The organism is Nonomuraea sp. NPDC049695 (assembly GCF_040674955.1).
GTDB lineage: Bacteria > Actinomycetota > Actinomycetes > Streptosporangiales > Streptosporangiaceae > Nonomuraea > Nonomuraea helvata.
The window spans coordinates 55957-166401 of record NZ_JBFANV010000015.1 but is presented as its reverse complement, the minus strand read 5'-3'; the positions used below and the strand labels follow the sequence as shown (position 1 = coordinate 166401).

Here is a 110445-nt window from a genome sequence, read left to right as displayed (position 1 = left end):
CGGCCAGCGCCACGATGTCGATGGGCCGGTAGTAGGTGGTGAAGTCGAAGACGTCGAACGCCGGTTCGGTCGAGCCGCTCCGGGACCACCAGTCCGGGATGCCGGAGGTGTGCTGGATCAGTTGCTGGACGGTGATCTCGTCGGCTCGTTCCACCAGCCCGTCGGCGGCCACCTCCGGCAGCAGGTCAGCGAGTTTGGCGTCCAGGCCGAGCTTGCCCTTCTCGACGAGTTGGAGGAGCACGGTGGCCACCATCGCCTTGGTCTGTGAGCCGATGTAGAAGCGGGAGCCGGCCGGGATCGTGCCGCCTTCGCCGTTGAGCAGCCGCGACCCGGCGGTGCCCTGGCCGGCGGCCTTGCCGTCCACGTACGCGCCGCCGATGGCGCCCACGACGCCGGGCGTCTTGGCGAGGTTCTCCATGGCCTGCTGGGCGTCGCCGACCGCGGCGGCTCCAGCGGCGCTGGCGGCCGTCGCGGGCGAGGCGGTGGCCAGCAGCAGGGCTGCCGCGGTCACGGCGGCAACGGACATGCGCTTCAAGACAACAACTCCTTCGAGGGGACGAAAAGGGGTCAACAAGGCGCACGGGCGGATCACGTGATGACCTGTCGTGCCGTCTCACCGATGGACGCCACGGAGGCGTCGGAGATGCCAGGGATCACCATCGACAACACGCGTGACACGCCGCCGGGTCTCGCAGCACGCTCGGCAACTCGCCCGCCTGTCAACCGCAATCCACTGTCGACCAGCCGTGTCGCCATCTTGTCCGCGCCGTGTCATGGCCAAGTCACGGTCGCAGTTGGCGACCAGGCCGAGAGTTGTCTTGCGATGATGCCGCTGGTGTGGGTGGTGTCGCTTCGACCGGTATGACCGGGGTGTACACGTAGGTGGTTGCCCGCGCCTGTGGCGTTGATGCGCACCTGGCCGGCCGCCAGAACGTTCCCCCTGGGTCCCCTCGGCGCACCGTCAGCCGGGCAGGGACCTCTCGACGATCCATCGGCACACCGAACGCGAGCAGCCTCCTTGCCTGACGTGCCTTACAGACCTTCGAGCGGTTGACCTGCTACTTCGCTCAAGAGCACCAGATAACTGACGCGGTCCGTGCAGCCAGAAATGGCGAGGCAGTACCCGCGAAGCCTCATCGCCGGTTGCCGGTCGCCGGTCGCCGGTCGTCGGGTCGTCGGGTCGTCGGTCGTTGGTGGGCGTGGGCGTGGACCGTGGATGGTTGCCGAGGCGAAATGCCTGGTCAAGCTGCTCACTGGCAGCTGGCACGGCCTCAAGCAGCATCGGCCCCGGGAGATCTGGCGCGACGACGCCACCAAGCCCGCGCGCTGGTTGCACCGACGGACGTGTCTGGTCCGCCGGTGGTTGCGCCGACGGACCTGTCTGATCCGCCGGTGGCCAGATCACGAGGTGTGAAGACGGAGGGCTTCCGAGAGGGCGGCCAGGCGTTGGGGAGAGGCCAGGCCGGCGTGGTACAGGTGGAACTCCGTTGCCCCTGCCTTGGCGTACGTGCTGAGTTGGTCGGCCAGCACCGTGGCGTCGGCTGGACGGGGTGGCAGAGTCAGGACGTAGGCGCCTATCCGCTGGCCTGGGGTGGACAGGTCCTTGAGGTGGGCGAGGCGGGCCGCGTCCGTGGCGGGGTCGCCCCAGCAGTTGGCGACCAGTGCGTCCGCGCCGGGTTCGCCTGACGGGAGTGCGGCGAAGGCGCCTGCAGCCCAGGGGTCCGGGTTGGCGTGCAGGGTGATGGGGACGTTGGGCGCGGTCCTTCGGGCAATGGTGATCAGGCGATGGCGTAGGGAGGCGGACAGTTCTACGCGGATGGCGCGGACCTCGTCGGTCAGCCGGCCGAGGGCTTCGTCGATGGTGAGTGGTTGGGCGCCCGTGACCGTCGCGCCAGTTGACGTGGTGGGCGCCGGGTGGCGGTCGATGGCTGCGCGGACCGTGTCTCTGGTGGTTTCGGGGTAGCGGTCGGCGCAGGCCGTACAGAAGCAGAGTGAGAGCAGGTCGGCGTCGACAGGGGTCCAGTCCGCGCCGGAGGTCTTCTCGTGCACGCTCTGGTGGCCGAAGCCCATCGGGCCGCAGGCTTCCAGGATGAGGCCGTCCGGCTCGCCGACCGTGAGGATCTCCTGCACCAGGCGCTCGCAGTAATCGAGGACGTCCTCGTGAGCCGGGCAGAGCGCGTACGGGTACGGGTCGCCGAAGGCGTTGCGTACGACCAGGTCAGGGTTGGCGGCGCCCAGGTGGGAGTTGTGGGTGAGGACGGTCCAGGCGTGCACCTGGAGGCCTGCCGCCTTCAGCGCGTCCCTGGCCTGGAGGTACGCGTCCTCCGAGGTCCAGGTGGGGGCCGCAGGGACGAGTCGGGACCAGGATGACGGGCGGATCGGGAGGTAGAAGGCCGGATAGGGGACGTCCAGCACGCGGTGGGACGGGTGGTAGGGCGTGGCGGCTCTCGTGGAGTGGTAGCTCGCCGCCAGCGCTACCGCCTCCACGCCCAGGCCGGCCAGGCGGTCGGGGGCGGAGGGGTCGCCGACGATGTCCCAGGGATAGACATAGGCCACGTTCACCAGCGCGGTCTCCTCGCGGAAAAGGTGGGTGCGAAGCGTTGCATGTAACTCGTGTCGTCGCGGGCGATGATCCCGCACTTCTCGTACTGCTCGTGCATGACGGCCAGCGCGTCGCGGTCCAGTTCGACACCGAGGCCCGGGGCGGTGGGCACAGGGACGGCGCCGTCCACGAAGCGGAGGGCGCCGGGCGCGACCACGTCCTGTCCGTCCTGCCAGGGCGTGTGCGTGTCGCAGGCGAACGTCAGGTTGGGGGTGGCGGCGGCCAGATGGGTCATGGCGGCCAGGCTGATCCCGAGGTGGGAGTTGGAGTGCATGGACAGCGCCAGGCCGAACGTGTCGCAGAGGGCGGCGACCTGGGCGGAACGTACGAGTCCGCCCCAGTAGTGGTGGTCCAGGAGGAGCACGCCGATCGCGCGGGAAGCGATGGCGGGAGGGAGGTGTTCATGGGTGACGACGCACATGTTCGTGGCGAGAGGCATGGGTACGGCGGCGGCTACTTCCGCCATTCCGGGAATGCCGGACGTGGGGTCCTCCAGGTACTGGAGGGTCCCTTCCAGCTCCCGGCCCACGCGGATCGAGGTCTCGACCGACCAGGCGGCGTTCGGGTCCAGCCGGAGAGGGACTCCGGGGAAGGCCTCGTGGAGGGCGCGGGTCGCGGCTATTTCCTGGTCCGGGGGGAAGACGCCGCCTTTGAGCTTGATGGACTGGAAGCCGTATTCCTTGATGAGGAGGGCCGCTTGTTCGACAACACCTGCTTCGTCCAGGGCCGCGCCGAACCGGTCGGGCTCCTCGCCCGGGTGACCCGCCCACTTGTAGAAGAGGTACGCGCTGTACGGCACCGCGTCCCTGACGCGACCGCCCAAGAGCTCGGCCACCGGCACTCCGGCCGCCTTGCCGCGAATGTCCAGGCAAGCCACCTCAAAGGGGGAGAAGACCCGGTCGACGCTCTTCTCCTTGGTGGCGGCACCCGTCAATCCGTGCAGGTCGGCCACCGTTTCGCCGACTATCGCGCTGATCCGGGCGTACATCGTGTTCGTGGCGTGGACGTCGAGGCCGATCAGGGCTTCCGCGCACTCGCGCACCTTGCCCAGATGCTCGAGGTCCCCATAGGTCTCACCCAACCCGGTCAGACCTTCGTCCGTGACGACCTCGACAATGGTGCGGAGGGCCCACGGTTCGTGGACACCGGAGGCGTTCAGAAGGGGCGGATCCCGGAAGGCTACAGGAGTGACGTCAATCTGCCTGATGATCATTTAGCCTGCCGTCCAGATATGTGAACAATAGCCAGATTTGTGGACAAGTTGCCGCAACTGTAAGAATCAAGCTGAAGAAGTGTCAAGCTCGGAAGGGCCTTTCGATGATCTACGGACACGACCCCAGGACCGGCGAGACCGTTGGCGCCGCACTGTCCGAAACCGACAGCGCCGGGGTCGACACGATCGTTTCCGCCGCGGCCGCCGCCGGCACGGCCTGGCGGGCGACTCCGGCGGCTGAGCGGGCGCTCGCACTCGAGGCCGTCGCCGACGTGCTTGCCGCGCACGTGGACGAGCTGTGGCAGCTCGCCGACCAGGAGACCGCGCTCGGCGAGGTACGGCTGCGCGGTGAGGTCGCGCGTACGGCGGGGCAGTTCCGGCTCTTCGCCCAGGTCCTCAGGGACGGCGGTTATGTCGAGGCCATCATCGATCACGCCGATGCCTCCCTCGCTCCGCCCCGGCCCGACGTGCGGCGGATGAAGCGCGCGCTGCCGGGTGTGGTCGCCGTCTTCGCGGCCAGCAACTTCCCGTTCGCGTTCTCGGTGGCTGGAGGCGACACGGCATCCGCGCTGGCCGCGGGGTGTCCGGTGGTGGTCAAGGCGCATCCCGGGCATCCGAACACCTCCGAGCGGGTGGCGAAGATCGTCCGCGAGGCGCTGCCCAACCCCGACCTGCTGGGTCTGGTGCAGGGCATGCAGGCCGGGGCCGACCTGGTGCAGCACCCCGGGGTGGTCGCGGCCGGGTTCACGGGGTCCGTGGCCGGGGGCAAGGCCATCCAGCGGCTGATCGACGAGCGCGAGGTGCCGATCCCGTTCTTCGGTGAGCTGGGCAGCGTCAACCCCGTCGTCGTGCTGCCGTCCGCGCCGGCCAAGGAGGTGGCCGCGGGGTTCGCCGGGTCGCTGACGCTGGGCGTCGGGCAGTTCTGCACGAACCCCGGGCTCATGTTCGTGCCCGAGGGCGACGAGCTGCGGGACGCCCTCGTCGAGGCGGTCGAGGGCACCAGCGGCGGTCCCATGCTGGCCGAGCGGATCAGGGACGGGTACCTCGGGGGTGTCGAGCGGCTGGGCGAGCTGCGGCTGCTGGCCGAGGGCAAGCCGGGCGAGGGCAGCTGGGCGGTCACGCCCAAGGTGTTCACCGCCGATGTCGACACGTTCGAGGAGAAGCTGCCGCGTATCGCCGAGGAGTGCTTCGGCCCGGCGTCGATCGTGGTGACGTATCGCGAAATTTCTGACTTGCGGCCGGTGCTTGAGCGCCTGGAAGGGTCGCTGACCGCGACCGTCCACGGCACTGACCCGGATGAGGCCGGAGAGGTCGCCGAGGTGCTGGGCAGGAAGGCCGGCCGGCTCATCTGGAACGGGTGGCCGACCGGAGTGGCTGTGTGCTGGGCGATGCATCACGGTGGTCCTTGGCCCGCCGCGACCACGACCTCCACGTCGGTCGGGGCCACGGCGATCGAACGGTGGCTGGCGCCCACGGCGTACCAGGACTGGCCGCAGGCGCTGCTGCCCGACGAGCTGAAGGACGGCAACCCGCTGTCCATTCCGCGGAGGGTGGACGGCCGTCTGGAGGCGTGAACGGGTCCGTCCCGGGGGGCGTCGGCCGTCTGGAGGCGTGAACGGGTCCGCCCCGGGGCTGCTGAGCTCCCGGGGCGGAACCAGTTGCCGAAATGAGGGTCAGGCCCCGGCGATGTCCAGCCCTTTCGCAATGATCCGCTCCAGGGACTCCAGGTGCTCAGGCGCCGGGTCCACCAGCGGCGCCCGTACGCCTCCCACCTCCAACCCTCGCATCCGCACCCCCGCCTTGACCAGCGAGACCGCGTACCCCGGCACGAGATCCCGCAGCTCCACCAGCGGCAGGTAGAACTCGGTCAGCAGCCGTTGCGTCAGCACCTCGTCCCCACCCGTGACCGCCTTGTAGAAGGCCAGCGCGATCTCGGGCGCGAACGCGAACACGGCGCTCGAGTACAGGCTCACGCCGAGCCCTCGGTAGGCGGGCACGGTCAGCTCGGCGGTGGGCAGGCCGTTGAAGAAGGTGAAGTCCTTCCGGGTCGAGCGCCGTACGGTCAGGATGATCCGCTGGAGCAGGTCGAAGTCCCCCAGCCCGTCCTTGAAGCCGACGACGTTGGGCACCGCGGCCAGCTCGGCGACGGCGGAGGGTGAGAAGCGGGCGGTGCCGCGCTGGTAGATGACGACCGGCAGGTCGACGGTGGCTGCCACCTCGCGCACGTAGCGCACCAGGCCCGCGGGAGGGCCGCTGACCAGGTAGGGAGGCATCAGGAGCAGCCCGTCGGCGCCCTGCGCGGCGGCGGCGCGGGCGATGGCCTTGGCGGCGGGCAGCGGGCCGCCGGCGCCGGAGAGGACGGGGACGCGGCCCGCGGCGGAGGCCACGGAGACGGCCACCACGCGGGTGTATTCGTCGAGGTCGAGGGCGCTGAACTCACCGGTGCCGCACGCGGTGAACACTCCTCCCGCCCCCGCCGCGACCCCGTCGGCGACGTGCCGGGCCAGAGCGGGTTCGGCGAGGTCGCCATCGGCGTCGAAGGGGGTCACCGGAAAGAAGAGAACACCATCCAGCCGCATCGACAGTCCTTTCTAGCGGATGCCCTCCCTGCGGAGAGTGGCAGCCAGCTTGCGGGTGTGTTTGATCACTGCCTCGGTGATCCGCTCGACCTCGGAGGGCCCGAGCCTCGCGGGCATGGCGCAGCTGATCGCGTCAGTGGCCGGGATGCGGTAGTCGACCGCGACGGCCACGCAGGCCAGGCCGGGCGTGCCCTGCTCGCGTTCGTACGCCCAGCCCCGGGTGCGGACCTGGTCGAGCTCGCCGGTCAGCTTGTTCAGATCGGTGATGGAGTGCTCGGTCAGTCCGTCCAGCGGCTCGGGCAGCAGCGCCACCACCTCGTCGTCCGTGAGCTGGGCGAGCAGCACCTGCCCGAGCGCCGTGACGTGGGCGGGCAGACGCCGGCCCACCCTGGGGATCACGTGATCGGCCTCGCGCGACTCGCGGGTGGCCAGGTAGAGGACGTGCGCGCCGTCCCTGCGGGCGAAGTGGGCGGTCTGCCCGATCTCCGCCCGCAGGTCCTCCAGGGTCTCCTGCGCGAACGGCAGTGCGGGGTCCTTGTCTAGGTACGCGGTGCCGGTCAGCAGGGCGTGCGGCCCGATGCCGAACGCCGACCGCGCCGAGTCGGTTTCGACCCAGTTGAGCTCGACCAGCGTCCGCATGAGGGCGTGCAGGCTGCTCCGCGGGAAGCCGGTGCGCTGCTGGAGCTCCGACAGCGTCAGGTGGTTGTGCGACTCGGCCAGGGCCTCCAGGATGCGTACCGTCCGCTCCGCGGACTTGACCAGTTGAGGCTCCATACTCATCCCATCTCGACTGCGGCTTCGGAGATCCAGAATATTGGATAGCGTCCAGATACATGGACGCTTAACCCTTGATGGCGCCGCTTGTCAGACCTCGCATGAACTGCCGCTGGAAGGCCAGGAACGCGATGATCGACGGCAGCAGTGCCAGCAGCGAGGCCGCCAGCAGGACGCCGATCCCCACCTCCTCGTCGGAGCGGAGCGAACGCAGCGCGATGGGCAGCGTCCACATGCTCGACTCCGGCGCGACGATCAGGGGCAGCAGGTACTGGTCCCAGATCATGGTGAAGCCGAAGACCCCGATCACGCCGAGCGCCGGACGGCACAGCGGCACGATGATGGTGGCGAAGATGCGCAGCTCGCCCGCGCCGTCGATGCGGGCCGCCTCCTCCAGCTCGACCGGCACCTCCTTCATGAACTCGGTCATGACCAGGATGGAGAAGCCCCAGGCGCCGACCGGCAGGATCATGCCCGCGTACGTGCCGATGAGGTTGACGTGCAGCAGCGGCATGTCGGACAGGACGAGCGAGAGGGGGATCGCGATGATCTCCTCCGGCAGCATCATCGTGGTGAGCATGAGCAGCAGCACGACGGTCATCCCGCGGAACTTCTTGCGCGCCAGCGAGTACGCGGCGAAGACGCTCACGAGCATCTGCAGCAGCAGGCCGAAGCCCACGACGATGAAGGAGTTCAGGAGATAGAGGTAGACGTTCTTCTCCTTGGCCTGGACGAAGTTCTCCAGGGTGAACTCGTCCGGCCAGAGGGAGAAGGAGGTGGGGTCCAGGGTCTTGCTGAACGCGCTCACCAGCAGTCCGACCAGCGGCCCGGTGAAAACCACCACCATAAAGCCATAAATCAGGACCTTTCCGGCAACGGCCACGGGGCCCTTGCGCGACTCCAGCCCCAGAGCGCTGTCGAACCTCATCTCGCCTGCCTCCTGCGCAGCATCTGCGCGATCAGGGTGAGCGCCAGCGTGGCCAGGAACAGCACGATCCCGCCCGCCGAGGCCACGCCCAGATCGTTCTTCTGGAACCCGAGCTTGTAGATCAGCGTCATCAGCACCTCGGACGAGCCGTTCGGACCGCCGTTCGTCAGGACGTACACCTCGACGAAGACCCGCAGCCCGCGGATGGCCGCCAGCGTGAACAGGATCCAGAACACCGGCCGCAGGGCGGGCAGCGTGATGTGCCGCAGCCGGTGCCAGGTCGAGGCGCCGTCCACGGCCGCCGCCTCGTAGAGCGTGCGGTCGACGCCGACCAGCCCAGCCAGGAAGATCATCATGTCGTACGGCGTGCCGCGCCAGATGCTCATCAGCATGATCGACCAGAGCGAGGAGTGCTCGCTGGCCAGCCACGGCTGGGGATCGATGCCGGCCCAGCCGATGATCGTGTTGAGCATCCCGCTGTCGGCCGGGTGGAACATGATCCGCCACACCTCGGCCACGGCCGCCATCGTGGTGACCACCGGCAGGAAGGCGGCAGTCCGTACGAACCACAGATAACGGGCGGGACCCTCGATGAGCAGCGCGAACCCGAGGCCCAGCACGAGCGAGCCGATCGTGGTGCCCAGCGCCAGCAGGATGCTGTGCCAGATGGCCGCGGCGAAGTCCGCGTCGCTGATGATCGTCTTGTAGTTCTCGAGGCCGAGCCACTCGTCACCGAGGAACGTCTGGACCTTGAAGAAGCTCTTCCACAGGCCCACGAACATCGGGATGAACTTGAAGTACAGGAACAGCAGGAGAGCGGGCGCCAGGAACAGCCAGGCCATCAGCGGCCCCCGCCACCGCACCCGCTTGGTGCGGCGATGGGGGGTCGCCGTGCGGCCGGGAGCCGGGGTGAGTGTGGAGGTCATGACGCTTTCTGGCTCTGGAGTTCCTGCGTGAGCTTGGTGTTCAGCTGGTCCATCGCCGTCTTGACGTCGGCGGAGCAGTCGGCCCAGACCGCGTTGATGGAGTCGGCGGAGTCCTGGCGGATCGGCGCCCAGTTCGGGACGGGCGGGGCGTAGACGGCGTTGGCGTAGGCGTCCTGGAACACCTTCCACCGCGGGTCCTGCCGCTCGCCGGCCATGTCGACCTGGGTGTTGACGGGCAGGCGGACGATGGCGCCGTTGGCGTCCTTGTTCATGCCGATCTTCTGGCCGTCAGGGGAGATCGCGAACTCGGCGAACTTCTTCTGCGCGTCCTGCTGGTCGGAGCCCGCCATCAGGTAGACGTTCTCGCCCTCGCCGAGCGTGCCGGGGCCGCCGGTCGGACCCTTGGGCAGGGGCAGCACCTCGATCTTGTCGGTGCCGATGCTCTTGACGAACCTCGCGAGCACGTACGGGCCGACCAGGTAGATGCCGCCCTGGCCCTTCTCGAAGACCTCGTGCGTGACGGTCGTGTCGTTGCTGACCGCGCCCGGGTTGACGGTCTTGGCCTTGCAGAACTGGTCCTGCAGGTACTGGACGGCCTCGACCGTCTTCGGGTCGTTGACCGTCGCCTGGAAGTGGCCGCCGCCGGTGCTCTTGATGAAGTCGCCGCCGTTGCCGTAGATGAAGGAGGAGGCGTACCAGGAGGCGTAGCCGCGCTTGGTGCCCGCGGGAATGACGAAGCCCGCCGTGTCGGCCTTGCCGTTGCCGTCGGGGTCCTTCTGGGTGAACGCCTGAGCCAGCTTGGCCAGGTCGTCCCAGCTCTTGGGCGGCTCCATGCCGACCTTCTCGCGCCAGTCCTTCCGTACGATGAGCGCGAACGCCTGGGCAGAGAACGGGGTGCCGTAGAACTTGCCGTCCGCCCCCGTCGCGGCCTGCCAGGCGCGGTCGGACAGCTTGTCGCCGCCGGCGAGCGAGGCCTTGTCGACCTCGCGGAGCCAGCCCTGCGAGTGCATGTTGCCGAGCTGGGCGGTGTCGTTGATGACGATGTCGGGCAGCTTCTTCTGGGCGGCCTGCTGGTTCAGCTTGGTCTCGAAGTCGTCGAATAGCGCGACGACTTTCGTCTTCACCCCGCTGGCCTTGGTGAATGCGTCGGCGAGTTTCACCGCCGTCTTGGCGGAGTCGGAATCGGGCGCCTGCCTGATCCAGATCTCCAGCGCGTTGTCTGAACCTGATCCCCCGGAACCGCAGCCTGTCAGCGTTACGGCCAGGGTCGCCGTGATCGCCACCCCCAGCAGACGACGTGACATCAGACCGCCTCCCGTTCACATACGTGGACATGAGTCGTGGACTTGAACTCGTGCCTGTGAACGTAACTATCTGCACGGTTCACGGTCAATATTCAAGGATGTGAATTTCGGTCAGAATCGTGTACACCATGGATGCATGCGCATTCTTATGACCGGAGCCGCGGGAAAAGTCGGCACGCTGCTCCGCCCACGGCTCGCCCGCGACGGCCGCACGCTGCGGCTTTCCGACCTCCACCCGGTGGAGCCGGGCCCCGGTGAGGAGTGGGTCACGGCCGACCTCGCCGACCCGGCCCAGGTGGCCGAGGCGATGAAGGGCGTGGACGCGGTGATCCATCTCGGTGGCGAGAGCCGCGAGGCTCCCTGGGCCGACATAGTGCAGGCCAACGTCAACGGGACGCAAGTGCTTCTTGAGGCCGCCCGCGAAGAAGGCGTCCGGCACCTGGTGCTCATGGGCAGCCACCACGCGGCCGGCTTCCAGACCCGCCCCGCCGACGGCTCCGAGCTGCCCGACTACGCCTTTCCCCGGCCCGACACCTTTTACGGAGTGAGCAAGGTCGTCATGGAGGCGCTCGGGAGCCTCTACCACGACCGGTTCGGCATGAACGTGACCGTGGTCCGGCTCGGCACCTGCAACGAGGCCCCCGGCGACACGCGCGGCCTGGCCACCTGGATCTCGGCCGACGACCTGACCCGCTTGATCGAGGCGGCGCTGACCGCGCCCGGGTATCACGTGGTCTGGGGCGTCTCGGACAACGCGCGGCGGTGGTGGTCGCTGGAGGAGGCCAAGTCCATCGGGTACGTCTCCCGCGACTCCTCCGAGCCCATGGCCGCGGCGCTCATCGCCGAGCAGGGCGAACCGGACCTCTCGGAGCCGCTCCACGACCGCGCCGGAGGCGTGTTCACCCTCAACGAACTGGGCGAGCGCTGGTAACACCGCCCCGCGCCCTCTTGGAGCCCTCGAATTTTCCGAGGCCGCTAAGGCAACCGGTTGCAAGAACCTTGACGACCATAGGCATGAAGGTCAAGGTTTAGTCTGGCAACCGTTTGCAAGGGAGGACGGCGATGGCGGCGACGATCAAGGACGTGGCACGCGCCTGCGGCGTGCACGTGTCCACTGTGTCCCGCACCTTCTCCGCGCCACATCTGGTCAATCCTGCCACCAGGAGCCGCGTGCTGGCCGCCGCCGACGACCTCGGCTACCGCCCCAACCGCGCGGCCAGGGCGCTCACCACCGGGCGCACGTTCAACATGGGCCTGATCGTGGCCGACATCGCCAACCCGTTCTTCCCGCCGCTCATCAAGGCCGCCCAGGCGCAGGCCAGGGGCCGGGACTACCACGTGTTCGTGGCCGACACCGACGAGGACCCGCGGGTGGAGGAGGAGCTGATCAGGACGTTCACCAAGCAGGTGGACGGCGTCCTGCTCTGCAGCCCCCGCCTGTCGAACAAGATGATCGAGCGCCTGGCGGAGGACGTGCCGTTCGTGGTGATCAACCGGCGCATCAAGGGCATGCCCGCCGTGCTGATGAACGTCGCCCAGGGCGCCAAGCTCGCGCTGGAGCACCTGGCCGGGCTCGGCCACCGCAGGATCGCGCTCGTGTCGGGTCCCATCGGCTCGTGGACCAGCAACGAGATGCAGGGCGCCGCCGCCGAGGCACCCGGGCTCGACCTCGTCTTCTTCGGACCCAACCAGCCCACGGAGGCGGGCGGCCTGTCGGTGGCCGCGGACGTGGCGGCCTGCGGGGCGACCGCGGTGCTCGCGTACAACGACCTCGTCGCGCTCGGCCTCATCGAGGGGCTGTCGGCGATGGAGATAGGGGTACCAGAGAAGATAAGCGTCATCGGGTTCGACGACATCCTTCCGGGGCGGCTCAACCGGCCCAAGCTGACCACCGTGGCCATGCCGGCCGTGGCCGCCGGGAGGATGGCCGTCGACCTGCTGCTCCAGTCGGGGGGCGAGGGCGCGACAGTGACCCTCGACACCGCCCTCATTGTCCGCGAGTCCACGGGAAGGGCCCAAACATGATCTTCGGAACGCTGCCGTCGGGGGAGAGCGTCGAACAGGTGGAGCTGTCGTCGGGACGGCTGCGCGCCGAGGTCCTCACGTACGGCGCCATCGTGCGCTCGCTGGAGGTGTCGGGCCGCAACGTCGTGCTCGGCCTCGACACGCTGGAGGACTACCAGACCCGCAGCCGCTACTTCGGCGCGGTCGTCGGCCGGTACGGCAACCGCATCGCGAACGGCCGCTTCACCCTGGACGGCGTCGAGTACGAACTCCCGCTCAACAACGGCGCCGCCAGCCTGCACGGCGGCATCGAGGGCTTCGACAAGAGGGTGTGGTCCATCGAGGAACGCACCGACGCCTCGGTCACGCTGAAGCTGGTCAGCCCCGACGGCGACGAGGGCTACCCGGGCACGCTGACGGCCTGGGTCACGTACACGCTCGAGGACGACGCGCTCCGCATCGACTACGCCATGGAGGCCGACGCTCCGACCGTGGTCAACCTGACCAACCACTCCTACTTCAACCTCAAGGGCGAAGGCGACGTACGGGACCACGTCGTGCGGCTGGCCGCCGACCACTACCTGCCGGTGGACGAGCACAAGATCCCCACGGGGGAGCTCGCGCCGGTCAAGGGCACGCCGTTCGACTTCACCGAGCCGCACGCCGTGGCCGAGCGGTACGACGGCCAGTACGACCACTGCTACGTGCTCAGCGGTGACGGCTGCACGGTGACGGCCGGCGGCCTGACCATGGAGGTCACGACGACCGAGCCGGGCGTGCAGTTCTACACGGGCAGCATGCTCGACGGGGTCGCGACGCCGTACGGGCCCTTCGCCGGGCTGTGCCTGGAGACCCAGCACTTCCCCGACTCGCCCAACCAGCCGCAGTTCCCCTCCACCGTGCTGAGGCCGGGCGAGCGCCGCACCTCGACCACGGCCTACACGTTCACGTCCTGAGGGGATGCAGGGCGGCGGAGGCCTTGATCACCATCAGGGCCACGTCGTCCTGCGACGGCTCCTCGGCGAACGTGTCGACCGCGTGCCGCACGCGTTCGGCCACGGCGTGGGCGCTCAGCCCCCTGCAGCCGGACAGCAGCGCGGCCAGCCCGTCGCCGTCGTCGAGCAGCCGGTCGCCGTTGCGCCGCTCGGTCACCCCGTCGGTGACGCACAGCAGCACCTCCTCCGGCGCCAGCTCGAACGTCTCGATGTAGAACCTGGCGCCGGCCTCGATGCCCAGCAGCAGCTGCGGGGTCGCCATCGCCTCGACCCTGCCGTCCGGCCGCAGCAGGAGCGGAGGCGGATGGCCGGCCGAGGCGATCGTGCAGAGCGCGCCGCCCTGGGGGAGCGGGGTCAGCTCGCCGCACAGCAGGCTGAGGAACCTGCCCTCCTCGCCCTCCTCCAGCAGCGCGTGGTTGAGCCGGTCGAAGATGTCGGCCACCGTGTAGTGCTCCTTGGCCAGCAGGCGTACGGCGTGGCGGGCCAGCCCCGTGACCGCGGCCGCCTCCGGGCCGCAGCCGCACACGTCGCCCAGCGCGAAGCACCAGTGGTCGGCCACCGTGAACAGGTCGTAGAAGTCGCCCCCGACGTCCGTGCCCTCGCCGGCGGGCTCGTAGACGACCGCGGACTCCAGGCCCGGCATCGGCGCCACCCGCATGGGCAGCAGGCTGCGCTGCAGCACCCGCGAGGTGGTGGCCTGCCTGGCGTAGAGCATGGCGGTGTGCAGGTTGAGCGCCACCAGGCGGCACAGGTCCGCCAGCAGGTCGGCCACCTCCAGCGGCAGCGTCGGCTCGGTGCGGCCGATCACCAGCGCGCCGTACGACCTGCCCTGGGTGGCCAGCGGGAACGACAGCACGGTCTCCGGCCCCACCGGCCAGCTCACCTCGTCGAGGGCGGTGCGCGGGATGGCGGGCAGCGACTTGCGCAGGCCGGAGTTGTGGCGCTCCTCGCTGTGCCAGACGTGCGAGAGCCTGGTCATGCCCGCCAGGTCGGTCAGGTAGACGGCGGCCCAGGTGGCGATCTTGGGCACGACGAGCTGCGCGGTCAGCGCCGCGATCAGCTCGTCGTCGTGCACGCCCGCCAGCAGTTCGCCCGCCTCGGCCAGGAACGACAGCCGCCCCCGGTGCGCGCGGTCCTGCTCGGCCAGCCGCTCGCGCTGCACCGGACCGGCCACCTGGCCGGCGATGTGCTGGAGGCTGACCGTGAGCTCGTCGTCGAAGCGGCCCGGCTGCCCGGCCGTCACCACGATGTAGCCGGCCGGCTCGCCGTTCACGAGGAGCGGCGCGCACGCCAGCGACCTGGCGTTCAGCTGCTGGGCCAGCTCGACGTCCACGGCGAGGAGATCCTCGATCATCGTGGGCGTCCTGCGCTCCGCGCCGAAGACGCCGGGGGCCAGCACCCCCACCAGCCCCGCCGTCGCGCCCGCCCCCGCTGCCACGCCGAACCTGTTGCCGCCGTCCGCGGCCAGCAGCACGTACGCGGCGTCGCCGCCGCTGGACATCTGCACGATCTGGGCGATCGTGTCGAGCAGCTCCGCGAACGGCATGTCCTGGTCGAGCAGGTCCATGATGCGCCGCCCGGCCTCCCGGCGCAGCGGCGGCGTCAGCAGATAGCCGTGCTCACGCGCCACCACCATCCAGATCGAGCATCTCTGCCCCTTCGTACGCAGGTGGGAGACGTAGACGGGCAGGAGGCTGCCGTCGCTGTGCCGCATGCGTGCCTCCCCCCGCCAGCGGCCCAGGTCGAGCGTGTCGGCCAGCGACAGCGCGTACGGCCCGTGGCCCCGCCAGTCCACCAGCTTCTCCAGCGGCCGGCCGATCGCCTGGTCGGCCCGCCAGCCGAGCAGTTCCTCGGCCTCCGGGTTCCACGACTGCACCAGCCCGTCGCGGTCGGCGACGACGACGCCCACGTGCAGCGTCTCGACGGGAGCGGTACGGGACAGCGCCGGCGTGGCCTCGTGAGCCTCGTAGCCGTCGGCGAGCTCCATGCGCACCCAGACGCGCTTGGCGGTCCTGGTGTAGGTGACGCCCCAGGCGTCGGCCAGCATGCCCGCGAGCGCGAGGCCGCGCCCCGAGGTGCGCGTCGAGTCGGGAGCGGGCTCGGCCTCCAGGATCTTCCGCGTCGGGTGGTGGTCGTCGACCTCGATCTCCAGCTTCGCGGGGTCGGCGTCCACGTCCAGGCGGCAGGTCAGCTCGATGCCGGTGCCCGCGTGCACGACGGCGTTCGTGACGAGTTCGCTGGTCAGGAGGACGGCGTCCTCGGCCAGATGGGTCAGATGCCATTCGCCGAGCACCTGGCGGACGAACCTGCGCGCATGTGCCGGGGCATGGGGGGTCCCGTCGAAAGCGGTGCTCGACACCCTGGTCGTGTCCACTCTGCGTCCTAGTACATCACTCGATGTGTTAGTTCGGTCACTCTCAGAGTGGCAGACCGTTGCCGTCGATACCTCCTGTTGCGGAGCTGGAGCCCCCGTACGGCGTGCCTACGCGCGTTCCGCGGTGTCTCCGACGTACCTTTGGCATCATGGCCACCCGTACGCCGAAAAGCGCATCGAAGGGGCCGGCGAAGCGGTCGACCTCGTCCCGCTCGACGCCCGCGAAGCGCGGGGCCTCGTCGGCGGGGCGCTCAAGGGCGGCCTCAGGACGCAAGCCTTCGATGACCCACCAGGACCCGATCAGCTGGGTCTTCACAATGATCGGCAAGCTGATCGTCGGGCTGTGGATGCTGCTCGCCAACGGCATCGGCAGCACGGCTCGCGCGCTGGGCAAGAACGCGCGCGAGCTGGATCCCGTGCACCGGCGCGACGGGGTGGGCCTGACCGTGCTCGCGGGCGCGATCGTGCTGGCGGCCATGACGTGGCGCAACGCCGACGGGGCCGTCTCCAGCGTGGTGAACGCGACCGTGCACGGCGTCTTCGGCTCGCTGGCCTGGGCGCTGCCGCTGCTGCTCGGCCTGCTGGCCTGGCGCTACCTGCGCCACCCCGACCAGAACGCCGACACCGGCCGCATGGTGATCGGATGGGCCGCGCTGCTCGTCGGCGTGCTGGGCGTCATCCACGTCGCCAACGGCACCCCCTACCCGGCCGGCGAGGGCCAGGGCATGGACAAGATATCGGCGGCCGGCGGCATGATCGGGTTCATCGTGTCGGCGCCGCCGATGAGCATCCTGCCGCCGTGGATCACGATCCCGCTGCTGCTGCTCCTGTCCGGGTTCGGCGTGCTGGTGATCACCGCCACCCCCGTGCACCGGATCCCGGAGCGGCTCGCCGAGCTCAGGCACATGCTGTTCGAGCGGCACGCCGAGCCCGCGCCGCGGGAGCCGGGCAAGAAGCGGGCCAGGGCGGCCAAGAAGTCTCCCGAAGAGCGGGCGGACACGGTCAAGCCGTACGACACCCCCGTTATCGCGGACGACAAGCGACCCGACCACTCGCCCGAGATCGTGCCGGGGCTGACGGACGAGGAGGAGGCGCCCGCCCCCGAGGCCGACAGGAGGCCGGAGCCGCCGCTGCCGACGCCCGCGCCGCGCAAGGTGGAGCAGCTCGTGCTGTCGCCGCAGGCGGGGCCGTACAGCCTGCCTGACCTGCAGTTCCTCAAGCAGGGCACGGCGCCGAAGCCGCAGACCAAGGCCAACACCACCGTGGTGAACGCGCTGACCAGCGTGCTCGAGCAGTTCACCATCGACGCGCAGGTGATCGGGTTCACCCGGGGGCCGACCGTGACCCGGTACGAGATCGAGCTGGGGCCCGCGGTCAAGGTGGAGAAGGTCACGGCGCTCACCAAGAACATCGCGTACGCCGTCAAGTCCGCCGATGTCCGGATTTTGTCGCCCATTCCTGGCAAGTCGGCGATCGGGGTGGAGATCCCGAACGCCGACAAGGACCTGGTGTCCCTGGGCGACGTGCTGCGCTCCCAGGTGGCGCAGGCCGACCACCACCCCATGATCGTCGGCCTCGGCAAGGACGTCGAGGGCCGCACCATCGTCGCGAACCTCGCCAAGATGCCCCACCTGCTCATCGCGGGCGCCACCGGCGCCGGTAAGTCGGTCTGCGTGAACGGGCTGATCACCAGCATCCTGATGCGGGCCACGCCCGACGAGGTGCGCATGGTGCTGGTGGACCCCAAGCGGGTCGAGCTCAGCGTGTACGAGGGCATTCCCCACCTGATCACGCCGATCATCACCAACCCGAAGAAGGCCGCCGAGGCCCTCGAATGGGTCGTGGGCGAGATGGACCGGCGCTACGACGACCTGGCCGCGTCGGGGTTCCGGCACGTCGACGAGTTCAACAAGGCCGTGCGGGCGGGCAAGCTGCAGCCGCCGCCCGGCAGCGAGCGCGTCTACCAGCCGTACCCGTACCTGCTGGTGATCGTGGACGAGCTGGCCGACCTGATGATGGTGGCCCCGCGCGACGTCGAGGACTCGATCGTGCGCATCACGCAGCTCGCCCGTGCGGCGGGCATCCACCTCGTGATCGCCACCCAGCGGCCGTCGGTCGACGTGGTGACCGGCCTGATCAAGGCCAACGTGCCGTCCAGGCTCGCGTTCGCCGTGTCGAGCCTCACCGACTCGCGGGTCATCCTCGACCAACCGGGCGCCGACAAGCTGGTCGGGCAGGGCGACGCGCTGTTCCTGCCGATGGGCGCGAGCAAGCCCATCCGCATCCAGAACGCGTTCGTCTCCGAGAAGGAGATCGCCGAGATCGTCGGCCACTGCAAGACGCAGATGCAGGTCGAGTACCGGGAGGACGTCGCCGCCGCGCCGGTCAAGCGGGAGATCGACGAGGACATCGGCGACGACCTCGACCTGCTGATCCAGGCCGCCGAGCTGATCGTGACCACCCAGTTCGGCTCGACCTCGATGCTCCAGCGCAAGCTGCGGGTCGGGTTCGCGAAGGCGGGGCGGCTGATGGACCTGCTGGAGAGCCGGAACGTGGTCGGTCCGAGCGAGGGCTCCAAGGCGCGGGAGGTCATGGTCAAACCGGATGATCTGCCTGGTTTGCTGGCCGACCTGCGTGGCGAATGACCCCAATGCATCCCTGCGGGGTAGTAACTGGTTGAATGTAAGCCACTACGAAATGTGGTGGGTGCCGTGGGGGAGGCGTTCGCTGTGCAGGAGCAGAGCATCGGAGCCATGCTGGCGGCGGCGAGGCGGTCGGCTGGGCTGACGGTCGAGCAGGTCAGCGCGGCCACCAGGATTCGTGAAGCGATCATCCATGGCCTCGAGCAGGATGACGACAGCCAGTGCGGCGGAGACTTCTACACCAGGGGGCACATCAAGGCCGTGGCCAAGGCCGTGGGGCTCGACCCTGAGGCCACCGTCCACCTGTACGACCAGCAGCACGGCGGGGCGCCCAGGCCGGTGGCGGCCTCGGCCGTGTTCCAGGCCGACCGCAAGATCCACGTGCCGGAGCGGCGGGGGCCCAACTGGTCGATGGCGCTGGGGGTGGCGCTGGCGATCGTGATCGTCTTCGGCCTGATGCGGGTGCTGGGCGGCGCGAGCGACCAGGTGCGTACGGCCGACGTGCAGGCGGCTTCGGCCCGCCCCAGCGTCCCGCCGAACATGCCGGTCGTCGAGAGGCCCAAGCCCGCGTCGGAGAGGGCGAGGAAGGGCATCGTCACGATCACGATCAAGGCGAAGCGGACGTCGTACGTCCAGGCTCATGACGCCAAGGGGCGCAAGCTGTTCGCCGGGACGATGAAGGAGGGAGAGACCTCCACGTGGCAGGCCGAAGATCAGGTGAACCTGCTCCTGGCCGACGCGTCGGCGGTGTCTCTGCAGGTCAACGGCAAGAAGGTGGGACGACTCGGGGGCAAGGGAGAGATCGTGCGGCGCTCGTTCGGGGCGGCCAAGCCGCCCTCGCGGTAGGCGCATGGCGGGAGCCCGTGCATCGGGTGGTGGCCAACTCCCGATACCGTAGTGTTCACCATGTCATCCCGCCGAACCGCATCGCTGATCACCCTGGGCTGCGCCCGTAACGAGGTCGACTCCGAGGAGCTGGCCGCGCGACTTGAGGCTGCCGGTTGGCAGCTGGGCGACGACGACCCCGATGTCGTCGTCGTCAACACGTGTGGCTTCATCGACTCGGCCAAGAAAGACTCCATCGACACGCTGCTGGCCGCCGCCGACTCGGGCGCGAAGGTCGTGGCCGCGGGCTGCATGGCCGAGCGCTACGGCAAGGAGCTGGCCGACGCGCTGCCCGAGGCCGGCGCGGTCATCTCCTTCGACGACTACACCGAGATCGGCGAGCGCCTCGACGACGTGCTCGCCGGGCGGTCGCTCACGCCGCACACGCCACGCGACCGCCGTACCTTGCTGCCCATCTCGCCGGTGGATCGTGCCAGCGCGCCCAAGACCAACATCCCAGGCCACGGCGACCTGCCCGAGGGCATGGCGCCCGCGAGCGGGCCGCGCGTGCTGCGCAAGCGGCTCGACGAGAGCCCGGTGGCCTCGCTCAAGCTGGCCTCCGGCTGCGACAGGCGCTGCACGTTCTGCGCCATCCCGGCCTTCCGCGGCTCGTACGTCTCGCGCAGGCCCGACGAGCTGCTGGCGGAGGCCGACTGGCTGGCCCACAGGGGCGTGCGCGAGCTCGTCCTGGTCAGCGAGAACTCCACCTCCTACGGCAAGGACCTGGGCGACCTGCGGGCGCTGGAGAAGCTGCTGCCCCAGCTCGCCGCGGTCGAGGGCATCGACCGGGTGCGGGTCAGCTACCTGCAGCCCGCCGAGCTGCGTCCCGGGCTGATCGACGTGCTCGCCGGCACCGACGGCGTCGCCCCCTACTTCGACCTGTCCTTCCAGCACGCCAGCGGCGGCGTCCTGCGCCGGATGCGCCGCTTCGGCGACCCGGAGCGCTTCCTGGGGCTGCTCCAGACCGTCCGCGAGCGCGCCCCAGAGGCCGGCGTGCGCTCCAACTTCATCGTGGGCTTCCCCGGAGAGACCGAGGAGGAGTTCGGCGAGCTGGTCGGCTTCCTGGAGGCGGCCAGGCTCGACGTGATCGGCGTGTTCGGCTACTCCGACGAGGACGGCACGGAGGCGGCCGGCCTGCCGGGCAAGCTGGACCAGGAGGTCATCGACGAGCGCGTGCGCGTGCTCACCGAGCTGGCCGAGGAGCTGACCGCCCAGCGCGCGGAGGAGCGCATAGGCACCGAGGTCGACGTGCTGATCGACGACGACCTGGGTGACGGGGGCTACGAAGGCAGGGCCGCGCACCAGGGCCCCGAGGTCGACGGCTCCGTGACGGTGCAGGGCATCGGCCTGGTCAGGGGGCAGATCGTGCGCGCAGTCGTGGTCGACGCCGAGGGCGTCGACCTGATCGCGCGCATCAAGGCAAGTCCATGAAAAGGGACGAGCGCCGGGTGGTGAGCCCGTGGAACATCGCCAACGTCCTCACGGTCCTCCGGTTGGCGCTCGTCCCCTTCTTCGTCGTCTGCCTCTTCCTGCCGGGCATGGGCTGGCGGGTGACCGCGCTCGGGGTCTTCGCGGTGGCTTCGATCACCGACCACCTCGACGGGGAGCTGGCCAGGCGTTACGGCCTCATCACCGACTTCGGCAAGATCGCCGACCCGATCGCCGACAAGGCGCTCACCGGCGCCGCGCTGGTGAGCCTGTCGATACTGAACGAGCTGCCCTGGTGGGTGACCATCTCGATACTCGGCAGGGAGATCGGCATCACGGTGCTCAGGTTCGTGCTGCTGCGGCACGCCGTCATCCCGGCCAGCTACGGCGGCAAGATCAAGACCGTGCTGCAGATCGCCGCGATCGTGCTCTATCTCCTGCCGTGGGTGCCGGGGCCCGTCCGGTGGGTGGTGATGGGGGCGGCGCTGGTCATCACCGTGGGCACCGGCGTCGACTATCTCGTCAGGGCCGTCAAACTACGCAAGGTCGCGAAGCAGGCGCGCGGGGAGTGATCGATGGCGGATGTGGCCGAGGTTCTGAGCATGCTGGTGGGCCGGTCCGCCACGGTGGCCGTGGCCGAGTCGCTGACCGGAGGGCTCATCGGCGCCGCGATCACGGCCGTGTCGGGCTCGTCCAAGGCGTTCAGGGGCGGGGTGATCTCGTACGCCACCGATCTCAAGCACGAGCTGCTGGGGGTGCCGGACGAGCTGCTGCGGCGTGAGGGGGCCGTGCATCCCGACGTGGCCGCGGCCATGGCGGCGGGGGTCGCGCGGCTGTGCGGGGCCACGTACGGGCTGGCCGTGACGGGGGTGGCCGGGCCGGAGCCACAGGACGGCAAGCCGGTCGGCACCGTGTACGCGGCGGTCTGCGGGCCTGGCGGGACAATTTGGGGCCGCGAATTGAGCCTGACGGGATCACGCGAACGTATCAGGGTAGAGACGGTGGACGAGGCAGTAGATCTACTGTCAGGTGTGCTTAAGCCGAACATAGGGGAACATTCCGGGTGATTACCGTGTTACGTCCCGAGCGAACATGCGATGGACGGTCTGACGCGGTGTCGGTGGATACGGGTACGGTGGAGCTGTGAGTGAGGTCCGTGAGCCAACTGCAAGCACCGAGCGCCCGGCAGGCGGGCCTGATGAGTCGCGACTGGCGGTCCAGGGGCGGCGTCGCCCGATGATGACGGCGAGGAGTATGTACGAAGCTAAGAAGACCAATGTGCGGCACGAAGCGATCGCGCGGGGCGTGGTGAAGTCCGCGCCGGGGAGGGAGCGACAGATGATTCTGCTGCGTCAGCTGCTCGGCGACGTGCTGAGGCGGTTGAGGGTGCGGCAGGGACGCACGCTACGCGAGGTGTCCACCCAGGCACGTGTCTCGCTCGGCTACCTGTCCGAGGTGGAGCGCGGCCAGAAGGAGGCCTCGTCCGAGTTGCTGGCGTCCATTTGCGGCGCACTCGAGGTGCCCCTTTCGCAGGTGCTGCGTGAGGTTTCCGACCAGTTCGCGCTGGCGGAGCTCCAGGCTGCCCCTGTGCTGGCCGACGTGCCCGATCACGAACGGCTGCCCCTTACCGAGACGGTTCCCGGGTCGATCTCCGACTCCGTGTTCCCCGAAGTCAAGGACATGGTGGCTGCCTAGCTCGGCTGGCAGCCCGCACACCACAGGATCAGCCGCTCCTGTGGCTGCGCTCCCATCTCCCCGCGGCTGATGCGGGTGCCGCATCGGCGACAGGGCTTCCCCGCTCTGCCGTAGACCCACGTCTGGAACGCCGGGCGGCGATCACCTGTGGTCACCGTGCCCGCATGGCTCTTGTTGGCGTCCAGCAGCCGCTGGGCCAGTGACACGAGCCCGGTGAGATCCTCGATCTCCCCGACCTTCTTCCACGGCCAGATTCCGCGCAGGAACAGGGTCTCGGCGCGATAGATCGTGCCGATCCCCGCCAGGTTGCGCTGATCGAGCAGCGCCTCCCCGATGGTCCTGCCGGGTGCCCCTCGCAGCCTTCGCACGGCCTCGTCCGGGTCCCAGTCCGGGCCGAGCAGATCCGGCCCCAGATGGCCGACCAGTCGCCCCTCGTCGCCTGTCCTGACGAGATCCACCATGCCCAGCCTGATCCCCACCGCCTGCCACTGCTGATTGGCCAGGATCAGCCTGACCTGGTCGCCCGGCGCGGTCCGGCGTCCCGCCTCCATGACCCGCCAGCTCCCGTCCATGCGCAGGTGGGTGTGCACGGTCAGGTCGCCCTCGACGCGGGTGAGCAGGTGCTTGCCCCTGGAGAGCGTGGTGATGACCGCGCGGCCCGCGAGGTCGGCGGTGGCGTGCCTGGGCACGCGGAAGTCCGACCTGGTGAGCACGCGCCCGTCGAGCGCGCCTCGGAGGCGGGTAGCCGTGCGGTGGACGGCGTCTCCTTCGGGCATCCTTCCAGTCTAGGAACGCGACCGCGGAGCCGTGGTCAGTCCCAGGCGGCGGGGTCGGCGGCGAGCTGGCGGACGCGCTCGGGCAGCGCCCCCGTGGCGACGTGGTCGAGCGTGACCTCCTCCAGGATGGATCGCTCGGTGGCCCGCAGCGCGATCCACACCTGCTGCAACGACTCGGCGGGGCCCCGGTAGCCGACGTGCTCCGGCCGCTCGCCGCGCACGTTGGCCAGCGGACCGTCCACGGCCCTGATCACATCGGCCAGCGAGATGTCGTTGGCGGGCCTGGCCAGCACGTAACCGCCCTCCGGCCCACGCTGCCCGCGCACGAGCCCGGCCCGGCGCATCTGCAGCAGGATGTTCTCCAGGTACTTGGGCGGCATGTCCTGTTCCTTGGCGAGTTCGCCCACTGTAGTCGGGCCTGCACCTGCTGCAGCGAGTTCGGCGGCGGCACGGAGGGCGTAGTCGACACGAGCGGAAAGGCGCATGTTCTCGATTATCCCCCCTGGTCAACACTGGTTAGGTGCAAGTTCGTCAGAACGGGCACAAGATCCGGATGCACCCGATGGTGAGAGCGCTAAACTTCCAACAACCTTTCTGATTAGACGGCCCGATCGGCGCCCGGAGGATTCAGCGTGGAGCGACGCCCTGGTGTGCCCAGATTGCTCAGGGAGATCAACGACCGGGCCGCGCTGGAGCTGCTGCTCGCCACCGGCCCCATGACACGCGGTCAGATCGGCGATCTGACCGGTCTGTCCAAGGTCACGGCCTCGCAGACGCTGGCCAGGCTGGAGGAGCGGGGCCTGGTCGAGGTGGTCGGCGCGCAGGCGGGCGGCCGCGGGCCCAACGCGGCCCTCTACTCGGTGATCCCCTCCAGCGCGTACGTGGCGGGCCTCGAGGTCGGGCCCGAGCTGATCTCCACGGCGGTCGCCGACATCCACGGCAACACGGTCGCCGAGGTCACGATCGATCCGGACGGCCACGACGACCCGGTCTCCGTGGTCCACGGCGCGATCGTCAAGGCCTGCCGCAGCGCCAAGATCAGCCTGGCCAAGCTGCGCGGCGTCGTGATCGGCACGCCGGGCGTGGTGGACCCGCGCAGCGGCGACGTGCGCTTCTCGTTCGACCTGCCCGGCTGGCACGAGGGCATCCACGAGGCCCTCGCGGGCGACCTGCGGCGCGAGGTGACCATCGAGAACGACGTCAACCTCGCCGCCATCGCCGAGCGCGCCGACGGGGCGGCCAAGGGGCTCGACGACTTCGTGCTGCTGTGGTCGAGCCGCGGCCTCGGCCTGGCCATCATGCTCGGCGGCAAGCTGCACCGCGGGCGCTCCGGCAGCGCGGGCGAGATCGGCTACCTACCGGTGCCCGGCGTGCCGCTGCCCGAGGACATCCGCACCGAGCCAGGCCGGCTGCCGTCGCTGGCGGGCGGCCTGCAGTCGCTGGTCAGCGCCGAGGCGGTGGCCGAGCTGGCCCAGACGTACGGCTTCGCGGCCGGCAGCGCGGGTGAGTGCGTCAAGGTCGCGATGGCCGCGGGCGCCGCAGGCGAGCCGCTGCTCGACGAGATCGCCAACCGCCTCGCCCTGGGCGTCGCCGCCGTGTGCGTGATCCTCGACCCCGGGCTGGTGGTGCTGGCCGGCGAGGTGGGCCACGCGGGCGGCCCGGCGCTCACGTCCCGGGTGGAGGAGGCCGTGGCCCGCATCTGCCCGGTGCGCCCCCAGGTCGTCACCACGAAGGTGACCCACGGCAACCCGGTGCTGCGCGGCGCCGTGCTGGCGGCTCTCGACCAGGCCCGCGAGGAACTGCTCGCCCCCTGACCCTGCGAGCCCGACCCCCCCGAAGGTGTGGAGTGACATGGAAGAGCAGATTGCCGGGGTGCCGACCTGCTACCGGCACCCCAAGAGCGAGACCTATGTCCGCTGCACCCGCTGCGACCGCTACATCTGCCCCGACTGCATGAGGGACGCGGCCGTGGGCCACCAGTGCGTCGAGTGCGTACGCGAGGGCAACAAGTCGGTACGGCAGGCCAGGACCGTCTTCGGCGGCAAGGTGTCCGCCGTCCCCGTGGTGACCTACGTCCTGATCGCCGTCATCGTGCTGGCCTACGCCGCGGAAATCGCCATGCCCTCGATCGTGGACCGGCTGGACGGCCTGGGCATCGGGCTGCGCGACGTGGACGGCCGGTTCTACGTCTACGACAGCGACACGGGTCTGGAGCCCGTGGGTGTGGCGGCCGGTGAGTGGTACCGGCTCGTCACCGCCAACTTCCTGCACCTCCAGCCCACCGAGGGCGGCTTCGGCATCCTGCACATCGTCTTCAACCTGTACTGGCTGTGGACCCTGGGCCGGACGGTCGAGGAGATGCTGGGCAGACTGCGCTACGCCGGGCTCTACCTGCTGGCGGCCGTGGGCGGCTCGGTCTTCGAGTACCTCATCTCGCCCGACACGGCCGCGGTCGGCGCCTCAGGAGCGATCTTCGGGCTGGGGGCGGCGTACTTCGTCTTCAGCCGGCGGCTGGGCCACGACCCGCTCGGGGGTGGCCGGCTCATCGTCTTCTTCCTGATCTGGCTGGTCGTCTCGGCCGGGTTCAGCTCCTGGGAGGGACATCTGGGCGGCCTGATCGTGGGTGGCGGAACCGCGCTCGCTCTGGCGTATCTGCCGCGCAAATATCACCTTGCCGCGATGGGCGCGATGTTCGTCCTGCTCGCCGTCCTGGTGGCGGTGAAGACCCACGATCTCGGCCTGTGGCTGACATAGGCGCCGGCTAGGCGGTGAGGAGCTCGACGGCGGCCTGGGCGTTGGCCCTGGCCGCCCCGTACGTGGCGATGTAGGCGGCGCTGCCTGGCCGCCACACCGGCAGCCCCATCTCGATCACCGTCGCGTCGGGGCGGGCCGCCACCAGCGCGGAGACCAGGTCCTGGCTCGCCTGATGGCGGTGCGCGTCCTTGACCACGACGACCAGCGACCGGTTCGCGGCCGTGGCCAGCAGGGCAGGGACGTCGGCGGCCGCGGGCTCGATCCGGACGATCTCGGCGTCCGGCAGCCACGGGCCCACGCCCCATGGCACGTCGCCCACGGCGATCGTCGGCGGGGTGTCCACCTCGATCACCAGGGGCTCGACCAGGGGCTCCGTCTCTCCGGTGAGCCGCACGGCGCGGCGCGCGGCGTGCAGGCCGACCCCGTTCTGCTCGGCCGCGACGGGCGCGGGCGCCGCGGCCCAGGCCCGGAGCGCCGCGACCCGCGCCGCCGCCTCCTCCAGCCGGTCCGGCGACAGGCGGCCCTCGCGGACCGCGGAGACGATCTCCGCGATGATGGCCTGGACGTCGTCGTACGTGGGCACCGGTCCCAGGCAGAGCAGGTCGGCCCCGGCCGCCAGCGTCAGCACGGCGCCGCCGGCCAGCCCCACGCTCCTGGTGATGGCGTGCATGTCCAGCGCGTCGGTCACGACCACGCCGTCGTAGCCGAGCTCGCCCCTGAGGAGCCCGGTGAGCGCGGCACCGGACAGCGTGGCGGGCGTGTCGCCCGTCACCGCCGGCACCGCGACGTGCGCGGTCATCAGCGACCTCGTCCCCGCGCCGATGGCCGCGCGGAACGGGGCGAGCTCGCGCTCGCGCAGCACGTCGATGCTCACGTCCACGACCGGGATCGCCAGGTGCGAGTCCACCCGCGTCGCGCCGTGGCCGGGGAAGTGCTTGACGCAGGCGGCCACGTTCACCGACTGCAGGCCCTGTACGGCCGCCACCGTGTGCCTGGCGACCAGCTCAGCGTCGGCACCGAACGAGCGGGTGCCGATCACCGGGTTGTCGGCCTCGGTGTTGACGTCGGCGCTGGGCGCCATGTCCAGGTTGATGCCGCAGGCGGCCAGCTCCGAGCCGATCGCGCGGTAGACGCGGCGGGTCAGCTCGACGTCGTCCACCGCCCCGAGCGCCGCGTTGCCCGGGTACGGGCTGCCGACGTGGTACGCCAGCCGCGTCACGTCGCCGCCCTCCTCGTCCAGCGAGATGACGGGCTCACCCGCTCCCCGCAGCGCGGTGGTCAGCTCGCGTACCTGGCCGGGCTCGGCCACGTTGAAGCCGAAGAGCGTGACGCCGCCCAGGCCGTGCTCCAGCTCGCGCAGCACCCATTCGGGCGCCGTCGTGCCCTGGAAGGATACGAGCAGTGTGCCGGCCGCGAGACGGCGCAGCCCCCGATCACTCTGACTCATGGCTCCTCATCGGATTTCAGGCCCGAAGACGGGCAGGGTCGAACAAGCGTCCGACCAGCGGATGTCAGCCCTTCACGGCCCCGGCGACCAGGCCGGAGACCATGCGGCGCTGTACGAGCAGGAAGAAGATGACGACCGGGATGGTCATCATCGTGGAGCTGGCCATGATGGCGCCCCAGTCGGTGCCCTTCTGCCCGAAGAAGTACTGCAGCGCGACGGGCATCGTGTATTTCGTCGGGTCATTGATCAGGTACAGCGCCATGATCAACTCGTTCCACGCGGTGATGAACGAGAAGATGCTGGTCGCGACCAGACCCGGGGCCACCAGCGGGAAGAGCACCTTCCAGAAGGTGGTGAGCCGGCTCGCGCCGTCGATCCAGGCCGCCTCCTCCAGCGACTTGGGCACGGCGGCGACGAACGTGCGCAGCATCCAGATCCCGAACGGCAGCGTCAACGCGACCTGCGTCACGATCAGACCGAGCAACTGGTCATAGAGGCCCAGCCGCTTGACGCCGAGGAACAGCGGGATGAGCAGCGCCTCGGACGGGATCATCTGCGCGACGAGCAGCAGGGCCAGGAACGGCGTGCGTCCCTTGAACCGGAACCGGGCCACGGCGGTGGCCGACAGCAGCGCGAAGACCGCGCCGATCAGGACCGTCCCGAGCGCGACGATGGCGCTGTTGCGCATGTAGAGCCAGATCGAGTGCCCGGCCACGCCGTCGGTGAGTACCCGCGCGATGTGCTCGAAGGTGAAGTGCGTGGGGAACGGGATGAATTCGGTGGTGAAGATCTGGTCGTTCGCCTTGAAGCCGGTGGAGACCATGAAGTAGACGGGGAAGATCGCTCCCAGGAAGACCAGCACGCCTGCCGCGTTGAGCGCGACCTTGCCCAGGCGCCTGCGGGCCAGCGGGCTCATCACAGCTCCTCCTGCTTGAACATCTGGCGGATGTAGGCCGCGGTGACGATGAGCAGGATCACGGTCAGCACCACCGCGATGGCCGCGCCCGATCCCATCTTCGGCGGGGCCTTGAACGCCTCGGTCACCGCGTACATCGACAGGTTGTAGGCCTCCCGGTTGGTGGTTCCGGCCAGCACGTAGAGCTGGGCGAAGACCTTGAAGTCCCAGATGATCGAGAGCACGGTCAGCACCGCGAACACCGGCTTCAGCAGCGGGAAAGTGATCTTCCTGAACGTGCGCCACGGTCCCGAGCCGTCCACCTTGGCCGCCTCGTACAGCTCGGCCGGGATGCCCTTGAGTCCGGCCAGCACCGAGACCGCGATGAACGGGAAGCCCGCCCAGACCACGCAGATGATCAGCACCATGTAGATGGACCAGGCGTCGTTGAGCCACGGCTGACCGGTCCAGTCGGCCCGGCCGAACAGGGCGTTGGAGAGCTGGTCGGGCAGCAGGTTGAGCGCCCAGTTGACGATGCCTCTCTCGGCGTCGAACAGCCAGCGCCAGATGACGCCCTGCGCCACCGGCGGGACCGCCCAGGCGAACATGATGCCGATGATGACGAAGAGCGACATCTTCTTGCCGAGCCGGTGCAGCAGGATGCCGACGGCGGTGCCGAGGATCAGCGTGAGCGGCACCGCGATCACCGCGAACACCACCGTGTTGCGCAGCGAGGACCAGAAGATGTCGTTCTCGAAGATCTTGGTGAAGTTCTCGAGGCCGACCCAGGTGGCCGGCTTCTTGCCCGAGATCTGGACGAGGCCCACCTTCTGGAAGGAGATGATCACCATCTGGATCAGCGGCCACAGCAGCAGCGCCCCGATGACCAGCAGTCCCGGGATCAGCAGGACGTAGGGGATCGACCAGGCGGGCAGCCCGCCGGCTCGCGGTGGACGGTGTGAGCGGCGCTGTCCCGGGGGGGAGGTGTTGCCTCCGCCCCGGGCGAGCGTTGACGTGTTCGTCATAGGTTTCAGGAGGCGTTGAGGATGTCTTCGAGTTCCTTGTTGGCCGCGGCCAGCGCGTCATCCGCGCTCGCCTTGCCCTCGATGACCTTGCGGGCCGCGTTCTGCAGCACCGCCTTGGTCTCGTTGGCCTCCGTCCACTGCGGGTCGGCGGGGAAGGCCTTGGCCTTGGCGAAGGCGGCGGCGAACGGCGCCTGCGCCGGGTCGCTGGACAGGGCCGCCAGGGCTTCGGGGTAGACGGGGAGCAGGCCGCCGTCGGTGGCGTACTTCACGCCCCACTGCTTGTCCGAGGCCAGCTTCACGAAGTCCTTGGCCGCCTCCTTCTCCTTCGCGCTGCCCCACACGGCGATGTCGTTGCCGCCGAGGAAGGACTGCGCCTCGCCGCCCGCCTTGGACGGGAGCGGGAAGAAGGCCAGCTTGTCGCCCTTGAGCTTGCCCTTGCTGTCCTCCGCGATCCCCGGCAGGTCCCACGACGCGGTGAGGTACATGCCGACCTTGTTGTTGGCGAAGCGGGTGCGGATCTCGGTGGTGTTCTGGTTGAGCCGCGACTTGCCGGACAGGCCGTCGGTCACCAGGCCGGTGTACTGGGCGAAGCCCTCCTTGAAGCCCGGATCGGTGAGCTTGCCGACCCACTTGTCGCCCTCCTTGACGGCGTAGTCGCCGCCGGCGGTCCAGGCCAGGGCGCCCAGCAGGTGGTTGGCGTCGGAGCCGCCGTTGAAGGCGAAGCCGTCGACGTCCTTGCCCTTCTTGGCCTGGATCTTCTTGGCCGCGGCCACGAGCTCGTCCCAGGTCTTGGGGATCTCGATCTTGAGCTCCTTGAACCAGTCGGCCCGGTAGAGCACCGCCCGGCTGCCGCCGCCCCACGGCACGGCGTACGTCTCGCCGTCGATGGTCTCGAGGCCCATCAGGTTCTTGGGGATCTGGGCCTGGTCGCCGGCCGAGACGATGTCGGTGATCGGCTCCAGGGCCTCCTGGCTCTGCCACAGCGGGACCTGGTCGTTGCCGATCTCGGTCACGTCAGGGCCGGTGCCGCCGGCCGCCGCGGCCGTGAACTTGTCGTTGACCTGCGGCCACGGGATCCACTCCACGTTCACCTTGGCGCCGGTCTGCTTCTCGAACTCGGCGGTCAGCTCGTCGGTGTACTTCTGGGCGGCGGGGTTGGTGTCCCCGAGGCGCCAGAACGTCAACGTCTTGCCGGCGTACTTGGGGCCGCTGCTGGCGGGTGCGGCGGCGCTGGGTGAGGACGAGGGGGCCTCGCTCGAGCCACAGGCGGCCAGACCCAGGGCCAGCGCGGCCGTGCTGACCGTAGCGGCTGTGATCTTCGCGATCCTCACAGGGTTCTCCCTTCCCGGGTGCCGGCCCACGGTCCGCACCAGGCTGATCGTCAATGTCGAACAACGCTGCTAAACTAACAAGAAACTTTCTTAAAAGAAACGCTCGTTAGCCATTCGTGACGAGAGAGGCGCGCCAATGAGTCGAAGCCCGGGGGTCCCCCGGCTGCTGCGCAGGCTGAACGATCGCGCGGCGCTCGAACTGCTCCTGGTGGACGGCCCGCTCACCCGGGCCGAGCTGGGGGAACGGACCGGGCTCTCCAAGGTGACCGCGGGCCAGCTGCTCGCCCGCCTGGAGGAGCGGGGGCTGGTGGAGGTGGCGGGGGAGCGCGCCGGCGGCAGGGGGCCGCACGCCGCCGTGTACGCCGTCGTGCCCTCTAGCGCGTACGTCGCCGGGCTCGAGGTCCTGCCCGACAGCCTCAAGGTCGCTGTGGCGGACATCACCGGCAGGGTGGTCGTCGAGATCACGCTCAACCCCTTCGACAGCCGCGACCCGGTCAAGGCGGTCCACGAGGCCGTGCAGCGCGCCTGCGACACGGCGAACGTCAGCCTGTCGCGCTTGCGCGCGTTCGTCATCGGCACGCGGGGCGTGGTCGACCCGGCCTCCGGCGACGTGCGCTGGTCGTACGACCTGCCGGACTGGCACGTCGGCGTGCTGGCCAGCCTGCGTCAGACGCTCTGCACCTCGGTCACCATCGAGAACGACGTCAACCTGGTCGCGCTCGCCGAGCACACGTACGGGGCGGCCGCCGGCCACGACGACTTCGTGGTGATCTGGGCCGGTGTCGGCCAGGGCCTCGGCGTCATGCTGGGCGGCCGGCTGCACCGGGGCATCGGCGGGGGAGCGGGCGAGATCGGCTGGCTGCCGGTCCCCGGCGAGCCGCTGCCGTCCGACGTCTCGGAGCCCCAGTCCGGCTCGTTCCAGCGCCTGGTGGGCCACGCCGCGCTGCGTGAGCTGGCCGAGCGGCACGGCATCACCGGTGACTCGGTGCCCGACCTGGTGCGCGACGGCGACGACGCCTACCTGGACGAGGTGGCGGGGCGGCTGGCCGTGGGCGTGGCGGCGGTGACCGTCGTGCTCGATCCCGGCCTGATCGTGCTCAGCGGCGAGATCGGCAGGGCGGGAGGCGCGCGGCTCGCCGCCAAGGTGCAGGAGGCGGTGGCCCGCGTGTGCCTGAGCCGGCCCACCGTGGTCACGACCGGGGTCGCGGGCAACCCGGTGCTGCGCGGTGCGCTGGTGGCGGCGCTGGAGCAGGCCCGGGAGCAGGTCTTCTCCGACACTGTGTGAGAATTTCTGCCCATGTGGCAGTCCCCCAACGATGTCGTCCTGATCTCCGACCCCCGCGTGACCGGGATCCCCGTGCGGGAGTGCGGCGAGCCGCTGGCCGACGTGCGCGGGCGGCTGCGCGTGGACGGGCGCATGGCGGACGACCGGGGCGCGTACGCGCACCTGCGCTCGGGCCTGCTCGACCGCTTGCAGCAGGCCGAGCGCCTGCTGCCCGACGGCTTCCACCTGCTGATCGTCGAGGGCTACCGGCCCATCGAGACGCAGCGCAGCATCTTCGACGGGTACCGGGCGGAGCTCCAGCGCACCTTCCCCGAAATTTCCCCCGACGAGTCATATATCGCGGCAAGTCGGTATGTGTCCCCAGTCGAGGTCGCCCCCCACACCGCCGGCGCCGCCGTGGACCTGACGCTGTGCGACCCCGACGGCGTCGAGTACGAGATGGGCACCCAGGTCAACGACAACCCGGAGCAGAGCGACGGCGCCTGCTACACGGCAGCCCCCAACATCTCCGCCGAGGCCCGTAATCACCGCAAGGTCCTCGCCGCCGCCCTGGAGCCGACGGGCCTGGTCAACTACCCCACGGAGTGGTGGCACTGGTCGTACGGCGACCGTTACTGGGCCATGTCCACGGGATTTCCCCACGCCCTTTACGGCCCCGTCTGACAACCGTTTGCCGAACGGGTTTTCCCGAGGCTGGGGGACGGGCACAACCTCATTCCGGAGTTCTGGACTCCCCCAGCGAGGTGTGGGCATGGTTCCGTTGATCGGGATCGAAGAGGAATACCTCGTCGTCGATCCCCGCACCCGCCACGTGGCTCCCCGAGCGGCCGAGGTCCTGGCCGCGGCGACGGATGTGCTCGACGTGGTGTACGAAATCACCAGGTTCCAGGTGGAGGCTCGCACGCCGCCCTCCGCCGACCTCTGCGAGCTGGGCTCGCAACTGCGTACCGTGCGCAAGGAAGTGGCCGCGGCGGCCCGCTCGTGCGGGCTCGCCGTGGTCGCCAGCGGCATCCCCGTACTGGGGAACGTCATGTCGCCCCCGCTCACCGACGACGTCCGCTACCTGCAGGGCAGGGTGCTCTACCGGGCGCTCCAGGACGAGATCTGCATCTGCGCCCTGCACGTGCACGTGGACGTGCCCGACCAGGAGCAGGCCGTCTACGTCGGCAACCACCTGCGTCCCTGGCTGCCCACGCTGATCGCGCTGGCCGCCAACTCGCCGTTCTTCGCGGGCCGCGACACGGGCTACGCGTCCTGGCGGGTGATCAGCTGGGGCCGCTGGCCGGTGTCCGGCGCACCACCGTACTTCCCGTCGTTCGGCGACTACGAGCTGGCCCTGCGCGCGCTCACGGAGTCGGGCGCGCTGCTCGACCCCAAGACGGTCTACTGGGACGCCCGGCCGTCGCCCAGGCTGCCCACGGTCGAGATCAGGGTGGCAGACGTGCCGCTCGACGTGAGCGACAGCCTCACGCTGATCGGGCTCGTGCGCGCGCTGGTCGTGACCGCGCTGGCCGCGGTGCGGCGGGGCGACCGCGGATTACCCGTCCCGTCGGAGGTGCTGCGCGCCGCCTACTGGCGCGCCGCCCGCGACGGGCTGATGGGTGACAGCATGGACGTGCGGCACGGCACGCTCGTGCCCGCGCCGGTGATGGCGCGCCGCCTCCTGGAGCACGTACGGCCGGCGCTGGCGGAGGCGGGCGACCTGGCGTTCGTCCAGGACGGGCTGGACCGGCTGCTGGCGAAGGGCTCGGGAGCCATGCGCCAGCGCCGGGTGCACGCCAGGGGCAACGACCTGGCCGACGTGGTGGACGACCTCATCGAGGCCACCGTCGCCTGAAACCCGGGCTCCTAGTGCAGGGCCAGCGCCACGGCCACGCCCAGGCCGAACGCGACGACGACGCCGCGCAGGACCTTGGCCGACATGAGCCTGGCCACGCGCGTGCCCAGGAACCCGCCCGCCAGGCTGGCCGGCGCGACCACCGCCACGGCCTGCCACTGCACGGGCCCGAACAGGGAGAACGCCACGACCGACACCGTGCTGATCACCAGCGACAGCGTGGCCCGCACGGCGTTGACGCGATGCAGGTTGTCGTGCAGGAACATGCCGAGCACGGTCAGCAGCAGCACGCCCATGCCGCCGTTGAAGTAGGCGCCGTAGCAGCCGCCCAGGAAGACTCCCGCGTACACCATCTTGCTGGGCGGCCCGCCGGCCTCGCCGCCGAAGCGCTTGCGCAGCCACGGCTGGGCCAGCAGCGCCAGGCTGGCGAAGGCCACCAGCCACGGCACCAGCGACTCGAACAGCCTGCCCGGCGTGAGCAGGAGCAGGGCGCTGCCCACGACCGCGCCCAGCACGGTCGTGATCGACAGCGCCGTCGCCCTGCGCCGCTGGCCGCGCAGCTCGGCCCGGTAGCCGAGCACGCCGCCCAGGTAGCCGGGCCACAGCGCCACCGCGTTGGTCACGGACGCGGTCAGGCTCGGGTAGCCGAGCGCCAGCAGCGCGGGGAACGAGATGAGCGTCCCGCCACCCGCCAGCGCGTTCACCACACCGGCCAGCAGACCGGCGCCCAGCAGGAAGAGCAGATCGGTCATCGGCCGACTGCGTAGCCCTGGGCGCCGCGCGGGTTGGCGGCGGCCTTGAGGAAGGCGCCGTCACGGGCGACCGCGCTGAGCCTGCCCAGCGTCCACGAGCCCTGTGCCTCGACCTCGTGGCCGCGCCGCCGCAGCTCCGCGAGCACGCCCGCGTCCACCCGGTCCTCGACGTGCAGCACGCCGGGGCGGGAGCCGCGCGGGAAGAACGAGCTGGGGAAGTGCTCGGAGTGGAACATGGGCGCGTCGATGGCCTCCTGCAGGTTGAGGCGGCCGTGGACGACGGCGAGGAAGAAGTTCACGCTCCACTGGTCCTGCTGGTCGCCGCCTGGGGTGCCGAACGCCAGCCACGGCCTGCCGTCCTTGAGCGCGAACGACGGCGAGAGCGTGGTGCGCGGGCGCGTCCCCGGACGCAGCGAGGCCGGCAGGCCGTCCTGCAGCCAGAACATCTGCGCCCTCGTGCCCAGGCAGAAGCCGAGCTCGGGGATCGTGGGGGAGCTCTGCAGCCAGCCGCCGCTGGGGGTGGCGGAGACCATGTTGCCGTGCCGGTCCACGACGTCGAGGTGGCAGGTGTCGCCCTTCACCGTGCCGTCGCGGGCCACGGTCGGCTCGCCGACGCCCTGCGGGGAGCGGGCGCCCGAGATGCCGGGCGCGGCGCTCGCCGTGCCGGGCGCGGGGAAGTCGGGCAGCCGGGGCGCGCGGCCGCCGGGCGCGCCGGGCCGCAGCTCGAGGCTGGCCTCGGCGCCGATCAGCGTGCGGCGCTCGGCGTTGTACGCCTCGCTGAGCAGGTCGGACACCGGAACGTCGAGGTTGTCGCCGTACCAGGCCTCGCGGTCGGCGAAGGCGAGCTTGGCGGCCTCGGTCACCGTGTGCACGTAGTCGGCGCTGAGGTGGCCCATCGCGTCGAGGTCGAAGCCCCGCAGCAGGGCGAGCTGCTGCAGGAACACCGGCCCCTGTCCCCACGGCCCCGTCTTGTAGACCGTGTGCCCGTGGTAGTCGAACCCGAGAGGCTCCTCGACGGTGGCGGACCAGCCGGCCAGGTCGTCGCCGGTGAGCAGCCCGCCGTGCACGTCGCCGGAGCTGTCCAGCCAGGCGGTCTTCGCGCTGAACTCGGTGATCGCCTCGGCGACGAACCCCTCGTACCAGGCTCTCCTGGCGGCGGCGAGCTGGCCCTCACGGGTGCTCGACGCGGACTCGGCCTCGGCGACCAGCCGCCGGTAGGTGGCGGCCAGCACCGGGTTGGCCAGCTTCGACCCGGGCGGGGGGACGTTCCCGCCGGGCAGCCAGGTCGCCGCCGACGTCGGCCAGTCATTGTTGAACAATCCTTGGACGGACTCGATCGTGGCCGAGATGCGCTCCAGCACCGGCACGCCGTGCTCGGCGTAGTGGATCGCCGGCGCCAGCACGTCGGCCAGCGACCAGGTGCCCCAGCGCTCCAGCATGAGCATCCAGCCGCCGAAGGCCCCCGGCACGGTGGCCGCGAGGAGCCCCGTGCCGGGCACGATGTCCAGGCCCAGCTCGCGGAAGCGCTCGATGGTGGCCGCGGCGGGCGCCACGCCCTGCCCGCACACCGTGGACACCTTCTGCTCGCCCTCGCTCCACAGCAGGATCGGCACCTCGCCGCCGGGGCCGTTCAGGTGCGGCTCGACGATCTGGAGCACGAACCCGGCGGCGACCGCCGCGTCGAAGGCGTTCCCGCCGCGTTCCAGCACGCCCATGCCGGTGGCGGAGGCCAGCCAGTGCGTACTGGCGACCATGCCGAAGTCACCCGACAGCTCGGGCCTGGTGGTGAACAAGATCTCTCCTTCTAAAGATTCGCGGCCGCATCAGGGAGGCGGTCCGCCGTTACAAGATGGCACGCGGCCGGATGGCCGTTCCCGCGAGGATCGCTCAAGGGCGGCTCCTCGGTACGGCAGGCGTCGTACGCCAGCGGACACCGCGTGTGGAACCGGCACCCGGCGGGCGGGTCGACCGGGCTCGGCACGTCACCGCCGAGCACGATCCTGCGCCGCTCCCGCTGCCTGACCGGGTCGGCCACCGGGGCCGCCGACAGCAGAGCCTGCGTGTACGGGTGCCGCGGCCCGGCGAAGATCTCGGCCGTCGGGCCCGACTCCACGATCCTGCCCAGGTACATGACGGCGACCCGGTCGGCCAGGAACTCCACCACCGACAGGTCATGCGTGATGAACAGGCACGAGAACCCCATGTCCCGCTGCAGATCGGTCATCAGGTTGAGCACCGACGCCTGCACCGACACGTCCAGCGCCGACACCGGCTCGTCGGCCACGACCAGCTTGGGCTCCAGGATCAGCGCCCTGGCCAGCCCCACCCGCTGCCGCTGCCCGCCGGACAGCTCGTGCGGGTACCGGGAACGCATCTCCTGCCGCAGCCCCACCTTCTCCAGCATGGCCGAAACCCGCTCCGACACCTCGCGCCGGCCGGCCACCTTATGCCTGAGCAGCGGCTCGGCGACGATCTGGCCGATCGTGAAGCGCGGGTTGAGCGAGGAGAAGGGGTCCTGGAAGACCATGTGCACGTCCCTGCGCAGCGGGCGCATGGCCCGCCGCGACAGGTGGGTGATGTCGCGGCCGTCCAGCTCGATCGTGCCCGAGGTGGGTTCGGTGAGCCGCAGCACGCACTTGCCGACCGTGGACTTGCCGCTGCCCGACTCGCCGACCAGCCCGAGCACCTCGCCCTGGCCGATCTCCAGCGACAGCCCGTCCACGGCGCGTACCTGGCCGTAGTGCTTGACCAGGTTGTCGATGCGCAGGATCATCGCTTGCCTCCCGGGTGGAAACAGGCCGCCAGATGGCCGTCCGCGTGCTGTTCGAGCGGGGGTCTGGCCGCGCGGCAGTCGTCCTGGGCGCGCGGGCAGCGGGCCTGGAACGCGCACTCGTCGGGGTCCGTCAGCGGCGAGGGCACCATGCCGGGGATCTCGGCCAGCCGCCCGTTGACGGCCGCGGACGGGAGCGCGTTCATCAGCCCCAGCGTGTACGGGTGGCGCGGGTCCGCGAACAACTCGGTCACCGGGGCCTGCTCGACGGCGCGGCCCGCGTACATGACCACGGCGCGGTCGGCGATGTCGGCCACCACTCCGAGGTCGTGCGTGATGAGGATGATCGCCGTGCCGAGCCGGTCGCGCAGGTCGCGGAACACGTCCAGCACACCTGCCTGGATCGTCACGTCGAGCGCCGTGGTGGGCTCGTCGGCGATCAGCACCCGCGGTGAGCAGGCCACCGCGATCGCGATCATCACGCGCTGGCGCATGCCGCCGGAGAGCTGGTGCGGGTACTCCTTCATGCGGCGCAGGGGCGCCGGGATCCCGACCAGCTCCAGCAGCTCGACGGCCCGGCCGGCGGCCGCCTGGCGGGAGAGGCGCTCGTGCCTGCGCAGCACCTCGGTGATCTGGTATCCGACGGTGAACGACGGGTTCAGCGAGGTCATCGGCTCCTGGAAGACGACCGAGACGTCCTTGCCGCGTACCTGCCGCAGGTCCCGCTCGGGGAGTGTGGTGAGCTCGCGCCCGTCCAGCTTGACCGAGCCGGACAGCCTGGTCGTGTCGGGCGGCAGCAGCCGGGGCACCGACATCGCGGTGACCGACTTGCCGCAGCCCGACTCGCCGCACAGCGCCAGGATCTCGCCCTCGTCCAGCGTGAGCGAGATATCCCTGACCGCCTGCACCAGGCCGTCCTCGGTGTCGAAGCCGACGGTGAGGTTCGTGATCTCCAGCAGGCTCATCGGGCGCTCCTCGGGTCCAGAACGTCACGCAGCCCGTCACCGAGCAGGTTGAAGCCGAGCGTGGCCAGCGCGATCATCAGCCCGGGCCAGATGGCCAGCCAGGGGGCGTCGCTCAGGTACTGCTGCGCGGTCGTCAGCATCACGCCCCACGAGGGCGTGGGCGGCTGCACGCCGAGCCCCAGGAACGACAGCGTGGCCTCGCCGATGATCGCCCCCGGGATCGCCACGGTGGCCTGCACGATGAGCGGGTTGAGGCAGTTCGGCAGCACGTAACGGAAGATGAGGTGCCCGTCTCCGGCGCCGTCGGCGATGGCCGCGTCCACGTAGTCCATCTCCCTGACCGACAGCACCTCGCCGCGGGTGATCCTGATGATGGCGGGCAGCTGTGAGAAGCCCAGCGCGAACACCACGCCCTTCAGCGAGGGTCCGATGATCGCCGCCAGGCCCACCGCGAAGACCAGGAACGGGAACGCCAGCGTCACGTCCACCAGTCGCATCACCACGGGGTCGAGCCAGCGCCGGTAGAACCCGGCCACCAGGCCGATCGGGATGCCCACGACCATCGCCAGCAGCGTCGAGAGCACTCCGGCCTGCAGGGACACCTGCGCGCCGTGAGCGATCCTGGCGAACGCGTCGCGGCCCAGGTCGTCGGTGCCCATCGGGTGCGCGCCCGACGGGGGCGCGAGCGTGGCCAGATAGTCCTGCGCGGCCGGGTCGCCGGTCACCAGCGGGCCGATCAGGGCCAGCAGCACGAACGCGACCACGAGCACCAGCCCGGCCATCGGCATCGGCCGCCTTCTGAAGCGGCGCCAGAGCTTAGTCACGGGTGCCCCCTGACAGCCTGATCCGGGGGTTGAGGAAGGCGTAGGCGATGTCGACCAGCAGGTTGACCAGCACGTACCCGATGACCGTGATCAGCACGACGGCCTGGATGACCGGGTAGTTCCTGGTCAGCACGGCGTCCACGGTCAGCTTGCCGAACCCGGGGATCACGAAGATCTGCTCGGTCACCACGGCGCCGCTGATCAGCGCGCCGAGCTGGAGGCCCAGCACCGTGACGACGGTCGTCAGGCTGTTGCGCAGCGCGTGCGCGCCTACGACCTTGGCCTCGGACAGGCCCTTCGACCTGGCCGTCCTGACGTAGTCGGCGGACAGCGCGCCCAGCATGGCCGAACGGGTCTGGCGCATGAGGATGGCGGCGAAGCCGGTGCCGAGCACGAGGGCGGGCAGGATCATGCGCTGGAGGTTCTGCGCGGGGTCCTGGGTGAAGGGGACGTACCCGGAGGCGGGCAGGATCCGCCAGGTGACGGCGAACAGCAGGATGCCGACAAGGCCCAGCCAGAAGTGCGGCACCGACAGGCCGGCCAGGCCGAACCCGGTGGCCACGTAGTCGGCGAGCCGGCCGCGCCTGACGGCGGCCGCGATGCCGGCCCCGACACCGACGACGATGGCGACCAGCATGGCCAGCAGCGACAGCTCCAGCGTCACCGGCAGCCGCTCGGCGATGATGTCGATCACCGGGAGCTGGTCCTGCGTCGAGCGGCCGAGGTTGCCGGTCAGGGTCTGGCCGACGTAGTCGAAGTACTGGGCGGGCAGCGGCTTGTCCAGGCCGAACTCGTGGCGGATGGCCTCGACCACGGCGGGCGAGGCCTCCTCGCCCGCCATGACCGTGGCCGGGTCGCCGGGCAGCGCCCTGATCCCCAGAAAGATCAGGACGCTGGCCACGAACAGCACGATCACGGCTGACCCGCAGCGCCGGAGGATGAACCAGAGCATTACGCGGCGAATCCGGCGGCGACGAAGCGCGGCAGGCCGTCCTCGAAGTACTGGACCCCCGCGACGTTCTTGCTCATGCCCAGGTAGTACTTGTTGTGGTAGAGGTACAGGACCCCGCGCACCTCGGCGGCCTTCTTCATGGCGGCGGCGTAGAGCTCGGCCCGCTTGGCCGGGTCCGACTCCGCGGCGGCCTGCTTGATCGGGTCGTCGATGCCCGGGTCGGACATGCCGCTGTAGTTGTTGCTGCCGCGGCTGGTGATGAGGTTCGTGAGGTTGCCGTCCGGGTCCACGCGGCCCGACCAGCCGTTCAGCAGGACGTCGAACTTGCCGGACTTGCCCTGCTCGAGCGTGCTGACGAACTCGGCGCTCTGCACGCTCACGTTGAAACCCGCCTCCTTGGTCATCTGCTGGATGACCTGCGCCAGGCGGACGTTGGTGGCGTCGTTGGGTGAGGTCAGCGTGACCGGGACCGGCGTCGGCACGCCGGAGGCCTGCACGAGCTGCTTGGCCTTGGCCAGGTCACGCTTCGGGCACTGCAGGTCCGCGGCCCGGTACTTGCTGTTCAGCGGCACGGGGAAGCAGTCCACCTCGTGCAGGCCGTTGTAGACGGTCTTGTTGATCAGGTCGCGGTCGAGCGCCAGCTCGAACGCCTCGCGCAGCTGCGGGCTCTTGGCCAGCGCCGTGTTGACCGTGCCGGGCTTCTCGGTGGAGCCGGCGGCATTGCCGGTGTTGATCGTGATGCCGTAGTACCCGAGGCCGCCGCCGGAGACGACCTTGAGGTTCGGGTCGCTCTGGACGCCCTTGACCGTGGTGGTGGCGAGGTTGTCGCCCACCTGCACGTCGCCGGACTTCAGGTTCGCGGCCCGCACGTTCGGGTCCACGATGATTTTGTATACGAGCTTGTCCAGCTTGACCTTGGCCGCGTCGTAGTAGTCGGGCGCCTTGTCCAGCACGATCTGGCTGCCGGAGGTGCGGCTCGCGAACCTGAACGGCCCGACGCAGACCGGGCTCGCGCCGAAGTTGTCGTTCCCCGCGTCCAGCGCCTTGGGCGACATGATCATGCCGGCGCGGTCGGCGAGCTGCGCGGTCAGCGGCGTGAACGCGCGCGACAACGTGAGCTTGACCGTCGTGGGGTCGGCCACCGTGACCTTGGACACCGCGGCCAGGTCGGCCTGGCGCGCGGACTTCTCCCAGGTACGGTGCCGGTCCAGCGACTTCTTGACCGCCTCGGAGTCGAACGCCGTGCCGTCGTTGAACTTCACACCCGCACGCAGCTTGATCGTCACCTCCTTGCCGTCGTCGGAGATCTCGGGCAGGGCGGTGGCGAGCTGCGGGACCAGGTTGGCCTGCGCGTCGATGTCGTAGAGCTTCTCGCACATGTTCGCGAACACCTCGCGGCCCACCAGCGTGGTCGAGATGCTCGGGTCGAGGGCGTCGGGGTCGGCGCTGAGCGCCACGTTGAGCGTGCCGCCGCCCTTGACGGGCCGGTTGTCGGCTGAGGCGTCGGATATGGAGGGCGGGGCCGCGGGTGCGCCGGCGGACCCGCCTCCACCGCAAGCCGCCAGGGCAAGGGGGAGAACGGCGAGCGCCGCGACCAGCCTGGGGGACGGTCTCATGGGGGCCTCCGTTGAAAGGTTTAGGAGACTGTATACAAGACCTGACATTTCACTGGTGTTTCGTGACCCCCCGTTGTTATCTGACCGTTTTCTAATCGTTCGGGTGTTTTGTCCTGCGCACGGCCGCGAGGAAGGACCGCCGGGCGGCGGCGACGTGCGCGACGGCCCTGGCCTGCGCCTCGTCCTCGTCGCCCGCCGCGATGGCCTCGCACAGGCTCAGGTGCTCCGACCAGGAGTGCGGCCCGCGTACGGCGGCGGTCTGGCTGAAGACCCACTGCGCGCGCAGGAGCATGGGCTTCATCATGAGGCTGAGGTACGAGTTGCCCGCCGCCTCGCCCACGGCCAGGTGGAAGGCGGTGTTGAGGTCGGCCACCTCCTCCAGGCGCCCGCTGTCCACCGCCTCCTTGGCCTGGTCGAGCACCCGGCGCAGCCGCTCGGCGGACTGGGGCGTCCGCTTGCGTGCGGCCAGCCGCGCCGCCAGCCCTTCGACCGCCATGCGCACGTCGAAGAGCTCCTCGCCCTCCTCGGCGGACAGCCGCGCGACGGTGGCGCCGAGCCTGGGCACCACCTCGACGAACCCCTCGGCGGCCAGCACCCGGATGGACTCGCGCACGGGGTTGCGGGACACTCCGAGCGAGGCGGCCAGCCGGTCTTCGACCAGGCGCTCGCCCTGGGCCAGCTCGCCGGAGAGTATGCGGCGCCGCAGCTCCTTGGTGACCTCGTCACGCAAGGTCCGGTGAGCCGCGCCCAGCGTCAAATCAGTCATATGGCGACTTATCGTATACAGCGGGATCAGGTCTCGTGCTCGGGGTGGACCGGATCGCGGCCGGCCGTGCCATCAGGCGCGCAGGCGCAGCCCGCGGGGCGTGGGGTGGAACCCCGCCGCCTCCAGGGCCGCGGCCAGCGGTGAGTCGACGATGGAGGCGCCGTCGGCCCGCTCCACGGTCAGCTTTCCGAGTGCGCCGTCCCGCACGGCCAGTGCCAGTGCGTCGACGGCAGGCTGCAGCCGCTCGTCGTCGGCGAACGACAGCAGCGTCTTGCCGCCTCGTTCGACGTAGAGCGCCAGGTGGCCGTCCACGAGCACGACCAGCGACCCGGCCTTCCGGCCAGGCTTGTGCCCGAGGTCGCCCGGGTGCTGCGGCCAGGAGAGCGCGGCGCCGTACGGGCTGGCGGGGTCGGCGGCGGCCAGCACCACGGCCCGGGACCCCGCGGTCGCCTGATGCGCGGTCGGGGCGATGCCGGGCGCCATGGCGCGCATCCGGTCGACCGCTCCGGGCAGCGCGAACTGCGCACCCCCCAGGCCCTCGACGAAGTAGCCCCGGCGGCACCGCCCGCTCTCCTCGTATGCCCGCAGGACCTGGTAGACGGGGGTGAAGCCGCCGGGCAACCGTTCGGAGGTCACCGCGCCCCTGGTCACCACGCCGTGCCGCTCCAGCAGCACCTCGGCCTGCGCATGGGCCCGCTGCGTCGCGTCGGCGGCGGGCGCGGGCAGCAGCCACCACCGGCCGGCCACCGTGGGAGGGCCGCTCCTGCTCGGCAGCACGGCCCGGCGCCTGCGCGTGGTGGCGGGCCGGTGCGCCGGACGGCCGGTGCCGAGCGTGGCACGCAACGGGGCCAGCGTGTCACCGGAGATCCGCCCCGCCCACACCAGGTCCCACAGCGCCGCGGCCAGCGTCGCGTCGTCCAGCGAGCCGAGCTGGTCGGAGATGCCGCGGAAGAACAGCGCCCCGCCACCGCCCAGCAGCTCGAGCACGCGCTCGTGCAGGGGCGTCATCGTGATCTCGGCGGGCTCTGGCAGCAGCAGCGGCGCGGTGTCGGCGTAGTAGAGCGACACCCATCCGTCGCCGCCGGGCAGCGAGCCCTGACCCGCCCACATCACGTCGCCCGACGAGGTCAGCTCGTCGAGCAGCGCGGGATGGTAGCCGGGGACCCGCGAGGGCAGCACCAGCGTCTCCAGCGCGGACGCGGGCACGGCGGCCCCCTGGAGCTGCTCGATCGCGCGGACCAGCGCGTCCATGGCCCGTGCCGCCTCGCCGCCCGCCCGGCCGGCGGCGCCCGAGCCGGTGATGCCGTGCCAGGCGGGCAGGAACCGGGCGAGGGTCTCCGGCGCGACCGGCTCGACCTCCTTGCGCAGCCTCGCCAGCGACCTGCGGCGCAGCATCCGCAGCACCCCCGCGTCGCACCACTCCTCGCCCCGCCCGCCGGGCCGGAACTCCCCGTTCACCACCCGGCCGGACGAGGCCAGCCGCCGCAGCGCGTCGGTCACCACGGCGACGCCGAGCCCGAACCGGGCGGCGGCCGTGCCCGCGTGGAAGGGCCCACGCGTGCGGGCGTGCCGCGCCATCAGGTCGGCCAGCGGATCGGCCACGGGCTCCAGGAACGCGTGGGGCACTCCGACGGGCAGCGGCGCGCCCAGCGCGTCACGCATGCGGGCCGCGTCCTCGATCGCCGCCCACTGCTCCTCACCGGCGATGCGGACCCTGATCGCGCGGCGCGACCGTTCGAGCTCCGCCAGCCAGGACGGGTCGCCGCCGCGCACGCTCACGTCGGGCGCGAGCAGCGGCCCGTGCGAGCGCAGCAGGTCGGCGAGGTCCTCCAGGTCGCGCAGCGGGCGGTCGAGCCTGGCCAGCTCGCGCTCGGCGTCGGAGATCACGTCGGGGTCGAGCAGCTCGCGCAGGTCGGCCTGGCCGAGCAGCTCGGCCAGCAGCGTGGTGTCCAGGGCCAGCGCCTGGGCCCGCCGCTCGGCCAGGGGCGCGTCGCCTTCGTACATGAACGCGCCCACGTAGTGGAACAGCAGCGACGTGGCGAACGGCGAGGCCTGCGACGTCTCCACCTCGACCAGCCGCACGCGGCGCGCGGCGATGTCGCGCATGAGCTGCACGAGCCCCGGCACGTCGAAGACGTCCTGCAGGCACTCGCGCATCGTCTCCAGCACGATCGGGAACGAGGCGTACTGCGAGGCCACGCCCAGCAGATGGGCGGCGCGCTGCCGCTGCTGCCACAGGGGGCTGCGCCTGCCCGGCGTGCGGCGCGGCAGCAGCAGCGCCCGCCCCGCGCACTCCCTGAACCGGGAGGCGAACATGGCCGACCCGCCCAGCTCCTCGGTGACGATCTGCTCGATCTCCTCCGCGTCGAACGCGGCCACGTCGGTGGGCGGCTCGGCGAGCGTGTCGGGGATGCGCAGCACGATGCCGTCGTCGGAGTGGACGGCCTGCACGTCGATGCCGTAGCGCTCGCGCAGCCGCCGGTTGATCGCCAGCGCCCACGGGGCGTGCACCCGCGCGCCGTAGGGGGAGTGGATGACCACGCGCCAGTCGCCGAGCTCGTCGTGGAAGCGCTCGACCAGGAGAGTGCGGTCGTCTGGGACGTAGCCGGTGGCCTCGCGCTGCTCGTGGAGGTAGGCCCGCAGGTTTCCCGCGGCGTACTCGTCGAGCCCGGCCGCCCGCATGCGCTCGGTCGAGCCGTTCTTGGCCTGCTCGCGCAGGAACTGCCCGATCGCCCTGCCCAGCTCGGCCGGGCGCCCCGGCGCGTCGCCGTGCCAGAACGGCAGCTTGCCCGGCTGGCCCGGCGCCGGCGAGACGAGCACCCGGTCGGCCGTGATGTCCTCGATCCGCCAGGACGTCGCGCCCAGCACGAACACGTCGCCCACGCGCGACTCGTAGACCATCTCCTCGTCGAGCTCGCCCACCCTGGAGGCCTTCTCGCCCACCAGGAACACGCCGAACAGGCCGCGGTCGGGGATCGTGCCGCCGTTGGTGACCGCCAGCCGCTGCGCGCCCGGACGCCCCTGGAGGGTGCCGGTGACGCGGTCCCACACGATGCGGGGGCGCAGCTCGGCGAACTCCTCGCTCGGATAGCGCCCGCTCAGCATGTCGAGCGTGGCCTCCAGCGCGCTCCTGGGCAGCGTGGCGTAGGGGGCGGCCCGCTTGACCACCGACTCCAGCTCGTCGACCGTCCACTCGTCCATCGCGGTCATGGCCACGATCTGCTGCGCCAGCACGTCGAGCGGATTGCGCGGGTAACGCAGCTCCTCGATCTGGCCGCTCTTCATCCGCTCGGCCACCACGGCCGTCTGCACCAGGTCGCCCCGGTATTTCGGGAAGATCACGCCTTTGGAGACCGCGCCGACCTGGTGCCCCGCCCGGCCGATGCGCTGCAGCCCGCTGGCCACGCTCGGCGGCGCCTCCACGCACGCGACCAGGTCGACCGCGCCCATGTCGATGCCCAGCTCGAGGCTGGAGGTGGCGACCACGGCAGGCAGGCGGCCCGACTTGAGCGCCTCCTCGATCTGCGCCCGCTCCTCCTTGGAGACCGAGCCGTGGTGCGCGCGTACGATCTCCGTCACGACGCCCTTGCTCGCCCCGGCCTGCGCCATCATGTCGGCGGGCATCCGCCTGGGGGTCTCCCAGGCCGGACCGGCGGACGGCCCCGTCTCCCAGATGGAGAGGTCGACGGCCTCGGCGTCGCCGCGCTCCCGCTCGTAGGCCAGCTCGTTGAGCCGCGTGCACAGGCGCTCGGCCAGCCGGCGCGAGTTGGCGAAGACGATCGTCGAGCTGTGCGCCCCGATCAGGTCGAACAGCCGGTCCTCCACATGGGGCCAGATCGACCTGTTGCCCGGCTCCGGGGCGAAGTCCTCCGCACCCTCCTGCTGCGGGCGGCCCTCCATCTCGGTCATGTCCTCGACGGGGACGACGACCTCGACCTCGATCCGCTTCTCCGAGGGCGGCTGCACGACCGTGGCCGGCCGCGCGCCGCCGAGGAAGGCCGCCACCTCGCTCACCGGCCGCACGGTCGCCGACAGCCCGATCCGCTGTGCCGGCCGGTCGAGCAGCGCGTCGAGCCGCTCCAGGCTGAGCGCCAGATGGGCGCCGCGCTTGGTGGCCGCGACCGCGTGGACCTCGTCCACGATCACCGTCTCCACGCCGCGCAACGCCTCGCGCGCCTGGCTGGTGAGCAGCAGGAACAGCGACTCCGGCGTCGTGATGAGGATGTCGGACGGCTTGGCCGCGTATCGTCTGCGGTCTTCGGAGGGAGTGTCGCCCGAGCGGATCGACACGGAGATCTCCGGCACCGGCAGCCCGAACCGGCGCGCCGTCTGCCTGATCCCGGCGAGCGGGGCCCGCAGGTTACGCTCGACGTCGACGGCCAGCGCCTTGAGCGGCGACACGTAGAGCACCCGCGTCCCCTTGCGGGCGGAGTCCGGGTCCGGGGAGGGCTCGGCGTGCTCCGACGCCAGCCGGTCCAGGGACCACAGGAACGCCGCCAGCGTCTTGCCGGACCCGGTGGGCGCGACGACCAGGGTGTTGTCGCCGCGCGAGATCGACTCCCACGCCCCCTCCTGGGCGGCCGTGGGAGCTTGGAAGGCTCCGGCGAACCATTGCCTGGTCACCTGGCTGAACTGGTCGAGCGAGCTCACCAGCCCATATTGCCTCGCGCCACCGACAGAAAACGCATTGGCGCCGTGACGAGCGATTGAGCGAGGTCTTGGCGGACATATAGCGACCGTGACCCTTGACTACGCGGCCATCGAAGCCCGCCGAGCCGAGATCAGGCGGCGTTACGTCTTACCGCACCGGCCGTCGAGCAGCGCGCGCGGCCTGCACCACATGGCCCTGCTCTCGTCGGACGTGGAACGGACGATCAAGTTCTACCAGGAGCTGCTGGAGTTCCCGCTCACCGAGATCATCGAGAACCGCGACTACGAGGGCTCCAACCACTTCTTCTTCGACATCGGCAACGGCAACCTGCTCGCGTTCTTCGACTTCCCCGGGCTCGACCTGGGGCCGTACCAGGAGGTGCTGGGCGGGCTGCACCACGTCGCGATCTCCGTCGACCCCGCCACCTGGGAACGCCTGCGCGGCAAGCTGGAGATGGCCGGCGTGCCGCACCAGATAGAGAGCGGCGCCTCCATTTACTTCAAGGACCCCGACGGCGCCCGGCTGGAGCTGCTCGCCGACCATCTCGGTGAGATGTACGGCTCACGCGTGCTGTGACGGCGCTTCGACGCTCTGGCCGAACTCGCCGTGCTCTGGTCGCCGGCTGCGTTCTAGCGTCGTGACGGCCGGCGTGTGCGGGGCTGCCCCGCACGGGGCGTCCGCCTGATGCCCGCGTGCCTCTCCGATCGCTCCGCCTTCTCCTTCTGTACGGCCTGGCGCAGCACGTTCAGTAACCGGCGGCGCCTGGCCCTGTTGGCCTTGGTCTTGGCTGTCTTCGGGGGTGAAGACTTGGGGGTCTTTGGCATGGGGGTGTCCTACCCATACCGCGGGCGATTCCATACTTGGTTGCATGCGCCTGACGGAGTTCTGGAGACGGATGAACGCTCATTTCGGCGAGACGTACGCCGAGTCGTGGGCGCGTGACTACGTGCTCGCGCCGCTCGGCGGCCGGACCGTCGTTCAGGCGCTGGCCGACGGCGAGAGCGCCAAGACCGTCTGGCGCGCGGTCTGCCAGGTGGAGGACGTCTCGTCCAAGCTGCGCTAACCCTGTGCCGTTTCGAGGGCCTGCCGTAGCGCGGCGGCCGCGAGCTCCGGCTCTTCCGCGCTGCCCTGCCCGCCGGGCGACCAGAGGAACAGCCAGCCGCGGTTCGACGGGGTGGCGAAGATGATCGTCTGACGGCCGGTGCTGGGGTGCCAGACCCACAACACCGGGTCTTCGGTGCCTACCATGCGGCTGACCAGGCCATGATGGGGGAGCAACTCGGCGAGTGCCTCAAGACGGGTGCGTCGTTCCCTGGTGTAGCCGCTCGCCACCCGCCACCTCCGAGCCTCGCCCCTGCAGTGAGTCTCCCCAGCTCACCTCGCGCGCTACCCGTTGGGGACCAACATCGCCAGGACGTGTTCGTCCGCTCCCACGGCGTGGTGACCGAGACCTGCGTGTTCCGGCGGTGATCGAACAGCCGTTCGGCTACTATTGACTCCGCCGGGCCACGTCTTCCCCGGCAGTCGCAGAAAATGTCGGTGGCAGGCCGTAGCTTTCACTCGACTGATCGGACCACGACCCTCCAGGGGGAGTTCCCATGGCTATCAACGACCGCGAGAAGGCCCTCGAGACCGCCCTCGCTCAGATCGAGCGACAGTTCGGCAAGGGCTCAGTGATGCGCCTGGGCGACGACGCCCGAGCTCCCATCGAGGTGATCCCCACCGGGTCGATCTCCCTTGACGTGGCCCTCGGCATCGGCGGCCTGCCGCGCGGCCGCATCGTCGAGATCTACGGCCCCGAGTCCTCGGGCAAGACCACGATCGCCCTGCACGCGGTGGCCAACGCCCAGCGGGCCGGCGGCATCGCGGCCTTCATCGACGCCGAGCACGCCCTCGACCCCGAATACGCCAAGAAGCTGGGGGTCGACACCGACGCCCTGCTGGTCTCCCAGCCCGACACCGGTGAGCAGGCGCTGGAGATCGCCGACATGCTGATCAGGTCCGGCGCCGTCGACATCATCGTCATCGACTCGGTGGCCGCGCTGGTGCCCAAGGCCGAGATCGAGGGCGAGATGGGTGACAGCCACGTCGGCCTCCAGGCCCGCCTCATGTCCCAGGCCCTGCGCAAGGTCGCCGGCGCGCTCAACAGCACGGCCACCACCGCCATCTTCATCAACCAGCTCCGCGAGAAGATCGGCGTCATGTTCGGCAGCCCCGAGACGACGACCGGTGGTAAGGCGCTCAAGTTCTACGCCTCGGTCCGGATGGACATCCGCCGCATCGAGACCCTCAAGGACGGCACGGAGGCGGTCGGCAACCGCACCCGGGTCAAGGTCGTGAAGAACAAGATGGCCCCGCCCTTCCGCGTCGCCGACTTCGACATCCTCTACGGCGTGGGCATCTCCCGCGAGGGCGGCCTCATCGACATGGGCGTGGAGCACGGCTTCGTCCGCAAGTCCGGCGCCTGGTACACGTACGAGGGTGACCAGCTCGGCCAGGGCAAGGAGAACGCCCGCAACTTCCTGAAGAACCACCCCGACATGGCCAACGAGATCGAGAAGAAGATCAAGGACAAGCTGGGCGTGGGTCCGCGCCTCGACGCCCCGGCCGAAGCCGCAGCCCCGGCCCCCGCCCCGGCCCCCGCTCCTTCCGGCCGTGGCTCGAAGTCCACGCCGAAGCCGGGTGACGTCTGATCGCCCATCCCATGAGCGACCCCCTCCTCCCCATGGGCGACCCAGACCGGCCACGGGCGCCCCGATCCAAGGGCGCCCGGCCCGGCCCCCCTTCGCAGTCCCGGCCGTTGGGCCGCGATCTGGCCCGCTCGTCCGCGGACGGCTGGCCATCGGTCGACGAGTGGCGCGACGAACGCGCCCGCCAACGCGCCTCCGCCCCACCCGACCCCTCCCAACCCGACCCCTCCGTCTCTCCGGTTGATGCGGCCGCCCCTCCGCCCGATGTGGCGGGCCCTGAGCTTGACCGGTCCGACCTTGAGGCGGGGGTGGCCGACCTTGAGGCCGGGGCCGACGATCCTCCAGCCGACGCCGACGTCTCTCAACAGGGGATCGCCGACCCTGGGCCTGTGACAGCAGCCTCTCAGCCGGAGGTCGCCGACCCTCGGTCCGACCCGGTCGACGCTCAGCCCGAGATGGCGGGTGCTTCGCCGGAGGGGGGCGGATTTCCTTCTGTGACGGTTCCCTACCGCTCTGGCGCGACCCATCCTTGGTTCGCGGCGGCTGACGCTGGGGCCGAGCCGGCCGCTGCTGAGGCCGGGGCTTCAGGAGTTGCAGAGGAACAGCCAGGGGGCGGTGAGGCCGGTCGGAAGCGGGCAGGCCGAGGGCGGCGATCGGGCCGATCCAGCCGGCGATCCGGGAGTGGTGCGCGGGAGCAGGGTCGGCCGTCCGAAGGAGAAGAACAGAGCTGGCCATCCGGAGGGGGAGAGCAGGGCTGGCCATCCGGAGGGCTCGGTGCGGGGACTGGGCCGGACGGTGAGAGCCGAGGGCGGGATGGTGAGCGCGTCGCGCGAGGGAGGCGGGGTGGTGAGGGCTCTGCCGGGGGTGAGCGTGACGCGGATCCGGAGTCGGTGGCCCGGGCCATTTGCCTCCGTCTTCTCACCATGGCGCCCAAGACGCGCGCCCAACTCGCCGAAGCCCTGCGCAAACGTGACGTGCCGGACGAGGCCGCCGAGGCGGTTCTCAGCCGCTTCTCCGAGCTCGGCCTGATCAACGACGAGGCGTTCGCCGCGGCCTGGGTCGACTCCCGTCACCACAGCCGGGGTCTGGCCAAGCGCGCCCTGGCCGCCGAGCTGCGACATCGGGGTGTGGACACCGACACGGTCAAGGAGGCAGTGGAGCGGCTGGATCCCGACCAGGAGGCGGATACGGCGCGGCGGCTGGTGGAGCGCAAGCTCGCCGCCACCCGATCGCTCGACCCGCAGACCCGTACGCGGCGGCTTGCGGGCATGCTGGCGCGCAAGGGTTACTCCGCGGGCCTGGCCTTCCGCGTCATCCGCGAGGCGCTCGAAGCGGAGGGCATCGACGTGGAGGAAGACCTCCCGTAACCTCCCCGCGGCTTCCGGTACCTGCGCTGACACAGGGTCTGTGACAGCGCAGGTTTTGTGTTTGTACGGTTCGTCCGCGTCCGCGTCCGCCCACTTGCTTCGCTCCTTCCTCCATTCCGAGACTGCCTCGCGCACCGTGGCGTCCAGCAGGGGAATCTCACGAGAGGGTCTCGCCCTTGCAGTTGCGGACGATGATCTTTCCCTACGCGTTGAACACTTGCATGGCAACCAATACATCTGTATAGACTACGGTACGTGCGTCCAATATCTGAAGAGGATCTAACGACCCGCGCCCGCATCCGCGACGCCGCGATGGCGCTGTTCGCCGAGCAGGGGGTCAAGGCCACCACGATCCGCGGGATCGCTGAGGCGGCCAGAGTCTCGCCCGGTCTGGTGCAGCACCACTTCGGCACCAAGGAGACGCTGCGGCAGGCTTGTGACGAGTACGTCCTCAGCTACGTGCGTGAGCAGGTCAACGCGGGCATCACCGACCGCAACCTGGAAAAGCCCGAGTTCATCGAGAACGTCCACCGCACCGCGCCGCCCCTGATGAAATATCTCGGCCGCGCGCTCGTGGAGGGCTCTCCCGCGGCAGCCGCCATGTTCGACGAGCTCGTGACCGTGACGGAGCAGCATCTCGCCAACGAGGACCAGCACTCTGAGACCGACCACCGCGCCCGCGCGACCGTGCTGACGGCGATGAAGCTCGGTATCACGGTGCTGCACGAGCACGTCTCCCGCGCGCTCGGTACGGACCTCTACGCCCCGCAGGGCGCGCTGCGCGTCGGCAAGGCTCAGCTCGACCTGATCAGACCGGAATTCCTCGGCCGCGAGCTGTTCGAACAGGCGCGGACCGGGCTGGAGAAGTTCGAGGGACAACAATGAACGCCGCAGTGCGCGCCGACGGCCTGGTCAAGACCTTCGGCCAGGCAAGGGCCCTGGACGGGCTCGACCTCACCGTCAGGACGGGGGAGGTGCACGGCTTCCTCGGCCCCAACGGCGCGGGCAAGACCACCACGATCCGTATCCTGCTGGGCCAGATGCGCGCCGACGGCGGCCGGATCGAGTTACTCGGCGGCGACCCCTGGCACGACGCCACCGAACTGCACCGAAGGCTCGCCTACGTGCCCGGCGACGTCACTCTGTGGCCCTCGCTGACCGGCGGCGAGGTCATCGATCTGCTGGGCAGGGTACGCGGCGGCCTCGACCCCAGGCGGCGTGCCGAGCTGCTCGAGCACTTCGAGCTCGATCCGCGCAAGAAGTGCCGCACCTACTCCAAGGGCAACAGGCAGAAGGTGGCGCTGGTGGCCGCCTTCGCCGCCGATGTGGAGCTGCTGGTGCTGGACGAGCCGACCTCGGGCCTGGACCCGCTGATGGAGGCGGTCTTCAACGAGTGCGTCCTGCAGGAGAAGCGCAACGGCCGCACCGTGCTGCTGTCCAGCCACATCCTCTCCGAGGTCGAGACGCTGTGCGACCGGGTCAGCATCATCCGCGCCGGCCGTACCGTCGAGTCCGGCAGCTTGGCCGACCTGCGCCATCTCACCCGCACCTCGGTGACGGCCGAGCTGATCGGGCCCGCGCCCGGTCTGGCCACCCTGCCCGGCGTGCACGACCTGACCGTGGACGGCGCCCGGCTGCGCTGCCAGGTGGACGGCGACGCGCTCACCGCGGTGCTCGCCGAGCTGGCCAGGGCCGGCGTGCGGACGCTCACCACGCAGCCGCCGACGCTGGAGGAGCTGTTCCTGCGCCACTACGAGGGAGCCGCCGCATGACCGGCACCCTCGAACTGATCCGGCTCATCCTGCGCAGAGACCGCGTGCTGCTGCCAGTGTGGATGGCGATCAGCGCGCTGCTGCCGGCGAGCATCGCCTCCTCCACCACAGCCCTGTACACCGACCAGGCTGCCCGCGACGCCTTCGCGGCCGCCTCGATGAGCAACCCCGCGCAGCTGGCCACGCGCGGCCACATCTACGACGCGAGCGTCGGCGGGCTGACCGCCTGGACGCTCGGATCGTCCGGGGCGCTGATCGGCGGGCTGATCAGCATCCTGCTGGTGACCAGACACACCCGGGTCGAGGAAGAGACCGGCCGACGCGAGCTGCTGTCGTCGGGTGTCATCGGCCGCCACGCCCCCCTGTCCGCCGCGCTCGCGGTCGTGCTGGCCGCCAACCTGCTGCTGGGGCTGCTGTCGGTGCCCGCCCTGGTCGGGAATGGCCTGCCCGCGAGTTCCTCGGTGCTGTTCGGGCTGTCCACGGCCGCGGGCGGCTGGGCGTTCGCGGCCGTGGCCGCGGTCACCGCGCAGCTCACCGCGTCATCCGGTACGGCGCGCGGTATGGCGATCGCCGTCGGCGGCCTGCTGTTCGCGATGCGCTCGCTGGCCGACACCGGCGGCATCGGCTGGCTCGCGTGGCTGACGCCGTTCGGCTGGGTCCGGCTGACCAAGCCCTTCGCCGGCGACCAGTGGTGGGTGTTGGGGCTGGCCGCGCTGTTCGTCGCAGCCCTGGCGGCGGCCGCCTTCGCGCTGTCCACACGGCGTGACGTGGCCGGCGGCCTGGTGCCCGCCCGCCAGGGGCCCGCCACCGGAGGGCCGCGGGGCGCGTTCGGCCTGGCCGGGCGGCTGCACCGGGGCACGCTCGCGGGCTTCGCAGTTGGGTTCGGCCTGTTGGGCGCCCTGCTCGGCGTGTCAGCGCGAGGGCTCGACGCTCAGCTGGACACGCCGCAGTTCCAGGAGCTGGCCGCGACCGTCGGCGGCGCCGGCGCCCGCATCTCGGATGTGTTCTTCACGTTCATGATGTACGTGCTCAGCCAGCTCGTCACGGGAGCGGCGTTGATGTCGGCGCTGCGCGCCCGTGGCGAGGAGGCGGCGGGCCGGGCCGAGCTGCTGCTGTCCACCCCTGTCGGCCGGCTGCGCTGGGCGCTGAGTCATCTGGCGTTCGCCATCGTGGGCCCGGCGCTGCTGCTGGGCGTGCTGGGTGCGGCGGCGGGGCTCGCCTACGGCGGCGACGTGGCCCGCGTCGCCGGGGCCACGCTGGCCTACCTGCCCGCGGTCTGGACCGTGGTCGGGATCGCGACGCTGCTGTTCGGCATGCTGCCACGGCTGGCCGCGGCCGCGAGCTGGACCGTGCTCGGCCTCTTCCTGGTGGTCGATCTCCTCGCGGAGTTCAAGCTGGCCACCGGAAGCCTCCTGGACCTTTCGCCGTATGTACACGTGCCGGCGATGTTGCTGGGCAGTGCCTCGTCACCGGTGGCGCCGCTGCTGGGGCTGACCGCGGTGGCCGTCACCCTGGGCGCGGTGGGACTGGCGTGCCTGCGCCGCCGCGACCTGATGCCCTCTGCCTGAGACCGCCGCCACACCGCCGCTCCAGCGGTGACCATCCGAGGGGATCGGCAGCGGTAGGCCTCTGCCGATCCCTGAGGCAGCAGCCAGACGAGGAAGCCCTGCTCGCTACAGGCTCGCAGCCCCCAAGAGGGGCAATTCGGGCAGTAATGGGGGATATTTGGAAGAGTGTGGAGATGCAGGCCCGTAAGACACGCTTGATGACGCGTTTGCTTGCTCGTGACCTGTTCGACGCATAACCTCGACGGCAGTGAGGAGTTACTCCGCGCAGCGCGGATTGCCATACCGGTGAACAACGGACGAACGAGGCTGATTGGTCGAGGCGGGCGAGGTGTCGGCTTTACTGGTCGACGCCCGGTCAGTCTTGGCTGGATATCGGTCCTGACGCCCACCGGGCTGTTCGTGACGCGCTTGTGACCCCTCCCGTTTGTGGCCGCGTTATGAGGTGTTGACGACGCGAGGAGGGCGGGGCGCACATGGGGCCGCTGGTCGTGGTGCTGATGGTGGCGGTGCTCGTGCTCGCGTTCGGGATGATCGCCGCGCTCCTCGTCGTCATACGGCGCACCTCGGGCAACGCCTCACGGGTGGCCAAGCCCGGCCCCGAGCAGGTGCAGGCCGTGCACCAGGAGCTTGAGCAGGCGCGGGAGGAGGCGCGGGAGATCCGCCACAAGGCGGAGACCGACGCCGAGGAGATCCTGCGCAGGTCGGAGGCCGCCGCCGAGAGCGCCGCGCAGATGCGGCGGGAGGTCGAAGAGGAGAGCCGGATACTCAAGTCCGAGCTCAAGGAGCTACGCGCCGACCTCGAGCGGCGGGAGGCCCGGCTGGCGGAGCGGGAGCAGCGGCTCGACGAGGAGGCCAGGCGGCAGACCGAGCGGGACAGGAAGCTGGGCGAGACCGAGGTCGAGCTGGCCGACCGGCGCGAGGAGCTGCTCCAGGTCGAGGAGGAGCGGCGGGTCATCCTGGAACGGGTCGCCGGGCTGACCGGTGAGCAGGCCAAGGCCGAGCTGGTCAAGGAGATCGAGAACCAGGCCAAGCGCGAGGCCGCGCTGATCGTCAGGGAGATCGAGGGCGAGGCCCGCAAGGAGGGCGAGAAGCGGGCCACCAAGATCGTGACGCTGGCCGTGCAGCGGGTGGCGGCCGAGCAGACGGCGGAGTCGGTCGTCAGCGTGCTGCACCTGCCCGGCGACGAGATGAAGGGCAGGATCATCGGGCGCGAAGGGCGGAACATCCGGGCCTTCGAGTCCACGACCGGCGTCAATCTGATCATCGATGACACGCCTGAGGCCGTGCTGCTGTCGTGTTTCGACCCCGTGCGGAGGGAGACGGCCCGGCTGACGCTGGAGAAGCTGGTGCTGGACGGGCGCATCCATCCCCAGCGCATCGAGGAGGCACACGACCGCAGCCGCCAGGAGGTGCAGGACCTGTGCGCGCGTGCCGGTGAGGACGCCCTGGTCGAGCTGGGGATCACCGACATGCATCCCGAGCTGACGCTCCTGCTCGGCCAGCTCAGATACCGGACGTCGTACGGGCAGAACGTGCTGAAGCACCTGATCGAGTCCGCGCATATCGCCGGCATCATGGCCGCCGAGCTGCGCATGAACCAGACGTTGATGAAGCGCTGTGCCCTGCTCCACGACATCGGCAAGGCGCTCACCCACGAGGTCGAGGGCAGTCACGCGCTGATCGGGGCGGAGATCGCCCGCAGGTACGGCGAGGAGGAGGACGTGGTGCACGCCATCGAGGCGCACCACAACGAGGTCGAGGTCCGCACCGTCGAGGCGGTGCTCACCCAGGCCGCCGACGCGATCAGCGGCAGCCGCCCCGGCGCTCGACGCGAGTCCCTGGAGGCGTACGTCAAGCGCCTGGAGCGGCTGGAGGAGATCGCGCAGTCGTACGAGGGCGTCGAGAAGGTCTTCGCCATGCAGGCCGGACGGGAGATCCGGGTCATGGTCAAGCCGGACGCGATCGACGACATCCAGGCGCAGGTGATCGCCCGGGACGTGGCCAAGCAGGTCGAGGAGGAGCTGACCTATCCCGGGCAGATCCGCATCACCGTGGTGCGGGAGTCCAGGGCCACCGAGTTCGCCAGGTAGGGGCGTCCCGGGAGCCAGGCAGGGGCGCCCCCTCGAGCTCAGGCCAGGCGGACGCGCGGATCGAGCAGCCCGTACGCCACGTCCACCAGCAAGTTCGCCACCACCACCGCGGTCGTCGCCAGTGTGACCACGCCCATGATCACGGGCAGGTCCCCGCTGACGAACGCCTGCACCACCGCCTGCCCCACCCCGCCGAGCCCGAAGACCGACTCCGTCACCACCACCCCGCCGATCAGCGTGCCGACGTCCACCCCGAGCTGCGTCACCACCGGTGTGAGCGCGGCCCGCAGGCCATGACGGTAGATCACGCGCCGCTCCGGCACCCCCTTGGCCCGGGCCGTGCGGATGTAGTCCTCGCCGAGGACGTCCAGCATGGAGCCGCGCGTCAGCCGGGCGTACGACGCCGCCTGGACCGTGGCCAGCGTGACCCACGGCAGGATCAGGTGGCGCGCCCATTCGGCGGGATCCTGCGAGAACGGCACGTAGGAGTCGGGCGGCAGGACGGGCAGTCCCACCATGGACAGCTGGAAGAACAGGAAGTACAGCAGCAGCAGGCCCACCACGAAGGTCGGCATCGAGACCCCGGCCAGCGCCAGCAGGGTCAGGCCGCGATCCAGCACGGACCGCGCCCGGGTGGCGCTGAGCACCCCCGCGCCGACGCCGAAGGTGAACCAGAGCACCGCGCCCCCCACCACCAGCGAGAACGTCGGAGGGAAGTCGGCGGCGAGCAGCTTGCCGACCGATTCGCCGGAGAAGTACGACTGGCCCAGGTCACCGTGGAGCAGCCTGCCCAGGTAGTCCAGGTACTGGACGAGTGTGGGACGGTCGAGGCCGAGGTTGTGGCGGATCAGCTCCACCTGCTCGGGCGTGGCCTGCCGCCCGGCCAGCGTCCTGGCGGGATCGCTGGGCGCGACGAAGAACAGCAGGAACGTCCCGAGCGTCACCAGCCACAGGACGAGCAGGCCGAGCAGGACCCGGCGCAGCAGGAACGCGCGCAGCATCACGCCCCCTTACGTGTACGGCGGCGGCGGCTGAACAGGCGCTCCATCCGCGGATCGATGGCGTCCCTGATCCCATCGCCCACCAGGTTGAACGCGAGCGTGGTGATCAGCAGCGTGACGGCGGGGAAGCCCAGGTACCAGTACGCCACCCGGTAGAACCCCTGCGCCTCGCTCAGCAGGTTCCCCCACGAGGGGGTGGGCGGCACGATCCCCAGCCCCAGGTACGAGAGCGTCGACTCGAACACGATGGCCGCGGGGACCAGCAGCGTGGTCAGCACGATGACGGGAGCGAGCAGGTTCGGCAGGATGTCCACGAACATGATCCGGAAGTCGCCCGCCCCCATCGACCGGGCGGCCTCGACGTACTCCCGCTCCTTCAACGACAGCGTCTGCCCGCGCACCACGCGGGCGATGGCCGCCCACGAGTAGAACGCGATCACCCCGATCGTGGCCGTCAGTGAGGGCCCGGCGATGGACACCACCGCGATCGCGAAGATCAGGTAAGGGAACGACAGCACCACGTCCATCAGCCGCGACAGCACGGTGTCCACGACGCCGCCGTAGTACCCGGCCAGCAGCCCGACCACCACCCCGACCAGCGCGGCCAGCCCGGTGGCGACCACGCCGACGAGCAGCGAGACGCGCGCCCCGTACAGGACCCTGATGAACAGATCGCGCCCGAGCCGGTCGGTGCCGAACCAGAACTCCCCGTTCGGCGGGACGGGCAGCCCCTGGGCGGTGATGCCGGTGTCGCGGAACTGGTCGTCGGGGCCGTGGCCGTTCCAGGCGGCGATGAGCGGCGCGGCCAGCGCCAGCGCGCACAGCAGGATGACGACCAGCCCGGACACCATGGCGACCTTGTCGGTCCTGATCCGGCGCCAGGCGAGCTGCCAGGGCCCGCGCCCGGCTATCCCGCCGGACGCGACGGCGCCGGGTCTGATCTCGGTCAGTGTCATACGACCACCTCGATCGGGAAGTGGCAGGCCGCCGAGCCTTCAAGCAGGGGCTCCACCGACGCGCAGACCTCCTGGGCCCGCGGGCACCGGGGATGGAAGCGACAGCCGGAGGGCGGGTCGATCGGCGAGGGCACGTCCCCGGTGAGGACGACGCGCTGCCGCCGCTCAGCCTCGTCCGGGTCGGCCACCGCGGTCGCGGACAGCAGCGCGTTCGTGTACGGGTGCCGCGGCCGCTCGTACACCGACTCCGCGTCGCCGAGCTCGACCACCTTGCCCAGGTACATGACCGCGATCCGGTCGCTGATGTGCCGCACCACCGACAGGTCGTGGGCGATGAACAGGTACGTCAGCCCGAACTCGGCCTGCAGGTCCTTCAGCAGGTTGAGGATCTGCGCCTGGATGGACACGTCAAGCGCCGACACCGGCTCGTCACAGATGATCAGCCGGGGCCGCAGCGCGAGCGCCCTGGCCACCCCGATCCGCTGCCGCTGCCCGCCGGAGAACTCCGCCGGGAACCGGTTGTAGTGCTCCGGGTTGAGCCCGACCCGCTCCATCAGCTCCTGCACGGTCCGGCGGAGCCGGTCGCCGCTCATCACCCGGTGGATCACGAGCGGATCGGCGATGATCGACCCGACCCGCCTGCGCGGGTTCAGCGAGCCGTACGGGTCCTGGAAGATGACCTGGATGTCGCGCCGGTAGGGCCGCATGCGCCTGCGGGGCAGGTTCGTGATGTCCGCGCCGTCGAACCGCACGGTGCCCGACGTGACCGGATGCAGCCCCGCGATGCACCGCGCGAGCGTGGACTTGCCGCAGCCCGTCTCACCCACCAGGCCCAGCGTCTCGCCGGGCGAGAGCGCGAAGCTGACCCCGTCCACCGCCTTGACCTGCCCGATGACGTGCTTGACCAGCGCGCCGGTGGTGATGGGGTAGTGCTTGACCAGGTTCGAGACCTCGAGCAGCATCACGACTCCTTCGCCTTGAGCCGCAGCGCCTCCGCCTCCGCGCCCAGCCCGACCGCCTCGTGCGGCAGCCAGCAGGCCGAGGCGTGGGTGCCCGCCCCGGTCACCGTGGCCAGCGGCGGCCGCTCGGCCGGGCAGACCGGCATCGCGTACGCGCAGCGCGGGTGGAACGCGCACCCGGGCGGCAGGTCGATCAGGCTGGGCGGCGAGCCCGGGATGGGCCGCAGCCGCCCGCCCCGGTCCCCGCTGCTGCCCGGGATCGACTCCAGCAGCCCCTTGGTGTACGGGTGGTGCGGCCGGTAGTAGAGCGTGCGCCGGTCGGCCCGCTCGACCGCGAGCCCGGCGTACATGACCAGCACCTCGTCGGCCATGCCCGCCACCACGCCGAGGTCGTGCGTGATGAGGATGAGCGCGATCCCGAACTCCGCCTGCACTCGCGCGATGAGCTCCAGGATCTGCGCCTGCACGGTCGCGTCGAGCGCCGTGGTCGGCTCGTCGGCCACGATCAGCTTCGGGTTGAGCGCCAGCGCCATGGCGATCATCGCCCGCTGCCGCATGCCGCCGGAGAACTGGTGCGGGTAGTCGTCCACGCGGCGCTCCGGCCGGGGGATGCCGACCAGGCCGAGCAGCTCGACCGCCCGCCTCCTGGCCTCGGCCCGCGAGGTGTCCGGCCGGTGCACCCTGATCAGCTCCTCGATCTGCCAGCCCACCTTGTAGAGCGGGTGCAGGCTGGTCAGCGGGTCCTGGAAGACGACGCTGATCTCCGCGCCGCGGATGTGGCGCAGCCGCTCGCCGTCGAGCTCGAGCAGGTTGACGCCGTCGAACATGGCGGTGCCGGAGATGTCGGCGCCGGGGGAGAGCCCCAGGATGGCCTGGGTGCTCACCGTTTTGCCGCTGCCGGACTCTCCGACGATCGCCAGCGTGCGGCCGCGTTCGATGCGGAACGAGAGCCCCCGCACGGCCTGCACCACGCCGTCGGACGTGGGGAAGGCCACGCGGAGGTCCGTCACCTCGAGCAGGCTCATGGGGTGGTGGGGTTGAGCCAGAGGTTGGTGAAGTCGTAGAGCTGGAACGCCGGCAGGTACAGGGCGTTCTGCACCCGCTTGCTCCTGTAGATCGGCGTGTTCTGGTTGTTGAGCGGCACGATCACCGCGTCGGCCATCACCGTCTGATCGACCTGGTGCCACAGCGCGGCCGACTTGGCCTGGTCCTGCTGGGCCAGCGCCTGCTTGATCAGGTCGTCCACCTTGGGGTTGCTGTAGCAGCCGTAGTTGCTGGTGCCGGGCGTGCAGTTGGTCTGGAACAGCGGCTGGACGACCGCGCGGCCGTTGTTGCCGTACCAGTCGGGGACCCAGCCGGGGGCTGAGATGTCCCACTTGCTGGCCTTGGCGATCGACGGGTTCTGCAGGAAGGCGCCGTAGTAGTCGCCCTGCCGCACCGGCAGGCCCTTCACCGTGATCCCGCACTTCTGCAGGTCCGCCGAGTACGACTGGAAGTTGGCCGGGTGGTTGCCCGCGTTGCGGAAGGCGCCGATGAGGGTCAGCCCGTTCGGGTAGCCGGCCTCGGAGAGCAGCTGCTTGCACTTGGCCGGGTCGCCCGCGTCACCCGGCGACGGGTACGGGTTGTACTCCTGGTAGCCGATGTTGCCCGGCGGGATCGCGGTGTGCAGCGGCGTGGCCACGTCGGCGCCGCCGTAGACCTTGGCGATGGCGACCTTGCTGACCGCGTACTCGATGGCCTGGCGCACCTTGAGCTTGCCCATGGCGCCGCCGGCGTTCTTGCTCTGCAGGTTGAAGACGATGTACGGGTTGGTCACCGCGCCCGGGTAGATCTTGAAGCCGGGGTCGCCCGAGCTCTTGAGCTGCGGGATCTGCGCGGTCGGCACCGGCAGGTCCCACGACAGGTCGGCGCTGCCGGCCTCGAGCTGCTGCTGTACGGCGTCCGGCTCGTTGACGCCCATCTTGACCTCGATGGCGTCCACGTACTGGTGCCTGATCGGGTCGGACTCCTGCTTCCAGGCCGGGTTCCGCTCCAGCCTGATCGACTTGGTGGCCACGTACTGGGCGACCTTGTAGGGGCCGTCGGAGATCGTGTGCTGGCGGAACGTGGCGTCGTCCGGCACGTACTGGTCGTACTCCTTGGGCGCGGCCACGGAGAAGTTCAGCGACAGGATGTTGAGGAAGTCGCTGGCGGGCTGGGTCAGCGTGAAGACCACCGTCTTGTCGTCCTTGGCCTGGACGCCCGCGATGTCATGGCCGTTCTGGAAGTCGGCCAGGGCGGCGGCCGTGGGCTTGGCCTTGGTGAACGCCTTGGCGTACGCGTCGCAGTACGCCTTCATGCCCTTGATCGTGCTCGTGTAGTAGCCGGGCGCGCCCGAGCCCGCCACCGGGTTGCAGATCCGCTTGAAGCCGCGGACGAAGTCGCCCGCCGTCACCTCGCGCGGCGGCTGGGTGTCCCACTGCACGCCGTCGCGGAGCTTGATCGTGTACGTGAGCCCGTCGGCGCTCAGGCCGCCGTTGTCCGTCGTGGGCAGCTCGGCGGCGACGTCGGGGACGACGGCGAAGCCCTTGGTCGTCTCGGACTCGCTCGCCACCCCGTTCAGTCCGAAGAGGCCGCGCGCGTATGTGCGCAGGATGCCGTTGGTGACCGTGTAGTAGGAGCTGGTGGGGTCGAGGTGATCGACGTCGCCGCCGCCGACGAGCCGGAGCGTCCCGCCGGACATCGGTTTGCCCGGGGCGGCGGAGGTCGGTGGCGCGGAATTTCGCGCTCCGGTGTCGGTCTGGCAGGCTGTGGCGAACAAAGTTGCGGTAACCACCACGACAATGCTGAAATGGCGCATGCTGGCCATCTGGCCTCCCTCGTGCCGAGATGCGGGGCGTGCATGGCTGGCCGAGTGGGGCGTGCGCCGTGGCCGCGGAGCGCGTCCCACATGTGCATGGTCACGCGCGCGGCGGCGATCGAAAAGGCGGTTACGCAACCGATGATGATTAGCGACCGCTCGGTAATGCTGATTTCGTAGTGAATTCGTCCGCGAATTACAACATTAGGCGAAAAGCTGCTGGTAAAAGGCCAGCTCGGCGGCGAGCGCGGCCACCCGCGTCTCCGTGCGGCGGAAGCCGTGCGACTCGCCCTCGAAGGCCAGATAGGTGCACGGCACACCCCGCTCCGACAGCGCGTCCGCGAACGCCTCCGACTGCTCCGGCGGCACCACGGGGTCGTCGAGGCCCTGCAGGAGCAGCATGGGGCAGGTCACGCCGTCCACGAGGGCGAGCGGCTCCCGGCTCGCGTACACGTGCGGGTCCTCCGGCCCCACCAGCCACTCCACGTAGCGTGACTCGAAGTCGTGAGTGTGCGCGACGAGCGGCGCGAGCGCGCTGACGCCGAAGTACGACACCCCGCCGGCGAACACGTCGGACCGGCAGCAGGCCGCCATCACGGTCCACCCGCCCGCGCTGCCCCCGCGCACCGCGATCCTGCGGGGATCGGCCAGCCCCTCCGCGGCCAGCCACTCGGCGGCGGCGACCGTGTCGGCCACGTCGACCAGCCCCCACTGGCCCTTCAGCCGGTCGCGGTACGCCCTGCCGTAGCCGGTCGAGCCGCCGTAGTTGACGTCGAGCACGCCGATGCCGCGCGAGGTCAGGAACGCCTTCTCCAGGTCGAGCGCGGTGTCGGCGTGCGCGGTCGGCCCGCCGTGCACGAAGATCACGTACGGGGGCACACCGTCGGTCGCGGGGCCGTGCGGCGGGTAGAGGAAGGCGGGCACCGGCGACTCGACGGCTCTTGGCACGGGCAGGTAGGCCGGGTCGGGCAGGCGCTCCCTGTCGCTCCTGAGCGTGCGGGACTCGCCGGAGGCCGCGTCCACGCTGATGACCGACCGGGGGGTCGTCGGGGCGTAGCCGATGCCGGTCACGGACGTGCCCTCGGCGGCCAGCGCCGCGTCCCATCCGTCGCAGGGCACGTCGAGGTCGGTGAGCGTGCCCGAGACCGGGTCGAGCACGCCCAGCCGCAGGTCGCCGCGCCCGTGCAGGACCGCGATCCGCCCGTCCCCGAGCACGGTGTACGGCATCCCGCCCAGCCGCCACGGCGGCAGCGTGAACTCCTCCTCGGCGGCGTGGATCGCCCGCAGGCCGTCGCCGTGGAGGCCGATCTCGTAGAGGTTCCACCAGCCGGAGCAGTCGGAGATCAGGTAGAGGCCGGTGTCGTCCTTCCAGGCAGGGGCCAGCACGGACTCCGCGGGGCCGCCCTTCACCGTCCAGGAGCCGTCGCCCGAGAGCCGGGTGACGCGTAGCTCGGTGCCGTCCCAGGGCATGCGGGGGTGGTTCCAGCAGACATAGGCCAGGTGCCGCCCGTCGGGGGAGATGGCGGGAGAGGCGTAGAAGTCGCAGCCGGTGGCCCATTCGCGGGTCTCGCCGCCGTCCAGCGAGATCGACACCACCGATCGGGTGACCTTGCCGTCGTCGTCGTGGCACTCGCGTACGCACCAGACCTGCCCGTCGCGCACCAGCAGGTCCGCGTAGCGGCAGCCCTCCTCGGTGAGAGGTTTCGGTTCGCCGTAATCGCGAAGAATGTACAGGCGCTGATCTTTGAGGTTGGTGAAGACCACCTCGCCGTCCGGCGTCACGGCGTAGGGTCTGCCGCCGTACTCGTGGACCCTGGTGCGCGCGTTCCAGGGCGCCCGTAGCAGCTCATGCTCGGTGCCGTCGGCCGCGCGGCACATGATCGTGGTGCGCCCGCCCTCGTCGGGACGGTCCTCGGTCCACCAGACCCGGCCGCCGTGGGCCGTGGGCCAGCCAGGGCGCACGCCGGAGCCGGCCACGTCTCTGGTCGAAATGGGGGAGGGCCAGAAAGGCATACCCGCATCCTGCCGGAAGATCGGCGACGGCGTGCGGCGGTCCCCACAGTTCAGGGGCAGCCCTCGGGCTTCGGCAGCCGCGACGGCAGCTCGAGCCCCGTCTTGCCGAACCACTTGTGCAGCAGCCGCGTGGCCGTCCCGTCGTGCCACATCGCCGCGATCGCCTGGTTGACGGCCTCGCAGGTGGCCGTGTCGCCCTTCTTGATGCCGACGCCCCATTTCTCCTCGCTGATGGGGTCGTTCAGCAGCCTGAAGCGGCCGGGGTCCTGCTGGGCGAACCCGGCGAGCAGCAGGTTCTCGGTGCTCACCGCGTCCAACTCGCCGTCGGAGAGCTTGCGCACGCAGTCGGAGTAGTTGGCCGCGCCCACCAGCGTCGCGGGCAGGTTCAGCTTGCCGTCGGGCGGCGGACCGACGATCCTGCGGTACGAGTTCGAGCCCTCCGCCAGGCAGAGCCGCTTGCCCCGCAGGTCGGACACCTTCTTGATGCGGGCGTCGCCGGCCCGGACCATCGTGTCCTGCTGGACGAGCACGTACGGGCCGCCGAACGTCACCTTGGGCAGGCGTGACTCGGTGATGGTGTAGGAGGCGAAGACGAGGTCCACGCTGCCGTTCTGGAGCAGCGCCTCCCGGGCGGACGAGGGCGACTCCCGCCACGTGATGTCCACGTGGTGGCCCTGCGCGAGATGGTCGACGACGTACCGGGCGACGTCCACGTCGAACCCCTGCGGGTCGCCCGGTCCGATCAGCAGCCCCAGGCTCGGCTGGTCCCACTTGGTGCCGACGACGACGTGGCCGGTGTTCCTGATCTTGCCGACGACGGTGGTGTACGAGCCCGCGCTGCCGCACGCGGCGACCAGCACCGCCACGGCCGCCCCCGCGAGCGCCACCCCACGCATGGACACAGTCTGGGGGGCAGGCAAAACGTGCGGATCGGCCTTGGGGCTGTTGTAACGGAAAAATGGGGTCTTCTTGGGAATTGCTACGTACGGGCGCCGCTGCGCCCGTACGTAGCGTCACTCCACGGGACGGTCGGGGGCCAGACCGGCGTCCTCGGTGCCCTGTCCAGCACCGACGCTGACCTCAGCCGCACCGGGCGCCGCGATCGGCGCGGCGGCGGTCTTGCGGCTGCGCCTGCTGCGGCCCTCCAGCCAGGTCGCGAGGTAGCTCACCGCCATGTTGAGCGCCACGTAGATGATGCCGATGACGATCGCGGCCGGGATCAGCGAGCCGAAGAACCGGGCAGGCAGGATCTTGAAGCCGGTGTTGAGCAGGTCGACGTACGCGATGATGTAGCCGAGCGCGGTGTCCTTCAGCAGCACCACGAGCTGGCTGACGATCGCCGGCATCATCGCCGTGACCGCCTGCGGCAGCAGCACCAGGCGCATGACCTGGTTCTTGCGCATGCCGACCGCGTACGCGGCCTCCGACTGGCCACGGGGCACCGCGTGCACGCCCGCCCTGACCACCTCGGCCAGCACCGAGCCGTTGTAGAGCATCAGGCCGAGCACGACCGCCATGAACGTGTAGTCGCCGCCGCCGCCCAGGGCCGGTGCCAGGTAGAAGATGAAGAAGATCAGCAGCAGCAGCGGGATGGCCCTGAAGACCTCGACCACCACGCCCGCGGGGACGCGGATCCACTTGTGGTCGGAGAGCCGGGCCAGGCCGAAGACCGCGCCGAAGACCAGCGCGAGCACGGCGGCCACTGCGGCGGCCTCCAGCGTGCCGAGCAGGCCGGGGAAGATGTAGGTCGTCCACGTCTCCCACTGCAGGAACGGCTGCCAGATCCGGCCTGCCCACTGGCCCTTGGCGTCGAAGCCCCGGTAGATGCCGTACAGGGCGGCGGCCACGGCCACGACGCTGATCACCGTGAGGAGGCCGTTGCGCACCCGCGCGCGTGGCCCCGGCGCGTCGAACAGGACAGAGGTGCTCATCGGACCACCGCCAGGCGCCGGGCCAGCCAACCGGTGAAGTAGCCGATGGGCATGGTAACGATCATGAATGCCACCACGATGCCGAGGAAGATCGGGATCGACGCGCCGACCTGGTCGAAGGCTTCCTTCATGTTGGCCGCGGCGTCGGCGGCCAACCCGCCCGCCACCGCGACCGTGCTGTTCTTCACCATGGCGATCATCACGCTGCCCAGCGGCGCGATGACCGCACGGAAGGCCTGGGGCAGGATGATCATTCGCAGCGACTGCATGAACGTCAGCCCGATAGCCCTGGCCGCCTCGGCCTGTCCGAGCGGCACCGTGTTGATGCCCGACCGCAGCGCCTCACAGACGAAGGCCGCCGTGTAGACCGACAGGCCCATCGCGACGATCCAGAACGAGTTGGTGCGGGGCACGCTGGAGAAGACCAGCCCGAGCTGGTCGCTGAGGCCGAGCGCGGAGAAGGCCAGCACCAGGGTGAGAGGGGTGTTGCGCACGATGTTGACGTAGACCGTGCCGGCGGCGCGCAGCACCGGCGTGGGGGAAACTCTCATCGCCACCAGGACGGTGCCGAGAATCAGGGAGGCGATCGCGGCCACGATGGAGAGCTTGATGTTCTCCAAGAACCCCAGCGCGAGGTCGGGCGCGTACCTAATCAGATCTTCCATGGTGCTCCACCGCATAGGGGAGCGGCGGCCGGCTCACCGGCCGCCGCCTCTGGCATGATCAGCTGCAACCCTCGGCCGGCGGTGCCGTCTCGGACAACTTCAGGCCCTGGATGCCGCCGAACCACTTGGTCAGCAGCTGCTTCATGGTGCCGTTGTCCCAGAGCTTCTTCACCGCGGTGTTGACGGCCTCACACGTCTTGGTGTCGCCCTTCTTCAGGCCGACGCCGTACTTCTCGTCCGTGAAGCCCTGACCGAGCACCTTGAAGCTCCCGCCGGACTGCTGAGCCTGCTTGGCGAAGCCCGCCAGGATCAGGTCGTCGGTGGTGACGGCGTCGAGGTTGCTGCCGGTCAGCTTCTGCACGCACTCGGAGTAGTTGGCCGCGTCGACGGTGGTGGCGTCGATGTCGAGCTTGCCGTCCGGCGGCGGGTCGGTGATCCGCTTGTAGGAGTTGGAGCCGGCCGCCTTGCAGATCTTCTTGCCCTTGAGGTCCTGCGGCGTGTTGATCGCGGTGTCGTTCGCGCGGACCATCACGTCCTGGTGGGCGACGACGTAGGGGCCACCGAAGGTGACCTTGCCCTTGCGCTCCTCCGTGATGGAGTAAGTGGCGAAGATGATGTCGACCGTGCCGTTCTGGAGGAACGGCTCACGGTTGGACGAGGCCGACTCCTTCCACTGGATCTCCGGGTCCTTGCCGCCGTTGATCTCTTTCAGCACCGCCTTGGCCACGTCAACGTCGAAGCCCTCGGGCCCGTTGGCCCCCTTCAGGCCCAAGCTCGGCTGGTCCCATTTGGTGCCGACGACGATCGTGCCGCCGTCCTTGATCTTGTCCGCCACGCTCGCATAGGTCTTGCTCCCGCCGCCGCAAGCGGCCAGACCGGCGGCGAGCGCCGCTATCGAGAGCACCGCTCCCATTTGACGCATGTGCATGTGTACCTGCCTCAATATCAGTGCGTGAGGATCTTGGAAAGAAAGTCACGCGCCCGGTCGGTCTGCGCGTTGGTGAAGAACTCGTCGGGAGTGTTCTCCTCCACGATCTGGCCGTCGGCCATGAACACGACCCTGTTGGCCGCTCTGCGGGCGAACCCCATCTCGTGGGTGACCACCACCATGGTCATCCCGTCGCGAGCCAGACTGATCATGACGTCGAGCACTTCCTGCACCATCTCGGGGTCCAGTGCGGAGGTCGGCTCGTCGAACAGGATCATCTTCGGGTCCATGGCCAGCGCCCTGGCGATGGCGACCCGCTGCTGCTGGCCGCCGGAGAGCTGCGCCGGATATTTGTCCGCTTGCGCCGCGATGCCCACGCGCTCGAGCAGCTCCATCGCCCGCTTGTTTGCCGCGTCCTTCGAGACGCCGCGCACCTTGAGGGGACCGAGCGTGACGTTGTCCCGGATGGTCTTGTGCGCGAACAGGTTGAACGACTGGAAGACCATGCCGACTTCGGAACGCAGCTTCGCCAGCGCCTTGCCCTCCTGGGGGAGCACCTGGCCGTCAAAGATGATCTGCCCTTCGCTGATCGTCTCCAGACGGTTGATCGTGCGGCAGAGCGTGGACTTGCCTCCGCCCGAAGGACCGATAACGACCAGTACTTCACCGCGGGAGACGGTCAGGTTTATGTCCTTCAGAACGTGCAGCGCCCCAAAGTGTTTGTTGACGTTCTCCAACCGTACGAGTGGAGCGTCGTTACCGTTCTCCGTCATGCGTCAAACCGTAGACGGTCCCAAGAGTGCTGGTCACTAACTAAGCGGTACCGATCCGATCACATCATGCCACCGAGCTGGCCTTTTAGCGCAGTCGGGACTGCCCCTAGCCGGACAGCGACTACCCTTGAACGTGCCATGACTGTGACCCAGGAGGGCGCCCGCACGTACGAAGTGCGCACATACGGGTGCCAGATGAACGTGCACGACTCCGAGCGCCTGTCCGGCCTCCTGGAGGACGCCGGCTACGTGCCTGCCTCCGACGGTGAGACCGCCGACGTGGTGGTGTTCAACACGTGCGCCGTGCGGGAGAACGCCGACAACCGCCTCTACGGCAATCTCGGCCACCTCAGGCCGGCCAAGACCCGCAACCCGCGCATGCAGATCGCGGTGGGCGGCTGCCTGGCGCAGAAGGACCAGGGCGAGATCGTCCGCAAGGCGCCATGGGTCGACGTGGTCTTCGGCACCCACAACATCGGCTCGCTGCCGGTGCTGCTCGAGCGGGCCCGCATCGCGGGCGAGGCGCAGGTCGAGCTGAAGGAGTCGCTCGAGGTCTTCCCCTCGACGCTGCCCACCAAGCGCGAGTCGGCCTACGCCGCCTGGGTTTCCATCTCGGTCGGCTGCAACAACACCTGCACGTTCTGCATCGTGCCGTCGCTGCGCGGCAAGGAGAAGGACCGCCGTCCCGGCGACATCCTCGCCGAGGTCCAGACCCTGGTCGGCCAGGGCGTCCTGGAGGTGACGCTCCTCGGCCAGAACGTCAACACCTATGGCGTGGAGTTCGGCGACCGCCTGGCGTTCGGCAAGCTGCTGCGCTCGTGCGGCACGATCGACGGCCTGGAGCGGGTCCGCTTCACCTCGCCCCACCCCGCCGCCTTCACCGACGACGTGATCGCCGCCATGGCCGAGACCCCCAACGTCATGCACCAGCTCCACATGCCCCTGCAGTCGGGCTCGTCGCGGGTGCTGCGCGAGATGCGCCGCTCGTACCGCGCGGAGCGCTACCTCGGCATCATCGAGCGGGTGCGCGCCGCCATGCCGGACGCGGCCATCTCGACCGACATCATCGTCGGCTTCCCGGGGGAGACGGAGGAGGACTTCCAGGCCACCCTCGACGTGGTCCGCGAGAGCCGCTTCGCCAACGCCTTCACCTTCCAGTACTCCATCCGCCCCGGCACGCCGGCGGCCACCATGCCCGACCAGATCCCCAAGGAGGTCGTGCAGGAGCGCTACGAGCGGCTGGTGGCGCTGCAGGAGGAGATCTCATGGGAGGAGAACAAGAAGCAGGTCGGGCGCACGCTCGAGGTCCTGGTGGCCGAGGGCGAGGGGCGCAAGGACGACGCCACCCGGCGGCTTTCCGGCCGGGCGCCCGACAACCGCCTGGTGCACTTCACCGCCGGCTCCGAGACGCCCCGCCCCGGGGACATGGTGACGGTCGAGGTGACGTACGCGGCCCCGCACCATCTGGTGGCGGACGGGCCGGTCAAGGGCCTCAGGCGCACCCGGGCCGGCGACGCCTGGGAGTCCCGCCAGTCCGGTCCCACGCCGTCCTCGGGCGTCCTGCTGGGCATGCCGACCATCGGCCGCCCCGCCGCCGCCCCCGCCGCCTCCTCGGGAGCCTGCTCGGCCCACTGAGGCCCATCCCTGGCCTCCTGCACGGCCTTGAGGACGCCTTCCGGTGTCCGGTCCTACGTGCGCGCGGCGGTCAGCGGGTGAGGCGGTTCAGGTAGGCGTAACAGGGTTCGCGGCGGAAGTCGTGGAAAGTGGCGCAGGGATCCGCGACAACCCTGCCGGAGATCGACGGGGCGGGGGCCGGCAGTTCCTGGGGAGGGACCTGCGGCGCGGGCAGGACCTTCGGGCGGGGCGGCAGAGGAGTGACTGACCGATGGGGCGGCTCAGGAGCCGCTGACCGCCGAGGTCCCGGCGGTGCCGTCACGGGTGTCGGAGGCACGGTGACGGAGGCGGGCGGTCCCGTCGTGGACCCCAGGGGGCCTATGACAGGCGCGAGAGGCGGCTCCACGGTGACGGGCGGGCCGGCGGTGAGCTCGGGCTCCGGTGGCGGGACGGCCTCGACCCAGGCCGGCGGGGGAAGTCTCGATTTCGGCGTCTCCTGGAACGATCCATCCGATGGCGAGGCCGAAAGGCCTGCTGGGGCGTACGAGAAATCCGATCTTGGGGAAAGCGTGCTTTCCTGATCGAATTCCGCCGGCCTTTGCGGTGGCGCTTCCTGGGTGTTGGTGAATGCCAGGAATATGCCTGTGATCGCGGTGGCGAGCACTCCGGCGACTCCGGCGACGGGTGCGAGGCGGGCGCGACGACCTGGAAAAATGGATCTAGAGGGGGACAAGTCGTGATTCCTTTGTGATTGGTGTGCGAGCATTCAGTGTTTGCGGCTAGTGTGGTCCATCGCCCGCGGAAGCCGGTGTGCTTTCCCCGATACGACCGCAGGGAGCCGTACCACCATGCAAGATCCGATCGAGCCGGATCGTCTTGAGATCCTGTCCGGGCCTGGCGACACCCGCCTTGCGGCCAGGAAGACGTCCTCGACCGGCGAACCCCCGAAGAAGACCAAGAAGACCGCCGTCATCGCCGCTTCGGCGCTCGTCGCCCTGCTCGCGGCGGGCGGTGCCGGCTACCTGCTGGCCGGCAGCCCCGGAGAGGCCGCGCAGCCGGGTGCGGGCCGTCCCGCCCCCTCGCAGAGCGTCGGGGGGAACGAGGACCTCGGGGGCGACGACACCACCACCGGCGACGCCGCCACCGACGCCCCCGAGGGCGATCCGGCCGCGGACACCCCCGACGACGGCTCCATCGGTGACACCGCGCCGGACGTGGGCTCGGGCGGCGAGCCCGTCGGCGACACGGGTTCCAACCCGGCCGGCGGCACGGCCAGGACCGGCGACGGCAAGACGACCTCGACGACGTCCCCCACCAAGGCGCCGCAGCCGTCCGAGGGCGACAACCCCGCGGACGGCCCCGCGGGCCAGCTGAGCGGCCAGTGCGCGAAGAGCGGCTGCTGAGCGCGGGCGAGCCGCCCACGGCCAAGGGTCGCGTCCCGGGGAAGTGGCTTGGCGTTTATCGGTGGTACTGGACCTATGGCGGGAACCACCGCACTCCGTAGGGTTAGCGTATGACGACTGACAGAGCCGAGGCCCTACGGGCGCTGCACGTGCCGGGAGACCCGGTGATCCTGGCCAACGTCTGGGACGCCGCCTCCGCCCGTGCCGTACGGGAAGCCGGGTTCCCGGCCGTCGCCACCGGGAGCGCCGCCGTGGCGCAGGTGCTGGGGTACGAGGACGGCGAGGGGACGCCGGTCGGCGAGATGATGGCGGCGATCGCCCGCATCGTCAGGGTCGTGGACGTGCCCGTCACCGCCGACATCGAGCGCGGCTACGGTCTCAAGCCGGCCGAGCTGGTCGAACGCCTGGCCGCCACCGGAGCCGTGGGCTGCAACATCGAGGACTCCACGGCCGGCGCGCTGGTGGACCCAGCCGAACAGGCCGACTTCCTGGCGGAGATGCGGGCCGCGGCGGGCCGGGGGCTGGTGATCAACGCGAGGGTAGACGTCTACCTGCGCGGCCGGGCCTTCCGCGACGAGGCGGTGGAGCGCGGGCGGCGGTATCTGGAGGCGGGCGCCGACTGCGTCTACCCGATCGGGCTGGGGGATGAGGACGAGATCGGGGCGCTGGTGAACGAGCTGGGCGGGCCCGTCAACATCCTGTTCAGGCCCGGGGTCCCGTCGTTCGGGCGGCTGGGCGAGCTGGGGGTGGCCAGGATCAGCTTCGGCGGCGGGCTCCACCGGGCCGCCCACACCTACGCCCAGAGCCTGTTCGCGAAGGTCAAGGAAGGCCTCAGCCCGTACTGACCTCGCACGCCACGTACGGCGGCCAGGCGGCGGGCCCCCTACGGCGTGGGTTACTTCGCCGGCCTGTGGGCCTGACGCCGCGGCACCGGGATCTGCATCAGGTCGCGGGCGAGCACGACCTCCCCGTCGTAGTGCCGTCGCACCTCCGCCACGAAGGCGGGCTCGTCGGCGAACCCGTACCGCTCCGAGAAGTGCGTCAGCACCAGCCTGCGCGCTCCCGCGTCGGCCGCCACCAGACCCGCCTCGAAGGCGGTCAGATGCCCGTACTCCTTGGCCAGCGCGCTCTCCGACGACAGGAACGTGCACTCGATCACCAGTAGGTCCACCCCCGAGGCCAGCTCGAACACGGTGTCGCAGAGCCGCGTGTCCATGACGAACGCCACGCTCTGCCCCGGCCTGGGCTCGCTGCACTGGTCGAGCGTGATCCCGCGCACGGAGCCGGTGCGCTGGAGCTCGCCGATCTCCGGACCGCGGATGCCGTGGGCGGCCAGCTTGTCGGGCAGCATGCGGCGGCCGTGCGGCTCCTGGACGCGGTAACCGTATGACTCGACGGGATGAGACAGGCGGCGCGCGGTCAGCGAGCCGACGGAGGCCAGGTCGCCGGAGAGCGGGTGCTCGGAGATCACTGAGGTGTCGGCGAACGCGGCGGCGTGGCGGAGCCTGCGCCAGTACGTCTCGCCGGAGGCCGGGAAGAGCGCGCGCACCGGGTGCCTGACCTTGTCGCGGGCGATGCGCTGCACGACCCCCGGCACCCCCAGGCAGTGGTCGCCGTGGAAGTGCGTCAGGCAGATCCAGTGGACGTCATGAGCGCTCACGCCGGCATGCAGCATCTGCCGCTGCGTGCCCTCTCCAGGGTCGAAAAGGTAGCCTTGTCCGTCCCAGCGCAGAAGGTAGCCGTTGTGGTTACGGTGTCGTGTGGGGACCGCGCTGGAGGTGCCCAGCACCACCAACTCACGTGAGGACATGATGACCACAGTCGCGTTCGCCGAGGTGCCTACGCCGGTAGGGCCGTTCGTGCTGGCCGTCACCGAGGTCGGTCTCGTCGCGTCGGGCTGGGGCGCCCCTCCGCCGCTGTCCGACCGCCTCGGACTGGCTGAAGTCCATGATTCGGATCGTACGGCCTTCGCGGTCGCCGAGTTGAACGCTTATTTCGCGGGCGATCTGAAGACCTTCGAGACGCCGGTGGACTGGCGGCTCATGTCCGGCTCGCGGCTGCGGGTGCTGCAGGCGCTGCACCAGGTCCCGTACGGCACCGCCGTCACCTACGGCGAGCTGGCCGCGCGCAGCGGCTCCAACGTGCCGGCCCGCGGCATCGGCTCGATCATGGGCTCCAACCCCATCCCGATCATCGTGCCCTGCCACCGGGTGATCGCGGGCAACGGCCTCGGCGGGTTCAGCGGCGGCGAGGGCGTGGAGACCAAGCGCTGGCTGCTCACCCACGAGGGGTACCTGCAGCCGACACTGCTCGACCTCTAGCAAACTTGTCCTGTGCGTCAGCAGCCAGTCATCGCCGTCGTGGGCCCCACGGCGGCCGGGAAATCCGACCTCGCCGTGGACATCGCGCTCCGCCTCGGGGGCGAGTGCGTCAACGCCGACTCCATGCAGCTCTACCGGGGCATGGACATCGGCACGGCCAAGCTCACCCCGGTCGAGCAGCGCGGGGTGCACCACCACCTGCTGGACGTCTGGGACGTCACGGTCACGGCCAGCGTGGCCGAGTACCAGAAGCTGGCCAGGGCGGTCATCGACTCCGTCGAGGTGGCCGTGCTGGTCGGCGGCAGCGGCCTGTACGTGCGCGCGGCCATCGACGAGCTGGAGTTCCCCGGCACCGACCCCGAGATCAGGGCCAGGCTGGAGGGCGAGCTGGCCGAGCGCGGCCCCGCCCCGCTCTACGAGCGCCTGCGCGAGCAGGACCCGGCGGCCGCGGCGGCCATCCTGCCGAGCAACGGCCGCCGCATCGTCCGCGCGCTGGAGGTGATCGAGCACACGGGACGGCCGTTCTCGGCCACCATGCCCGGCTACGACGCCGTCTACCCGAGCGTGCAGATCGGCCTCGACGTGCCAAGACCGGAGCTCGACGAGCGGATCGCGGTCAGGGTCGAGCGCATGTGGCAGGCAGGGCTGGTCGACGAGGTGCGGAGCCTGCTCGGGCAGGGCCTGGCCGAGGGCCGCACGGCGAGCCGCGCCCTGGGATACGCCCAGGTCATCCGCTTCCTGGAGGGGGAGTGGAGCGAGGAGCAGGCGATCGAGGAGACCGTCAGGGCCACCAGGCGCTTCGCCCGCCGCCAGGAGTCGTGGTTCCGCCGCGATCCCAGGGTGCGCTGGCTGCCGTACGACGCCCCGGACCTGCTTGAGCGGTCCCTCGCCCTGATCTCCGCACACCCTTTCGCATAAACTTAAAAGATGCGGTTTTTCAAGGGGCACGGCACTGAGAACGATTTCGTCATCCTTCCCGACCCTGGCGGAGAGGCGGGCGTGACAGCCGCGCTCGTCGCCAAGATCTGCGACAGGAGAGCGGGCATAGGGGCTGACGGCGTGCTCGTGGTGACGCGCACCAAGGAGAGCCATGAGGTGAGCGAGCACGCCGCCGTGGCCGAGTGGTTCATGGACTACCGCAACGCCGACGGCAGCATGGCCGAGATGTGCGGCAACGGCATGCGCGTGTTCGCCCGCTACCTGATCGACGCGGGGCTGGAGCACTCCGGCGAGTTCGGGGTGGCCACCAGGGGTGGCGTGCGCAAGGTCCGCGTCGAGCCGAACGGCGACATCACCGTCGACATGGGCAAGCCCGTCGTGCTGGGCGAGAGCGTGGCGACGGTCGGCGGCCACGAATACCCAGGGCTGCACATCAGCATGGGCAACCCCCACCTCGCCTGCGCCATCGGCGACCCCGTCGTCCAGCTCGACCTCACCCACCAGCCCGGCTTCGACCCCGGCATCTTCCCCAACGGCGTCAACATCGAGCTGTTCAACCCCGTCGGCACCAGCCGCGCGGTCATGCGCGTCTACGAGCGCGGCTGCGGCGAGACGCGCTCCTGCGGCACCGGCACGGTGGCCACGGCCGTCGCCGCCGCGGCCCTGTCGGGCGACACCACCGGCACCTGGACGATCGAGGTGCCCGGCGGCACGGTGACCGTCATCCTCGAAGAGGACACGAGCTACCTTTCCGGCCCCGCGGTCATCGTGGCCAGCGGAGAGCTGATGCTTGCAGAATGATGTTCTCCTGAGGGATGCTGGGTCCACTTCGCGAACTGAGGGGTGGACCATGGCGGACCCGCGCACCACGGCGGCACAGGTCAAGGCGCCGATCGGCCAGTTCGGCGGCGGATTCATGATCTCCAGGGAGGCCAAGGCCGTCTGCGAGGAGTACGGGCTCGGCCCGCGCGAGTTCTACTTCCGAGGCCGCTGCGGCGTGCTCGGCGAGTGCGACGCCGATGTCGTCACCTCGGTCGCCGTCTTCTTCCCGCCGCGACACGTCGAGGAGAGCTGGAACGGCGGCCGCAAACTCGCCGTCGAGCAGGCCGTCGAGCTGTACGCCGAGGTCTGCGGGGACTGGGGCCGGCGCAAGCTGGGCGGCTACGACGGCTGCGCCAGGATCGCCGAGCTGCTCCAGCCGGTCGTCGAGCAGGCCTCGTCCGTCGGCGCCCCGCTGTTCGCCGGGTGGCGGGCCGTGCCGCTGCCCGACGATCCACCCGCGCGGGCCGTGCAGCTCATGCACGTCGTACGCGAGCTGCGCGGCGGCCTGCACGCCAACGCGGTGATCGCGGCAGGGCTGCACCCGCTGGAGGCCACGCTCGCGGCGAGCCATGACGCGACCCCGTTCGGAGAGGCCGCAGGGGAGATGATCGCAAAGTTCTTCCAATGGCCGGAGCCGTACGCCACGCCCGGCCCCGACGTCGTCGCGCGGCGGGCGGCGGTGGAGGAGACGACCGACGACCTGATGGCGCCGGCGTTCTCAGTGCTCGACGACAGCGAAACGGACGAGCTGATCGGGCTTCTGCGTTTTGGGCACGCTCGTTGACCTGGCAGACTGACTGCCCATGGACGTGGACATCTGGGCCTGGGTCGGCGACACCCAGCAGCAGCTTTCCGAGGCGGGCAACGTTGGCCTCGCCATGGCGCTGGGAGACCTCCCCGCACAGGCCTATGAGGGCCGATACCCGCAGCTCGACGTCATGGCCCCGGCCATCGCGCAGCAGGCGGAGGCCCTCGAGCTGCCGTGGCTCGAGTTCTACGCCCGCTACTGGCACCTGATCGGCCGCATCGGTGACCGGGCGCAGGGCGCGGTCGCGGTGGACGACGCGCAGCAGCTCCTGGCGTTCGCCCAGCGCGAAGACGTCCGCGAGTGCCCGGCCGTCCCGGCGGCGGTCGAGGCGCTGGTCCTCGCGTGGGCCAACACCGACGGCCCCGGCTACGCGAGCGAGCGCCTGGAGACGCTGGGCACGTGGATCGAGGGCCTGAGCCCGGAGAAGCCCGCTTTCACGGGGCTCGTCACGCAGTACGTCGCCGCGCTCATCGACGCGGGCCAGCCGGGCGAGGCCGTGAGCTACGCCGAGTCCGCCGTCGAGCGGCTGCGGGTCGCGGGCCGCGAGGCCAGCTGGGAGCTCGGCGCCGAGAGCGCCCGCGCGCTGCTCGCCGCGGGCCGCGCCGAGGACGCGCTCAACGCGCTGCAGGCCGCGGCCGAGTTCAACGCGGACGACCCGGTGGCCAAGCCGCACCGCGACGGCGTGCGGCGGGCCCTGATCCTCGCCACGCTGGGCCGCACCGCCGAGGCCGTGGACGCGCTGCCCGACCTCGACGTGGTGGGCGAGCACCCGCGCGTGTTCGTCGAGTGGTCGCAGGCCGTCGCCAAGCTGGCGAGCTCCGCCCAGATCGCCAACACCTGGCAGCTCGGCCGCGTGCTGCGCCAGTGGATGGACTACTTCGGCATGATGGGCGGCTACCGCGCCCGCGTCGAGCTCGCGCTGGTGGCGGGCGACCTGGCCGTCGCCAGGCAGGGCGTGTGGCAGGCCAGGCTCCTCGCCGATCTGGCCGAGTCCGGCGGCGCGGAGCTCCGCGAGAGCGAGGGCATCGCCGAGCGGGTGGCCGCGCTGCGCGCCGCCGCCGAAGCCGCCACGGAGCCCGAGGCTCCCGGGCCACGCAGCGAGATGGTCGGCCTCTTCGACGCGGCCGACGGCTTCAACGCCGACCCGGAGAAGTGGGTGGGCTGGCTCGCGCCGCTGTCCGGCGAGGACCTGGAGGCCACCCGCCGCCACACGACGACGCTCGGCTTCCTCGGCTTCCCCGCCACCGGCGCCGACATCTACTGGAAGCTGCTGGTCGACACCGGCGACATCGCCACCGCCGACGCCGACGACGTGGCCTACCTCACCACGCTGCTCGTCGAGGCCCGCCAGGACGAGCGGCTGGAGCAGATGGCCGCCCTGCTGCCGCACGACGCGCAGCACCTCGCGCTGGCCAGGCTGCACAGCGCGCGCGAGCGCTGGCCGGAGGCCCTCGACGCGGCCGAGCACGCCGTCGCCGCCGGGGCCGGGCTCGACGCCCGCCGCCTGCTGTCCGGCGCGGCCCAGCAGGTCGACGAGAACGCCAGGGCCGCCCAGGTGCTGCTCGAGGTGCTCGACGAGCTCGGCGACGAGGACGTCTGGCGCATGATCGTCATGGCCACCTCGGCGGAGGACTGGGACACCGTACGCAAGGGCGCCGCCAAGATCGGCATGCCGATCAAGTCCAAGGAAGGCCCGATCGAGGAGGAGATGGGCCTCATCAGGCTCATCCTCCCCGCGCCGGACGGCGGCCAGCGCCAGGTGCTGTCGATCCGCACCGGCCCCGCCAGCGCCAGGCTGGCCCTGCCGCAGCCGCGCGGCATGGACTACAACGCCGGCGACCTGGTGGTCTTCGACCCGCAGTTGCTGGAGCCTGTGCCGGACGACCCCCAGGAGCAGCAGAACTTCGTGCCGCCGTTCGCCGCGGTGCGCATCCTGCGTCCCGGCGGCTACACCAGCTACTTCTTCGACGGCGCCGCGCCGAGCGAGGAGGACTGGGCGGAGTTCACCGAGGTCATGGCCGAGCGCGGCTGGCCGATGTGGGTCTACAGCGACGAAAACTACACCGTCACCCACCCGACCAGCGGCGAGTCGCTGCCCGGCGTCTTCGGCTGGGTCGCGGTGCCGCCGGACGTGTCGGCCTCCGAGGTCGACGCGCTGCTCGACGACGCCACCGAGCGGTGGGTGCACCCGCTGGCCTGGCTCGACCTGGCCCGCGAGATCGACGTCGAGGTCGAACGGCACGAGCGGATCGTCAAGGAATACGGCCTCTGACGCCTGACCGCGCCGCGTCCCGTGGCTGGGGGTGCGTCACCTGCGCGTGACGCCCGTCCCCGGCACGGGACGCGATCACGTCGTCTGCGCGTGACGCCCGCCCCCGGCACGGGACACGATCACGTCGTCTCCGCGTGACGCGGGCCGAGCACGGGTCGCGTCGCGCGTCCGTGGGCGTGGGCGTGGCATGCGGCGTTGATGTGACCTGGCGTGCGGCGTGGACGGACGTGCGCGTGGACGTGACCTGACCTGCGGCGTGGACCTCACGTGGCGGGCAGCGTGGACCTCACGTGGCGCGCGGCGTGCGTCTCCGTGCGGCAGTGGCGAGCTCCTGAAGCGCCGAGTCGGCGGGATATGGTGCGGCATGCGTGTCCGTCCGACGGCGTCCTTGGAGCGTCGGCGGGTGTGGTACGGCGGAAAGAGCGCCGGTGTGGTGCGCGGCCCGTACAGGGGGCCCGGCGTGGCACGGACGGCGGCGTGGGTGACGTGTGGAAGGCGGGATGTGACGTGCTGGAGCGGTTCGGTCTCGACGGCAAGGTGGCCATCGTCACCGGCGCGTCCGCGGGGCTGGGTGTAGCCTTCGCGCGCGGCCTGGCCGAGGCGGGCGCCGACGTCGTGATCGGCGCCAGGCGCGCCGACCGGCTGGAGGAGACGCGGCGGCTGGTCGAGGAGACCGGACGCCGGTGCCTGGCCGTGCAGACGGATGTGGCGCGGCCCGAAGAGTGCGACGCGCTGGTGGCGGCCGCGGTCGAGGCCATGGGCGCCGTCGACGTCCTGATCAACAACGCCGGCATCGGCACCGCCGTGCCCGCGCTGCGCGAGACGCCCGAGGAGTTCCGGCAGGTCATCGACGTCAACCTGCTCGGCACGTACTGGATGGCCCAGGCGTGCGCGCGGGTGATGCGCCCCGGCTCGTCGATCGTGAACATCGGCAGCGTGCTCGGCGAGACCTCGGTCGGGCTGCCGCAGGCCGCCTACAGCGCGTCCAAGGCGGCGATCATCGGGCTCACCCGGGACCTCGCGCAGCAGTGGACCGGGCGGCGCGGCATCAGGGTCAACTGTCTGGAGCCGGGGTTCTTCCCCTCGGAGATGAGCGAGCAGTTCAAGCCCGGCTTCGTGGAGCGGATCGTGGAGTCCAGGACCGTGATGAAGCGGCCGGGTGACGCCACCGAGCTGGTGACTGCGGCGATCTTCCTGGCGAGCGACGCGGCCTCGTACATCACCGGGGTGACGCTGCCGGTGGACGGCGGTGTGCTGCTCACCTGACGCGGGGGATCGGCGGCGGCATGCCGCCGCCGATCGGATGGCGTTACCGCTGTGTGATGCCGTACCGGGCCGTGTTCTGCTCGGCGTCGGTGCTCCATCGCTGGAAGCCGGCCTTTTCCAGCACCCGGATCGAGGACGGGTTCGACAGCTCCACGCCGGCGTGGACCGTGTGGACGCCGGGCGCGGTGAAGGCGAACTCGGTCAGGGCGCGGGTGGCCTCGGGAGCGTAGCCGCGCCCCCGGCGGGAGGCCACGATGCCGTACCCGATTTCGAGGCTGCCCTCGCTGGGCGGCCAGAACAGGCCGATCGAGCCGACCACCAGGCCGGTGGCCCGCTCGATGATCTGACGGTGTCCGTACTCCTCCAGCCAGGCGGGGAACTTGTCGAACAGGCCGGCGATGACCTGATCGCCCTCGGCGGGGAAGTCCTCGGCCCAGTGCGGGCGGCGGGTGCCGTCCAGGACGGCGGTGGCCTCGTCGGAGGTCCACGACCGAAGGACGAGACGGTCGGTGGTCAGATCGCCGTCGGACGGCGCGAAGAAGGAAGACATATGAGACTCCTGGTCGTTCGAGAGGGACTCAGACCGCGCCCTGAGCGCGGGCGGTCCGGATGAGGGCATGCTGAAGAGGGCTGGTGACAGCCATATTCATCGACCTCCCTCACCACTTCTTGATCAGGCGTCTCTCGCCGCGGCAACGTTAACAACCCGCCGCAGTCCGGGCAAACCACGGATGCGGGCGAAGCTCACTCGATCAACAGTCCTTGAGGATGGTCTCCATGGCGTCCTTCTCTCCCGAGGTCACCCAGACGTCGTACTTCGCCTTCACGTCGATCTGACGGGCGATGTAGGTGCACCGGTACGCCTTGCGCGGCGGCAGCCAGGTGGCGGCGTCGGAGTCGCTCTTCTGGCCGTTCAGCGGGCCGTCCACGGCCATGAGGTTCAGCGGGTCGTTGGCGAACTGCTTGCGCTTGTCCGCCGACCACTGCTGCGCGCCCTTCTGCCAGGCGTCCGACAGCGGCACCAGGTGGTCGATCTGCACCTCCGTGCTGGTGTCCTGGCCGCGCTTGAAGCTGATCGTCTTGCCGCTGTACGGGTCGTGCAGCGTGCCACTCAGCACGATGCAGTCGTGCGTGCCGGACTTGAACTTCTCGTCCACCAGGTCGCGCTTGAGTATGTCGTTACGGGTGTCGCAGCCGTTGTGGTCCACGTCCGACCAGGCAGGGCCGAACTTGTCGCGGTCGAACCCCGTCTTCGGCGCGCGCCCCTTGACCGACAGCTTGGCCAGCTTCTTGCGGGCGTCCGAGATGGAGGCCGAGTCCGGTTTGGAGGTCTTCTGGGACGTGGACTGCGCCTCCAAGCCACCGCAGCCCGCCAGCACCGCCACCGTGGCCACACCGGCCATGAACGCCTGAACCCGCCGCCGCACGCCGTCTCCCAGACTTGTATCGAAGTTTCGTAAAGTCTAGGTCAAGTGCCCATAAACGGGCCTACAACGCATCCAGGGCGTCTACCAGCCACTCTGCCAGGTATCTGGTGAACGATGATCTGACGTAGACGCGGTAGACGTCGGGCTCCCGCCGCTCGAGGATCACCGAGGTCCTGCCCAGGAGGGTCTGGGCGTGACCGGGAAGGGCATCGAGGTCCATGGGGCAGCCGGTGATCAGGACCTCGGTCGCGTCCGGGCCCGACAGCTCGAGGATCGTGCGCTGGCCCGACACGTCCACCCAGCCGGGCTGTGGCGCGACATCTCCGGACACGAGCCACCAGGACGGGCCGAGGCGCAGGCCCGTGCCCGGGTCCGTGCCCCGCACCTCCCACATGGGCTCGAACGGGATCTCACGCAGCCGTACGGACGGTGTGCCCGCCGCCTCGAAGCGGCCGGCGAAGGCGGCGGCGGGACTCTCCGAGCGGCACCCACCCTGGTACGGGTCCGGCCGGCCGGTCAGCGGGTCGCCGTCGCGGCGGGCGTTGCCGGGGTCGTAGAAGACGGGCTCGACGACGGTCACGCCGTGCGAGACCTCCCCGGACACCGCCGTGAGCCGGTCGCCGACCTGGACGTTCCTCGCCATGGCCAGGCCGAACGCACGGCCGGTGCCGGCGTAACTCGACGTGACATGGCCGACCATGCCGGAGCCGGGTCCCGTGATCAGCTGGGCGCCCTCCTCCACGACGGCCTCCGGGTCGTCAGGAAGCAGGCCGATCAGGCGTTTGCGGCCCTGCCTGGCGGTGTCCGGGCGGGAGTGGGAGCGTCTGCCCACGAAGTCCGGCTTGCGGGTGGAGACGATCCACGACATGCCCAGGTCCTGAGGGGTGACGGTCCCGTCGGTCTCCTGGCCGACGATCGCGAACCCCTTCTCGGCCCGCAGCACGTGCATGGTCTCCGTTCCGTACGGCACCGCCCCCAGCTCCAGCACCGCCTCCCACAGCGCCCTGCCGTACCGCCAGGGCACATTGACCTCGTACGCCAGCTCGCCGGAGAAGCTGATCCTGAACACCCGCCCCTCGACGCCCAGCACGGGGGTGCTGGCGTACCGCATGAACGCCAGGTCCAGCGCCCCCGGCGCGACGACGGCGATGATCTCCCGGGCGCGCGGCCCCACGACCGCGACCGTCGCCCAGTGGTCGGTGACCGACGTGAACGACACGTCCAGCTCCGGCCACTCCGTCTGCCGCCACTCCTCCAGCCAGTCGAGCACCGCGGCGGCGTTGCCCGTGGTCGTGGTCGTCAGGAAGTGCTCCTCGCCCAGCCGGGTCGTGGTGCCGTCGTCGAGCACCATCCCGTCCGCCGTGCACATCAGCCCGTACCGGCAGGCGCCGACGGCGAGCGTGGAGTACATGTTCGTGTAGATCCGGTCGAGGAACGCGCCCGCGTCCGCGCCCCGTACGTCGATCTTGCCGAGGGTGGAGGCGTCCATGGCGGCCACGGCGGTGCGGGCCGCGCGGCACTCGCGCAGCACGGCGGCCTCCATGGACTCCCCGTCCTGGGGGAAGTACCGGGGGCGCTTCCACTGCCCGACGTCCTCGAACACCGCTCCCCGTGCGACGTGCGCGTCGTGCATGGCGGTGGTCCTGACGGGGTCGGACAGCGCGCCGCGGTCACGTCCCGCCAGAGTGGCGAAGGACACCGGCGTGTACGGGGGACGGAACGTGGTGGTGCCCACCTGGCCAGGCCCCGCGCCGAGGAGGGCGGACATGACCCCCACGACGACGGCGCCCGAGGTCTTGCCCTGGTCGGCGCCGGTGCCCGCGGTGGTGTAGCGCTTGACGTGCTCCACCGAGCGCATCCCGGTCCCGGTCGCCCTGGCGAGGTCGGCCACGGTCACGTCCCGCTGCAGGTCCACGAAGGACTCCTCCGGCGAGGTCCCCTCGACCCACCACAGGGCCGCTGGCGGCCGCGAGGGCGCCTCGTCGCACTCGGGCACCCGCAACCCCGCCACAGTGAGCCGAGCGGCCTCCGCACCGGCCGGTGACGCATCGGCAGCCGCCGCCCAGGCGGCCTCCGCACCGGCCGCGTAGCCGTCGGCGACGGCCTCCCGGGTGCCGTAGACGCCCCTGCACGCCCCGGCCGAGCGCTCCGCCTGCGCGGACGCGCCCGGCACGAACGCCTGCAGGTCCTCGTCGAACCGCACCCGCCCCTGCGACTGGCTGAACAGGTGCACGGCCGGGTTCCAGCCGCCCGCCACGGCCAGCAGGTCGGCCGGGACGTGCCGTTCGCCCACCCACACGCCGTTCAGCACGCCGTCCGCGTCGCCGGTCGTGCCGGTCACCACCTGGCCGGCGAGCGCGCCGGACGCAAGAGCCCGAGGACGGGGATCGACGACCGCGACGACCTCCACCCCGGCCGCCGCCAGATCCCGCGCCGCCTCGTAGCCGGAGTCCGCGCAGGCGAACACCACCGCCCGCCGCCCGGCCGCCACCCCGTACCGGTTCGCGTAGGCGCGGGCCGCCGAGGCCAGCATCACGCCGGGCCGGTCGTTGCCGGGGAAGGCGAGCGAGCGCTCATGCGCCCCCGTGGCCAGGACCACCCTGCGTGCCCTGATGTGCCACAGCCGCTCGCCGCGCGCCCGCCGCTCCACCGCCACCACGTAGTTGTGGTCGTAGTAGCCGACGGCGGTCGTCCTGGTGAGCACTCTGGCGGGCAGCGGCAGCCCGGCCACCCACTCCAGGGCGGGAGCGCCGTCGAGCAGGAGGCGGCTGTTCAGCAGGTCGCCGCCCAGGGCCGGCTGGTCGTCCACGAGGATCACGCGTGCCCCCGCGTGCCCCGCCGCGACCGTGGCGGCCAGACCGGCGGGGCCGCCGCCGACCACCAGGACGTCGCAGTGCAGGTACCCCTTGTCGCAGCGCCGGTCGTCCACGGCGTCCAGGTCCACCCGTCCCTTGCCGCGCAGGCTCCAGGCCTCCAGCCCGTCGTACAGCTCCACGGTGGTGGCCGCGAGCATGGGGTCGGCGCCCACGCGGACCAGCGCGTTCGGCTCCTCGGGACCGGCGGTGAAGATCCCGCGCGGCCGTCCCAGCTCCACGCTGCGGCCGACCACCCGCACCCCGTTGCGCAGCAGCGCGGCGGCCAGCGTGTCACCCGGCTCGCCCCGCAGCGGGCTGCCGTCGAAGGAGAACCTCATTTGGTCTTCCTGATCTCGTGGGTGACCGTGTGCCGCTCGACGTCGAACCAGGTCCGGCACCCGTGCACGTGGCACCAGCGCTCGCGGAACCAGCCCTTGGGGTTGTCGCGCATGAACACGTACTCGGCCCACTCCTCGTCAGAAACATCCCGGGTGGGGTAGGCGATCCCGGCCTGGCCGCCGTAGTGGAACTCGGTCTCGTCACGGGGCCCGCAGTGAGGGCAGTCGATCAGGAGCATCAGTGCGCCACCGCCGCCGCGCCGTGCTCGTCGATGAGCGCTCCCGTGGTGAACCTGTCCAGCCCGAACGGCTCCGCCAGCGGGTGCGGGCGGCCCTCGGCGATCGTGTGGGCGTACACCCAGCCGGAGCCCGGGGTCGCCTTGAAGCCGCCCGTGCCCCAGCCCGCGTTGATGTAGAGGCCGTCGACAGGCGTCGGCCCGATGACGGGCGACGCGTCGGGGGAGACGTCCACGATCCCGGCCCAGGTGCGCAGCACGCGCACGCGGCTGAAGATCGGGAACAGCTCCAGCGCCGCCGCCATCTGCGCCTCGATGACGTGCACGCCGCCGCGCTGCCCGTACGAGTTGTACGCGTCGATGCCCGCCCCCATGACCAGCTCGCCCTTGTGGGCCTGGCTGACGTACACGTGGACGGCGTTCGACATGACCACGCAGTCGAGCACCGGCTCCAGCAGCTCCGACACCAGCGCCTGGAGCGGGTGCGACTGCAGCGGCAGCCGGATCCCGGCCTGCTCGGCGAGGACCGACGTGTGACCGGCCGCCGCGAGTGCGACCTTCCCGGCCGCGATGCGCCCGCGCGAGGTCTCGACGGCCGTCACCCGGTTGCCCGTGATCTCGAAGCCGGTGACCTCGCACCCCTGGATCAGGTCGATCCCGTACGCGTCCGCCCTGCGGGCCAGCGCCCACGCCACGTGGTCGTGCTTGGCGATGCCGCCGCGCCGCTGAAGAGTGGCCCCCATGACCGGGTAGCGGGCCCGGTCGGAGACGTTGATGATCGGGCAGAACTTCCTGACCTCGTCGGGGTCGAGCCATTCGGCGTCCACGCCGTTGAGCCGGTTCGCGTTCACCCGGCGCTTTCCCTCGCGCACGTCGCCCAGGTTGTGCGCCAGGTTGAGCACGCCGCGCTGGCTGAACTGCAGGTCGTAGTCCAGCTCCGCGCTCAGCCCCTCCCACAGCTTCAGCGAGTGCTCGTAGATCGCGGCGCTCTCGTCCCACAGGTAGTTGGAGCGGATGATCGTGGTGTTGCGGGCCATGTTGCCGCCCGCGAGCCAGCCCCGCTCCAGGACGGCGACGTTCGTCAGGCCGTGGTTCCTGGCCAGGTAGTAGGCGGTGGCCAGCCCGTGCCCGCCGCCGCCCACGATGACCACGTCGTAGGACGGCCTGGGATCGGGGTTGCGCCAGAGGAAGTCGGGGTGGGTCAACGTCTGATCTTCTCCATCCCGGGGTCGAACAGCGGCTCTGCGGCGACTTCCGCGGGGACGCGGCGGCCGAAGTAGGAAATTTCCACATGTGTTCCGGGTTCGGCAAGCTCGCTCGGGAGCCACGCGTACGCGATGGGCCGCTCGATCGTGTGCCCGTACGCGGCGCTCGTGACGTACCCGACCGTGCGCCCCGCGTGCCGTACCGGCTCCTTGCCCATGACCACCTCGGCGCTGAGCAGCGGCACCAGCCTGCGCGTCACCTCGCCGGACAGGGCGTCGCGGCCGATGAAGTCCTTGTCCGCCTTGACCGCGAAGCCCAGTCCGGCCTCGTACGGGTTGTGCTCGGTCGTCATGTCCACACCCCAGAGCCGGTACCCCTTCTCCAGCCGCAGGCTGTTGAACGCGGCCCGGCCCCCGGCCGTCGTCAGTCCCGGGGACCAGAGCGTGTCCCACAGCTTGAGCCCCATGTCGGCGGTGGTGTAGAGCTCCCATCCCAGCTCACCGACGTACGAGACCCGCATCGCCAGCACCGGCACATGCCCGATGTATCCGGTTTTGCAGCTGAAGTAGCGGAAGTTCTCGTGGGACAGGTCCATGTCGGTGAGGTCCTCCACCAACCCCCTGGCCCACGGGCCCCACACACCGATGCAGCAGGTGCCCGGTGTCAGGTCGCGCACCCGCACCCCGCCGGGCGCGTGCCTGGTCAGCCAGTCGAGGTCGAGGTTGCCGTTCGCGCCGACCTGGAACAGGTCCTCCTCCAGCCGCGCCACCGTGAGGTCGGAGCGGATGCCGCCCTTGGCGTCGAGCAGCAGCGTGTACGTGACCGAGCCCGGCTTCCTGTCCACGTTGTTCGTGGTCATGCGCTGCAGGAACGCCGCCGCCCCCGGGCCGCGCACCTCGATCCGCTTGAGCGGGGTCATGTCGTAGAGGGCCACCCGCTCCCTGGTCGCGTACGACTCGGCGGCGGCGATCGGCGACCAGTAACGGGAGGCCCATTCGTCGCGCGGGCCCGGCTCGGCGGCCTCTGCCAGCAGCGGCGCGTTCGACTCGAACCAGTGGGGCCGCTCCCACCCCGCCGCCTCCAGGAAGAAGGCGCCCAGCTCCCGCTGCCTCGGGTAGAACGGGCTGGTACGCAGGGGCCGCGGCGACTCCATCGGCTGAAGCGGGTGGATGACGTCGTAGACCTCGATGAAGTTCTGCCTGCCGCGCTCCTCGACGAAGGCGGGCGAGAGCTGCGCCGGCTCGAACCGGCCGAGCTCGCACTCATGCAGATCGACCGCCGACCGCCCGTCCACCAGCACCTCGGCCAGCGCCCTTGCGACCCCGGCCGAGTGCGTCACCCAGACGGCCTCCGCCAGCCAGAACCCGTCGAGGTCCGGTGACTCGCCGATCAGCGGGAACCCGTCGGGCGTGAAGGAGAAGATCCCGTTGATGCCGTCCTCGTACTTGGACCCGGCGAGCGCGGGCAGCAGCTCGACCGCGTCCCGCCAGGCGGGGTCGAAGTCCTCCTCGGTGAACGTCTGCACCGACGGCATGGTGGTGGACCTGGGCCCGATCTCGTCCTGGGCCACCGGCATGGGGCGGTGGGCGTACGAGCCGATGCCGATGCGGTCGTCGTACTGGCGGAAGTAGAGGTCACGGTCCTGATGGCGGAGGATGGGACCGGGTCTGCCCAGGGCGAGGGGCCCTGACGTGGCGTACTGGTGGGCCAGCGGCAGCAGCGGCACGGTCAGCCCGGCCATCTTCCCGATCGACGGCCCCCAGAAGCCCGCGGCGCACACGACCACGTCGGCAGGGATCGTCCGGTGTTCGCCCGAGGCAGCGACCGCGACCGTGACGCCGGTGACCCGTCCGCCCTTCTGCTCGATGCCCATCACCGTGTGCCGCGCCAGGAACCTGGCCCCGCGCTCCGTGGCCCGCGCCGCCTGCGCCTCGCCGCACGCGACCGCCGCGGCCAGCCCGTCGCCGGGCACGTGGTACCCGCCGAGGATCTTCTCCTTGTCCAGCAGCGGCCAGAGCTCGGCGCACTGCCCGGGGTCGAGCAGGCGGCCCTCGACGCCCCACGACTCGGCCCAGCAGAGCTTGCGGTGCAGGTCGGTCCAGCGTTCGGGGGTGGTGGCCACCTCCAGCCCGCCGACCTGCCGGAAGCACGACTCCCCGAGCGCGCGGTACTTCCGCACGGTGTAGGCGGCGAACTCGGTCATCGTCTTCGACGGGTTCGTCTGGAAGACCAGGCCGGGAGCGTGCGAGCTGGACCCGCCGGCGGCGAAGAGCGGACCCTGGTCGACCACCGTGACGTCGGTCCACCCCCGTTCGGTGAGCTCGTCGGCGAGGGCGCAGCCCACGATCCCCGCTCCCACGATCACCAGACGGGGCCGACTCATGACGCCTCCGGTTGTTCCATAATGCGCAACAAGCACCGGACTACGCAACGACCATAAAGCCCCACGCATCCCCGAACAAGCATGAGTAATCTGAACGCGGATCATGGCATGTCAGAGAGAGGCGACATGGCGCAGCGGCGCTTACTGGAGGGGCTCGGCGTCTCCGTGACGGAGGAGAGCGCCTATCGCGCGCTGCTCCGGCACGGCCCGGCCACGCTGAGCGAGCTCGCCGCCGAGACCGGCTCGTCGGCCGCCGCCATCCGGCGCATGCTGCCCAGGCTGGAGGACCTCGGCCTGATCTCCCGCGTGGCGGGCCGCCCACTGCGCCTGATCGCCACGCCCCCGAACATCGCCATCGACATCCTCGTCGCCCGCCGCCAGGAGGAGATCACCCACAGCCGGGCCGCCGCCGCGCTGCTGGCCACCGAGGTCGCCGAGCGCAACGGGCCGCACCCGGAGGAGGTGCTCGAGGTGGTGAGCGGGCGCGACGCGGTGGCCCGCCGCTATCTCCAGCTGGAACGGAACGCCACGCGGGAGATGCTCGTCCTGGTGCACCCCCCGTACGCCGTGGACATCAGCGACGACCGGGAGAACCGGCAGCGCGCCGCCCGCAAGGGGGCGCCCACGCGCGGGATCTACGGCCCGCAGGCGTTCGAGCACCCCGGCATGCTGGCCCACACGCGCCGTGCCATCGCCGACGGCGAGCAGGCCAGGCTCGGGCAGGTGCCGGTCAAGCTGGCCATCGCCGACGCCCGCACCGCCATCCTGCCCCTGGTCTCCGACGAGGACCAGGCCGTGGAGAGCGCGCTGGTGGTGCACCCGTCCGCGCTGCTGGACGCCCTGGTCGGGCTGTTCGAGACGCTGTGGCGGGCCGCCGTGCCGCTCCGCCTGACCGGCGAGGACACGCTGGAGCCGGAGACGTGGCCGCAGACCCCGGACGCCGAGGTGCTGGCGCTGCTGGCAGCCGGCATGAAGGACGACGCCATCGCCAGGCAGCTGGGGCTTTCGCCGCGCACGGTGCAGCGGCGCGTGCAGGTGCTGTCCGAACGCCTGGGCGCCAGGACCCGCTTCCACGCCGGCTTCCTCGCCGCTCAGCAGCACCTGCTGGAGTGATCACGCTTCGGCGGCGAGTGCCGCCTTCGTCAGCTCGGCCTGGCGCCGGATCTGCCCCATGACGATGGGGTTCACGCCCTTGGCCTGGAACGTGGCGACCATCTGGTCCATCACGGCGTTCGCCCGGTCCAGGTCGCCCTGCCGCGCCTCGGCCCTGGCCAGGCGGCGCATCACCATGTTCAGGGTGATGTTGTCGATGCTCGCGTCCCTGGCGACCTGGGTGAGATGCTCGATGCCCTCCTTGAGGTTTGGCGGCCGGACACGCAGCCGCTTGCCCGCCGTCAGCGCCTTGAACTCGCGCTCCGCGTTCAGCCCTTTGACCATGCGGGCGTAGACGGCCAGCGGGTGGGTGCCGTACCGGTCGATGACCTCGTCCAGCGCCAGGTTGCCCGAGCGCAGCGTGGGGGAGTCGGAGCCGAGCAGCGAGAACAGCTGTCCCTGCTCCTCGCCCAGCATCAGCTCGGCCACCTGGTGGTCGTCGCGGCTGACCGGGAAGCGTACCCTGACCAGGCACGCGGGGGAGACGATGCGCGAGCCGTCGGCGGCGATGTACTGGGCGCGGACGCGGTAGTCGCCGGGCTGCTGGAAGTAGTGGCCGTCGCGGCCGTGGCCGATGTACGCGCTGCGGTACATGGCGGGGTTGCCCTCGTCCAGCCGGATCTCCGGCGAGGAGTCCACGCAGTGCCGCATCATCGGCCGGTACAGCACGGTCCTGCCGCCCGGCTGCGTGATCGACACCTGGGTGAACTCCGTGTCGGGGTGCAGGTGGCCGTGCGTGGTGCGCGGCTCGCCCGCGTAGGAGAGCTTCAGCTCGACCACGACGGGCTCGCCCAGCTCGAACGACTCCTTGGCACGCAGCTCCAGCCGCAGCCCGGAGCGGTCCTCGACGGGCTGCTCGAACGGCGCGATCTCGGCGGCCCCGGTGCCGAACGCGTTCGCGCCCATGGCGACGTCACGGTAGAAGCCGTGGCGGAGGTGGATCAGCTCCGCGTCCGTGAACTGGAAGGGGAAGCTCGCCCAGTAACCTTGCTCCCCGCCGGGGAGGTAGTTCTGTACGTAATTCATCCACGACAGATCGCCGAAGCCGCCCTGCGGGCCAAGAGGCTGGGGCGGGGTGCCGAGGTTCTTCTGCCAGGAGTGCAGCAGGTTGAACGCGTGCCCGAGCTCGTGCACGTACGTACGTAACTGCGCCCGCTGCGCCTGCGGCTCCGTCCCCTTGATCGCGTCGTAGAACACCGCGGACCCCTGCCGCTGGTGCGCGTCGTTGTAGTCGAACATGATCCCCCGGAAGCCGCCCACGTGCTTGCTCGCCACCAGCAGCCACACCCGCCAGGCCGGCGCGTCCCCGAACCCGCTGAACTGCTGCGTCATCGCGTGGTGCAGCTCGGCGTCGTCCCACGCGAGGTCCGCGCCGGACCCGTCCACCGGGATGACGCCCGGCTGCGCGAGGGTGAGCTCGATGCCCGCCTCCGCGTACGCGGCGCTGACGCTCAGCTCCCTCGCCGGCGAGCCGATCGGCCCGGGCAGCGCTCCGGTGCGGTACGACACGAACGGCACGGTCCCGATCACGGAATCCTGCTCGAGCAGCACGCTGCGGAAGAACGGCGAGGCGAACCCCACCTGGTACGTGCGCCCCGCGACCTCGGCCGTCCCCGCCCCGTCGGCGATCGTGACGCTCACGTCCTTCACCGGGGTCTCGAACGTGAAGACCCCGCGGCCCTGGACCCGCGCCTCGTCCCCGGCGGCGTGCACGGTGGGGGCGTTGACCGCGAAAGAGCCGACGTAGGAGATCGTCGAGCCCGCCACGGTGAAGAGGTCACCGCTGACCCGCCCGGTGGGCCTGATCCCGTCGACATCGACGCGGAGCGCCAGCTGCGAGTCGCCGTCCTGTCCCTGGTAAAGCCCGCTGATCATGGGAGCTCCCTCGCTTGGGCCTACACGAGGGACACTTCTCCCGCAGCGGGTGCCTGTCAACGCGATCCGCGAACCTCGAGCGCCCCGAGCAGCTCCTCAGATGCCTTCGTGATCGCCTCGACGGCCCGGTCGAACGCCTCGGCGTTGTGCGCGGCGGGCGCGCGGAAGCCGGAGATCTTCCTGACGTACTGCAGGGCCGCTGCCCGCACGTCCTCCTCGGTCACACTCTCGGTGTACGGGGGGCGGAGGGTCTTGATGCTTCTACACATGCCTCAACGGTAATAGCCGATCCGCTGGCTTATCTCCCGCGCCGCCTCGGCCAGCAGCCCGCCCACCTCCGGCAGCCGGTCCGGTGTCAGCCGGTAGGACGGACCCGAGGCGCTGACCGCCGCCACGACCGAGCCGTCGCTGCCTCTGATCGGCGCGGCGACCGCGTTCAGGCCGACCTCGAGCTCCTCCACGGTGGCGGCCCAGCCGCGCTCCCTGATCTCCTCGAGGCCCAGCCCGTCCGGCGAGGTGATCGTCCGGGGGGTGTAGCGCGCCAGTTCGGCGGGGAGCCGCAGGGCGCCGAAGGCCAGCAGCACCTTCCCGCTGGAGGTGGCGTGGGAGGGGGTGCGCTGGCCGACCCAGTTGTGGCCGCTGATCGCCGCGGGGCCGCGCACCTGGCTGATGTTGACGGCGTCGCCGTCCTGCGGCACGGCGATGTTGACGGTCTCGCCGACCTCCTCGGCCAGGCGCAGGCAGACGGGCCTGCTCTCGCGCGACAGGTCGAGCTGGGCCGTGGCCGCGCCGGCCAGCCGTACGACGCCGAACCCCAGCCGGTAGCGCCCCCGGTCGCCGCTCTGCTCGACCAGCCCGCCGTGCTCGAGCGCCGCCAGCAGCCGGAACGCCGTGGACTTGTGCACGTCGAGCTCCGCCGCGAGATCCGTGACCCTGGTGGCGCCGTCACGGGCGAGGATCTCCAGGATCGCGATGGCACGATCGACCGACTGAACCGACGTGCTGTTGCTCATAGCGCAACAGAATACTCAGCCTGCGCCGGCCACCGGGCTGAGCTGAGTGCCGAAGTCGAGGGCGATCTTCCGCATGCCCTCGGCCAGGTCGTCGCGGTCGAGGGCGTCGATGCGCTCGGCGGGCCCGGAGACCGACATCGCCGCCACCACCCGGTCACCGTCCCACACGGGCACCGCCAGGCAGTGCACGCCCAGCTCCTCCTCGCCCAGGTCCATGGCGTGGCCGCGGGCTCTCACGAGATCGAGCTCGGCCAGCATGGCGGTCATGTCGGTGATCGTGTTCGGGGTGCGGCGCGGCATGCCGGTGCGCTCGAAGACGGCGATCGCCTCGGCGGGGGGCCGCCCGGCCAGCAGCACCTTGCCCACGGCCGTGCTGTGCGGCAGCACCCGCCTGCCTACCTCGGCGAACATGCGCAGCCTGCGCGGCGAGGGCACCTGCGCGACGTAGACGACGAAGTCGCCTTCGAGCTCGGCCAGGTTCGCGGTCTCGCCCGACAGCTCGACCATCTTCGTCAGGTACGGCTGCGCCCACACGCCGACCATGCTCTCGGCGATGCCGCCCAGGCGCACGAGGCCGCCGCCCAGGGCGTACCTCTTGTCGGATTCCTGGCGTACGTAGCCGCGGGTGAGCAGGGTGCGCAGCAGCCGGTGGATGGTTCCGTACGGCAGCCCGGTCCTGGCGGCGATCTCCGACAGCCCCGCCTCGCCCCCGTGCTCGGCCAGCGCCTCCAGCACGTCCAGCGCCCGCTCCACCGACTGCACACTCATAGGGTCACTCCGCGGAGAGAGGCGTCCAGCACCTCGGCCGTGTGGGCGACCCTGATCCGCGCGCCCGCGCGCCGCATGGCCGAGGCGATCTGCATGGTGCAGCCCGGGTTGGCCGAGACCAGCAGCTCGGCGCCGGTCGTGGCCACCGCGGCGGCCTTCCTGTCGCCGAGGTCGCGGGCGGCCTCCGGCTGGAAGATGTTGTACGTGCCCGCCGAGCCGCAGCAGATGGCCGACTCGGGAATTTCGCGGATCTCCAGCTCAGGGATGCCGCTCAGCAGCTCGCGCGGCTGGGCGCGGACACCCTGGGCGTGGGCCAGGTGGCAGGCGTCGTGGTAGGCGACGGTGAGCGGCAGCGGGTGCCGCTTGGCCACGGGCCCCAGCTCGGCGAGGTACTCCGACAGATCGACCACCCTGAACCCGGGCTCGCGCCCGAGCAGCTCGCCGTACTCCTTCATCGACGAGCCGCAGCCGGCCGCGTTCACCACGACGGTGTCCACGCCGGCCTTCTCGAACGTCCTGACCGTTCTCCGTGCCAGCCGTCTGGCCTGGTCGTCGCGGCCCGAGTGCACGCTGAGCGCCCCGCAGCAGCCCTGGCCGCGGGGGATGACCACGTCGCAGCCCTCCAGCGACAGGACCCGCGCGGTGGCGGCGTTCACCTGGGGGAAGAACTCTCCCTGCACGCAGCCGGTGAGCATGCCCACCACGGCCCTGCGCTCGCCCCTGGCCCTGACCAGGCGCGGCAGCCGCTGCCGGTGCTCCACGCGCGGCGCGAGCGCGGCCATGGCGCCGAGGCCGGGGTCGGCCCTGGTGAGGAGCGGCGCCATGCGCTCCGCCAGCCACATCGTGGGGCGCAGCAGCCGCAGCCTGCGCGGGTAGGGGAACAGGCTGAACACGATCCCGCGCACGGCCCGCTCCCGCGGATCGCGCACGTGCCGCCGCTCCACCTCCGCTCTGGTCTGCTCGATCAGGCGGTCGTACTGGACGCCGGACGGGCAGGCCGTGACGCACGCCATGCACCCCAGGCAGGCGTCGAAGTGCCCGGCCATCTCCGGGGTGATCGGCGTGCCCTCGACGTGCTGCTTCATCAGGTGGATCCGCCCCCGCGGCGAGTCCATCTCCTCGCCCCACAGCACGTACGTGGGGCACGTCGGCAGGCAGAACCCGCAGTGCACGCAGTCGTTGATCAGCTCGGGGTCTGCGCCCATGGTCGCGCTCCCTCGGTCCTCCGTTGGCATCGGGCTGGACGCCCTCGCTCTCTCCGGCCCGGCTCGCCGCTCCATCTAGATGCCTCCCACGAACCGGCCGGGAGACATCCTGCGCCCGGGATCGAACCGTTCCTTGATCCGCCGCATCAACGGCAGCGCGCTCACCTGCCCCCACCTGTCGACGCCCTCGTACGGTGTGGCCAGCACGTTCGCGCGCCCGCCCAGCGCCTCGAGCCGCGCGCGCAGCCGGGCGACCGTCGCCGCCAGCTCGTCCTCCGGCACGTCGTCCCGGCCCTCCAGGTACGCCCGCCCCGCCGCGGCCGAGCCGCGGAACGAGAACCCGGCTTCGCCGGCCGCGGCCAGCGCCTCCAGCGTGCGGGCGGGCGGGAAGCGCGCCTCCAGCAGCACGTCGTCCCTGAGGATCAGCCCCCACCACTCCGGCGCCTCGGCCGTGACCGTGCCGTCCCCGAGCACCTCGCGCAGCGCCATCGCCCGTGCCTCGGCCGCCGAGCCCTCCACCAGCACCGCGACCGTCGCGTTCTTGCCGTCGGGGCAGTCGATCTCGACGGCGGACGGTTCGGTCTGGGAGGCGGCCAGGCGCAGCAGCACGTCGTCGGAGACTTCGGTCTCCGCGACCAGCCAGCGGCGGTCGGCGGCCAGCGGGTGCAGCCGGAACGTGGCCTCCGCGATCACGCCGAGCGTGCCCTGCGAGCCGGTGAAGAGCTTGCCGAGGTCGTAGCCCGCGACGTTCTTGACCACTTTGCCGCCCGACTTCGCGATCGTCCCGTCGGGCAGCACGACCGTGATGCCGATGAGCAGGTCGCGGGCGGTGCCGTAGCGGAAGGCGCGCGGGCCCGCCGTCGCAGTGGCGAGCGTGCCGCCGACCGTCGTGTACTCCGTGAACGGCGGGTCGAGCGCCAGCTCCTGGCCCTTGCTCGCGAGGGTGGCGGCCAGGGCGTCCATGGTCACCCCGGCCTGCGCGCGCACCACGAGGTCGCCCGCGGCGTGCTCGAGCACGGCGTTCATGCAGCACATGTCGAGCAGGACGTCGCACCGCTCGGGGGGCGGCCCCCAGTGCAGCTTCGTGCCGCCGCCCGCGGGCACCACCGCGAGGTCCCGCTCGGCGCAGGCCCGCAGCACGGCCGAGACCTCCTCGACGGTCTCGGGCAGCGCGACCCAGCGGGGCGGCACGCCGTTGACGGCGTCGTCCGCGTCCGCCTGCCTGACGGTCACCCCCATCAAAATTGCTCCGCCTTCCCCGACTCCACCAGCGGGTGCACGCCCTTGCGCACGCCCGGGACCTCGCCGCACAGGCGGGGTGTGGGGAACACCTTGCCCGGGTTCGACAGGCCACGGGGGTCGAACGCGCATCGGACCAGTTGCATGGTGTCCAGGTCGTCCGCGCTGAACATCTTCGGCATGTAACGCGCCTTGTCCACTCCGACCCCGTGCTCGCCCGTGATCGAGCCGCCGTGCTCGACGCACAGGTCGAGGATCGCTCCGGAGACCGCCTCGGCCCGTTCGCCGGCCCCCGGCTCCGCGTCGTCGAACAGCACGAGCGGGTGCAGGTTGCCGTCTCCGGCGTGGAAGACGTTCGCCACCCTGATGCCGTGCTCCTGGGAGAGCCGGTCGATGGCGGCGAGCACGCTGGGCAGGGACGTGCGAGGGACGACCCCGTCCTGCACGATGTAGGCCGGGCTGATGCGCCCGACGGCGGCGAACGCGGACTTGCGGCCCTTCCAGATCGCCGCCCGCTCGGCCGCGTCGGCCGCCACCCGCAGCTCGAACGCGCCCGAGCAGATCTCCGTGAGCTCCGTGAACTGCCGCTCCACCTCGGCCTGCGGCCCGTCCAGCTCCACGATCAGCACGGCGCCCGCGCCCTCGGGGTAGCGGCAGGCCACCGCCGCCTCGGCCGCCTCGATGGCGAGCGCGTCCATCATCTCGATGGCGGCGGGCACGATGCCCGCCCCGATGATCGCCGAGACCGCCTGGCCGCCCTGCTCGATGCTCTCGAACGCCGCCAGCACCGTGGTGACGGTCTCGGGCGCGCGGCTCAGGCGTACCGTGATCTTGGTGGCGATGCCCAGCGTGCCCTCCGAGCCGATGAACGCGCCCAGCAGGTCGTAGCCGGGGTCCATGCGGTCGAGTGTGACGAGGTCGCCGTCAGGCGTGACGATCTCGCAGGCCTCGACGTGGTTGACCGTGAAGCCGTACTTGAGACAGTGGGCGCCGCCGGAGTTCTCGGCGACGTTGCCGCCGATGGAGCAGACCTGCTGGCTGGAGGGGTCGGGCGCGTAGTAGTAGCCCCGGTCGCGTACGGCCTCGGTGATGGCCAGGTTCGTGACGCCGGGCTCGACCACCGCCCTGCGGTTGTCCAGGTCGATCTCCAGGATCCGGCGCATCTTGGAGGTGACGATGAGCACGCCGTCCTCGCGGGGGAGCGCGCCTCCCGACAGGCCGGTGCCCGAGCCCCTGGCGACGAACGGCACGCCGAAGTCGTTGCACACGCGTACCACGCGGGCGACCTGCTCGGCCGTGTCGGGAAGCACGACCACGCCGGGAGTCGCCCGGTGGTAGGTGAGGCCGTCGCACTCGTACGTGCGCAGGCGTACCGGATCGGTGATCACCGATTCGTGGGGCAGCAACGAGCGCAGGGCGGCCGTCAGCGTTTCCAGCACCGGAACCCCCTTACCTCTGTTCTACGGCATTTGAGCATAGGCCGGAAGTGTCAGGAACTCGGCGAAGTCGTCGTCCAGCGCCACCTGCTTGAACAGGGCCGTCGCCTGGCCGTACAGCTTCTCGTCGTAGCCGGGCTCCGCGGCGATGCCGGCCAACTCCTCCGAGATGATCTGCTCGACCAGCTCCTTCGTCACCTGCGCGCCCGTGTCGGCGAGCGTGATGTCGTTGTGGATCCACTGCCAGATCTGCGAGCGCGAGATCTCGGCCGTGGCGGCGTCCTCCATGAGGTTGTGGATCGCCACCGCGCCCAGGCCGCCCATCCACGCGGCCAGGTAGCGCAGCGCCACGTCCACGTTGTTGCGCAGGCCGGTCTCGGTGATCTCGCCCGGTGTCTCGGAGACGGACAGCAGCTCGGCGGCGGTCACGTTGACGTCCTCGCGCAGCCGGTCGAGCTGGTTGGGGCGCGATCCCAGCACGCCGTCGAACACCTCACGGCACACCGGCACCAGGTCGGGATGGGCCACCCACGACCCGTCGAACCCGTCGCCGGACTCGCGCGTCTTGTCCGCCCGCACCTTCTCCAGCGCCACCGCGTTCACCTCGGGGTCGCGCCGCGAGGGGATGAACGCCGCCATGCCGCCGATGGCGTGCGCGCCGCGCTTGTGGCACGTGCGCACCAGCAGCTCGGTGTACGCGCGCATGAACGGGGCGGTCATCGTGACCGCGTTCCGCTCGGGCAGCAGGAACTCGCGGCCCCTGGTGCGGAACTTCTTGATCACGCTGAACAGGTAGTCCCAGCGGCCGGCGTTGAGGCCCGCAGAGTGGTCGCGGAGCTCGTAAAGGATCTCCTCCATCTCGAACGCGGCCGGGTAGGTCTCGATGAGCACGGTCGCCCTGATCGTCCCCTGGGGGATGCCGAGCAGCTCCTGTGCCCTGGTGAACACGTCGTTCCAGAGCCGCGCCTCCAGGTGGGACTCCATCTTGGGCAGGTAGAAGTACGGGCCTTTGCCCTTGTCGATCTGCCGCTTGGCGCAGTGGAAGAAGTAGAGGGCGAAGTCGAACAGCGACCCCGAGACCGGCTGCCCGTCCACCTGGGCGTGCTTCTCGTCCAGGTGCCAGCCGCGCGGGCGCACGACGATCGTGGCCAGCTCGGCGTCGGGCCTGAGCGCGTACGTCTTGCCGCCGGTCTCGAAGTCGATCGTGCGGTCGAGCGCGTCGCGCAGGTTGAGATGGCCGGCCACGCAGTTCTCCCAGAGCGGTGAGTTGGCGTCCTCGAAGTCGGCCAGCCAGACCTTGGCGCCGGAGTTGAGCGCGTTGATGGTCATCTTCTTGTCGACCGGGCCGGTGATCTCGACCCGGCGGTCCTCCAGGCCGGGCGCCGGGGGCGCGACCTGCCAGTCGGCCTCCCTGATCTCCTTGGTCTCCGGCAGGAAGTCGAGCATGCCGCCCGCCGACAGCTCCGCCTGGCGCGCCTGGCGGGCCTCGAGCAGCTCCAGCCGTCTGGCTCCGAACTCCCGCTGGAGAGCCGCCACGAAATCGAGCGCCTCCGGCGTGAGGATCTCGTCGAACCGGTCGAGCATCGGGCCGGTGATCTCCATGGGGACCTCTTTCCGCATCATGGAAAATGAGTTCTGGATTGTGGAAGTGAAGGTACTCCGCCGGAGGCTCCCCGGTCAAAAGTGGGGGTCCCTTCGGGGAGTCGTCGGGGGTATCCCCGATGCCGGCCGGGGCGTACCCGGACAGGATTTACGGCATGAGGACGATCGTGATCGCGGGCGGGCTGCTGGCCTCCGCTCTGCTGCTGACCGGATGCGGGCTCGCGAGCATCGGGAGCCCGAAAAACCAGGACACCGTCACGTACCAGGTCAAGGAGAAGGTGCAGAAGCTCCAGCTCAGGAGCGGGTCGGGCGACGTGGTGATCAACGAGTCGGACGCGGCGCAGATCAGCGTCACCGAGACGCTCTACTGGAGCAATGACAAGCCGCAGGCCAAGCACAAGGTGGAGGGCGACACGCTGTCGGTGTACTACGACTGCCAGGCATCGTGGGGCTCCTGCGGGGTCAACTACAAGGTGGAAGTCCCCAAGGGCCTGGCACTCGACCTGGACACGGGCTCGGGCAACATCACGCTCCGGCGCCTGACCGGGCTGCTCGACGTACACCTCGGTTCCGGCGACCTGGACGCCACGGGGCTGGCGGGCAAGCAGGTGTTCGCCGACGCGGGGTCGGGGAACATAGAGCTCAAGTACACCGCCGCGCCCGACAGCGCCGAGCTGAAGACCGGCTCGGGTGACATCACGCTCACCGTGCCCGACGGGTCCTACGACGTGAACACCAAGGTGGGGTCCGGCGACGCGAAGGTCTCGGTCAAGGACGACGGCGCCTCGCCGCACAAGCTCTCGCTGACCGCGGGCTCCGGCGACGTCACGGTGTCGGCCGGATAACCGGATGATTGCGGCGCGGATCTCGTGCCACCATCGTGGGAAGACACCGAGGTGTCCAGACGTTCCCTAATAGAGATGACACGTATGCACGATTACTCCGCACTCGACCTCGACGAGTTCGAGAACGGCGACATGGACCTCGAGGAGCGCCAGGCGCTGCGCCGCGTGGCGGGCCTCTCCACCGAACTCCAGGATGTCTCCGAGGTCGAGTACCGGCAGCTGCGACTCGAGCGGGTCGTCCTCGTCGGCGTCTGGACCTCCGGCACCGTGGAGGACGCAGAAAACTCCCTGCTCGAGCTGAAGCTCCTGGCCGAGACGGCCGGTTCCGAAGTGCTCGAGGGGCTCATCCAGCGCCGCCAGAAGCCCGACCCGGCCACCTACATCGGCTCCGGCAAGGCACTCGAGCTGCGCGACGTGGTCGAGTCGACCGGCGCCGACACCGTCATCTGCGACGGCGAGCTGACCCCTGGCCAGCTCCGCCAGCTCGAAGACACGGTCAAGGTCAAGGTCATCGACCGCACCGCGCTGATCCTCGACATCTTCGCCCAGCACGCCAAGAGCCGCGAGGGCAAGGCCCAGGTCGAGCTGGCACAGCTCCAGTACCTGCTGCCCCGCCTGCGCGGCTGGGGTGGCAACCTGTCCAGGCAGGTCGGCGGTCGCGCCGCGGGCGGCGTCGGCATCGGCGGCCGCGGCCCCGGTGAGACCAAGATCGAGCTGGACCGCCGCCGCATCCGCGAGCGCATGGCCAAGCTGCGCCGCCAGATCAGCGGCATGTCCACCTCGCGCGACACCATGCGCCACCGGCGCCAGCGGCGGGAGGTCCCGGCCGTGGCCATCGCCGGCTACACCAACGCCGGCAAGTCCTCGCTGCTCAACCGCGTCACGGGGGCGGGCGTGCTGGTGGAGGACGCGCTGTTCGCCACCCTCGACCCGACCGTGCGCCGGGCGCGCACGCCGGAAGGCCGGCTGTTCACGATCGCCGACACCGTCGGCTTCGTCCGGCATCTGCCGCACCAGCTCGTCGAGGCGTTCCGCTCGACGCTGGAGGAGGTGGCCGACGCCGACCTGATCCTGCACGTGGTGGACGGCTCGCACCCCGACCCCGAGGGGCAGCTGGCCGCCGTACGTGAGGTGCTGGCCGACATCGACGGCGCCTCGGACGTACGCGAGATCGTCGTGATCAACAAGGCCGACGCGGCCGATCAGGACGTGATCGATCGGATCATGCGGCGCGAGCGCGACAGCGTCGTGGTGTCGGCCCGGACGGGCCGCGGCATTCCCGAGCTGATGGCGCTCATCGAACGGGAGCTGCCTCGGCTGGACCACGAGGTTCACCTGCTGGTGCCGTACGACAGAGGGGATCTGGTCTCCCGGGCGCACCAGGAGGGTGAGGTGCTCTCCGTCGAGCACGTGGAGGACGGCACGATCCTGCACGCCCGCGTGCTGGCCGGCCTGCAGCAGGAGCTGGACCGGGTGGGCAAGCCCGTGGAGCGCGTCTCCTAGCGGTTTGTAGCAATTTGTAGCAGTTACGGCATTACGGCCGGGCGGCCCCATCGGCACGGTACGGTGGGGACGCCCGGTTGCCTTTGGTGGGTAGATCGTCGCCGCAAAGTACGCATGCCTACCCAAAAGCGTCAGTGGTCCCCGAGTCAAGGGGTTGCTAAGATTGGCCAGGCCCATCGTAGGTCTGGTGTGATCGGGTTTCTGGGTTTCGGGTTCTAGGTTTCGGATGATGACTCAACGTGTCGAAGTCGTCAACGGGGGCCGTGGGGACGAGGTAGAGCTGGGTGGCTGCTGGGATCATTGGGCTTTCTTCCGAATAACCCTGTACAGCGAGCCCAGCTGTGAAATAACGTAACTGAACTGAAATCGCTGGATCATGACTCTGGCGATACGGTCACCGCACCAACAAGATGCGGATGAGAGCAGGAGACCCCCCATGTCGTCCGGACCCGGAGCGGACTCAGTGGGCGCGGCACAGGCCGTGCGCTGTGCGCTGCGCTCATGCCGGTGCGCGAGTGGGGGCTCACGCGAGGCGGTGATGCGGTGACCGTTCGACTGCTGACCAACATCGGCCGCCTCTGGACCGGCAACGAGGTCCTCAGCAACGCGGCCATCCTCGTGCACAACGATCGCATCGCGTGGGTCGGGCGGGCGCCCGACCTGCCGCAGAGCGTGCCCGGGGTCGTCGACGACATCGTCGACGTCGACCACGTCGAAAACCTGGGCGGCGCGCTCGTCACGCCCGGTCTCATCGACGCCCACACCCATCCCGTCTACGCCGGCAACCGCTACGCCGAGCTGGCCATCCGCACCGGCGGCTCCACCTCGGCCTCGATCACCGCGGCGGGCGGCGGCGTGGGCTCGACCGTCACGGTGACCCGCGGCACCGACCCGTGGACCCTCTGCAACGGCGTACGCGAGCGGCTGCGCAGCTGGCTGCTCAGCGGCACCACCACGGTCGAGGCCAAGACCGGCTACCACCTCACCCGCGACGGCGAGCTGGCCGACGTCCGACTCCTGCGCGAGCTGGAGAAGGAGCCGATGATGCCGCGGGTGCACGTCACGTTCCTGGCCGCGCAGGTCGTGCCGCCCGAGTACTTCGGGCGGCAGCGCGAATACGTCGAGGCCGTGGGCGCCTGGTGCGCCGACGCGGCCGCGGCGGGCGCCGACAGCGTCGACGTCTACTGCGACGAGGGCCACTTCACCACCGAGGAGTCCCGCTGGGTGCTCGCCTCGGGGCGCAACGTCGGGCTGCTGCCGCGCATCCACGCCGGCCTCTACAGCCGCCGCGGCGCCGTCCAGCTGGCCGCCGAGCTCGGCTGCGCCTCCGCCGACGGGCTGCACCACATGTCGGACGAGGACATCGCGATCATGTCCCGCTACGGCGTGCCCGCCGTCGTCTGCCCGGCCACCGCTCTCCAGCGCGGCCATCTCCCGCCGGTCCGCCAGATGATCAAGCACGGCGTGCAGATCGCCCTCGGCAGCGACCACAACCCCGGCTACTGCGGCATCACCTCGATGTCCCTGGTCATCGCCATGGCGGTGTCGGCCTTCGGGATGAGCGTCAACGACGCCCTGCGCGCCGCCACCCTCGGCGGCGCCACCGTCCTCGGCGCTCCTGACCGCGGCGTCCTGGCGCCGGGCCGGCTGGCGGACATCGTCCAGTGGGACGCCGACCACGAGGGCGCCTTCGCCTGGTCCTTCGGGCTCAAGCCGCGCCGGGTGTGGCGGGGTGGGACGCCCGTCCAGTAGTCGGCCCCGGGTCGTGCCGCCCTTGGTCGCCGTCGTCACGGATTCGACGGCCTATCTGGCGGATGTGCCGGGTGTCGCGGTGGTGCCGGTGCAGGTGATCGCCGGGGGTGTGTCGTACGACGAGCCCTCGTTCGGGATCGACGGGGCCGCCTCAGGCGAGCCTCCCCTCGGGGCGGGCGGCGGCTTGCGCCACGCAGGCTCTTTCACGGGCGACCTCGCCTCCGCCAGCACCTCCCGCCCCTCGCCGGAGAGCTTCGCGTCCTGCTACTCCTCCCTGGCGGCCGCGGGTGCGACCGGCATCGTCTCGATCCACCTGTCCCGGGAGCTCTCGGGCACCGTCGAGTCCGCCCAGACGGCGGCCGGCCGGGCACCCGTACCCGTGGAAGTGATCGACAGCCGTTCGATCGCCATGGGTCTCGGCTATCCGGTCCTGGCCGCCGCCCGCGCCGCCGCGAGCGGCGCCTCCCTGGAGGAGGCGGCATCGGCCGCCCGCCGCCGCATGGAGACCACCCGGTCGTTCTTCTACGTCGACACCCTCGACCACCTGCGTCGCGGCGGCCGCATCGGCACGGCCGCCTCCCTCGTCGGATCCGCCCTCATGATCAAGCCGTTGCTCCACATCGTGGACGGTCGCATCTCGCTCCTGGAGAAGGTCCGTACGTCGTCGCGCGCCATCGCCCGCCTGGAGGACCTGGCCGTCCGGGCGGCGGGCGAGGGGCCCGTGGAGGTGGCCGTACAGCACCTGGGAGCAAGGGAACGGGCCGAGGCACTGGCAGAGCGCCTGCCGAAGCGGCTGGCCGGTCTGGTGGAGTTGCGGGTGGTGGAGCTCGGGGCGGTGATCGGCGCCCACGTGGGCCCCGGCATGCTCGGCCTCACGGTCACGTCGTCCGACCTGTAGCTCCGTTGACCTGTAGCTCCGTTGACCTGCAGCTCCGTTGACCTGTAGCTCCGTTGACCTGCAGCTCCGTTGACCTGTAGCTCTGTGCCGGTCGGTCTCGCGTACGGACCTTAAGCCCTTGGACGCTGGACCCGCATGTCCTCGCCCTTGGGCGAGACCCCAGCCCTTCGATCACCCTGGGCCGTTGTCCACAGCCCCCTGCGCCCCTCTCCTCTCCATCCCCAGAACGGGATTCGGGGCCTCGGCGGCGACCGCTGAGAACATACGTTCGCTGCCGTGCGAACCCCCGATCCCACGGCAGAGCGGACCATAGCCGAGTCCCGGCTACGGTCGATCAACGCGCCTTCCCGCCGCCCCCGCCATCCTCTCGGCCGGCTCGCCGGCGGCACGGGCGAGCCGGCCGAGGTTCGGGCTCATGATGTTCCATCCGCATCTGGAGGCAGAAGTCGCCAAGGTGGACGGCACCCATACAGCCCTCAGGGGAGTGGCCGGCAGGCCGGATGGCCGTCACCCGGCCTCCAGCAGAGAGGTCGTGAGATCGAGAGCCCTCAGGAGAGGGGCCGTCGGGTTCCCGCCGCCGTGCCCTCATCCTCCGGTGCGACGGGCGGATGGGATGAGGACACCACCTCCCCCGAACCCCACGAAGAGCGGCCGAACGCTTCGGCCCCACCACACCGAAGGAGCGGCGGATCTGCCTCCGTACCACCCACCTTCCAGGCATTCCGAGCGGTCCTCGCCGCCCAGGCCCCGGCCCTCGACCCAGGCAAGCCTGGTCTTCGGGTTCTGCTGGCCGTGGGAGCCCTCGCCGCCGCGGTCGCGGCCTTCTTCCTCTGGCGTTCCCAGCCCTCACCAGAGCCCTTGCCACCGCCCACTCCGATCGCCGCACACACGACCCCGTCGCCGACCGCCCCGGCCAAGGTCACCGTCCACGTCACCGGAAAGATCCACAAACCCGGCGTCTACCAACTCCCTTCAGGCTCCCGGGTCACGGACGCCGTGACGGCGGCAGGGGGCGCGTCACGCGGCGCCTCCACCGGCTCACTCAACCTCGCCAGACGCCTGATCGACGGCGAGCAGATAGTCGTAGGCGGCACCGCCACCCAGGCGGCCCCCGGATCCCCCGTCACGGACCCGGTCGCCACCGCCGTGCTCAACCTCAACTCCGCCACGACCGACCAACTCGAACAGCTTCCCGGCGTAGGGGAGGTCCTGGCAGCCCGCATCACCGAGTTCCGCGACTCTCACGGTGGTTTCACCGCAATTGAGCAGCTACGCGAGGTGACGGGAATAGGCCCACGAAAGTTCGACGAGCTCAAGGCGAGGGTCAGCGTCTGACATGGCCACTCCGCGCACCGGTGACACCCGCCCAGCACGTACGAGCCTGGATCCCGACAGTGCCCCACCAGGCGGCGGCTGGGCTGACGACGGAAACGGCAAGAACACCGAAGCAACCCGCCTGGATCAGGCCGACGACAAGCGTGAACATGCCTGGCCACTCATCCTGCCCGCGCTGGCCGCCTGGGCGAGTGCCCTGACGCTACTAGGCTGCTCTGCCCGCACAGGCCTGATCGTCGCCATATCCGCAGCCCTGGCCGCGACGGCCGTAGCCTGGCACGCCCGGCTCATGATGTTGTTCACCCAGTCGCTGGCCGGACGAACGAGGCTCGCCGACCGGCTTTCCGGGCTCCAGCGGGAGGCACGGCGATCGGCCCTCTCGGCCCCATGGCGCAACATCAGCATCGCCACGCTCATCTGCGCCGCCGCGGCCTCGGCGTCGGTCGCCTTCCGAGTCCATGCCCTGAGCACCGGCCCGGCGGCCGACCTGGCCAGGAAGAACACCTCTGTAACCGCCCAGATCGCCCTGACAGACGACCCCAAGCGGAGAGCGAACAGAAGCGGCCACGTCAACCAAGAGAGCTACGTGATCCCAGCCACCCTGGAGCTCATTCAAACGGCCCGTACCCGAGAGTCCGTCAACGTCCCGATCACCGTCTTCGCCCACGGACACGACTGGAGCGCCTTTCTCCCCAGCCAGCACCTTGAGGTCACCGGCCGCCTGGCCAGGCCGAGTCCCGGGGACCTCGTTGCAGCCATCCTCCTGGTGCAAGGTCGCCCCCGGGTCCTGACAGCCCCGTCCGGTCTCCAGGCGGCGGCGGGCACCCTCAGGTCGGGCTTGCGAGCCGCCGCCGACGCTCTTCCCGCCGATCAGCGAGGACTCCTGCCGGGATTGGTCGTCGGTGATGTCTCACGCATGGACCCTCAGGTGACGGCCGACCTCAAGGAGGCAGGACTGAGCCACTTGAACGCCGTAAGCGGTGCAAACCTGGCAATCGTGGCAGGCGCCACCCTCGCCCTGTCTCGCCTCCTCGGGCTCCCCCTCCCCCTGAGAGCTGTCTTCGCGGCCATCGCGATGCTCGCCTTCGCTGTGGTCGCCCGCCCGTCGCCGAGTGTCCTCCGTGCCCTCCTCATGGGCCTGGCCGCCGCCGTCGCGCTGGGCACAGGCCGCTCGAAGGACGGTCTGGCGGCTCTGTCGGCAACGGTCCTCCTCTTGGTGCTGTTCGCTCCCGAGTTGGCCCGCTCGTACGGCTTCGCCCTCTCGGTCGCGGCAACCGCGGGCATTCTCGTCCTCGCCCCACGCTGGCGCGACCGCTTGTCGTCGCCGAGGGGCGAGACCGCCGGCTCAGAGAGAGATGTGTCATGGGGTGGCGGCGGCAGTTCCCAAGGGGCGTATCGGTTGCCGCGCTGGATGGCCGAGGCTGTCGCTGTGCCGGTGGCCGCGCAACTGGCGGTGACGCCCGTTCTCGTGCTGATGGCGGGACAACTGACCCCTGTCGCGGTGGTCGCCAACCTGCTCGTGGCTCCGGCGGTGGCGCCTGCGACGCTGCTCGGGTTCGGTGCCGCCCTGGTGGCGCCCGTGTGGCCCGGAGGCGCCAGGCTTCTGGTGATTCCGGCTGGTTACGCGGTCGGGTGGATCGTCACGGTGGCCCGCTGGACGGTCAACCTGCCGTTCGCCACCGTGCCGTGGCCCGGTGGCCTTCCAGGATTGGGATTGCTCCTGGTCGTGGTGGCGGTCGCGATCCCGATCCTGCGGCGGCGGGCCTGGAGGGCGGTGGCGCTGACGGTGGCCGGTGCTGCCTTGGTGGCGGTGCTGGTGATCCGGCCCATCGCCGGTTCGTGGCCGCCCAAGGGGTGGCTGATGGTGATGTGCGATGTCGGCCAAGGGGACGGCCTTGTCGTGGCGGCGGGGCCGGGACGAGGCGTCGTGGTCGACACCGGGCCTGATCCGGTCGTCATGGACCGGTGCCTGCGCAGGGTCGGCGTTGACGACGTACCGCTGCTCATCCTCACCCACCCGCATGCCGACCACGTGGATGGCCTCGCGGGCGTGCTCAGGAACCGGCGCGTCGGAGCCGTGGTCGTCAGCCCGCAACGGACCGGTGCTCGATCCAGCGCTCACATCTCGGCCACACTGGCACGCCACCACATACCGGAGTGGACGGCATCGCCAGGGACGGGTTGGCGGTTCGGTCCGTCGGAGCTGACCGTGCTCGGCCCCGACCCCGCTCAGAGCGAGATGAACGGGCAGGGGGAGGGCAGCGAGATCAACAACTCCAGCGTGGTCGTCCATGTGCGCTGGCGGTCCGGCTCGATCCTGCTGAGCGGGGACCTGGAGACGGAGGCGCAGGAGGAGTTGTTGCGGCGGGTTGCGGTACGGGCTGACATCCTCAAGACCCCGCACCACGGATCCAACAGGCAGTCCCCGGCCTTCCTGTCGGCCGTCGGCGCGCGGGCCGCGTTGATCAGCGTGGGAGCCGGCAACGACTACGGCCACCCGGCCCTGTCCACGCTCGCCCTCCTCCGCCGACTGGGGGCAAACGTCTACCGGACCGACAAATCCGGCGACCTTGCTGTCGTGGAGCGGGAAGGGAAGATGGCCGTGGTTTCGCGTGGCCCGTAGCCTCCGCGCCGTCAGACCTGCCTGAGGAGGCCGTGACGGAGGAGGCTCTCGGCCGTGGACGTGACCGTCTCTTCGCTGGAGCGTGGGGTCCATCCGAGCAGGCGGCGGGCTTTGGCGGTGCTGAGGTGGCGGACCTTGCCGAGGTTGTCGGCCGTCTCGCGCATCGCAGGGTGGGTGCGTGCGGCCTCACGTACCGCCTCGTCCGGGAGGATCTCCGAGGGCACGTGGCGAGCGGCCTCGCCCAGGCGGCGGCGGAGGATCAGGGCGATGTCGTGCAGGGAGAGGGGATCTCCGGCGGCGGCCAGGAAGCGCTGCCCGGCCGCGGACCTGCTCGTCATCGCGCGCAGGTGGAGATCGGCGGCGTCGCGTACGTCAACGACCGCGAAGGACAGGCGTGGAGTGCCGGGCATGTCGCCGTTCATCAGCATCTTGATCATGTTGATCGACGCGGCGTGGTCCGGCCCGAGCACCGGGCCGAAGATGCCTACGGGATTGATCACCGACAGCTCCATGGGGCCGCCCTCGCGGGCCATGAAGTCCCAAGCGGCCCGTTCCGCCAAGGTCTTGGATGTGATGTACGGGGATACGCCGCCGTCGATGTCCGTCCAGTCGTCCTCGGTGAACGGGCGGTCCGTGTCGGGATGCCCGTAGCCGACGGCGGCGAAGGAGGAGGTGATCACCACCCGGCGTACCTTCGCCTCTCTCGCGGCGCGCAGCACACGTAGGGTCCCCTCCCGCGCGGGCACGATCAGGTCGTCCTCGTTCTCCGGCTGGTTCTGGGGGAAGGGGGAAGCCACGTGCAAGACGTAGTCGCAGCCGGCGACGGCCTCTGGCCAACCGCTGTCCGAGGTCAGGTCGGCGGTGACGAACGTCAGGGCGTCTCCGGCCGGTACGCCCACCCGCTCGATGTCCTTGCGGATCCTGCCCTCGCGTCCCAGGGTGCGGACTGAGGTACGTACCCGATATCCGGCCTGGAGGGCCTGGGCGATGCAGCGGGTGGCAAGGAAACCGGAGCCACCCGTCACCAGCACTGTTTCGTGGTTCATGTTGTCCTTTGCGTGATTTTGGGCATGGCACAGCCGGCCCCCACACCGGTGCGCGGGGGCCAGGCCGTCAGGCCAGGTCAGGTGATGAGGTGCGCCAGCAGGTCGAGCCGCTCGCGGGTGTCACTCCCGGCCGGCGCGTGATACGTGACGAGCATCTGGCCGGGAGCCTCCGGCAAGGCGAACTTCTCGTAGTGCAGGTCGAGATCTCCGACCAGAGGATGGCGCATGCGAGTGACGCCGCTCGTCTTGCGCCGCACCTCCTTGCGCGCCCACAGCGTACGGAAGCGGTCGCTGCGCAGGCTCAGCTCGCCGAGCAGGCCGACCAGCCGGGGATCGTCGTCCGCGCCGCCTCCGACGACGGAGCGCAGGTACGCCACCGCCTTGACCGTCATCCCGTCCCAGTCGCGGTAGAGCTCGCGCATCTCCGGCTCCAGGAACGCGGCGCGCAGTGCATTGACACCCACCGCGAAGTGCGGGCACAAGGCGACCGCCATGGGGTTCGCGGCGAGCGTGACCAGGTGCGGACCGTGGACGTGGGCTGGAGTGGCGGTCCAGCTGTTGATCAGGCTCTCCACACCGGGGCTGACCTTTGCCGGGCGCGCGGCCCTTCGCGATCTGGGGCGCGGGGGACGGGCCAGCTCGTGCAGGTATGTCTCCTCGTCACCGTCCAGCAGCAAGGCACGGGCGATGCCGTGAAGGACCTGCTCTGAAGGGTGACGGTCGCGGCCCTGCTCAAGACGGAGGTAGTACTCGGTGCTGATCCCCGCGAGAAGGGCGACCTCCTCACGGCGCAGGCCCGGCACCCGGCGCCGGTCGCCGCCGGGCTGACCGACGTCTTCCGGACGCACGCGCTCACGCCGGGAACGCAGGTAGTCGCCCAGCTCGCTTCCGGTTGCCATGTCAACCACCATAGGCGCGACGTGCGTGTTCTTCCTGTCCCTGCGACTACCAGGATGTCTCGCGTCGATGGTGTGGTTGCTTCCGTCAGAAGCAGAAAGTTTGTTCGCCGGTTCCAGCGACGCTACGGCCGCCTTGGCGCTGGTGTGTCGATGAGATGCGGCAACGTTGCCGGTGGTCGTTCTGGTTCCGCCACTGCGGCGGACGATGGTTGGCTGGGCCTGCGCAAGCCAAGGCGATCGACACGGGCCCGATCGGAGCGATCTACCTTGGCGGGCGTGCACCCTGGTGTGCGGTGTTCGGCAACCGCGCTCGGATCCGATGCGCCGCCCTCCCGGCGGCTGACCGTCAACCGTGAGGCCTCCACACGCCGACACCGCCCTCAAGGCCTCCGGTGGCAACGACCGGCCGGCCGTCGACGTCGCCGATCGCCACCGCACAGACCTGGTCGTGGTGACCGGTCAGGTTCTCGCCGACCTGCTCGCCGGTCGTAAGATCCCACACCCGCGCGCAGCCGTCCGCGTCCCCGGTCACCGCGAGCGTGCCCGACACCGCGAGGTGGCAGGGAATCTGCTCCTGACCGGCCGAGGGCAGGTGGACGCGCTCGCCGGTGACCAGGTCCCACATCGACAGTTCGGACCCGGCGATCAAGGCCACCGTGCGGCCCTTCACCCGGGTGACAGCGACATCGTTCGCCCTGAGTCCGGCGCTGCCCGGGATCGCCGTCCTGCGTTCCCCGGTCAGTAGATCGCACACCCGGAGACCGGCGTCGTGGTCTGCGATGACGGCGACGGGCCGTTCGTCCAAGGTGGCGGCGGT

The 110445-nt window shown here is 70.5% G+C and carries 93 protein-coding genes (1 of these 93 only partly in view); 39 read left to right on the top strand and 54 right to left on the bottom strand.

Annotation, left to right across the window (positions count from 1 at the left end; translation table 11 throughout):
- The 3 genes from AB0J64_RS16475 to AB0J64_RS16465 form a co-directional block, all read right to left on the bottom strand.
- A partial coding sequence (locus AB0J64_RS16475) for a serine hydrolase domain-containing protein (RefSeq protein ID WP_364027070.1) occupies positions 1-526 on the bottom strand: 526 nt, incomplete at its 3' end.
- Positions 527-1401: 875 nt separating this feature from the next.
- A complete protein-coding gene (locus tag AB0J64_RS16470) occupies positions 1402-2562 on the bottom strand; it encodes a hypothetical protein (RefSeq protein ID WP_364027058.1) in 1161 nt (386 codons plus the stop codon).
- Positions 2559-3815, bottom strand: coding sequence for a glucarate dehydratase family protein (locus tag AB0J64_RS16465; RefSeq protein ID WP_364027055.1), 1257 nt, complete (start codon positions 3813-3815; stop codon positions 2559-2561). The genes AB0J64_RS16470 and AB0J64_RS16465 overlap by 4 nt, the downstream gene beginning before the upstream one ends.
- 104 nt (positions 3816-3919) lie before the next feature.
- On the opposite strand from AB0J64_RS16465, the gene AB0J64_RS16460 reads away from it, so the two are divergent.
- Positions 3920-5389: an aldehyde dehydrogenase (NADP(+)) gene (locus tag AB0J64_RS16460; protein ID WP_364027052.1), complete on the top strand. Its 1470-nt coding sequence runs from the start codon at positions 3920-3922 to the stop codon at positions 5387-5389.
- Between the two features lie 99 nt (positions 5390-5488).
- On the opposite strand, the gene AB0J64_RS16455 is transcribed toward AB0J64_RS16460, so the two are convergent.
- The 5 genes from AB0J64_RS16455 to AB0J64_RS16435 form a co-directional block, all read right to left on the bottom strand.
- A complete protein-coding gene (locus tag AB0J64_RS16455; RefSeq protein ID WP_364027049.1) occupies positions 5489-6394 on the bottom strand; it encodes a 5-dehydro-4-deoxyglucarate dehydratase in 906 nt (301 codons plus the stop codon).
- 12 nt (positions 6395-6406) lie between these two features.
- A complete protein-coding gene (locus AB0J64_RS16450; protein WP_364027046.1) occupies positions 6407-7168 on the bottom strand; it encodes an IclR family transcriptional regulator in 762 nt (253 codons plus the stop codon).
- 67 nt (positions 7169-7235) lie between these two features.
- Positions 7236-8096, bottom strand: a complete 861-nt coding sequence (locus AB0J64_RS16445) for a carbohydrate ABC transporter permease (protein WP_364027043.1) — start codon at positions 8094-8096, stop codon at positions 7236-7238.
- Positions 8093-9022, bottom strand: coding sequence for a sugar ABC transporter permease (locus AB0J64_RS16440; RefSeq protein ID WP_364027040.1), 930 nt, complete (start codon positions 9020-9022; stop codon positions 8093-8095). Before AB0J64_RS16440 ends, AB0J64_RS16445 begins: the two co-directional genes overlap by 4 nt.
- Entirely contained in the window at positions 9019-10326 is a 1308-nt protein-coding gene (locus tag AB0J64_RS16435) for a sugar ABC transporter substrate-binding protein (RefSeq protein ID WP_364027037.1), read from the bottom strand. The genes AB0J64_RS16440 and AB0J64_RS16435 overlap by 4 nt, the downstream gene beginning before the upstream one ends.
- Positions 10327-10462: 136 nt before the next feature.
- On the opposite strand from AB0J64_RS16435, the gene AB0J64_RS16430 reads away from it, so the two are divergent.
- The 3 genes from AB0J64_RS16430 (at position 10463) to AB0J64_RS16420 (ending at position 13286) form a co-directional block, all read left to right on the top strand.
- Complete coding sequence (locus tag AB0J64_RS16430) at positions 10463-11257, top strand: NAD(P)-dependent oxidoreductase (RefSeq protein WP_364027034.1); 795 nt, start codon at positions 10463-10465, stop codon at positions 11255-11257.
- A 131-nt stretch (positions 11258-11388) separates the two neighbouring features.
- Positions 11389-12351, top strand: coding sequence for a LacI family DNA-binding transcriptional regulator (locus AB0J64_RS16425; protein ID WP_364027031.1), 963 nt, complete (start codon positions 11389-11391; stop codon positions 12349-12351).
- The gene (locus AB0J64_RS16420; protein ID WP_364027029.1) at positions 12348-13286 is read left to right on the top strand and encodes an aldose epimerase family protein; all 939 of its coding nucleotides are present in this window, start codon (positions 12348-12350) and stop codon (positions 13284-13286) included. Before AB0J64_RS16425 ends, AB0J64_RS16420 begins: the two co-directional genes overlap by 4 nt.
- Here AB0J64_RS16420 and AB0J64_RS16415 read toward each other — a convergent pair.
- Positions 13276-15699 carry a SpoIIE family protein phosphatase gene (locus AB0J64_RS16415; RefSeq protein WP_364027026.1) on the bottom strand — a complete coding sequence of 808 codons (2424 nt, stop codon included), beginning with the start codon at positions 15697-15699 and terminating at the stop codon, positions 13276-13278. The two genes, AB0J64_RS16420 and AB0J64_RS16415, sit on opposite strands and share 11 nt — an antisense overlap.
- 149 nt (positions 15700-15848) lie before the next feature.
- Between AB0J64_RS16415 and AB0J64_RS16410 the strand changes: the two genes are divergently transcribed.
- The 6 genes from AB0J64_RS16410 to AB0J64_RS16385 all read left to right on the top strand — a co-directional run bounded on the left by AB0J64_RS16410 (position 15849) and on the right by AB0J64_RS16385 (position 22349).
- A complete protein-coding gene (locus AB0J64_RS16410; protein ID WP_364027023.1) occupies positions 15849-18344 on the top strand; it encodes a DNA translocase FtsK in 2496 nt (831 codons plus the stop codon).
- A 66-nt stretch (positions 18345-18410) separates the two neighbouring features.
- Positions 18411-19187 (top strand): helix-turn-helix domain-containing protein, encoded by a 777-nt coding sequence (locus AB0J64_RS16405; RefSeq protein WP_364027020.1) that lies wholly within the window; start codon positions 18411-18413, stop codon positions 19185-19187.
- Between the two features lie 60 nt (positions 19188-19247).
- On the top strand, positions 19248-20657 hold the full coding sequence (gene rimO, locus AB0J64_RS16400; protein ID WP_364027017.1) for a 30S ribosomal protein S12 methylthiotransferase RimO: 1410 nt from the start codon (positions 19248-19250) through the stop codon (positions 20655-20657).
- Positions 20654-21226 (top strand): CDP-diacylglycerol--glycerol-3-phosphate 3-phosphatidyltransferase, encoded by a 573-nt coding sequence (gene pgsA, locus AB0J64_RS16395; RefSeq protein ID WP_364027014.1) that lies wholly within the window; start codon positions 20654-20656, stop codon positions 21224-21226. The genes rimO and pgsA overlap by 4 nt, the downstream gene beginning before the upstream one ends.
- Positions 21227-21229: 3 nt before the next feature.
- Positions 21230-21721 (top strand): nicotinamide-nucleotide amidohydrolase family protein, encoded by a 492-nt coding sequence (locus tag AB0J64_RS16390; protein WP_364027011.1) that lies wholly within the window; start codon positions 21230-21232, stop codon positions 21719-21721.
- A gap of 271 nt (positions 21722-21992) precedes the next feature.
- Complete coding sequence (locus tag AB0J64_RS16385; protein ID WP_344987660.1) at positions 21993-22349, top strand: helix-turn-helix transcriptional regulator; 357 nt, start codon at positions 21993-21995, stop codon at positions 22347-22349.
- On the opposite strand, the gene AB0J64_RS16380 is transcribed toward AB0J64_RS16385, so the two are convergent.
- Positions 22346-23125: a DNA-formamidopyrimidine glycosylase family protein gene (locus AB0J64_RS16380; RefSeq protein ID WP_364027008.1), complete on the bottom strand. Its 780-nt coding sequence runs from the start codon at positions 23123-23125 to the stop codon at positions 22346-22348. The two genes, AB0J64_RS16385 and AB0J64_RS16380, sit on opposite strands and share 4 nt — an antisense overlap.
- A 35-nt stretch (positions 23126-23160) precedes the next feature.
- Positions 23161-23610, bottom strand: a complete 450-nt coding sequence (locus AB0J64_RS16375; RefSeq protein ID WP_364027005.1) for an Rrf2 family transcriptional regulator — start codon at positions 23608-23610, stop codon at positions 23161-23163.
- Between the two features lie 147 nt (positions 23611-23757).
- Between AB0J64_RS16375 and AB0J64_RS16370 the strand changes: the two genes are divergently transcribed.
- Both AB0J64_RS16370 and AB0J64_RS16365 read left to right on the top strand, forming a co-directional pair.
- A complete protein-coding gene (locus AB0J64_RS16370; RefSeq protein ID WP_364027003.1) occupies positions 23758-24939 on the top strand; it encodes an ROK family transcriptional regulator in 1182 nt (393 codons plus the stop codon).
- Between the two features lie 37 nt (positions 24940-24976).
- A complete protein-coding gene (locus AB0J64_RS16365) occupies positions 24977-25879 on the top strand; it encodes a rhomboid family intramembrane serine protease (RefSeq protein WP_364027000.1) in 903 nt (300 codons plus the stop codon).
- A 7-nt stretch (positions 25880-25886) separates the two neighbouring features.
- Here the strand turns inward: AB0J64_RS16365 and AB0J64_RS16360 are convergent, their stop codons facing one another.
- From AB0J64_RS16360 to AB0J64_RS16345, 4 genes are all read right to left on the bottom strand, one after another.
- Complete coding sequence (locus tag AB0J64_RS16360) at positions 25887-27326, bottom strand: glycoside hydrolase family 3 protein (RefSeq protein ID WP_364026997.1); 1440 nt, start codon at positions 27324-27326, stop codon at positions 25887-25889.
- Positions 27327-27390: 64 nt separating this feature from the next.
- Positions 27391-28242: a carbohydrate ABC transporter permease gene (locus AB0J64_RS16355; protein ID WP_364026995.1), complete on the bottom strand. Its 852-nt coding sequence runs from the start codon at positions 28240-28242 to the stop codon at positions 27391-27393.
- Positions 28242-29246, bottom strand: coding sequence for a sugar ABC transporter permease (locus tag AB0J64_RS16350; RefSeq protein WP_364026992.1), 1005 nt, complete (start codon positions 29244-29246; stop codon positions 28242-28244). Before AB0J64_RS16350 ends, AB0J64_RS16355 begins: the two co-directional genes overlap by 1 nt.
- Positions 29247-29251: 5 nt before the next feature.
- Entirely contained in the window at positions 29252-30577 is a 1326-nt protein-coding gene (locus tag AB0J64_RS16345; protein ID WP_364026989.1) for an extracellular solute-binding protein, read from the bottom strand.
- A gap of 136 nt (positions 30578-30713) precedes the next feature.
- Here AB0J64_RS16345 and AB0J64_RS16340 point away from each other — a divergent pair, with 136 nt between their 5' ends.
- The 3 genes from AB0J64_RS16340 (at position 30714) to AB0J64_RS16330 (ending at position 33699) form a co-directional block, all read left to right on the top strand.
- Positions 30714-31862 (top strand): ROK family transcriptional regulator, encoded by a 1149-nt coding sequence (locus AB0J64_RS16340; protein ID WP_364026986.1) that lies wholly within the window; start codon positions 30714-30716, stop codon positions 31860-31862.
- A gap of 12 nt (positions 31863-31874) precedes the next feature.
- Entirely contained in the window at positions 31875-32525 is a 651-nt protein-coding gene (locus AB0J64_RS16335) for a M15 family metallopeptidase (protein WP_364026983.1), read from the top strand.
- 88 nt (positions 32526-32613) lie between these two features.
- On the top strand, positions 32614-33699 hold the full coding sequence (locus tag AB0J64_RS16330) for a glutamate--cysteine ligase (protein WP_364026980.1): 1086 nt from the start codon (positions 32614-32616) through the stop codon (positions 33697-33699).
- Between the two features lie 11 nt (positions 33700-33710).
- Here AB0J64_RS16330 and AB0J64_RS16325 read toward each other — a convergent pair whose 3' ends face one another.
- From AB0J64_RS16325 to AB0J64_RS16285, 9 genes are all read right to left on the bottom strand, one after another.
- Positions 33711-34451, bottom strand: coding sequence for a sulfite exporter TauE/SafE family protein (locus AB0J64_RS16325; RefSeq protein WP_364026977.1), 741 nt, complete (start codon positions 34449-34451; stop codon positions 33711-33713).
- Positions 34448-36205 (bottom strand): gamma-glutamyltransferase family protein, encoded by a 1758-nt coding sequence (locus AB0J64_RS16320; protein ID WP_364027067.1) that lies wholly within the window; start codon positions 36203-36205, stop codon positions 34448-34450. The genes AB0J64_RS16325 and AB0J64_RS16320 overlap by 4 nt, the downstream gene beginning before the upstream one ends.
- 50 nt (positions 36206-36255) lie before the next feature.
- Entirely contained in the window at positions 36256-37224 is a 969-nt protein-coding gene (locus AB0J64_RS16315) for an oligopeptide/dipeptide ABC transporter ATP-binding protein (protein ID WP_364026974.1), read from the bottom strand.
- A complete protein-coding gene (locus AB0J64_RS16310) occupies positions 37221-38186 on the bottom strand; it encodes an ABC transporter ATP-binding protein (RefSeq protein ID WP_364026971.1) in 966 nt (321 codons plus the stop codon). Before AB0J64_RS16310 ends, AB0J64_RS16315 begins: the two co-directional genes overlap by 4 nt.
- Positions 38183-39010: an ABC transporter permease gene (locus AB0J64_RS16305; RefSeq protein ID WP_364026968.1), complete on the bottom strand. Its 828-nt coding sequence runs from the start codon at positions 39008-39010 to the stop codon at positions 38183-38185. The genes AB0J64_RS16310 and AB0J64_RS16305 overlap by 4 nt, the downstream gene beginning before the upstream one ends.
- The gene (locus AB0J64_RS16300) at positions 39003-39962 is read right to left on the bottom strand and encodes an ABC transporter permease (protein WP_364026965.1); all 960 of its coding nucleotides are present in this window, start codon (positions 39960-39962) and stop codon (positions 39003-39005) included. The genes AB0J64_RS16305 and AB0J64_RS16300 overlap by 8 nt, the downstream gene beginning before the upstream one ends.
- Positions 39962-41578 (bottom strand): ABC transporter substrate-binding protein, encoded by a 1617-nt coding sequence (locus AB0J64_RS16295; protein WP_364026963.1) that lies wholly within the window; start codon positions 41576-41578, stop codon positions 39962-39964. The genes AB0J64_RS16300 and AB0J64_RS16295 overlap by 1 nt, the downstream gene beginning before the upstream one ends.
- A 91-nt stretch (positions 41579-41669) precedes the next feature.
- A complete protein-coding gene (locus AB0J64_RS16290; protein ID WP_364026960.1) occupies positions 41670-42344 on the bottom strand; it encodes a GntR family transcriptional regulator in 675 nt (224 codons plus the stop codon).
- Between the two features lie 72 nt (positions 42345-42416).
- The gene (locus tag AB0J64_RS16285) at positions 42417-46994 is read right to left on the bottom strand and encodes an ATP-dependent helicase (protein ID WP_364026958.1); all 4578 of its coding nucleotides are present in this window, start codon (positions 46992-46994) and stop codon (positions 42417-42419) included.
- Between the two features lie 88 nt (positions 46995-47082).
- Between AB0J64_RS16285 and AB0J64_RS16280 the strand changes: the two genes are divergently transcribed.
- Both AB0J64_RS16280 and AB0J64_RS16275 read left to right on the top strand, forming a co-directional pair.
- On the top strand, positions 47083-47571 hold the full coding sequence (locus AB0J64_RS16280) for a VOC family protein (RefSeq protein ID WP_364026955.1): 489 nt from the start codon (positions 47083-47085) through the stop codon (positions 47569-47571).
- Positions 47572-47863: 292 nt separating this feature from the next.
- Positions 47864-48058 (top strand): DUF3046 domain-containing protein, encoded by a 195-nt coding sequence (locus AB0J64_RS16275; RefSeq protein WP_225272622.1) that lies wholly within the window; start codon positions 47864-47866, stop codon positions 48056-48058.
- Here the strand turns inward: AB0J64_RS16275 and AB0J64_RS16270 are convergent.
- Positions 48055-48243, bottom strand: a complete 189-nt coding sequence (locus AB0J64_RS16270; protein ID WP_364026952.1) for a hypothetical protein — start codon at positions 48241-48243, stop codon at positions 48055-48057. The two genes, AB0J64_RS16275 and AB0J64_RS16270, sit on opposite strands and share 4 nt — an antisense overlap.
- A 350-nt stretch (positions 48244-48593) precedes the next feature.
- Here AB0J64_RS16270 and recA point away from each other — a divergent pair, with 350 nt between their 5' ends.
- From recA to rny, 6 genes are all read left to right on the top strand, one after another.
- A complete protein-coding gene (gene recA, locus AB0J64_RS16265) occupies positions 48594-49688 on the top strand; it encodes a recombinase RecA (protein ID WP_364026949.1) in 1095 nt (364 codons plus the stop codon).
- A gap of 920 nt (positions 49689-50608) precedes the next feature.
- The gene (locus AB0J64_RS16260) at positions 50609-51052 is read left to right on the top strand and encodes a regulatory protein RecX (protein ID WP_364026946.1); all 444 of its coding nucleotides are present in this window, start codon (positions 50609-50611) and stop codon (positions 51050-51052) included.
- 255 nt (positions 51053-51307) lie between these two features.
- Complete coding sequence (locus tag AB0J64_RS16255) at positions 51308-51937, top strand: TetR/AcrR family transcriptional regulator (protein ID WP_364026943.1); 630 nt, start codon at positions 51308-51310, stop codon at positions 51935-51937.
- Positions 51934-52824 (top strand): ABC transporter ATP-binding protein, encoded by an 891-nt coding sequence (locus tag AB0J64_RS16250; protein WP_364026940.1) that lies wholly within the window; start codon positions 51934-51936, stop codon positions 52822-52824. The genes AB0J64_RS16255 and AB0J64_RS16250 overlap by 4 nt, the downstream gene beginning before the upstream one ends.
- On the top strand, positions 52821-54392 hold the full coding sequence (locus tag AB0J64_RS16245) for an ABC transporter permease (RefSeq protein ID WP_364026937.1): 1572 nt from the start codon (positions 52821-52823) through the stop codon (positions 54390-54392). The genes AB0J64_RS16250 and AB0J64_RS16245 overlap by 4 nt, the downstream gene beginning before the upstream one ends.
- 473 nt (positions 54393-54865) lie before the next feature.
- Positions 54866-56482 (top strand): ribonuclease Y, encoded by a 1617-nt coding sequence (gene rny, locus AB0J64_RS16240; protein ID WP_364026934.1) that lies wholly within the window; start codon positions 54866-54868, stop codon positions 56480-56482.
- 38 nt (positions 56483-56520) lie between these two features.
- On the opposite strand, the gene AB0J64_RS16235 is transcribed toward rny, so the two are convergent.
- The 11 genes from AB0J64_RS16235 to AB0J64_RS16185 form a co-directional block, all read right to left on the bottom strand.
- Positions 56521-57483 carry an ABC transporter permease gene (locus AB0J64_RS16235; protein WP_364026931.1) on the bottom strand — a complete coding sequence of 321 codons (963 nt, stop codon included), beginning with the start codon at positions 57481-57483 and terminating at the stop codon, positions 56521-56523.
- Positions 57483-58439: an ABC transporter permease gene (locus AB0J64_RS16230; protein WP_364026928.1), complete on the bottom strand. Its 957-nt coding sequence runs from the start codon at positions 58437-58439 to the stop codon at positions 57483-57485. Before AB0J64_RS16230 ends, AB0J64_RS16235 begins: the two co-directional genes overlap by 1 nt.
- Positions 58436-59401, bottom strand: a complete 966-nt coding sequence (locus AB0J64_RS16225; RefSeq protein ID WP_364026925.1) for a dipeptide ABC transporter ATP-binding protein — start codon at positions 59399-59401, stop codon at positions 58436-58438. Before AB0J64_RS16225 ends, AB0J64_RS16230 begins: the two co-directional genes overlap by 4 nt.
- Positions 59401-60423, bottom strand: a complete 1023-nt coding sequence (locus tag AB0J64_RS16220; protein WP_364026922.1) for an ABC transporter ATP-binding protein — start codon at positions 60421-60423, stop codon at positions 59401-59403. The genes AB0J64_RS16225 and AB0J64_RS16220 overlap by 1 nt, the downstream gene beginning before the upstream one ends.
- A complete protein-coding gene (locus AB0J64_RS16215) occupies positions 60420-62213 on the bottom strand; it encodes an ABC transporter substrate-binding protein (protein WP_364026919.1) in 1794 nt (597 codons plus the stop codon). The genes AB0J64_RS16220 and AB0J64_RS16215 overlap by 4 nt, the downstream gene beginning before the upstream one ends.
- 228 nt (positions 62214-62441) lie before the next feature.
- Positions 62442-64250: a prolyl oligopeptidase family serine peptidase gene (locus AB0J64_RS16210; protein ID WP_364026916.1), complete on the bottom strand. Its 1809-nt coding sequence runs from the start codon at positions 64248-64250 to the stop codon at positions 62442-62444.
- 50 nt (positions 64251-64300) lie between these two features.
- A complete protein-coding gene (locus AB0J64_RS16205) occupies positions 64301-65146 on the bottom strand; it encodes a glutamate ABC transporter substrate-binding protein (RefSeq protein WP_364026913.1) in 846 nt (281 codons plus the stop codon).
- Positions 65147-65263: 117 nt separating this feature from the next.
- Positions 65264-66181 (bottom strand): amino acid ABC transporter permease, encoded by a 918-nt coding sequence (locus AB0J64_RS16200; protein WP_364026910.1) that lies wholly within the window; start codon positions 66179-66181, stop codon positions 65264-65266.
- The gene (locus AB0J64_RS16195) at positions 66178-66846 is read right to left on the bottom strand and encodes an amino acid ABC transporter permease (protein ID WP_364026907.1); all 669 of its coding nucleotides are present in this window, start codon (positions 66844-66846) and stop codon (positions 66178-66180) included. Before AB0J64_RS16195 ends, AB0J64_RS16200 begins: the two co-directional genes overlap by 4 nt.
- 58 nt (positions 66847-66904) lie before the next feature.
- On the bottom strand, positions 66905-67774 hold the full coding sequence (locus AB0J64_RS16190) for a glutamate ABC transporter substrate-binding protein (RefSeq protein WP_364026904.1): 870 nt from the start codon (positions 67772-67774) through the stop codon (positions 66905-66907).
- A 17-nt stretch (positions 67775-67791) separates the two neighbouring features.
- On the bottom strand, positions 67792-68547 hold the full coding sequence (locus AB0J64_RS16185; RefSeq protein ID WP_364026901.1) for an amino acid ABC transporter ATP-binding protein: 756 nt from the start codon (positions 68545-68547) through the stop codon (positions 67792-67794).
- Positions 68548-68685: 138 nt separating this feature from the next.
- On the opposite strand from AB0J64_RS16185, the gene miaB reads away from it, so the two are divergent.
- From miaB to AB0J64_RS16170, 3 genes are all read left to right on the top strand, one after another.
- The gene (miaB, locus tag AB0J64_RS16180) at positions 68686-70182 is read left to right on the top strand and encodes a tRNA (N6-isopentenyl adenosine(37)-C2)-methylthiotransferase MiaB (RefSeq protein WP_364026898.1); all 1497 of its coding nucleotides are present in this window, start codon (positions 68686-68688) and stop codon (positions 70180-70182) included.
- Between the two features lie 827 nt (positions 70183-71009).
- Entirely contained in the window at positions 71010-71564 is a 555-nt protein-coding gene (locus tag AB0J64_RS16175) for a hypothetical protein (RefSeq protein WP_364026895.1), read from the top strand.
- A 110-nt stretch (positions 71565-71674) separates the two neighbouring features.
- Entirely contained in the window at positions 71675-72409 is a 735-nt protein-coding gene (locus tag AB0J64_RS16170; protein ID WP_364026892.1) for an isocitrate lyase/phosphoenolpyruvate mutase family protein, read from the top strand.
- A gap of 50 nt (positions 72410-72459) precedes the next feature.
- Here AB0J64_RS16170 and AB0J64_RS16165 read toward each other — a convergent pair whose 3' ends face one another.
- Positions 72460-73374 carry a ribonuclease Z gene (locus AB0J64_RS16165; protein ID WP_364026889.1) on the bottom strand — a complete coding sequence of 305 codons (915 nt, stop codon included), beginning with the start codon at positions 73372-73374 and terminating at the stop codon, positions 72460-72462.
- On the opposite strand from AB0J64_RS16165, the gene AB0J64_RS16160 reads away from it, so the two are divergent.
- The 6 genes from AB0J64_RS16160 to AB0J64_RS16135 all read left to right on the top strand — a co-directional run bounded on the left by AB0J64_RS16160 (position 73373) and on the right by AB0J64_RS16135 (position 79992).
- Complete coding sequence (locus AB0J64_RS16160) at positions 73373-73885, top strand: methylated-DNA--[protein]-cysteine S-methyltransferase (protein ID WP_364026886.1); 513 nt, start codon at positions 73373-73375, stop codon at positions 73883-73885. The two genes, AB0J64_RS16165 and AB0J64_RS16160, sit on opposite strands and share 2 nt — an antisense overlap.
- A gap of 12 nt (positions 73886-73897) precedes the next feature.
- Positions 73898-74803 (top strand): tRNA (adenosine(37)-N6)-dimethylallyltransferase MiaA, encoded by a 906-nt coding sequence (miaA, locus tag AB0J64_RS16155; protein ID WP_364026883.1) that lies wholly within the window; start codon positions 73898-73900, stop codon positions 74801-74803.
- Between the two features lie 9 nt (positions 74804-74812).
- Positions 74813-75625 (top strand): diaminopimelate epimerase, encoded by an 813-nt coding sequence (gene dapF, locus AB0J64_RS16150; RefSeq protein ID WP_364026880.1) that lies wholly within the window; start codon positions 74813-74815, stop codon positions 75623-75625.
- A 49-nt stretch (positions 75626-75674) separates the two neighbouring features.
- Positions 75675-76430, top strand: a complete 756-nt coding sequence (locus AB0J64_RS16145) for a hypothetical protein (protein ID WP_364026877.1) — start codon at positions 75675-75677, stop codon at positions 76428-76430.
- 19 nt (positions 76431-76449) lie between these two features.
- Positions 76450-78726 carry a tetratricopeptide repeat protein gene (locus AB0J64_RS16140; RefSeq protein WP_364026874.1) on the top strand — a complete coding sequence of 759 codons (2277 nt, stop codon included), beginning with the start codon at positions 76450-76452 and terminating at the stop codon, positions 78724-78726.
- A 477-nt stretch (positions 78727-79203) separates the two neighbouring features.
- The gene (locus AB0J64_RS16135) at positions 79204-79992 is read left to right on the top strand and encodes an SDR family oxidoreductase (RefSeq protein ID WP_364026871.1); all 789 of its coding nucleotides are present in this window, start codon (positions 79204-79206) and stop codon (positions 79990-79992) included.
- Between the two features lie 43 nt (positions 79993-80035).
- Here the strand turns inward: AB0J64_RS16135 and AB0J64_RS16130 are convergent, their stop codons facing one another.
- The 6 genes from AB0J64_RS16130 to AB0J64_RS16105 all read right to left on the bottom strand — a co-directional run bounded on the left by AB0J64_RS16130 (position 80036) and on the right by AB0J64_RS16105 (position 88437).
- On the bottom strand, positions 80036-80542 hold the full coding sequence (locus tag AB0J64_RS16130) for a GNAT family N-acetyltransferase (RefSeq protein ID WP_364026868.1): 507 nt from the start codon (positions 80540-80542) through the stop codon (positions 80036-80038).
- A gap of 202 nt (positions 80543-80744) precedes the next feature.
- Positions 80745-81419, bottom strand: coding sequence for an HNH endonuclease family protein (locus AB0J64_RS16125; protein ID WP_364026865.1), 675 nt, complete (start codon positions 81417-81419; stop codon positions 80745-80747).
- Positions 81420-81480: 61 nt separating this feature from the next.
- Positions 81481-84612: a 2Fe-2S iron-sulfur cluster-binding protein gene (locus AB0J64_RS16120; protein WP_364026862.1), complete on the bottom strand. Its 3132-nt coding sequence runs from the start codon at positions 84610-84612 to the stop codon at positions 81481-81483.
- Complete coding sequence (locus tag AB0J64_RS16115; RefSeq protein ID WP_364026859.1) at positions 84609-84851, bottom strand: sarcosine oxidase subunit delta; 243 nt, start codon at positions 84849-84851, stop codon at positions 84609-84611. Before AB0J64_RS16115 ends, AB0J64_RS16120 begins: the two co-directional genes overlap by 4 nt.
- Positions 84851-86053 (bottom strand): sarcosine oxidase subunit beta family protein, encoded by a 1203-nt coding sequence (locus AB0J64_RS16110; RefSeq protein ID WP_364026856.1) that lies wholly within the window; start codon positions 86051-86053, stop codon positions 84851-84853. Before AB0J64_RS16110 ends, AB0J64_RS16115 begins: the two co-directional genes overlap by 1 nt.
- On the bottom strand, positions 86050-88437 hold the full coding sequence (locus AB0J64_RS16105; protein WP_364026853.1) for an FAD-dependent oxidoreductase: 2388 nt from the start codon (positions 88435-88437) through the stop codon (positions 86050-86052). Before AB0J64_RS16105 ends, AB0J64_RS16110 begins: the two co-directional genes overlap by 4 nt.
- A gap of 108 nt (positions 88438-88545) precedes the next feature.
- Here AB0J64_RS16105 and AB0J64_RS16100 point away from each other — a divergent pair, with 108 nt between their 5' ends.
- Positions 88546-89550 carry a helix-turn-helix domain-containing protein gene (locus AB0J64_RS16100; protein WP_364026850.1) on the top strand — a complete coding sequence of 335 codons (1005 nt, stop codon included), beginning with the start codon at positions 88546-88548 and terminating at the stop codon, positions 89548-89550.
- Here AB0J64_RS16100 and AB0J64_RS16095 read toward each other — a convergent pair whose 3' ends face one another.
- The 8 genes from AB0J64_RS16095 to aceB form a co-directional block, all read right to left on the bottom strand.
- Positions 89551-91464 (bottom strand): hypothetical protein, encoded by a 1914-nt coding sequence (locus AB0J64_RS16095; protein WP_364026847.1) that lies wholly within the window; start codon positions 91462-91464, stop codon positions 89551-89553.
- Between the two features lie 56 nt (positions 91465-91520).
- Positions 91521-91733, bottom strand: a complete 213-nt coding sequence (locus AB0J64_RS16090; protein ID WP_344986385.1) for a DUF2277 domain-containing protein — start codon at positions 91731-91733, stop codon at positions 91521-91523.
- A 3-nt stretch (positions 91734-91736) separates the two neighbouring features.
- Positions 91737-92477, bottom strand: coding sequence for an IclR family transcriptional regulator (locus AB0J64_RS16085; protein ID WP_364026843.1), 741 nt, complete (start codon positions 92475-92477; stop codon positions 91737-91739).
- Between the two features lie 15 nt (positions 92478-92492).
- Positions 92493-93245 (bottom strand): IclR family transcriptional regulator, encoded by a 753-nt coding sequence (locus tag AB0J64_RS16080; RefSeq protein WP_364026840.1) that lies wholly within the window; start codon positions 93243-93245, stop codon positions 92493-92495.
- Positions 93242-94450 (bottom strand): heterodisulfide reductase-related iron-sulfur binding cluster, encoded by a 1209-nt coding sequence (locus AB0J64_RS16075; RefSeq protein ID WP_364026837.1) that lies wholly within the window; start codon positions 94448-94450, stop codon positions 93242-93244. The genes AB0J64_RS16080 and AB0J64_RS16075 overlap by 4 nt, the downstream gene beginning before the upstream one ends.
- A 75-nt stretch (positions 94451-94525) precedes the next feature.
- Entirely contained in the window at positions 94526-95689 is a 1164-nt protein-coding gene (locus AB0J64_RS16070; protein ID WP_364026834.1) for an FAD-binding oxidoreductase, read from the bottom strand.
- Complete coding sequence (locus AB0J64_RS16065; RefSeq protein WP_364027064.1) at positions 95689-97125, bottom strand: FAD-linked oxidase C-terminal domain-containing protein; 1437 nt, start codon at positions 97123-97125, stop codon at positions 95689-95691. Before AB0J64_RS16065 ends, AB0J64_RS16070 begins: the two co-directional genes overlap by 1 nt.
- A gap of 24 nt (positions 97126-97149) precedes the next feature.
- Positions 97150-98727 (bottom strand): malate synthase A, encoded by a 1578-nt coding sequence (aceB, locus tag AB0J64_RS16060; RefSeq protein ID WP_364026831.1) that lies wholly within the window; start codon positions 98725-98727, stop codon positions 97150-97152.
- Between the two features lie 155 nt (positions 98728-98882).
- On the opposite strand from aceB, the gene AB0J64_RS16055 reads away from it, so the two are divergent.
- The 6 genes from AB0J64_RS16055 to AB0J64_RS16030 all read left to right on the top strand — a co-directional run bounded on the left by AB0J64_RS16055 (position 98883) and on the right by AB0J64_RS16030 (position 107683).
- The gene (locus AB0J64_RS16055) at positions 98883-99572 is read left to right on the top strand and encodes a DUF4097 family beta strand repeat-containing protein (protein WP_364026828.1); all 690 of its coding nucleotides are present in this window, start codon (positions 98883-98885) and stop codon (positions 99570-99572) included.
- A gap of 84 nt (positions 99573-99656) precedes the next feature.
- The gene (hflX, locus tag AB0J64_RS16050; protein ID WP_364026825.1) at positions 99657-101075 is read left to right on the top strand and encodes a GTPase HflX; all 1419 of its coding nucleotides are present in this window, start codon (positions 99657-99659) and stop codon (positions 101073-101075) included.
- Between the two features lie 543 nt (positions 101076-101618).
- Positions 101619-102827, top strand: coding sequence for an amidohydrolase family protein (locus AB0J64_RS16045; protein WP_364026823.1), 1209 nt, complete (start codon positions 101619-101621; stop codon positions 102825-102827).
- A gap of 13 nt (positions 102828-102840) precedes the next feature.
- Positions 102841-103725 (top strand): DegV family protein, encoded by an 885-nt coding sequence (locus tag AB0J64_RS16040; RefSeq protein ID WP_364026820.1) that lies wholly within the window; start codon positions 102841-102843, stop codon positions 103723-103725.
- Between the two features lie 792 nt (positions 103726-104517).
- Positions 104518-105060, top strand: coding sequence for a ComEA family DNA-binding protein (locus tag AB0J64_RS16035; RefSeq protein WP_364026817.1), 543 nt, complete (start codon positions 104518-104520; stop codon positions 105058-105060).
- A gap of 1 nt (position 105061) precedes the next feature.
- The gene (locus tag AB0J64_RS16030; RefSeq protein ID WP_364026814.1) at positions 105062-107683 is read left to right on the top strand and encodes a ComEC/Rec2 family competence protein; all 2622 of its coding nucleotides are present in this window, start codon (positions 105062-105064) and stop codon (positions 107681-107683) included.
- Between the two features lie 11 nt (positions 107684-107694).
- On the opposite strand, the gene AB0J64_RS16025 is transcribed toward AB0J64_RS16030, so the two are convergent.
- From AB0J64_RS16025 to AB0J64_RS16015, 3 genes are all read right to left on the bottom strand, one after another.
- On the bottom strand, positions 107695-108729 hold the full coding sequence (locus AB0J64_RS16025) for an aldehyde reductase (protein WP_364026811.1): 1035 nt from the start codon (positions 108727-108729) through the stop codon (positions 107695-107697).
- Positions 108730-108806: 77 nt separating this feature from the next.
- Positions 108807-109628 carry a helix-turn-helix transcriptional regulator gene (locus tag AB0J64_RS16020; protein WP_364026808.1) on the bottom strand — a complete coding sequence of 274 codons (822 nt, stop codon included), beginning with the start codon at positions 109626-109628 and terminating at the stop codon, positions 108807-108809.
- A 346-nt stretch (positions 109629-109974) separates the two neighbouring features.
- Positions 109975-110445 carry the 3' end of a PQQ-binding-like beta-propeller repeat protein gene (locus AB0J64_RS16015; protein WP_364026805.1) on the bottom strand. The gene runs 561 nt beyond the window's last position, so 471 of the gene's 1032 nt are visible here — the last part of the coding sequence; the start codon falls outside the window, past its right edge; its stop codon occupies positions 109975-109977.

What these genes read in the sequence shown, in the direction of transcription:
- AB0J64_RS16055 (WP_364026828.1), top strand. Translation starts at nt 98,883, where the DNA reads ATGAGGACGATCGTGATCGCGGGCGGGCTGCTGGCCTCCGCTCTGCTG.
- AB0J64_RS16330 (WP_364026980.1), top strand. Translation starts at nt 32,614, where the DNA reads ATGGTTCCGTTGATCGGGATCGAAGAGGAATACCTCGTCGTCGATCCC.
- AB0J64_RS16175 (WP_364026895.1), top strand. Translation starts at nt 71,010, where the DNA reads ATGCAAGATCCGATCGAGCCGGATCGTCTTGAGATCCTGTCCGGGCCT.
- AB0J64_RS16210 (WP_364026916.1), bottom strand. Translation starts at nt 64,250, where the DNA reads ATGCCTTTCTGGCCCTCCCCCATTTCGACCAGAGACGTGGCCGGCTCC.
- AB0J64_RS16275 (WP_225272622.1), top strand. Translation starts at nt 47,864, where the DNA reads ATGCGCCTGACGGAGTTCTGGAGACGGATGAACGCTCATTTCGGCGAG.
- AB0J64_RS16105 (WP_364026853.1), bottom strand. Translation starts at nt 88,437, where the DNA reads ATGAGTCGGCCCCGTCTGGTGATCGTGGGAGCGGGGATCGTGGGCTGC.
- AB0J64_RS16430 (WP_364027034.1), top strand. Translation starts at nt 10,463, where the DNA reads ATGCGCATTCTTATGACCGGAGCCGCGGGAAAAGTCGGCACGCTGCTC.
- AB0J64_RS16460 (WP_364027052.1), top strand. Translation starts at nt 3,920, where the DNA reads ATGATCTACGGACACGACCCCAGGACCGGCGAGACCGTTGGCGCCGCA.
- AB0J64_RS16205 (WP_364026913.1), bottom strand. Translation starts at nt 65,146, where the DNA reads ATGCGTGGGGTGGCGCTCGCGGGGGCGGCCGTGGCGGTGCTGGTCGCC.
- AB0J64_RS16385 (WP_344987660.1), top strand. Translation starts at nt 21,993, where the DNA reads ATGATTCTGCTGCGTCAGCTGCTCGGCGACGTGCTGAGGCGGTTGAGG.
- dapF (WP_364026880.1), top strand. Translation starts at nt 74,813, where the DNA reads ATGCGGTTTTTCAAGGGGCACGGCACTGAGAACGATTTCGTCATCCTT.
- aceB (WP_364026831.1), bottom strand. Translation starts at nt 98,727, where the DNA reads ATGGAGATCACCGGCCCGATGCTCGACCGGTTCGACGAGATCCTCACG.
- AB0J64_RS16300 (WP_364026965.1), bottom strand. Translation starts at nt 39,962, where the DNA reads ATGCTCTGGTTCATCCTCCGGCGCTGCGGGTCAGCCGTGATCGTGCTG.
- AB0J64_RS16320 (WP_364027067.1), bottom strand. Translation starts at nt 36,205, where the DNA reads ATGGTCGCCAGTACGCACTGGCTGGCCTCCGCCACCGGCATGGGCGTG.
- pgsA (WP_364027014.1), top strand. Translation starts at nt 20,654, where the DNA reads ATGAAAAGGGACGAGCGCCGGGTGGTGAGCCCGTGGAACATCGCCAAC.
- AB0J64_RS16120 (WP_364026862.1), bottom strand. Translation starts at nt 84,612, where the DNA reads ATGAGGTTCTCCTTCGACGGCAGCCCGCTGCGGGGCGAGCCGGGTGAC.
- rimO (WP_364027017.1), top strand. Translation starts at nt 19,248, where the DNA reads ATGTCATCCCGCCGAACCGCATCGCTGATCACCCTGGGCTGCGCCCGT.
- AB0J64_RS16260 (WP_364026946.1), top strand. Translation starts at nt 50,609, where the DNA reads ATGGCGCCCAAGACGCGCGCCCAACTCGCCGAAGCCCTGCGCAAACGT.
- AB0J64_RS16160 (WP_364026886.1), top strand. Translation starts at nt 73,373, where the DNA reads ATGATGACCACAGTCGCGTTCGCCGAGGTGCCTACGCCGGTAGGGCCG.
- AB0J64_RS16130 (WP_364026868.1), bottom strand. Translation starts at nt 80,542, where the DNA reads ATGTCTTCCTTCTTCGCGCCGTCCGACGGCGATCTGACCACCGACCGT.
- AB0J64_RS16030 (WP_364026814.1), top strand. Translation starts at nt 105,062, where the DNA reads ATGGCCACTCCGCGCACCGGTGACACCCGCCCAGCACGTACGAGCCTG.
- AB0J64_RS16090 (WP_344986385.1), bottom strand. Translation starts at nt 91,733, where the DNA reads ATGTGTAGAAGCATCAAGACCCTCCGCCCCCCGTACACCGAGAGTGTG.
- AB0J64_RS16295 (WP_364026963.1), bottom strand. Translation starts at nt 41,578, where the DNA reads ATGAGACCGTCCCCCAGGCTGGTCGCGGCGCTCGCCGTTCTCCCCCTT.
- rny (WP_364026934.1), top strand. Translation starts at nt 54,866, where the DNA reads ATGGGGCCGCTGGTCGTGGTGCTGATGGTGGCGGTGCTCGTGCTCGCG.
- AB0J64_RS16440 (WP_364027040.1), bottom strand. Translation starts at nt 9,022, where the DNA reads ATGACCTCCACACTCACCCCGGCTCCCGGCCGCACGGCGACCCCCCAT.
- AB0J64_RS16435 (WP_364027037.1), bottom strand. Translation starts at nt 10,326, where the DNA reads ATGTCACGTCGTCTGCTGGGGGTGGCGATCACGGCGACCCTGGCCGTA.
- AB0J64_RS16340 (WP_364026986.1), top strand. Translation starts at nt 30,714, where the DNA reads ATGAGTCGAAGCCCGGGGGTCCCCCGGCTGCTGCGCAGGCTGAACGAT.
- AB0J64_RS16230 (WP_364026928.1), bottom strand. Translation starts at nt 58,439, where the DNA reads ATGACACTGACCGAGATCAGACCCGGCGCCGTCGCGTCCGGCGGGATA.
- AB0J64_RS16455 (WP_364027049.1), bottom strand. Translation starts at nt 6,394, where the DNA reads ATGCGGCTGGATGGTGTTCTCTTCTTTCCGGTGACCCCCTTCGACGCC.
- AB0J64_RS16250 (WP_364026940.1), top strand. Translation starts at nt 51,934, where the DNA reads ATGAACGCCGCAGTGCGCGCCGACGGCCTGGTCAAGACCTTCGGCCAG.
- AB0J64_RS16270 (WP_364026952.1), bottom strand. Translation starts at nt 48,243, where the DNA reads ATGGTAGGCACCGAAGACCCGGTGTTGTGGGTCTGGCACCCCAGCACC.
- AB0J64_RS16335 (WP_364026983.1), top strand. Translation starts at nt 31,875, where the DNA reads ATGTGGCAGTCCCCCAACGATGTCGTCCTGATCTCCGACCCCCGCGTG.
- AB0J64_RS16185 (WP_364026901.1), bottom strand. Translation starts at nt 68,547, where the DNA reads ATGACGGAGAACGGTAACGACGCTCCACTCGTACGGTTGGAGAACGTC.
- AB0J64_RS16200 (WP_364026910.1), bottom strand. Translation starts at nt 66,181, where the DNA reads ATGAGCACCTCTGTCCTGTTCGACGCGCCGGGGCCACGCGCGCGGGTG.
- AB0J64_RS16070 (WP_364026834.1), bottom strand. Translation starts at nt 95,689, where the DNA reads ATGGGGGTGACCGTCAGGCAGGCGGACGCGGACGACGCCGTCAACGGC.
- miaB (WP_364026898.1), top strand. Translation starts at nt 68,686, where the DNA reads ATGACTGTGACCCAGGAGGGCGCCCGCACGTACGAAGTGCGCACATAC.
- AB0J64_RS16085 (WP_364026843.1), bottom strand. Translation starts at nt 92,477, where the DNA reads ATGAGCAACAGCACGTCGGTTCAGTCGGTCGATCGTGCCATCGCGATC.
- AB0J64_RS16290 (WP_364026960.1), bottom strand. Translation starts at nt 42,344, where the DNA reads ATGACTGATTTGACGCTGGGCGCGGCTCACCGGACCTTGCGTGACGAG.
- AB0J64_RS16380 (WP_364027008.1), bottom strand. Translation starts at nt 23,125, where the DNA reads ATGCCCGAAGGAGACGCCGTCCACCGCACGGCTACCCGCCTCCGAGGC.
- AB0J64_RS16325 (WP_364026977.1), bottom strand. Translation starts at nt 34,451, where the DNA reads ATGACCGATCTGCTCTTCCTGCTGGGCGCCGGTCTGCTGGCCGGTGTG.
- AB0J64_RS16360 (WP_364026997.1), bottom strand. Translation starts at nt 27,326, where the DNA reads ATGAGTCAGAGTGATCGGGGGCTGCGCCGTCTCGCGGCCGGCACACTG.
- AB0J64_RS16170 (WP_364026892.1), top strand. Translation starts at nt 71,675, where the DNA reads ATGACGACTGACAGAGCCGAGGCCCTACGGGCGCTGCACGTGCCGGGA.
- AB0J64_RS16375 (WP_364027005.1), bottom strand. Translation starts at nt 23,610, where the DNA reads ATGCGCCTTTCCGCTCGTGTCGACTACGCCCTCCGTGCCGCCGCCGAA.
- AB0J64_RS16025 (WP_364026811.1), bottom strand. Translation starts at nt 108,729, where the DNA reads ATGAACCACGAAACAGTGCTGGTGACGGGTGGCTCCGGTTTCCTTGCC.
- AB0J64_RS16220 (WP_364026922.1), bottom strand. Translation starts at nt 60,423, where the DNA reads ATGAGCCTGCTCGAGGTGACGGACCTCCGCGTGGCCTTCCCCACGTCC.
- AB0J64_RS16190 (WP_364026904.1), bottom strand. Translation starts at nt 67,774, where the DNA reads ATGCACATGCGTCAAATGGGAGCGGTGCTCTCGATAGCGGCGCTCGCC.
- AB0J64_RS16165 (WP_364026889.1), bottom strand. Translation starts at nt 73,374, where the DNA reads ATGTCCTCACGTGAGTTGGTGGTGCTGGGCACCTCCAGCGCGGTCCCC.
- AB0J64_RS16115 (WP_364026859.1), bottom strand. Translation starts at nt 84,851, where the DNA reads ATGCTCCTGATCGACTGCCCTCACTGCGGGCCCCGTGACGAGACCGAG.
- recA (WP_364026949.1), top strand. Translation starts at nt 48,594, where the DNA reads ATGGCTATCAACGACCGCGAGAAGGCCCTCGAGACCGCCCTCGCTCAG.
- AB0J64_RS16245 (WP_364026937.1), top strand. Translation starts at nt 52,821, where the DNA reads ATGACCGGCACCCTCGAACTGATCCGGCTCATCCTGCGCAGAGACCGC.
- AB0J64_RS16095 (WP_364026847.1), bottom strand. Translation starts at nt 91,464, where the DNA reads ATGATCAGCGGGCTTTACCAGGGACAGGACGGCGACTCGCAGCTGGCG.
- AB0J64_RS16350 (WP_364026992.1), bottom strand. Translation starts at nt 29,246, where the DNA reads ATGACGAACACGTCAACGCTCGCCCGGGGCGGAGGCAACACCTCCCCC.
- AB0J64_RS16100 (WP_364026850.1), top strand. Translation starts at nt 88,546, where the DNA reads ATGTCAGAGAGAGGCGACATGGCGCAGCGGCGCTTACTGGAGGGGCTC.
- AB0J64_RS16315 (WP_364026974.1), bottom strand. Translation starts at nt 37,224, where the DNA reads ATGATCCTGCGCATCGACAACCTGGTCAAGCACTACGGCCAGGTACGC.
- AB0J64_RS16465 (WP_364027055.1), bottom strand. Translation starts at nt 3,815, where the DNA reads ATGATCATCAGGCAGATTGACGTCACTCCTGTAGCCTTCCGGGATCCG.
- AB0J64_RS16365 (WP_364027000.1), top strand. Translation starts at nt 24,977, where the DNA reads ATGGAAGAGCAGATTGCCGGGGTGCCGACCTGCTACCGGCACCCCAAG.
- AB0J64_RS16195 (WP_364026907.1), bottom strand. Translation starts at nt 66,846, where the DNA reads ATGGAAGATCTGATTAGGTACGCGCCCGACCTCGCGCTGGGGTTCTTG.
- AB0J64_RS16355 (WP_364026995.1), bottom strand. Translation starts at nt 28,242, where the DNA reads ATGAGCCCGCTGGCCCGCAGGCGCCTGGGCAAGGTCGCGCTCAACGCG.
- AB0J64_RS16225 (WP_364026925.1), bottom strand. Translation starts at nt 59,401, where the DNA reads ATGCTGCTCGAGGTCTCGAACCTGGTCAAGCACTACCCCATCACCACC.
- AB0J64_RS16075 (WP_364026837.1), bottom strand. Translation starts at nt 94,450, where the DNA reads ATGGGCGCAGACCCCGAGCTGATCAACGACTGCGTGCACTGCGGGTTC.
- AB0J64_RS16410 (WP_364027023.1), top strand. Translation starts at nt 15,849, where the DNA reads ATGGCCACCCGTACGCCGAAAAGCGCATCGAAGGGGCCGGCGAAGCGG.
- AB0J64_RS16140 (WP_364026874.1), top strand. Translation starts at nt 76,450, where the DNA reads ATGGACGTGGACATCTGGGCCTGGGTCGGCGACACCCAGCAGCAGCTT.
- hflX (WP_364026825.1), top strand. Translation starts at nt 99,657, where the DNA reads ATGCACGATTACTCCGCACTCGACCTCGACGAGTTCGAGAACGGCGAC.
- AB0J64_RS16080 (WP_364026840.1), bottom strand. Translation starts at nt 93,245, where the DNA reads ATGAGTGTGCAGTCGGTGGAGCGGGCGCTGGACGTGCTGGAGGCGCTG.
- AB0J64_RS16420 (WP_364027029.1), top strand. Translation starts at nt 12,348, where the DNA reads ATGATCTTCGGAACGCTGCCGTCGGGGGAGAGCGTCGAACAGGTGGAG.
- AB0J64_RS16020 (WP_364026808.1), bottom strand. Translation starts at nt 109,628, where the DNA reads ATGGCAACCGGAAGCGAGCTGGGCGACTACCTGCGTTCCCGGCGTGAG.
- AB0J64_RS16390 (WP_364027011.1), top strand. Translation starts at nt 21,230, where the DNA reads ATGGCGGATGTGGCCGAGGTTCTGAGCATGCTGGTGGGCCGGTCCGCC.
- AB0J64_RS16425 (WP_364027031.1), top strand. Translation starts at nt 11,389, where the DNA reads ATGGCGGCGACGATCAAGGACGTGGCACGCGCCTGCGGCGTGCACGTG.
- AB0J64_RS16145 (WP_364026877.1), top strand. Translation starts at nt 75,675, where the DNA reads ATGGCGGACCCGCGCACCACGGCGGCACAGGTCAAGGCGCCGATCGGC.
- AB0J64_RS16450 (WP_364027046.1), bottom strand. Translation starts at nt 7,168, where the DNA reads ATGGAGCCTCAACTGGTCAAGTCCGCGGAGCGGACGGTACGCATCCTG.
- AB0J64_RS16235 (WP_364026931.1), bottom strand. Translation starts at nt 57,483, where the DNA reads ATGCTGCGCGCGTTCCTGCTGCGCCGGGTCCTGCTCGGCCTGCTCGTC.
- AB0J64_RS16310 (WP_364026971.1), bottom strand. Translation starts at nt 38,186, where the DNA reads ATGAGCCTGCTGGAGATCACGAACCTCACCGTCGGCTTCGACACCGAG.
- AB0J64_RS16445 (WP_364027043.1), bottom strand. Translation starts at nt 8,096, where the DNA reads ATGAGGTTCGACAGCGCTCTGGGGCTGGAGTCGCGCAAGGGCCCCGTG.